This window comes from Acerihabitans sp., from assembly GCF_036398755.1.
GTDB lineage: Bacteria > Pseudomonadota > Gammaproteobacteria > Enterobacterales > Enterobacteriaceae > Acerihabitans.
In genome coordinates, this window is sequence record NZ_DASWOM010000004.1 from 1 (window position 1) to 109,134 (window position 109,134).

A 109,134-nucleotide genomic window follows, 5' to 3' on the forward strand; every position below is an offset into this window, starting at 1 on the left:
GCATCGCCGATTACTGGTATAAATATGTCGGCCTGAACGGCGCGATTGTCGGCATGACCACCTTTGGTGAATCGGCCCCGGCCGAGGAACTGTTTAAAGTGTTTGGTTTTACCGTTGAGAATGTGCTGGAAAAAGCGCGCGGCTTGCTCAAGTAAGTTTCCACATCCAGACCAAACGATCGCGGTCCTGTCGCGTCGCCAGACACCTTGCTGGCGACGCGGCGGCGGCCGCGACCGGCTGGGCAATCGCTGGGCTCAGGCCGCGGCGCCCTTTTGTTCCTGGGCCATATGCGCCGCCCATAAACCGGCGACCCATTTCACCCCTTTGATCGTGAACCGGGCCTGGGAAAAGGCGTGGCTGTTTTCGCCGGTGCCGCGACGCAGTTCAAACCGCCCCGCCTCAAGGTGCTGCCGGTGCGGCGTAAGCACGCCGGACAGGCGGTACATAATCTGGCGCTCCAGCAGGAACTGGCGGAAATCCGCTTCTTTCACTTTCAGTAACTTGCAGACCTGACGGAACCCCATCGCCTCATCGACCACCACATAGCGATCGAAAAAATCCGCTTTGGGGGCGATAACGGCGAGGCGGTTTTCCAGCGCCTGCCGGCGTTCATATTCCTGCGCCCAGGCGCGCGCCGCCACCGCCGGATTGGTAAAGTCGGGCAGGTCGTGCTGCATTTCCCGTTCATGCCAGCGATCGAGCACCGCCGGGGTATAGGCCGGCGACAGCCGCGCAATAACCGTGAGCGAGTCGCGCTTGTTGAGCTGGTATTCCTGCGAGATGCCGTCCGGGCGCGGGTAATCGGTGGCGCGCAGAGGCTGGCTCAGGCGCCGGGAGGCCTCCAGGCTTCTGACCAGGCGTTTGACTTCGCCGTGGGAGATACCGGTCAGCCCGGCCAGTTCACGGCTGCTCATCGAGACCGTTTGATGAAGGGTTTCAAAACCCGCTGCGGATATCATCATAGCTTCCCCCACGTCTTAGCCGGTAGTGTAATAAATATACAGCATGGCTGTGTATTTATCCAGTACTTTATTGGCGGGAGCGGTTACCGGGCGCCGGGCGCTTTTGGCCGGGCCACGGGCGGTTATTCCCTAAGCCAGCCCCTGATGTGCGCCTGCTGGAGCAGCATTATGGTCTTGCCGTCCAGGATGCGCCCGTCGCGCACCATCGCCATCGCGTCCGGGTAGGACAGTTCCAGCACTTCGATATCCTCGTCTTCAATGCCGCCGCCGCAGTTGTCGCGCAGCGCGTCGTTATATTCCGCGGCAAAAAAATGCACCAGTTCGGTGACGCCGCCCGGCGACATATACGCCGAAAAGAGCTTTTCCACGTTACCCACCGCATACCCGGTTTCCTCGATGGCCTCGCGCCGGATGCACTCTTCCGGCGAGTCGTCGTCCAGCAGCCCGGCGCAGGTTTCCAACAGCATGCCGGTGGGGTTGCCGTTGAGATAGGTGGGCAAACGGAACTGGCGTATCAGCACCACGCTGTTTTTGTCGCTATTATACAGCAGGATGGTGGCGCCGTTGCCGCGGTCGTACACTTCACGCATCTGGCGGACCGGCGTGCCGTCTTTTCTTTGCAGATCGAAGACAAATTTGCGCAAAACAAACCAATGATCCGATAACAACTTATTCTCGATAATTTTAATCATTAACGCCATGATGCCCTCTATAATCCGACCCCAGAACAGAACCGTGATCTGGATCATAGCGCAAACCGGCGCCGGGGCGGGAGTAATTCCGGCTAAACCGCGGCAAACCAAAGGGCGGCGCAGGGGTGGCGCCATGCCGGTGCGGCGGGGAAACCGGCGGCAGGCGCCAGGGATATCACTACATGAGTACTTCTTTACACGATCTCCTTTTTTTCTCCACGTTTTCTCCCGTCCCTACGCGTAAAGTACCATGGCGGCGCGGAACGTTAACGTCGCCGTACGATGATCAGGACACTCGCCCCGGGGTTTTATTGAATGGCTAATTTTTTTATCGATCGCCCGATTTTCGCCTGGGTACTGGCAATTATCGTTGCCTTGACCGGCACCATGGCTATATTCACGCTGCCTATTGAACAATATCCCAAACTGACGCCGCCTACGGTGCGGATAACCTCCAAGTATCCCGGCGCCTCCGCCAAAACGGTTGAAAATGCCGTAACACAGATTATCGAACAAAACATGACCGGCCTGGACAACCTGCTGTATATGGCCTCGCAAAGCAGCAATACCGGCCAGGCCACCACCACCCTGACCTTTGAGGCGGGCACCGATCCCAACGAAGCGATGCAGGAAGTGCAGAACCAGCTGCAGGTGGCCCAGCGCCGGCTGCCGCAGGCGGTGCAGGCGCAAGGCGTCACCGTGACCAAAACCGGCGACAGCAACCTGATGCTGGTGGCGTTCGTCTCGACCGACGGCTCGATGGATAAATCCGACATCGCCGATTACATGGTGAGCAACCTGGTGGAGCCGCTCAGCCGGGTCAGCGGGGTCGGCAGTATCGATAGCTACGGCTCGCAATTTTCCATGCGCATCTGGCTTAATCCGGATGCCCTGAACAACTACCAGATGACCACCGCCGATGTGGTCGCGGCCATCGAGGCGCAAAACAGCCAGGTGGCGGTCGGCCAGTTAGGCGGCACCCCGGCGGTAAACGGCCAGGCGCTCAACGCCACCATCAATGCCCAAAGCCAGCTACAGACGCCGGAACAGTTTCGCGCCATCACGCTCAGGGTTAACGGCGACGGCTCGGCGGTGACGCTCGGCCAGGTGGCGACCGTTGAAATAGGATCGGAGAATTACGATTACCTGACGCGCTATAACGGGATGGCCGCGGCCGGCATAGGCGTCAAGCTGGCCTCCGGGGCCAATGAGCTCGATACCAACCGGCTGGTGAAACAAAAGCTGGCGGAACTGGCGCCCTTTTTTCCCCGCGGCCTGAAAGCCGAAATCGCCTATGAAACGGCGCCGTTTGTCACCGCCTCGATCGAGGATGTGGTGAAAACGTTGCTGGAAGCCATTGTCCTGGTGTTCCTGGTGATGTACCTGTTCCTGCAGAATTTCCGCGCCACCCTGATCCCGACCATCGCCGTGCCGGTGGTGCTGCTCGGCACCTTCGCGGTGCTGTCCGCCAGCGGATTCAGCATCAATACCCTGACCATGTTCGCCATGGTGCTGGCGATAGGGCTGCTGGTGGACGACGCCATAGTGGTGGTGGAAAACGTCGAGCGGGTCATGAGCACCGAAGGCCTGTCGCCGCGCGACGCCACGCGCAAATCCATGAGCCAGATCCAGGGCGCGCTGGTAGGCATTGCCCTGGTGCTGTCGGCGGTATTTGTGCCGATGGCGTTTTTCGGCGGCACCACCGGCGCCATCTACCGTCAGTTTTCGGTGACCATCGTTTCGGCGATGGTGCTATCGGTGCTGGTGGCGATGATATTAACCCCGGCGCTGTGCGCCACCTTGCTCAAGCCCGTGCCGGCGAACCATCAGCATGCGCAGCGGGGCTTTTTCGGCTGGTTTAACCGTTGGTTCGACCGGGGGACGGAACGTTATCAGCGGGGGGTAACGCGCATATTGCAGCGGGCGGCCCGCTGGCTGCTGCTCTACGGCCTGCTGCTGGCCGGGATGGCGTTCTTGTTTTTGCATCTGCCCACATCGTTTTTACCCGAGGAGGATCGCGGGGTATTTATGGGCCAGGTGCAGTTGCCCACCGGCTCCACCCAGGAACAGACGCTAAAGGTGGTGGCCAAGGTGGAAAACTATTTCCTGACCCACGAAAAGGATAACGTCCTGTCGGTATTTTCCACCATCGGCGCCGGTCCGGGCGGCAACGGCCAAAACGTCGCCAGAATGTTTATCCGCCTCAAAAATTGGGACGATCGCAACAGCGCCGATCGCACCGCGTCCGCCATTATCGCCCGCGCCACCAAGGTATTTAACCAAATCCCCGAAGCGCGGGTGCTGGCCAATAATCCGCCGGCCATTTCCGGCCTGGGCAACGCCGCCGGGTTTGATATGATGCTGGAGGACAAGGGTGGCCAGGGACACGATGCGCTGATGCAGGCGCGCGATCGGCTGCTGGCGCAGGCGGCCGCCTCGCCTGAACTGGCGCGCGTGCGGCATAACGGCCTGGACGACAGCCCGCAGATGCAGATCGATATCGACCAGCGCAAGGCGCAGGCGCTGGGCGTGTCCATCGCCGATATCAACGCTACGCTGCAAACCGCCTGGGGCTCCAACTACGTCAACGACTTTATCGATCGGGGCCGCGTCAAGCGCGTCTATGTGCAGGCGGCGGCCAAATACCGCATGCTGCCCGACGACGTGTACCGCTGGTATGTACGTAACGGCAGCGGCGCCATGGTGCCCTTCTCGGCGTTCGCCAGCTCGCACTGGGAATACGGCTCCCCGCGCCTTGAGCGTTACAACGGTACGCCGTCGCTGGAAATTGTCGGCGAAGCCGCCGCCGGCGTCAGCAACGGCGCGGCCATGGACCTGATGGAGAAGCTGGTGGCGGGTCTGCCTAACGGCCTGGGGCTGGAATGGACCGCGATGTCGTACCAGGAACGGTTGTCCGGCTCCCAGGCGCCGGCGCTCTATGCCATTTCGTTGCTGGTGGTGTTCCTGAGCCTGGCGGCGCTGTATGAAAGCTGGTCGATTCCTTTTTCCGTGATGCTGGTGGTGCCGCTGGGGGTGATTGGCGCCCTGCTGGGAACCTGGATACGGGGGCTGGAAAACGATGTTTATTTCCAGGTCGGCCTGCTGACGGTTATCGGCCTGTCGGCGAAAAACGCTATCCTTATCGTTGAGTTCGCCAATGAGCTGAACCAGCGGGGACAGGGGGTGATCGAGGCCACGCTGCACGCCTCGCGCATGCGGCTAAGGCCAATCCTGATGACCTCGCTGGCGTTTATCTTCGGCGTGCTGCCGATGGCCATCAGCCGCGGGGCGGGTTCGGCCAGCCAGCACGCGGTCGGCACCGGCGTTATCGGCGGCATGATCTCGGCCACGCTGCTGGCTATCTTTTTTATCCCGTTGTTTTTCGTGCTGATCCGCCAGCGCTTCCCGTCGAAGGAACACCCGGACGCCAATATCCAGCTGTTGCCTGATACCCTAGACGACACGCCGGGCGACGGCCCTGCCAGGCTTTAGCACCCCAAAAACAAAGGCCACCTTGATGAGGGGTGGCCATTTATTCGTATGGTGATTTGCCAGGCGCACAGCGCTGAACCTGGGCGACGCCGTGTTACTGCTTGCCACTACTTGCGCAACATTACTTGCGCAGCATTGCTTCGATGAAATCTTTCCAGGTGACTAACTCTGTATCTATCATACCCTGCCTCTCTTTTCTTGTGGGGTGATTATACAAAGTCTTTTTTATAAATAATAGAGGGCTGGGGATGTATTAATTTTAATTGCCGGTGAAGATCACAATATATATTCGCTTTTCCATTTTATTGCCCTGGTTTGATGCATTATTTTACCGCATAGAGCCATTTTTTTTGCGCTGGGGTTAATGTTTGGATCGAAATGTGAAAATAACGACCTGTTCCTCGCCATATGCCGAAAAACTCTATTACTTATTGATTTTAACCATTTTTTTGCAAATTTACACTAAAAACACGCGCATTTGACCAGACAAAAACAGGCATATGCCCAAACCCTGGGCCATAAGTTTTTTTTATGATTAATTGACCGATCGTCAGTGCGGCACAAAAATAATATTTAAGGTAAATGCTTAAATTTGAATGCCCTGCCAACAGATGGCCGGGAAGTGTAAACACTGTTATAAATTTATTACTGCACTCATATTCCTGTTAACGCTTTTTAATAAATCGGGCTGCGGGGGGATAGATAAGTTTTAATGCCGGTCGCGCGACAGGTTTAAAATAAATAATAAATCCGTGAAAAAGGTTAATTATTGGCGCGTTATGTTATCGCCGGTGTTAATAGCCCGGATTTAAGCTCCGGGCAGGGACCGGGCGGCGTGCCGGTCATAACAATACGCAATGATCGCCCCTCCGTCTGGATCCCCCGGCCATTTTCCCGCATTATTGGCACAACGATTTTTTTACAGGTAACGTTTATCCATGTCAGATCCGGACGGAGCATTTACGCTCTATGGCATCAAAAACTGCGATACGATAAAAAAGGCCCGCCGCTGGCTAGATGAGCGGCGGGTTGATTACCGGTTCCATGACTACCGCGTTGACGGCGTCGACAGCGGGTTATTGCAGGGGTTCGCCGATACCCTGGGCTGGCAGGCGCTGCTTAACACCCGCGGCGCCACCTGGCGCAAGCTCGGCGACGGCGAGCGGCTGGCGGCGCAAGAGGCCGCGGGCGCGCTCAGATTGATGGCCCGCCACCCGGCCGTGATCAAACGGCCGGTTTTGCAGTCCCCTGACGGCAGGCTGATGGTGGGTTTCGACGCCGAGGGCTATCAACTTTTCACCCACAAGGAGGCCTGACATGTCTTGTCCGGTACTGGAGCTGGCGCAGCAGTTAATCAAACGCCCTTCCCTAAGCCCTGACGACGCGGGCTGCCAGGCGTTGCTGATTGACCGGCTGCGGGCCGCCGGGTTTACCGTCGAGGCGATGAACTTTGGCGCCACGCAAAATTTTTGGGCCTGGCGCGGCGAGGGTAAAACCCTGGCGTTTGCCGGCCATACCGATGTGGTGCCGGGGGGCAATGCCAGCGACTGGAATAACCCGCCCTTCGAACCGGCCCTGCGCGACGGCATGCTTTTCGGGCGCGGCGCGGCCGATATGAAAGGCTCGCTGGCCGCCATGGTCGTGGCCGCCGAACGTTTCGTCGCCCAGCATCATCAGCATCGAGGACGGCTGGCCTTTCTTATCACCTCCGATGAGGAGGCCACCGGCGCCGACGGTACGGTAAAGGTGGTGGAAGCGCTGATGGCGCGTCATGAACGGCTGGATTATTGCCTGGTCGGGGAACCCTCAAGCCAGCTGCGGGTCGGCGATATCGTGAAAAACGGCCGGCGCGGCTCGCTTACCGCCACGCTGACCGTGCATGGCACCCAGGGGCATGTGGCTTATCCGCATCTGGCGGAAAATCCGGTGCACCGCGCCATGGCGGCGCTCAATGAGCTGGTGGGCGTTACCTGGGACGAGGGCAATGCTTTTTTCCCCCCCACCACCATGCAAATCGCCAATATCCACGCCGGTACCGGCAGTAATAACGTCATCCCGGGCGAACTGATGGTGCAATTCAATTTCCGCTTCAGCACCGAACTGACCGATGACATGATCCGGTCCCGGGTGGCGGCGCTGCTGGAGCGCCACGGCCTGCGTTACCATATCGACTGGTGGTTATCGGGCCAGCCATTTCTTACCCCGCCCGGAGAACTGGTGGCGGCGGTCACCAACGCGGTCAGGCATTACCAGGAGCTGACGCCGCGCCTGGAAACCACCGGCGGCACCTCGGACGGGCGTTTTATCGCCCGCATGGGCGCGCAGGTGGTGGAGCTGGGGCCGGTGAACGCCACCATCCATAAAGTGAACGAATGCGTCAGCGCCGCCGACCTGCAATTGCTAAGCCGGATGTATCAGCGCATCATGGAGCAACTGATCCTATGATGACGCCGGAAGTGCTCACCGGCCAGACCGACCGGCACCTGGCGCCGCTGTGCGCTAGCCATCGCCTGCAGCCCGAAGCGGTGACCGCCTTTCACGACCTGCAGCGGGCGGCGCGCCAGGCGGGGTTCAACCTGCAGCCGGCCAGCAGTTTTCGGGATTTTGACCGCCAGTTGGCCATCTGGAATGGCAAGTTTCGCGGTGAGCGGCCATTATTAGGTAATGACAGCCGGCCGCTGGATGTTCAACGCCTGACGTTGGCCGAGCGCTGCCACGCCATTTTGCGCTGGTCGGCGCTGCCGGGCGGGAGCCGCCATCACTGGGGCAGCGACCTGGATGTCTACGATCCGGACTTATTGCCGGCGGGCGGGAAGCTGCAGCTGGAGCCGTGGGAATATCTGCCGGGCGGTTATCTCGCTCCGCTGGCCGATTGGCTGGGCGAACATATGGCCGGGTGCGGTTTTTACCGTCCCTATGGCCGGGATCGCGGCGGGGTGGCCGCGGAACCGTGGCACCTGAGCTACCGTCCCCTGGCGCAGGCGGCGGAACGCCTGTTTACGCCGGAATTGCTGCTGGCATCATGGAAAGACCGCGATGTGGCGGGGGCATCCTGGCTTACGCCTCGATTACCGGCCATTTTTCGCCGTTATATTGGAAATGTGGATAAGGAGTAAGGATATGCATTGGCTGGCGGATTACTGGTGGATTATTTTGATTATCCTGGCGGGCATGTTGATAAGCGGCATCAAAGAGCTGCGCCGCGTTGACGTGAAACGTTACCTGAAAGACAAACCTGAGCTGCCGCCGCACCGCGACAACAACGCCAAATGGGATGATGACGACGACTGGCCGAAAAAAAAACCTTAAGCCAGGGTATGCCGGCCGGTGTTAGAGCCCCTCTTCGCCGCCGGCATGGAGATAACCGCCCGGCGTGCTCCACAACCGCCAGCGGCGGCAGGTTTCCGCGCTGATATCCTCCAGCGCTTGCGCTGTTTCCTCCCGCCAGCGCGCCGTCAACGCCTTTCTACCGCTCAATCCGGTACGCCCTGCGATATCGCCCTCGTCAAGCCGCTGCTCCAGCCATAACCGCAGGGCGGTCAGCGGCAAATCCGTCCGTTGCAGCAACCGGGTTAGCGAAAAACGGCAGGCCGCCGGCGATCGCCGGGCAAAGGCGAATCCGGCCAGGTTGCGCCAGTCGCCAACCTCCAGTCCGCCGGCGCACGGCCGCGGGTAAACGCCCAGGCCCGCGCCATCGGCAGGCACGTCGCCTTGCGCGCGGATATCGCCATCACGCGTTAACAGCGCCGTGCCCTGCGCCGCCAGCCGGCGCCCGGCGGCGCTGAGCGGGTACAGCGCCATGGCGCTGTAGCACCCGCTGCTGGCCTCCAGATGCGTGCCGATATGCACCAGTTGAAACCCCACCGCCCGCCAGAACCGCCACAGATCATCGGTAAGCCCGAAGCTGACCGAGACAAAATCCAGTTCCGCGGCGCCGGCCACCATCCGCGCCACCAGTTGCCTGCCTAATCCCCGGCGGCGCCCGGCGGCGGCCACCGCAATGCGGCTGATGCGCCTGGAGCGCAAACAGGGCGCCGTCCACAGGCCGCCGTGCGCCGCCAGCGACTGGGCCACCAGACTACCCGGCGGACGCCGCCTCCCCGCCCAGACCTCATGCGCCAGCGCCGGCGACAGACCGCCCTCATCCACCGACCAGAGCGCGCCCGCCAACCGATCGCCCGTTCGGGCGGCAATAAAACGTTGTCCGGGCGCATCCATTAAGCGGCGCAAATCCAGCGGCGTGGTGCGGTAATGGGCGCCGGCCAACAGCTGATAAAAATCCTGCAATTCCCGGGGATGTGACCGCCAGCGCGCCTGGACGGGCCGGGTCAGCACCGGCGCGGCGTCAGGCGGCGCGACTGCCCGCTCCGCCGGTTCGTCGAACAGCAGCGTTGCGCCCAGCCAGCGCTCCAGCGGGTCGTCCTTGGCCCAGCGCAGGGGCTGTTCAAGGCTTAGGTGATGCCAGCGTGCAAGCGTAGCGCAGAACTTAAGCAGGAAACCGCGGCCGCTGCCTTCGTAGCCCTGAACGGTGGTGGTCAACAAAACGCGGGGGAAATAATCAAGCAGTTCCCTCAGCAGCGGCATGGGAATGGCGGCGGCCTCATCCACCAGCAGCCAATCCGCCGCCCGATGATGGCGGCACCGCAGCAGCAGGGCATCGGGGGCAAAAAAACGCACCAGGTCACCGGCATGCCGTTCCAGCACCGCCGCCGTGTCTTTGGATGGCGCCGTCGCCCAGCAGCATCCCCCGGATCGCGCCGCCAGCATGCCGGCCAACGTCGATTTGCCCCGCCCGCGCGGCGCGGTCAGGACAAAAACGCCGGCGTCGGCCGCCAGCAGCCGGGACAGCAATGCCTGCTGCTCATCGGTAGGTCCCGGCGCGGGCGGCCGCCAGGGCGGCAGCGCCGGCAGCGGCGCGAGAATAACGTCCTCACCCTGGCGCACCAGCGCCACGCCGGGATCCGCCAGCAGGCTGTGCCGGAAATACGCAATAAAATGCGGCGTGATGATGGGGTCGCGGCGTTCGCTCCAGCGCAGGGAATCGGCATCGGGCAGCGTCTCCCAGAGGCTCCAAGCGGGCACCAGAAGCACCAGCCAGCTGCCGGCGCGCAGCGTGCCGGCCAGCGCCGCCAGCGCATCCACCGCCAGGCCGCGGCGCGCGTCGAATACCGCATGCCTGAATTCACGTCCCAACAGCGTGCGCAGCGCGGCGGGAGGGCAGTACCGCGGCCAGCCCGCCTGCGGCGCGCCGACCCAAAGCCAGTCTCCCGGCAACCGGCCGCGCAGCATTTGCGCCTGGGCGAGACACCAGCCGGCGTCGCCGCTGACCACCAGCAAACGGCGCACGCCCGCGCGCCGCATGCGGGCCGTCGCCTGGCGCCAGGGGTCCGTTGCCTCGGCGGATGCCCCGGCCATATCAGGTTTTGCCGATCAACAGGGACAGGATGCCCGCGGCAATCAGCGGCCCGACCGGCACGCCGCGAAACAGCGCCACACCCATCACCGTTCCCACCAGCAGTCCGGCCACCACCGAGGGCTGATGGGCCATGAGCGAAACGCCCCGGCCCCCCAGCCACGACACCGCCACGCCGATAAGGATGGCCAGCAGCGATTTCCAGTGCAGGAAGGAGTGCATGACGCTGCCGGCGGAAATCGTGCCGCTGGCTATCGGCGCCATGACGCCGATGGTCAGGATAATGATGCCAAGCGTCAGCCCCTGCTTTTCCACCCAGGGGAAAAAGTGGCTAAGGGGGGTAATGCGGATAATCAGTAATACCAGGATCGCCACCGTAACGGTGTTGTTATGGCTGATAATGCCCAACGCAGCCAGCGCCAGCAAGATAAGCAGCGTAGGATCCAGAAATGTCATGTCGTTGTCCGTCCCTGCGAGTCCTTTAGCGACCGGCGAAGGTATCGCATTGATTCATATCGCCGGTGTCGAAACCACGTTTAAACCAGGTATAGCGTTGTTGCGAAGTGCCATGGGTAAAACTGTCCGGCACCACCCTGCCCTGCCCGCGCTGCTGCAGGCGGTCATCGCCAATCGCCGTGGCCGCGTCCAGCGCCTCTTGCAGATCGCCTGTCTCGAGGACCTGCTGTTTTTGCATGGCATTCCCCCAGACGCCGGCATAGCAATCCGCCTGCAGCTCCATTTTCACCGAAAGCCGGTTTACCTGTTGCTGCGAAGCGCCCTGCTGCATTTGCCTGACCTTTTGCCCGGTGCCCAGCAGTTGCTGGACGTGGTGTCCCACTTCATGGGCTATCACATAGCCTTGGGCGAAATCACCGCCGGCGCCGAGTTTGGTTTTCATTTCATCATAAAACGACAGATCGATATATACCGTGCTGTCGGCGGGGCAATAAAAAGGCCCCATCACCGACTGGCCGGTGCCGCAGCCGGTGCGCATGGCGCCGCGGTACATCACCAGCCTGGGCGGCGCGTAGGTGTTGCCGGTACGCTGGAAAATCTCCTTCCAGGTATCCTCGGTGGTGGCGAGGATAACCGAGGTGAATTTAACCGCCTCGTCGTCGGGGCCGGTCCGCTGGGGCGATGACTGCTGCGCGGGCTGCCCGCCGGTCAGCAAGGGCGTTAAATCGATGCCGTAATAACCGGCCGCCACCACCACGATCAGCACCACCACCCCCGTCTTGCCGCGCAGGGGAATGCGCAGTCCGCCGCCGCCGGAAGATGAATTACGCCTGTCTTCAACATTGTCGCTTTCGCGACGTCCTTGCCAACGCATACGCTTACCCACGGCTGTTCAGTTATACCGTGGAGGATAGCACAAAATGCCGTTTCGGACGGTGGCATGCCCGGGCCGATCGGCCGTCGGCGTCGCCCGGGCATGCCGGGGCGACGCCAGGTAATCGATTGCGTCGTTAATCCAGCGTTACGCCGATACGGTGGGCAACTTCCTCGTAAGCTTCGATGACCCCGCCCAGGCTCTGGCGGAAGCGGTCTTTATCCATTTTATTCAGCGTGTCTTTGTCCCACAGGCGGCTGCCGTCCGGCGAGAATTCATCTCCCAGCACCACTTCGCCGTTAAACAGGCCGAATTCAAGCTTGAAGTCCACCAGGATAAGGCCCGCGTCGTCGAATATTTTGCCGAGCACGTCATTGGCGCGGTAGGTCAGCTCCTTCATGCGCGCCAGATGCGGTGCGCTGACCCAGCCGAAGGTGTCGCAGTAGGATTCGTTAATCATCGGGTCGTGTTTGGCGTCGTTCTTTAGAAACATATCGAACAACGGCGGATTAAGGACCAGGCCTTCCTCTATTCCCAGGCGCTTGACCAGGGAGCCGGCGGCACGGTTGCGCACGACACACTCCACCGGCACCATGGCAAGTTTTTTCACCAGCACGTCGGTATCGGAAAGCAGGCGGACTATTTGCGTCGGGATCCCGGCCTCGGCCAGTTTGGTCATGATAAAATAATTGAATTTATTATTGATCATGCCTTTGCGATCGAACTGCTCGATTCGCTGGCCGTCCAATGCTGACGTATCGTTGCGGAATTCCAGGATCAGCAAATCCGGGTCTTCGGTGGTGTAGACCGTTTTCGCCTTCCCGCGATACAACTCAGCTAACTTTTGCATCTTGTTTACTCCAGTGGAAGATTTCGCATAACTTAAAATAAAAAGGGGCCAAAGCCCCTTTTTTGTTCATTACTTGCCGGACGTCTTACTGAACGCCGCCTGGAATACCGCCACCAGCGCGTCGTTTTGCGCCTGGGTGAGGGTATGACCCTTGGGATCGGTAAACTGCAGGGTGCTGCGGTTGCCCAGATCGCCGACCTGCAACTTGTAGTCGCCGTTGCGCAGATCCGGATCCTTCACGCCCAGATCGTCCCAGGTGCCGCTGCCCGGCGCATCATAGCTCACGGAAATGGTGCCCAGCGGACGGCTGGTATCCGTGACCTTCATCCTGATTTTTTCAAGCGCCGCCGGCAGGTGTTGCCACACCACGGCATAAGGGGAACGCACCACCAGCAACGGCAGGCCGGAATCGTCGGCGCCGCTGATAACGCTCAGGTCCGCCGTCTGGCCCGAGGCGATTTTACTCGCCCGGTCGCTGTCGAGCTGTTCGATCCCCTGCGCCACGCTGTTCAGCATGGCGACGGTATAACGCTGCACCACGGCCGGCGCGCTGACCGGATTGCCCTGCTGTTCAAGCCCTAAGGACTTGACCATCAGCGAGGTTTGGTAACCTTCGGTGCGCAGGCTTACCTGGTAACGGCCGCGGTATTGCACATCCTCGTCGGCCCGGGTCCACTGCACCCAATCGGTGTTCAGCATCTGGCTGCCGTCCTGGCGGGAGGCGATGGCGTAACCTTTGCTTTGCACCACCGCGACCACCTTGGACCAGAGGTCGCGGGACTGCGCGCTGTTTTCAAGCTGGATGACCGCGGTATCGCCCGTATATTGCGAGCGGGAACCGTCAAGCAAAGCCAAAGGCTGCGCCGGTGGACGAATGTCCAGGTCCTTGCCCACGCTCCCCCTGGCGGTCGCCGCGGGAACCTCATAATCCCCGCTCTGCACCGGCAGGATCATCCCTGATGGACTGTTGAGCGCGCGAAGCGCCGGCGCTTTCAGGTATTCTTCGTTGCCGTTTACCTGACGTTTGTAGCGTTGATCGCTGGAACAGGCCGCAAGCAGCATGAACAATGACGCGCCCACCACTTTTGCCGCCATCGACTTTTGCAATAAATAAGCCATCAATTCTCCCTAACAGAGTTATAGCAAACCGGCATCCATTAAAGCTTGCTCAACAACACGGCTATCATTCTCGGTCAGCGGCGTCATCGGCAAACGTAACGTATCGGTTGCCATTAATCCCAATGCTTTACAGGCCCACTTAACGGGAATTGGGTTGGATTCAATAAATAATTTCTGATGCAGCGGCATCAGGCGTTGGTTCAGGCGACGCGCTTCGGCAAAATTGCCCTCGAGCGCCAGGGCGCATAGCTCCGCCATTTCCCGCGCGGCGATATTGGCCGTGACGGAAATCACGCCTCTACCGCCCAGTTGCATGAAGTCCAGACCCGTGGAATCGTCGCCGCTCAGCAGGATAAAGTCCTCATCAACCAGCTCTTGGATCTGGCTGACGCGGTTTAAGTTCCCCGTCGCTTCCTTAACAGCCACGATATTTTTGATTTTCGACAAACGCCCTATGGTCGGCGGCAGCATATCGCATCCGGTACGCGCCGGCACATTATACAGGATTTGCGGCAGATCGGTGTGTTCGGCAATCGCCTTGAAGTGCTGGAACAAGCCTTCCTGGGTCGGTTTATTGTAATAAGGCGTCACCGTCAGGCATCCCACCACGCCGCTGTCGTTGAAGCGCTGCGTCAGGCTCACCGCCTCGGCGGTGGAATTGGCGCCGGTGCCGGCGATGACCGGGATCCGTCCGTCGCTGAGTTCCAGCGTGCGCATGACCACTTCGCCATGTTCATCGTGGCTCAGCGTGGCCGATTCTCCCGTCGTCCCGACGGAAACGATGGCCGACGTCCCGCTGGCCACATGATAATCGATTAATTTCTTCAGACTGACCCAATCGACGGCGCCCTTGCCATCCATTGGTGTCACCAGCGCAACTATGCTGCCGATAAAGCTTCCCGTAAACATTGACCATCCCCTCCACAAACAGGTTATTCATGGTACTTTTGTCGCCTATCCAAAAGCAAGCAAACATCGGCCATGTAAGCCCTTGGCAGCAGGTTTTTTTTAGGGTTACCATGTAAATCACATCAGCCATGACAGGAAGCACCATTTTGCCGCAGTCACAACAACACTATCTGGTCATTACCGCGCTTGGCGCCGACCGTCCCGGCATCGTCAATACCATCACCCGTCATGTCAGCAGTTGCGGATGCAATATCGAAGATAGCCGTCTGGCCATGCTGGGTGAAGAGTTTACGCTTATCATGCTGTTGTCGGGCACCTGGAACGCCATTACCCTGATTGAATCCACCCTGCCGCTCAAGGGCGCCGAGCTGGACCTGCTGATTGTCATGAAACGCACCAACGCCGGCGAGCAGCAGGCGACGCCGAATACCGTCTGGGTCAAGGTCGACGTGCAGGACTCGCCGCATTTAATCGAGCGTTTTACCGATCTTTTCGATAATCAGCAGATGAACATCGCCGAGCTGGCGTCAAAAACCCAGCCGGCACGGGGCGACGCGCCGCCGCGCCTGAATATCCAGATTACCGCGCACGGTCCCTCCGGCTGGCCGGTGGAGCAGATCGAAGATAGGTTTCATCAACTCTGTACAGAACTGAATGCGCAAGGCAGTATTAGCATTGTGAATCATCCACAGAATCAAGAGAAAGATGGAGTATGTTAATGATGCCACTGAAAGCCGGCGATACCGCCCCGAAATTTAGTTTGCCCGATCAGGACGGCGAACAGGTCAGCCTGACCGACTTCCAGGGACAAAAAGTATTGGTCTACTTTTATCCCAAAGCCATGACGCCCGGCTGTACCGTCCAGGCATGCGGACTGCGCGACAATATGGACGAGCTGAAAAAAGCGGGGGTGGAAGTGCTGGGCATCAGCACCGACAAGCCGGAGAAACTGTCGCGTTTCGCCGAAAAGGAACTGCTGAATTTCACCTTGTTGTCCGATGCGGATCATCAGGTGGCCGAAGAGTTCGGCGTCTGGGGTGAAAAATCCTTTATGGGCAAAACCTATGACGGCATCCATCGCATCAGCTTCCTGGTGGGCCTGGACGGCAATATTGAAAAAGTCTTCGACGACTTCAAGACCAGCAATCACCACGACATCGTGCTGGCTTATCTCCAGGAGGCTTAACGGGGCCAGGCGTCCGGGCCTCGGGCGCGGCGAGAACACTTTCCGGCCCGCGCTGTCAAAGTGATATCTCCCAGGTTAAGGTTGGAGTGTTTATGTACGCATGGATGAAAAAGAGTCTTGTCGCCGGCCTGTTGACCGCCATGGCCGCCGGCGGCCCGCGGGCGATGGCCGACGATTTACAGGATCAGCTGCCGGATATGGGCACCACGGCGGGCAGCACGCTCAGCATCGACCAGGAAATGCAGATGGGGGATTTTTATGTCCGCCAGATGCGGGGCGGCGCACCGCTGATTAACGATCCCCTGCTTAACACCTACATCAATCATCTGGGCGGCGTGCTGGTGGCGCACGCCAACTCGGTGCGCACCCCGTTCCATTTTTTCCTGATCCACAGCGAAGAGCTGAACGCCTTCGCCTTCTTCGGCGGCAACGTGGTGCTGCATTCCGCCCTGTTCTACTATACCGGCAACGAAAGCGAGCTGGCCTCGGTGCTGGCCCATGAGCTTTCCCATGTCACCCAGCGCCATCTGGCGCGGGCGATGGAAGATCAGAAGCGCAACGCCCCCCTGACCTGGGCCGGCGTGCTGGGATCGATATTATTGACCATGGCCAATCCGCAGATGGGCATGGCCGGCCTGAGCGGCACCATCGCCGGCAGCCAGCAGGGCATGATAAGCTTCACCCAGGCGAACGAGCAGGAAGCGGATCGCATCGGCATCCAGGTGCTGCAACGTTCCGGCTTTGATCCGCAGGCCATGCCGGACTTCCTGCAAAAACTCTCCGATCGGGTGCGCTACTCCACCGCGCCGCCGGAGATGCTGCTTACCCATCCCCTGCCGATGAGCCGTCTATCGGACATCCGCAACCGGGCAAACCAGATGAAGCATCTGGTCATAGACTCATCGCAGGATTTCTATCTGGCCAAGGCGCGGATTCTCGGCATGTACGGTTCGGGCAACATTCTGTTGAACGACGACCTGATCGCCGCCTGGAAAAAAGGCAACGCGCGTCAACAGCTTGCCGCCGAATACGGTCAGGCCATCCTGTTCTATCAGGCGAAAAAATACGACGATGCCCGCAGGACACTGCAGCCTCTGCTGGGCAAACAGCCGGCCAACGTGTGGCTGGTGGATTTGATGACCGATATCGATCTGGCGCAGCAGCAGGCGCCACGGGCCATTACCCGGCTGGAAGCGCTGGTCAGGGTGCAGGACAATAACGCCAATCCGGTGCTGTTGCTTAACCTGGCCAACGCCTATGTGGAAGGTAAACGTTTTGCCGACGCCAGCCGCCTCCTTAACCGCTACACCTTTAACCATCCGGACGACACCAACGGCTGGGATCTGCTGGCGCAGGCCAACGCCGGCCAGGGACTGCGCGATCAGGAACTGGCGGCGCGCGCCGAAAGCCTGGCGCTGAACGGCGAGCTGGATCAGGCGGTGCGGGCGTTAAGCAGCGCCAGTTCGCAGGTGAAGCTCGGCAGCCTGCAGCAGGCCCGCTACGACGCGCGCATCGACCAGTTGCGCCAGCTGCAAAAACGCTTTAAACCCTTTACCAAAACCTGAGGGCGATGCTTCGCCGGCATAATGCGATAACGCGGCGCGGGCCCGCGCCGCTTTACAGGTTAAGGATGTCTTTTACAAACGGGATGGTCAGCTTGCGCTGCGCGCGAATGGAGGCGTGATCGAGCTGATCGAGGGTATGCGACAGGGTGCGCATGTCCCGTTCCAGTCGTTTAAGTAAAAAGCGGCTGACGTCTTCCGGCAGCTCAAAACCGCGCAGCCTGGCCCGCAGCTGCAGCGCGGCCCCTTTTTCTTCATCGGAAAGGGCCTGCAGGCGGTAAATCTGCCCCCAGTCCAGGCGCGATGCCAGGTCGGGCAGGTTCAGGTTAAGCTGGCGCGGCGGGCAGTTGCCGCTGATGATAAGCCGGGTGCGGCCCGTTTCCTGGATGCGGTTGTACAGGTTGAAAATGGCCATTTCCCAGGGTTCGTCGCCGACGATGCATTCAATGTTATCGATGGTGACCAACGCCAGTTGCTCCATGCCGTCCATGACCTCAGGCACAAACCAGGTGCGCTTATCCAGCGGCACATACCCCACCGCCTCCCCCCGTTGGGAAAGCTCGGCGCAGGCGGCGTGCATCAGGTGGCTGCGTCCTCCGCCCTTGCGCGACCAGAAGTAAAGATAGCTGCCGTGTTCCTGCGCCAGCATGCTGTGCAGCGCCGCCAGCAACGACCGGTTTTCGCCTGGATAAAAGCTGGCGAAGGTTTCGTCGTCGGGGAGATAAAGCGGTAAGGAAAGCTGTGCCGGCGTGTTCAGAAAGACCTCTATGCATACGGGCGGTAACCGTCAGAGTTTATCATAGAATTGCCCCGGCGGCGTATTGGTTCACCGCCGGACGCCGTTCACGGGTTTTCACCATACCCGTTATCGCGGCGTTATTTTTCGGCGCTGTCGGGCGCCGGCAGTTCGGTCGCCTCGATAATCACCTCTTCGCCGCGCATCAGGGTAATCACCCGGAACAGCAGGCTCAGGCCGATGCCGACCACGGTGGCCAGCGCCATGCCTTTCAATTCGGCGGCGCCTAAATGGATTTTGGCGCCGCTGACGCCGATTATCAGGATAACCGAGGTGAGGATCAGGTTTTGCGGCTTATTGTAATCCACTTTCGATTCAATCAGCACCCGGATGCCCGAGGCGGCGATCACCCCGTACAACAGCAGGGAGACCCCGCCCATTACCGGCACCGGCACCGCCTGGATGGCCGCCGCCAGCTTGCCGACGCAGGACAGCAGGATGGCGAGTATCGCCGCGCCGCCGATAACCCAGGTGCTGTAGACCTTGGTTATCGCCATTACGCCGATATTCTCGCCGTAGGTGGTATTGGGCGTGGAGCCGAAAAAGCCGGACAGCATGGTGGAAACGCCGTTGGCGAACAGCGAACGATGCAGGCCGGGATCGCGCAGCAGGTCCTTTTTGACGATATTGGCCGTCACCACCAGGTGGCCAACGTGTTCGGCTATCACCACCAGCGCCGCAGGCAGGATGGTCAGGATGCCGATCCACTCAAAGCGCGGGGTATAAAACGTCGGCAGCGCGAACCAATGGGCGCTGGCTATCGGAGACAAATCCACCACGCCCATCGCGCAAGACAGCGCATATCCCACCAGCACGCCGATAAGGATCGGGATAATGGCCAGGAAACCACGGAACAGCACCGATCCCAGCACGGTAACGCCGAGCGTCACCAGGGAAATAATCACGGTGGAGCCGGCCACCGGCGCGCCTTCCGTCGGCAGCAGTCCCGCCATATTGGCGGCGACGCCGGCAAGCTCCAGGCCGATAACCGAGACGATGGCGCCCATGGCGGCAGGCGGGAACACCACGTCAATCCAGCCGATGCCGGCCACCTTGACGATTAACGCCACCAGGCAAAACAGCGCGCCGCAGGCGATAAATCCGCCCAGCGCCGCTTCATAGCCCATCGGCAGCAACAGCAGCACCGGCGAAATAAAGGCAAAGCTCGACCCCAGGTATGCCGGGATTTTGCCCTTGCAGATGAACAGGTACAGCAACGTGCCGATGCCGTTGAACAGCAGCACGGTGGCCGGATTGATCTTAAATAAAATCGGTACCAGCACCGTGGCGCCGAACATGGCGAACAGATGCTGAAAACTGAGCGGAATGGTTTGCAGTAACGGCGGGCGTTCATCAACACCAATGGCGCGACGGGTCATGTTGGGTTTCCTTAAAGTGATAAGCAAAAAAAAGCCGGCCTGCCGGCCGGCTTGATTTTATTTGGTGCCGAAGAGTTTATCGCCCGCGTCGCCGAGGCCCGGCATGATATAGCCATGCTCGTTAAGCCCCTTGTCGATGGCGGCGGTGTACAGCTCGACATCGGGATGGGCTTTTTCCAACGCCGCGATACCTTCCGGCGCCGCCACCAGCACCAATATCTTGATGCTCTTGCAGCCGGCTTTTTTCAGCAAATCAATGGTGGCGATCATCGAGCCGCCGGTGGCCAGCATCGGGTCCACCACCAGCGCCATGCGCTCGTCAATGCTCGAGGCCAGCTTCTGGAAATAGGGCACCGGCTCCAGGGTGGTCTCATCCCGATACATGCCGACCACGCTGATGCGCGCGCTGGGCACGTTTTCCAGCACGCCGTCCATCATGCCCAGACCCGCGCGCAGGATGGGCACCACGGTTATCTTTTTACCCTTGATTTGTTCAATTTCCACCGGACCGCACCATCCTTCGATGGTGACCTTTTCAGTTTCAAGATCGGCGGTTGCTACGTAGGTCAGTAAACTTCCCACTTCCGAGGCCAATTCACGAAAACGCTTGGTGCTGATATCATTTTCACGCATCAAACCTAACTTATGTTTAACAAGCGGGTGCTTTACCTCAACGATCTTCATCATTATTCTCCCCAAGTAGCATTAATTGCGCAAAAAAATCGCGAGATTATAACCCCTTTTTTTTGCCGGGCCATATGAAAATAGCTGATCCTGATCAACCGTGACGCGAAATAAACGCTGGACAATAAAAGCCGGGGGCGTTTGACGACACCACTCGCAAACGATTGCTCACGCTGTTAGAATTGCCAGCGCCAGAATACAAGCCAACATACCATCTCCGTGGGGATCTTGCAGTGACCGATAAAACCTCTCTCAGCTATAAAGACGCAGGCGTGGATATTGATGCCGGCAACGCCTTGGTAGACCGCATCAAAGGTGTGGTAAAACAGACAACACGCCCGGAAGTCATGGGCGGGCTGGGTGGGTTCGGCGCGCTGTGCGCGCTGCCGCAGAAATATCGCGAGCCCATCCTGGTGTCGGGCACCGACGGCGTCGGCACCAAACTGCGTCTGGCGATGGATTTAAAACGTCACGATACCATCGGCATCGACCTGGTGGCGATGTGTGTCAACGATCTGGTGGTACAGGGCGCCGAGCCGCTGTTTTTCCTGGATTATTTCGCCACCGGCAAACTGGACGTGGACACCGCGGCGGCGGTGATTACCGGCATCGCCGAGGGCTGTAAACAGTCCGGCTGCGCCCTGGTCGGCGGCGAAACGGCGGAAATGCCCGGCATGTATCATGGCGAGGATTATGATGTGGCGGGTTTTTGCGTCGGCGTGGTGGAAAAGTCGGACATCATCGACGGCAGTAAGGTGAAGGCCGGCGATACGCTGTTGGCCCTGGCCTCCAGCGGTCCTCACTCCAACGGTTATTCGCTGGTGCGTAAAATTCTCGCGTTCAGCCACACCGATCCGCTGACCACCCAGCTCGCCGGCAAGCCCCTGGCCGACCATCTGCTCGAACCGACGCGCATTTACGTCAAGGCGCTGCTCACACTTATCGCCCAAACCGAGATCCATGCCATCGCCCACCTCACCGGCGGCGGCTTCTGGGAAAATATCCCGCGGGTATTGCCGGCCGACACCCAGGCCGTGGTCGACGAAGGGAGTTGGCAATGGCCGGCGGTATTCGGCTGGCTGCAGCAGGCCGGCAACGTCAGCAGCCATGAAATGTACCGCACCTTTAACTGCGGCGTCGGCATGATTTTGGTGGTGCCCGCGCACAGCGCCGATCGGGCGCTGTCGCTGCTGGCCGATCTGGGCGAAACCGCCTGGAAACTGGGTGAAATCCAGGCATTGAACGGCGACGAACGGGTGATTATTCGTTAATGAAAAAACTGGTGGTGCTGATCTCGGGCGAGGGCAGCAATCTTCAGGCGGTCATCGACGCCTGCCGGCAGGGAAGAATACCGGCGCGGGTGGCGGCGGTATTCAGCAACCGGGCCGACGCGTTCGGACTCACGCGCGCGGCCAGGGCCGATGTGCCCGCCCACGCGCTGTCGCCGGGCGATTATCCCGATCGCGCCGCGTTTGACCGCGCGTTATCGCACGCCATCGACCGCTATCAGCCGGACGCGGTGATCCTGGCCGGCTATATGCGCATCCTGTCGCCGGAATTTGTCGGCCGCTACGCCGGGCGGATGCTGAATATCCACCCTTCCCTGCTGCCGTTGTATCCGGGCCTGCATACCCATCGCCAGGCGTTGGCCAATGGCGACGACGTGCACGGCACCTCGGTGCATTTCGTCACGGAACAGCTGGATGGCGGCCCGGTTATCCTGCAGGCTAAAGTGCCCATCTTTGCCGATGACGCCGAGGCCGATCTTATCGCCCGCATCAAAACCCAGGAACATGACATTTATCCATTGGTGATAGGCTGGCTGCTGGACGGACGGCTGGCGTTAAACGACAACGCCGCCTGGCTGGACGGCGGCCTCCTGCCGCCCGCCGGCTACGCGGCCGAATGAACGCCGGCTGAAGCCGGCGCGGCCGGCCGGTAAGCGCGCCGGGCGAACTAGCGCAGGCGGCCGGTAATATATTCCTCCGTCTTACGCTGCGCCGGCGAGGTGAACAGCCTGTCGGTGGCGGCATACTCCACCAGCCGGCCCTGGTGGATAAAGGCGGTATAATCCGATACCCGCGCCGCCTGCTGCATGTTGTGGGTCACCAGCACCAGGGTGAAATGCGCCTTCAGCGAAATCATTAGTTCCTCGATGGTAAGCGTGGTAATGGGATCGAGCGCCGAGGTCGGTTCGTCCAGCAACAATACTTCCGGTTCAATGGCTATCGCCCTGGCAATGACCAGCCGCTGCTGCTGCCCGTTGGACAGGCGGAACGCATTTTCCTTCAGTCGATCTTTTACCTCATGCCATAACGCCGCGGCGCGCAGCGCCTGTTCGGCCGCGTCGTCCAGCACCCGCCGGTCGCGAATGCCCAGCAGGCGCAGGCCGTATACCACGTTATCGTAAATGGATTTCGCAAAGGGATTGGGACGCTGGAACACCATGCCCACCCGCCGCCGCAGCGCCACCACATCCTGCCCGGCGTCGTTAACGTCGCGCCCCGCCAGGCGGACCGCGCCCTCGACGCGGCAATCCTCGTTCAAATCGTTCATGCGGTTAAAACAGCGCAGCAGGGTCGATTTGCCGCAGCCGGACGGCCCTATCAGCGCGGTAATGCGCTGCCTGGGTATGCGCAGGCTGATATCCTCCAGCACCGGACGCCCGGCGTAGGAGACGTTAAGGCCTTCGGTCTCCAGAATGGTCTGCTGCGGGGTAAAGCGCTGGACATCCGGCATCTGCGCAAAAAGATCGGGGGGTATCAGGGACATGGTTGCATTCCTTTAAAGCGCCAGCGCGCGGTATTTTTCCCGCAGCCGATGCCGCAGTCCGATGGCCGCCACGTTCAGCCCCACCACAATGGCGATAAGCAACAGCGCCGTGGCGAATACCAACGGACGCGCCGCGTCGCTATCGGGGCTTTGCAGCGCCATATCGTATATCTGGAAGCCCAGATGCATAAATTTCCGTTCGGCGTGCAGATAGGGGAATACCCCATCCACCGGCAGCAGCGGCGCGGATTTAATCACCCCCACCAGCATCAGCGGCGCGGTCTCGCCCGCCGCGCGCGCCACCGCCAGGATAAGCCCGGTGATCATCGCCGGCGCCGCGCCCGGCAATACCACGCGCCATAGCGTTTCCGCCCGGGTGGCTCCCAGCGCCAGCGACCCGTGGCGCAGCGACGAGGGGATGCGCGCCAGGCCTTCCTCGGTGGCGACAATGACCACCGGCAAGGTTAGCAGGGCCAGCGTCAGCGCGGCCCACAGCAACCCGGGGGTGCCGAAGGTCGGGTTGGGCAACGCATCGGCATAAAACAGTTTATCCAGCGTGCCGCCGAGCACATAGACAAAAAAGCCCAGGCCGAAGACGCCATAGACAATGGAAGGCACCCCCGCCAGGTTGCCCACCGCAATACGGATAAGTCGGGTTAGCCAGCCGGACCGGGCATACTCATGCAAATACACCGCCGCCATCACCCCCAGCGGCATCACCATCACCGACATCAGCATCACCAACAGCAGCGTGCCGATAATGGCCGGGAACACGCCGGCCTGCGCCGGGTCTTCACCGGCGTCGCGTGCGACAAAATGACCGATCTGCGCGGCCCACAGCCTGATCTTGGCCTTTAGACCCATGGCGTTGGGATACCAGGCGCGCTCGATTTCCCGCAGCGGTATTTCCCGGCTGGCGCCCCGGGCGTCGCGTAGCACCACCCGATCGCGGTCCATTTCTTTATCAAGATCGGCGGCCTGGCGCGAAAGACTTTCCGCCAGTTGCTCCAGCTCCCCTTGCCCGGCGCGGTACAACGCCATGTTGAGCGGGGTCCATTGACCGCGCTTTTCCCATTGCCGGCGCTGGTTGTCCAACCGTTCCGCATGCCGGCCGAGCTGGGTCTGCATACGCACGCGCAGCCCGTCGGCCAGCCGGCGTTGGGTGGCGATTAATGTTAACCGCTGTTGCAGCGCCCCCGGCATGTCGTCGGCGGTCAGGGGCTGTCCATCCTCCGTCATGCCCTGCAGGAAGCCATATTCCTTACCATAGCCGCCGCGTTCCAATACCAGCAGGTCCGGCGGGCGGCGGCGCGCCAGCACCCGATCCGCCGGCAACAGGTAAAAATCACCGGCGGGAGAAGCGCCGCCGGTGCGGATAAGATACATATCGCCGCCCTCGCCGTCCGGCGCGGCGCGCTTTCCGGCAGCGTAGATTTCGCCCAGCAGTTGCTCCGGCTGGCCGGGGGCCGGCGCCAATTGCAATTGATATGCCGGCTGCGGCCAAAACAGGCGCATCCCCTGCGCGCCGAGCAGCGTCACCAGCGCCAGCATCGCCAGCAGGCTGACGCTTACCGCGCCGGCCGTCAGCCAGACCCAGGGGCGGCCGGAGCGAAACCAGTCTTTCATCCCGTTTCCCCATCCTGTTGCCGGTAATGGGCGCGCAGGCGCAGGCGCAGCGCTTCCGCCAGGGTGTTTATCAGGAAGGTGAAAACAAACAGCAACAGGGCGGTCAGCAGCAATATCCGATAATGGCCGCCGTTAAGCGACGCCTCGGGTATTTCGATGGCGATATTGGCCGCCAGCGCGCGCAGGCCCTGGAACAGATTACCGTCCACGCGCGCCATGTTGCCGCTGGCCATCAGCACAATCATGGTCTCGCCGACGGCGCGCCCAAGGCCCAGGATAAAGGCTGAAAACAGGCCGGCGCCGGCGAACGGCAGGGTCACGCCCAGCAGCGTTTGCCAGGGCGTCGCCCCCAGCGCCAGCGATCCCTGGATCAACCGCGCCGGCACGTTGAACAGCGCATCCTCCGCCAGTGAATACATCACCGGCACCAGGGCGAAACCCATGGCGGTGCCGACCACCAGCGCGTTCATCGGATTATAAGCGTCCCCCAGCCAGCCCGACAGCGGCTGGCCGAACAGCGCCCCATCGATCCAGGGCGAGAGACGGCATGCCAGCCAAACCACCAGCGCCACCACGGGCAACAGCGGCACACAATGCCAGCCCGGGGAAACACGGCCGCCGAGGCGGGCGGACAAACGCCCGAATCCCCACCCGGTGGCCAGAATGGCCGCCGGCAGCAGCAGCGGCAGCAGTAAAATGCCGCTCAGCGCCCGGCTATAATAAGGCGCCAGCCACAGCCCGGCGATCAGGCCGATAACGACGCTTGGCACCGCCCCCATGATTTCCATGGCCGGTTTAACCCAGCGACGCAGCGCCGGCGCCATAAACCAGGCGGTATACATCGCCGCCGCCAGCGCCAGCGGGGTGGCGAACAGCATGGCGTAGCCGGCGGCCTTCAGGGTACCGGCCAGCAGCGGCACCAGGCTGAATTTGCCGCCTTCCGTACCCGTGGCGGAGCTGGACTGCCAGACCCAGGCCGGCGCGGGATAGTGGCTATACCACATCTTTTGCGTCAGCGTGCGCCAGCTGATATCGGGGAAAGCGGTATCGATCCGCCAGACTCGCCAGTCGCCGGCATCAAGGGTAACGATGGCTTCATCCGGGACGCCGTCGATGCCCGCGCCGGACGCATCGGCTATCGGGCTGAGTATCGCGCGCGTGGCCGGCGCCAAACGCGATTGCAGCAGGGGATCGGCCTGGCGGGTGCTGAACAGGGCGAACGCGCCGTCCGGGGCCAGCACGCCGAACACCGATCGCTGCGCCGACGCCAGGATCTGCGCGCCGGCGGGCGGCGCGGCGGTAAATTCCCTGATGCGCGCCAAATGATGACCATGGTCGTCGGCGACATCGAACCATAAGGCAAGCCGCTGCCCGGCGGCGCTCACCAGCAGCGAGCCGTCCGCCGGCAACAGGGTGATGTGCACCGGCCCGGCGGGCGCCAGCGCCAGGCGCTGGCGCAGCTGGATCCGGCCGTCGTCGTTCAGCCGGTAGATACTCAACAGGTTTTCCGCGCGCAGGTACAGCAGGCGGCCGTCCGGCGACAGCAGGACCTCATCGACCGGGCCGTCGGCCGGGGCCAGTTCACCGCGCGTCATGCCGTCCGGCCCCAGACGGGCGACCACTACCCGGCCCGACGCCAGCTGCGCCGCCATCACCGCCTGATGTTCCGCCGGCTGCGCCAGCGCCGCATGGCGCAGCGGCTGGCCGTCGTCGCTTAGCGGCAACAGGTTTTCCCCGAACGGAAACAGCCAGGGCGAGGCTTCCCCCGGCCCGGCGGTGCCGGTTTGCGGCCGCGCCAGGCGGGCGTTGCCATGTCGGTCAAGCAGCAGGTACAGCGGTTGTCCGCCGCTGGCGGCCGCCAGGGAGGCAAAATCCGCCATAAGATCGGTGACGGACGTCGCGCCGCCGCGCGCCAGCCGGTGCCCCCTTCCCAGCGCATCGATAACAAAGGCGGTGGTCAGGGATATGTCGGCGCCCAAGGCTTGAATAGCGGGTTCGGCGTCATGGCGCGTCGTTGCGGGCGCGCCGTTTTGCTGCCGCCAGGGTATAGGGTCCAGCGGCGTGACCGACGGTGAGCGGAATAACGGCAATACCGCATAGAGCAGATAAAAAAACATGACCACCAGGGTTAACAGCACCAGGGCGCCGCCGCCGCTGACGAGGCCGCGCGTCACGCGGTCGCTCAGTCGACGGTGGGCGGCGGTTTTGGTATTGGATAACCGTTTTATTGTCATATTCCTCTGTTATATAGGGTCAATCCTGAGGTTCGGATTGATTAAGGAAGCCTATGTTGCCTGTAAGAAATTAAGATGACAATCTTAAGAAGGTTGTTCTTATGGACTTTGCTCCCATCGGGGCGATAATACTCTTAATACAGGATCCTCCCTTCCTGAACAAATTAATGGAGTGGCAATGGGTCAGGAAAAGCTTTACAGCGAAAAAGAACTGAGTTGGTTATCCTTTAATGAACGTGTTTTGCAGGAAGCAGCGGACAAGTCCAATCCGCTCATTGAGCGTATGCGTTTTTTAGGTATTTATTCCAACAATTTGGACGAGTTCTATAAAGTCAGGTTCGCCGAATTAAAACGGCGCATTCTGATTAGCGAAGAGCAAGGCTCCAAGGTGACCTCGCGCCATCTGCTGAATAAAATTCAGGCCAAGGTCCTCAATGCCGAACAAGAATTCGATAACCTCTATAACGATCTGCTGCTGGAAATGGCGCGTAATCAAATATTCCTGATTAACGAACGGCAGCTATCCCCCAACCAGCAGGAGTGGCTGCGCGTATATTTCAAACAACAGCTGCGCCAGCATATAACACCTATTTTGATCCAGCACGACACCAATCTGGTGCAATTCCTTAAGGATGATTACACCTATCTGGCGGTGGAAATTATCCGCGGCCAGGAGACCAATTATGCCCTGCTGGAAATCCCCGCCGACAAGGTGCCGCGTTTTATCAATTTGCCCGCCGAGCCGCCGCGTCGACGCAAGCCAATGATACTGTTGGATAATATACTGCGTTATTGCCTTGACGAGATATTTATCGGGTTTTTCGACTACGATACCCTTAACGCCTATTCAATGAAAATGACCCGCGACGCGGAATATGACCTGGTCACGGAAATGGAATCGAGCCTGCTGGAACTGATGTCGTCAAGCCTAAAGCAGCGCCTGACCGCCGAGCCGGTGCGGTTTGTCTACCAGCGGGACATGCCGAACAGCATGGTGGAAATGCTCAAGGACAAGCTGGGCATCTCATCCTATGATTCGGTCATTCCGGGCGGGCGTTACCATAATTTCAAGGATTTCATTACCTTCCCCAATGTCGGCAAAGCCAACCTGGTGAATAAACCTTTACCGCGCCTGCGCCATACGTGGTTCGAACACTTTCGCAACGGTTTTGACGCCATCCGTGAACGCGATGTATTGCTCTATTATCCCTATCATACCTTCGAGCACGTCCTGGAGCTGCTGCGCCAGGCGTCCTTCGACCCCAACGTGCTGTCGATTAAAATCAATATCTACCGGGTGGCGAAGGACTCGCGCATTATCGACGCCATGATCCACGCGGCCCATAACGGTAAAAAGGTTACCGTGGTGGTGGAACTGCAGGCGCGCTTTGATGAAGAAGCCAATATTCACTGGGCAAAGCGGCTGACCGAAGCCGGGGTCCATGTGATTTTCTCGGCGCCCGGGCTTAAGATCCACGCCAAGCTGTTCCTGATATCGCGCATGGAGGGCGAGGATATCATGCGCTACGCGCATATCGGCACCGGCAACTTCAATGAAAAAACCGCCCGCCTTTATACCGACTATTCGTTGATCACCGCCGACCCGCGCATTACCAACGAAGTCCGGCGGGTATTTAATTTTATCGAGAACCCTTATCGTCCGGTCAACTTCGATTATCTGATGGTATCGCCGCAGAACTCGCGCCATATGCTGTACCAAATGATCGATCAGGAAATCGCCAACGCCCAGGCCGGACTTGCCTCGGGAATTACGCTTAAGATTAACAACCTGGTGGATCAGGGCCTTATCGACCGGCTGTACGCCGCCTCCGGCGTGGGGGTGCGCATCCGTATCCTGGTGCGCAGCATGTGCTCGCTTATCCCCGACCTGCCGGGCATCAGCGAAAATATCCAGGTGACCAGTATCGTCGACCGCTATCTGGAGCACGATCGGGTCTATGTATTTGAAAACGGCGGTGATAAAAAGGTGTTCTTGTCCTCCGCCGACTGGATGACGCGTAATATCGATTACCGCATCGAGGTGGCGGTGGCGCTGCTGGACCCGCGTCTCAAACAGCAGGTCCTGGACATTTTGGCATTACTGTTCAGCGATACGGTAAAAGCGCGCTATATTGATGCCGGACTCAGTAATCGCTATGTGCCGCGCGGCAATCGTCGTAAGGTGCGTGCGCAGATAGCCATCTACGATTATATTAAGCGACTTGAGCAACCCGGAGATCAGGCCTGACGTATGCCATTAAATAACTCAACCACGCCAAAACCCGAAGAATTTGCGGCCGTCGACCTGGGATCGAACAGCTTCCATATGGTGGTCGCCCGTGTGGTCAACGGCGCGTTGCAGGTGCTGAGCCGGTTAAAACAGCGCGTGCACCTGGCCGACGGTCTGGATGCCAACAACGTGTTAAGCGACGAGGCCATCGAGCGCGGAATAAATTGCCTGGCGCTGTTTGCCGAGCGTTTGCAGGGGTTTTCCCCGCTGCGGGTGACCATTGTCGGCACCCACGCCCTGCGCGAGGCGGTAAATGCCGAAGTATTTTTGACCCGGGCGGCGCAGGTTATCCCCTATCCGATTGAAATTATTTCCGGCCATGAGGAAGCGCGACTGATTTTCATGGGCGTGGAGCATACCCAGTCCGAAAAAGGCCGCAAGCTGGTGATTGATATCGGCGGCGGCTCGACCGAACTGGTCATTGGCGAAAACTTTGAGCCTATCCTGGTGGAAAGCCGCCGGATGGGCTGCGTCAGCTTCGGCAATCTGTTTTTCCCCGGCGGCGTCATCAGCCCGGCCCATTTCCGGCGCGCCCGCCTCGCGGCGGCGCAAAAAGTGGAAACCCTGGCCTGGCAGTATCGCATTCTCGGCTGGCAGGTGGCCCTCGGCGCGTCCGGCACCATCAAGGCGGCCTGTGAAGTGCTGCTGGCGCTGGGCGAAAAGGACGGCGCCATTACGCCCGATCGTTTGCAGTTGCTCTATGACAAAGTGATGAAGTTCAAGAGCTTCAGCGCCATGAGCCTGCCGGGGTTGTCAGAAGAGCGTAAAAGCGTGTTCGTGCCCGGCCTGGCGATTCTGTGCGGCGTGGTGGATGCGCTGGCCATCAGTGAACTGCAGCTCTCCGATTGCGCCCTGCGCGAAGGGGTGCTGTATGAAATGGAAGGCCGTTTCCGCCATCAGGATATCCGTTCGCGTACCGCCAGGAGCCTGGCGGAACACTACAATATCGACAGCGATCAGGCCAAACGTGTCTGCGCCACCACCGACTCCCTTTATCAGCAATGGTGCCGGCAGAACGAGGAATTGCAGAACCCGCAGCTGGAAGCCCTGTTGATGTGGGCCGCGCAGTTGCATGAAGTGGGCCTGGGCATTAACCATAGCGGTTTGCAGCGGCATTCAGCCTATATTTTGCAGCAAACCAATATGCCGGGATTCAACCAGGAGCAGCAGTTGCTGCTGGCGACCCTGGTGCGTTTTCATCGCAAGGGAATCAAGCTCGAGGAGATGCCGCGCCTGACGCTGTTCAAGAAAAAACATTTTCTGCCCTGCCTGCAAATACTGCGACTGGCGGTATTGCTAAATAACCAGCGCCAGGCGACCTCGCCGACGCAGTTGCGTCTGCTGACCCGCGAACACCATTGGACGCTGGTGTTCCCAACCGGTTTTTTTGCCCAGAACAACCTGGTGCAGCTGGATTTGGAACGGGAACAGGAGTACTGGTCGGAAGTTGCCGGCTGGCGGCTCGATATTACCGAGGAAGCCGAAACGGTACATTAGCACGGGCGCGCCGCGCTTTACTCTTGTTGCCCGGCATGCCCGGGGCGCGGCTTGTTTGCAATCCTGTTCGGATGTATAACGTGATGGTGATTAAAAATTGCGCGCAGATCATAAAACCGTGCATTTGGTTCGGTTATAATGCTAATCGATAAAATAACCCCTAACCCCAGAAGGACCCCTTTAGTGAAGTTGGCCTATCCTATGCGTAGACGACGAACCTCGGTGCGAATGACCCGCTGGATCTTGTTCATCAGCTTTATTTTTTTATTCGCCCGTCTGATCTTCGCCACTCTTGGCGCCTGGGACCATCACCAGGAAAAAATGTCGGAGCCGTCCGGCCAGATTATCAGTGTCGATGACCGCCACGATAATTAATCCAGCCTTCGCCATCGCCCGCGTTTAGCCGGATTTACCGCGTTTCGGCGCCGGCCCTCGCCTTCAGGTCCGTTGTGGCCAAAACCTGGGAACGCACGTTATGCCCGCCATTAAACAACATCCCCTGGAACTGACCGGACTGCGCCGCCAGGTGCTCGGCTTATTGCTGTCCAATCGGGCGCTGATCGACAGCATCCTGGGAAGACCGGCGCGCGACGCCTCGGTCGCGCCCGGACTCCTTTCAGACCAGACCGCCCGGCTGGTGGCGATCCAACGGCATCTGCACGCGGCGGATCTGGCGGATTTGCTGGAAAGCCTGCCGCCGGATGAGCGCCTGGCGCTCTGGCGGCTGGTGGGTAACGACAAGCGCGGCAAGACGCTGGTGGAAGCCTCCGAGAGCGTCTGGGAAAGCCTGATTGCCGAGATGAGCAATGGCGATATCCTCAAGGCCATCAGGCCGCTGGATGTCGACGAACAGGCCTATCTGGCCCGGTATTTACCGCGCGATCTGGTCGGCCGCATCCTGACGTCCCTGGAACCACACCGGCGCGCCCAGGTGCGGGCGATGATGAATTTCGACCGGGACAGCGTGGGCCATCATATGGATTTTGAACTGGCGGCGATCCGTCCCGACGTGACGCTTGCCACGGTGCAACGCTATCTGCGCTTTCGCAAAACGCTGCCGCAGAATACGGATAAACTGTTTGTCGTCGATCGCCGCAATCTGCTGGTGGGTGAACTCGGGCTGTCAACGCTGTTGCTTAATCCGCTGGATAAACAGGTGCTGGAGGTCATGGACCCGCGCCCCACCACCTTCCATCCGGAAGACCGGGCGGAGGACGCGGCCGGCGCGTTTGAACGCTACGACCTGATTACCGCGCCGGTGGTCGATGTCAAAGGCAAGCTAATGGGCAGGCTGAGCATCGAACATGTGGTCGACCTGTTTTTTGAGGAAAACGACAGCAACCTGCGCAACCTGGGCGGATTAAGTCCCGCCGAGGATATTTTTGCCCCGGTGCGCAAAACGGTGCGCCGGCGCTGGGCATGGCTGGCGGTCAATCTGTGCACCGCGTTTATCGCCTCCAGGGTGATTGGGCTGTTCGAAGGCACCATATCTCAACTGGTGTCGCTGGCGGCCCTGATGCCCATCGTCGCCGGCATCGGCGGCAATACCGGCAATCAAACCATCACCATGATTGTCCGCGCGCTGGCGCTGCATCAGTTGGAGAAAGGCAACGCGGTGTTTTTGCTGCTGCGCGAACTCGGCGTGGCGTTAATCAACGGCCTGGTGTGGGGCGGCGTCATGGGCGGGGTCACCTGGCTGCTCTACCGCGACCCGGGACTGGGCGGCGTCATGATGCTGGCCATGCTGCTCAATCTGGTGCTGGCATCGTTGATGGGGGTGCTTATCCCGCTCGCCATGGTGCGCTTCGGCCACGATCCGGCGGTGGGTTCGAGCGTCATGATCACCGCCGTGACCGATACCGGCGGCTTTTTTATTTTTCTCGGCCTGGCGACGTTATTTTTAATGCATTGACGCGCAGTTTTGCTGGTATCGCCCCCGCTAAAAGCGCATACCATGATTAGACGATGCGCATGACTTATGTATAAACAGCCAGAACGCACATTTTATGCTGTTTCTAGACTATTCTGATTATAAGAAAGCTTAGGATTCCATTATGGATGCCAACAACGCGACCTCCGCTGATAAGGGCAAGAAAACAGGGACTTTTATTGCGTCTGTCGCTTCGCTGGTTTTTATACTTTCCGTGGTCTGCCTGCATCTCCTTCATTATACCAAACCGCTGTCGCCTTTATGGCTGGTCACCGCCACCATGCTGTCGGCGCTGTTTTCCTGCCCGAGGCGCCACTGGCCGGCGATGTTGCTGTCCTGCGCCCTGGCGGTCTTCGCCGCCCATGGGCTGCTGGCGGTGGATATCCGCGCCGCGTTGCCCACCATCGGCATTTCGTTTGCCGAGGCCACCTTCGGCGCCTGGCTACTGAAATACACGTTAAACCCGGACGATCCGCTGGACGGGATGGTACCCTGGCTAAAGTTTTTCCTGACCGGGGTGTTGCTGGTGCCCTTTCTCGGCGCGCTGGCCGCGGGGTTTTTTAACGCTTCCGCTGATATCGGTTTCATGATGTATGCCGCGCAGTGGTTTACCGCCGAGGCAATCGGCATCCTGGCGCTGACGCCGGTGGGATTATTGTGCCGGCGCGCGGAACTGCGGCAAATGATCAAACGGCGTTCCGGTCTGGAACTGCTGCTGATGATCCCGCTGACGCTGGTTATCAGCTATTTCGCGCTGCGTATCTTGCCTTTTCCCTTTACCTTTATCATCCTGGTGCTGCTTATCGGCGCGATACGCCTACCGCGCCTCGAAGCCTTTACCCTGTTTTTTGTCACCACCCTAACGTTATCCATTACCCTTGACGCCGGTCTGATTGATATCGATATACCGCCCAACGGCCAGCGGGCGATACTCATGCATATCCCGCTGATGATGATTTTGATCCCGGTCCATGCCATGGCCATGGTCATGTACGCTTTTCGGCTGGAGCGCGGTCTTATCCAGCAAAGCGAGACCCGCTTTCGCAATGCCATGGAATATTCCGCCATCGGCATGGCATTGGTCTCGCTGGATGGCGCATGGATGCAGGTGAATAAAGCGCTGTGCCGGTTCCTGGGCTACAATGCCGCCGAGCTGCAAAAAATCAGTTTCCAGGAGATCACCTATCCGGCCGATCTCAGTTCCGATCTTATTCAACTTAACGATCTGGTTAATGGCCGTATTGATAGTTATACGCTGGAAAAGCGCTATATCCGCGGCGATGGCGAAATTGTCTGGGCGCTGCTGGCGGTATCGGTGGTACGCGACCATCACGACAGGCCGCTCTATTTTATTTCCCAAATAGAAGACATCAGCGAAATCAAACACAATAACATTATCAATCATCGTCTGATGGAACGCATTACCCTGGCCAACGAAGCGGGCGGCGTCGGCATCTGGGAGTGGGATGTCGAAGCGAAAATCATGAGCTGGGACAAACGCATGATGGAGATTTACGCCATGCAATCCGGCGAAACGGTCAGCTATGAGTATTGGCTGGCGCGCATTATTGATGAAGACCGGCCGGTGGCCCTGCAAAACCTGAGCGAATCCCTGGAGGAAAACAAGCCCTTCCTGCTGGGCTTTCGCATCCGCCACCCCGGTGGGGAAATCCGTCATATCCGCGCCTACGCCAACCTGCTGATGGATGAAAACGGCAAGGTGGTGCGCATGCTGGGCGTCAACCTGGATATGACCGCCGAGGTCCGGCTGCGTGAAGCCCTGCATGAAGAAAAGGAACGGCTGCATATTACCCTTGATTCCATCGGCGACGCGGTGATCTCGGTGGATCAGGAGATGCGGGTTAATTTTATGAATCCGGTGGCGGAAAAAATGACCGGCTGGCGACAGGAAAAGGCGCATGGGCGGCATATCGACGGCATTATGCATATCAGCCTCGGCGTGGATGGCCCGCGGCTGCCGATGTCGATGGAAAATATCAGCGACGCGCCGCGCGGGACGCTGACCAAAGAGCAGGATTTGGTGCTTAATAACCGCAAAGGCGCATTGTTTGATATTCATTACAGCTGTACGCCGTTAAAGAACCTGAAAGGGGAAATACTGGGGGCGGTGCTGGTCATCAAGGATGTCAGTGAATCGCGCCAGCTATTGCAGCAGCTGAGTTACAATGCCTCACATGATGTCTTGACCGGCCTGCCGAACCGGGCCAGTTTTAAACAACATCTTGACTCCGCGCTCCTGACGGCAACCCGCGAAAAACGCCGCCACGCCCTGGTGTTTATCGATCTTGACCGGTTTAAACAGGTTAACGACACGGCGGGGCACGCGGCGGGCGACGCCCTGCTGCTGGAGCTCGGCCTGCTGATGCAGGACAATATCCGGCAATACGATTGCCTGGCGAGGCTCGGCGGCGACGAGTTCGGACTGCTGCTCACCGATTGTCCCTTGCCCGAAGCCCAGGGACTGGCCCAGCGCATCATCGACGCGGTAAACGCCTACCGCTTTTATTGGCAGGATCAGTTGTTTCGCATCGGCGGCAGCGCCGGCGTCACGCTGATATCGGCGGAAAATTGCGATGCCAAGGAAGTCATGGCCCAGGCCGATAGCGCCTGCTACGCGGCAAAGCACAGCGGCCGCGGCCAGGTATTATTATACGAGGCGCAGCAAAATCCCGCCGGTTCCGCGCCGGTTAAACCACAGATCCTAAGCCGCGAGCGGCTGCTGGATATGATGGATAACCAAGGCCTGCTGGTGCAGATCGAGGCGGTCGCGCCGCCGGATGCCCGCCTGGAAATCGGTTTTTACCTGGTGAGTTTCGATATCCTGGCCCGGGACGCATTACTGATAAGCCAGGAAGATTTTATCCGCGCGGCGCGGGCGCGCCATCTATCCCTGGCGTTGGATCGCTGGCTGCTGCGCCAGATCTTCGCCGTCCACGGCGCCGCCGTCGCCAGCCAGGGAATTTCCCTGGCGCTCCCCCTTTCCATCGCCGGACTGGGCGATGCAAGCCTGGTCGATGAACTGCTGTCCCTCAGCGTGCGCCATCCGTTGCTGAGCGCACAGCGGCTGATTATCAGTCTCGACGGCCAGGATTTCATGGCAGCTTATCCCGTCGCCGGGCCGACCGTCGATCGGTTGCGTCAATACGGCTACAAAATAATGCTTATGCAATTCGGCACCGATTTGGGCGCGTTTAACACGCTCAAGGCGGGTCAAATCGACTATATCCGGCTGCCGGACAATATCATCGCCAATGTCCATTGCAGCCAGATGGACGATATCATGGTCAGGGTGATCAACGGCCATATCCATCGCCTGAAGGCGCGCTCCCTGGCCGGCCCCGCCAGCCTGCCCGCCACGCTCAGCACCCTTGGCGTCATCGGCGTCGATTTTGCCACCGGCGAAACCGTCGGCCAGCGCCTGCCGCTGTCCACCATGTTGAATAAAGGGTATTTCACGGTTCAATAATTGTCTCCCGCCGTTGCCTGCTTCCCGACATTGCTGTAAAGTTCCCCGCCTCATTGGCATGGGAGGCAGCGATGTTTATTGGTTTTGACTACGGTACCGCGAACTGCTCGGTCGCGGTGATGGACGGCGACCGCCCGCGCTTATTGCCGCTGGACGGCGCGTCGCCCTATATGTCTTCAATGCTTTGCGCGCCGACGCGCGAGGCGGTCAGCGAGTACCTGCATCATTTCTGGCAGGTTCCCACCGGCAGCGAAGAAAATCAGCGGCTGCTGCGCCGGGCGATTAACGCCAACCGGGAAGAGGATATCGTCCTGACCGAGCAAAGCCTGCGGTTCGGCAAGCAGGCGCTGGCGAATTATATTGCCGATCCCGAAGAAGTGTATTTCGTTAAATCACCCAAATCCTTCCTGGGCGCCAACGGCCTCAAGCCACAGCAGATTGCGCTGTTCGAGGATCTGGTCTGCGCCATGATGCGCCATATCAAACGCCAGGCCGAGGCGGCATTGTCCGCGCCCATTACCCAGGCCATGATTGGCCGTCCGGTCAATTTCCAGGGTACCGGCGGCGAAGACGCAAACCGCCAGGCCCAGGGGATTTTGCAGCGGGCCGCCCTACGCGCCGGGTTTAGCGATATTGACTTCCAGTTCGAGCCGGTGGCGGCGGGGCTGGATTTCGAAGCCACCCTCGATCGGGAAACCATTGTCCTGGTGGTGGATATCGGCGGCGGCACCACCGACTGTTCGCTGCTGCTGATGGGGCCGGAATGGCTCAAAAAGCGTGAGCGCCGGCAAAGCCTGCTGGGTCATAGCGGCTGCCGCGTCGGCGGTAACGATCTGGATATCATGCTGGCGTTCAAAGCGCTGATGCCGGAGTTGGGGCTGGGCGGAATGACCGAAAAAGGCCTGGCGCTTCCCGCCCTGCCGTTCTGGCAGGCGGTGGCGATTAACGATATCCCGGCGCAGGGCGATTTTTACAGCAGCAATAATGGCCGGTTCCTGCGCGAGCTTATCCGCGACGCCGCCGATCCCGAGCGTGTTGGCGCCTTATTGCAGGTCTACCGGCAGCGGCTGAGCTACCGGCTGGTGCGCAGCGCGGAAGAAAGCAAAATCGCCCTGTCCAGCGAACCCGCCACCCTGGCCGGACTGGAATTTATCCGCCCCGGCATGCAGGTAGCCATCAGCCAGGCGGAACTGGAAGAGGCCATCAGGGCGCCCCTGGCGCGCATCCTGCAACAGGTGGAAGAGGTGCTGGCGCAGGGCGGCGCGCCGCGGCCCGATGTGGTGTATCTTACCGGCGGCAGCGCACGTTCGCCGCTGCTGCGCCGGGCGCTGGAACGCAGCCTGCCCAATATCCCCATCGCCGGCGGCGATGATTTCGGCTCGGTCACCGCCGGTCTGGCGCGCTGGGCGCAGCGCCGGTTTTCCGCCTGAGGCCGGACGGCGTTACCGGGTAGCGGCGCTGTTGCCGCCGGGACGCGCGCGGCTTGTCTCCGGCGGCGACAGCATGACCAGGTTCGGTCAACGCTTAAGCGGTTATGCGCCGCTGGTTTCCAGCAGGCCCTGGCGGATGATAAAGGCGGTCAGCGTGTCCAGGCCGTCGCCGGTTTTCAGGTTGGTGAACGCCCAGGGACGCGTCGGGCGCATGCGGTTGGTATCCCGTTCCATGACCTCAAGCGAAGCGCCGACGTAGGGCGCCAGGTCGATTTTATTGATCACCAGGAAATCGGATTTGGTAATGCCCGGCCCGCCCTTGCGCGGGATCTTCTCCCCTTCCGCCACGTCGATAACGTAAATGGTCAGATCGGCCAGCTCCGGGCTGAAGGTCGCGCTCAGGTTATCGCCGCCGCTTTCAATGAAAATGATATCCAGATTGCCGAACTTGCGCGCCAGATCCTCCACCGCCGCCAGGTTCATGGACGCATCCTCGCGGATGGCGGTGTGCGGGCAGCCGCCGGTTTCCACGCCGACGATGCGGTCGGCCGCCAGCGCGCCCGCCTCGGTGAGAATACGCTGATCTTCCCTGGTATAGATGTCGTTGGTCACCACCGCCAGCTGATAGCGGTCGCGCAGCGTTTTGCACAGCAGCTCCAGCAGCGCGGTCTTGCCGGATCCCACCGGGCCGCCGACGCCGACGCGTAAGGGTTGTTTATAGTCTTGCATCTTAACTCCCGGATTAAAGCGGAAAAAACTTCATCATTTTGTAGTCCGTCCCGGCCGCGTTGATCCGGCCGGCATTCATGAACGAAACAGGCGCGAATATTGGGTTTCATGACGGGATGACGCGATGGCCTGCAGCGGGAAGCTGCCGCCCAGTTCATCATCGCCCAGCAGCCCGGCCCGGGCAAACGCCTCAGGCAGCAGCGCGGCCAGCTCACGCAGCAGGCTTTGCGCTTTCTGCTGGCCGAACGGCACCAGTTTCAGCCCCGCCATGACGCCGCTTTCCAATACGCTGTAGCCATAGCCCATGGCCAGTGACTCCAGCGGAATCGCCCATTGCCGGCCCAGCCAGGCCATGCCCGCCAATTGGCTCTGGCGCAGCGCCGGCAGCCATGCGCCGCCGAGCGGCAGATCCGGCCACTCCAGGATCAGCCGGCTTAACGCCTGGCCCCGCTGGCGTTCTTCAAGCCTGAGTTCGCGGGTCTCGCGCGCGGCCAGTAAAAAATCGCTCCAGCGGGCGAACTGCCCGCCGTCATCCGCCGCGCAGGCCCGGTACAGCCGTATCAGCACCGGCCAATCCAGGCCGCCGAGGGTATCGGCGATAATCTGCCGCTGCCAGTCGGCAAACGCCTCGCCTGAAACCACCCAGCCGGCCTCCACCGCCCATTCCAGCCCCTGCGAATAGGTAAAGCCCCCCACCGGCAGGCTGGGGCTGATAAGCTGCATCAGGCGCAGCAGCGCGGTTTGCTGGTGCATGTCAGTGCGGATGATGATGGCCGTGGGGCGCGTTTTGGTAGGCCCCGGCCTCCGGTTCAAACGCCGCCTGTTCGGTCCTGACCGCCGCGCCCAGCCCCATCACCATGGCGTCCAGCACGTGATCGTGCTGATAGCGCACCCAGTCGCGCTCGATCTGCAACGGCACGTGACGATTGCCCAGGTGATAACAGACCCGCGCCAGCAGCAGGGTATCGCGCGCGTAAACCGTGGAGACGGTTTCGGGCGCCGCGATCACCCGCACCACTTCGCCGCCGTCTTCGGTGGCAAGCACATCCCCGCCGCGGATTACCTGCCCGCGCGGCAACAGCAAACCGGCCTCGCGGCCGTCGTCCAGCCGCACCTGCGCCCGGCTCCTGATACGGGTATCCAGATCCAGCGTCACGGTGGTTGTGGCCTCTGAAGTCTTTTCAAGGTGTTTCGTTAACACAATCATCCTGATTCCCGACTTGGTTAAAAAAGAAAATAGCGCTGCGCCATCGGTAAAATGGCGGCGGGTTCGCAGGTCAGCAGTTCGCCGTCGGCCCGGACCTGATAGGTCTGTGCGTCCACCTCGATGGTGGGCTGCCAGTGATTATGGATCATATCCGCCTTTCTGACATGGCGGCAGTGCCTGACCTCGCCTATCAGGCTATGCAGTCCAAGCCTGCCGGCCAGGCCGTTGGCATATGCCGCCTGGGAGAGAAACGTCATGCGCGTGGCGTGGCGCGCGCCGCCCAGCGCGCCGAACATCGGGCGGTAATGTACCGGCTGCGGCGTGGGAATCGACGCATTGGCATCGCCCATCGGCGCCATGGCAATCATGCCGCCTTTGATGATAAGCGCCGGCTTGACGCCGAAAAACGCCGGCGACCACAGCACCAGATCCGCCAGCTTGCCGGTCTCGATGGAGCCGACTTCATGGGAAATACCGTGGGTGATGGCCGGGTTGATGGTGTACTTGGCGATATAGCGCTTTACGCGGAAATTGTCGTTTCGCTCGCTGTCGGGCGCGAGCGGACCGCGCTGCACCTTCATTTTATGCGCCGCCTGCCAGGTACGCAGGATAACCTCCCCCACCCGCCCCATCGCCTGCGAGTCGGAAGACAGCATGGAGAACGCGCCCAGATCGTGCAGGATATCCTCGGCGGCGATGGTTTCACGCCGGATGCGCGATTCGGCGAACGCCACGTCCTCGGCGATACCGGCGTCAAGATGATGGCACACCATCAGCATATCCAGATGCTCATCAATCGTGTTCACCGTATACGGCATGGTGGGATTGGTGGAGGAAGGCAGAATATTGCCGAAGCCGCACACCTTGATGATATCCGGCGCGTGGCCGCCGCCCGCCCCCTCGGTATGGTAGGTATGAATGGTGCGATCGCCGATGGCGGCCAGCGTATCCTCGACAAAACCCGCTTCGTTAAGGGTGTCGGTGTGGATGGCCACCTGCACATCGTAATTATCCGCCACCCCCAGGCAGCAATCGATGGACGCGGGCGTGGTGCCCCAATCCTCATGCAGCTTCAGGCCGATGGCGCCGGCCTCCACCTGTTCGGCCAGCGCTTGCGGCTGCGACGCGTTGCCTTTACCGGTAAAACCGATATTCACCGGCAGCGTCTCCGCCGCCTGCAGCATGCGCGCCAGATACCAGGGACCGGGGGTGCAGGTGGTGGCGTTGGTGCCCGCCGCGGGTCCGGTGCCGCCGCCAATCATGGTGGTCACGCCGGCGCAGACGGCTTCCTCCACCTGCTGCGGGCAAATAAAGTGGATATGGGCGTCGATACCGCCGGCGGTGACGATCTTGCCCTCCGCCGCCACCACTTCGGTGCCGGGGCCGATGGGGATGGTAACCCCGGGCTGGACATCCGGATTGCCGGCCTTGCCTATGCCGACGATACGGCCATCCTTAACGCCGATGTCCGCCTTGACGATGCCCCAGTGATCGATAATCAGGGCATTGGTCAGCACCAGATCGACACAAAACGCCGAGGTCATCTGGCCCTGCCCCATGCCGTCGCGGATCACTTTGCCGCCGCCGAACTTGACCTCTTCACCATAAAGGGTGAAGTCTTTTTCCACCTCGATCCAGAGTTCGGTGTCCGCCAGCCGCAGCCGGTCGCCCACCGTCGGGCCAAACATTTCCGCATAGGCGCGGCGCGAAATACTGCTCATGACGATGGCTCCAGCTTGCCCATGATTTCACCGCGAAAGCCATAGACTTCGCGCTTGCCGGCATAGGCCACCAGGGTAACGTCCCGTGACTGCCCCGGCTCAAAGCGCACCGCCGTGCCGGCGGCGATATCCAGCCTGAATCCGCGCGCCGCCGCGCGGTCGAATGTCAGCGACGGATTCACTTCGAAAAAATGGTAGTGCGACCCTACCTGTACCGGACGGTCGCCATGATTGGCGACGGTTACCGTCACCCGCTCGCGGCCGGCATTAAGCTCGATTTCGCCCGCGGCGATGCATAATTCACCAGGTATCATAACGCCTCGCTGTTTATCAGATTATCGGATCGTGGACCGTCACCAGCTTGGTGCCGTCGGGGAAGGTGGCTTCCACCTGCACGTCGGCGATCATTTCCGGCACGCCTTCCATCACATCATTACGGGTGAGGACCTCGCGGCCCAGGCTCATCAGTTCGGCCACCGTCAGCCCGTCGCGGGCGCCCTCGAGGATCGCGGCGCTAATCAGCGCCACCGCCTCGGGGTAATTCAGCTTCAGCCCGCGGGCCTGCCGCCGTTCCGCCAATAGGGCGGCGGTAAACAGCAGCAGCTTGTCTTTTTCTCTCGGGGTTAATTCCACTCATTGCTCCTCAGGTTGACCAGATGCGCGGGGCTATCGCCTCCAGCCCCAGCATGCCGGGCCGTAAATAAGCCCAGATACGGTGCATTAACCGCTGCAACCGTTGATTGTCGTTATCCAGCACACGCGCCACCAGCAGCGAATCCAGCAGGCTGGCGCCCGCCGCCGGCGCATTGGCGGCATCGAGCAGCAGACGCACGCCCGCCAGCATGTCTTCGGTGGCGGGCGTGGCATAAAAGGTGGCGCTCAGCGGATAACCACCCAGCTTTTCCAGCCGCCCCGCGCTGATGCGCAGCCGCTCAAACAGGCCTGGAGAATCCGGCGGGATAATGCGCAGGGAAGCATCCACGCAGCCTTCGGTAAACGCCTCGCCGGCCGCCGGCCGGCCGAAGCATAGGGTATCGAATCCCAGCAGGCGCGCGCCCGGCGAAAGCCGGAACTCGGTGTCGATGGCCACTCTGGCGGCCGGAAAAAATATATTATCCTGCGGCAGCCATTCCAGAATACTGTTCTCGGCAAGCAAAAACCGCTGCGACACCCGGGCCTGCTGGCCGGCGCTGCGGTAAAACTTGGTGGCGCCCGGCATGGTGAGCAGCGCATGGCTATCCGCCGCCATGGCAACCGATAATTCCAGCCGATCGCCGCCAACCACGCCGCCCGGTGGATGAAGCAGATAAACATGGGGGTGATCGCCTTCTGGATAAAACGCCCGCTGCACTCGATAAGGTCCGCTATGACGCCGCGTCGTCAGCAGCGTCCGGCCCTGGCGCCGCTCGAAACCCAGTTGGAGTTTCCCCAGCCAGCCCGCGGGCGGGGGGGAAGGCTGCCCGGACATTACAATCATGTTTGTCATAAAACCCTATCAAACCCACTATCCGCTTGCGTTGATGCGCGGTATGCCGACGGCCCTGTTTTATCTTCTTCGCAGTTTATTTATTGCAAAAAAAGGGTGCAAAAAATGGGCCAGTTCTCATGGGGTTAAAACGATACGTGCCGCGCCGCGCCGCACCATCGTGGTGCCCTGGCCGCACCATTACCCAACACGCCGGCCGTGGCGCGCCAAAACGGTGCGCGTCCTGTCTGGACGCGGCCGGACCCGGCGCCACATCCCGATTCATCATGTTGTTAACCGCACGGCATGACAATAAAGCAGACAAGCTTAATTTTAACAGTTAATGTCTCTGCCTATGCCCGGCAAAAAAACGCAGAGTATCGCGAAAATATAAATACGCGGTTGCGCAAGCGTATTGAGATAGCGCAGTCCCTTTGTCGGAAACACAGTTCATTCTCGTTAGATAAAACCTAAATTAACCTTCTAATAATATCATTTATTTTCAGCATTCGATTAAAGACGCCTAATTTCAATGCGTCTATCGAGGGAGCTTATATTACATAAATGAACAACTCGAACTTTTATAATATATATCAGATCGTTATTATTCATATACTACAAGGACAGGTATCATGAAGACAAGCCCCTCCCCCGCGCCTTATTTCCCCCACATTCCAGACTGCCCGGCGGTAACGGACGCCAACGCGACTTTGGGTCATTTACAGCCAAACGTTGATTGCCGCCAGTATCATCCCCGGCCGCCAACCCGCTCATGCCGGCGCCTTACGCCCACGCGTGATGCCGTCCTGACTCAAGGGCAGCGTGATCGCGAAGCACACCGGGTGCGTGAACTGTATTCCTGCGTCGCGGAACTGAAACGTTTTCCGGAGAGCCTGCAAAATAGCCAGGGAAGCAAATATATCACATTGGACTGGGACGGCCGTCAACACCGGGTATTAACCAAAATCACCGTTCTGCCAAGCGGCAGAACGGTCTACGTGGCTGATATTGAGGGAAAGACGATGGTGTCCGATGGTAAACGCCATCATATGGAATATGGGTTGTCACCCCAGGGCACGGCATATGCTTCTCTGATGATGCTATGGGCGCAAGTGAGCCTCGGCCATGTCCTTGCCGGCGCTTCCGCCCGCCAGCGCCCTGCAGCGCGTGGTCCCGCCGGCGCCGGCAAGGGTGCGTATCGCGGCGAAATACCGTCGGCCGGCGCAACCACCGGGAACCCTCACCCTCTGCTGGCGGGCTGGCGGGACATGGTCCTGCGACCTGTCCAAGCCTTTTTCGCCGCGTTGACATTTCCCGCCGCCGCAGCCCAGGACTCGTTCGATTATGGCAATAGCCCGGTGGGATATCACGTTGAAGAATGGCCGGATAATATTAACGATCTGTTTGCCGACGATGAACTACCCGTTGTGAATATGAGAGGTTGCCGTGCTTTGGGGCCGGAAACCGAGTACGAGCAGTTCATCAATAAAAAAAAACCGCTGGTTTTCGTCATTGATGGCAAAGAAACGACGCTCTTGGTACCTCATTACCGGGGACAAATTGAATTTGAAAGATTATCCTCTATTTTTTCTCTGGTTATTACTCCAAGCGATGATTCCCTGGGCACGCTGCTGGCATTTGATGAATATATCGGCGAAAAAGTTCATGACCTGTTTGATCAGGGTAACCTGCTAGTTAAAAATGAAGAATTCATCCATCTCATTTTATTAAAAGGGAGGACGGAGGCCATAATCAATGGTTACCTAGTCAGCAAAAACGCCAGCAGTCTAACCAGGCATCGAATATTAAAATACAGCAAAAACCAGGTACTTATCAATCACTACATTAAAATAGAGATTGACAAACTGATTAATTCTTTCCGTGAACTCGAGATAGATAGCATTAATGAAGCTATTGATTTCAAAAAAGGCGTCAGCTTTGATGATGCCAAAAAAAGCATAATGGACTCATATAATACGGCTAGAATTGACCAAAAATTCAAGTATGCATGGTATTATAAACACATCTTAATCATGCAGGAGGCCAAGCTTGATTATTGCAATGAACTTTATGTTACTCAAAATGTGACAACCCTGGAAAAAGTCATTTACAACAATGATAAGGAATTATTAACAGCATTGATAGAGGAAGACAATGAAAGAGTAAACAAAGTCATAAAAAAAAGAATTTTCTATATGATATATGACTATACCAGAAAAAATGATATCAGCCTGCAAGGTGAAAATATCATTGTTCCGGGTGAATTAACAAAATATAATGCCATGTTTGAAGAAATAGATAAAGAAATAAGAGAAGATGAAGTACTTAATTTATTATCGAATGAAATGACTCATTACTGCAGTCTTGAACATGAAAAATCTCCGAATATTGTTAGGCTTGTGAATATAATTGAATTATTAAGAACATCCGAGGATCAATTTGATAACGGTAATTTTTGGTATGAAATGAACATAATGCCTTTTAATGCGGCTAGAGAATTATTTAAAGATTTTATTAGCGGCGACCTTGTGGAAAAAACCCGAATGGTCTGGCCAAAAACCTGGCACGACGATTACAAGAAACAGCTCATGGCAGACAAAATTTCCTATTTAATGCTGGAAATCATTATTTCCATTCAGATGGAATTTAATACTGCCGTTACTAAATTTTTACGTAAACGTTTTAATGAAATAAACAATGAAGAACAGCGAATTTTTCAAGCAAAAATCGCGGCTGTGGAATCAGAACTACCACCAGACATTAAAAAAGGGGATTATGACGCGTATTTAGAACATTATAAGAGGAGCGTTTCCCTAGGCTATTTTGATCTATTATTTACCGCCTCCGCGTATTGGTACTTATCTATTAATCGCGAGAATGACAACGCGCTTACGCTGCGCGATGCTAATTTTTTAACCATAACCCAGCGTTTTAGTGAACAGGAACATAATATTGCAACAGCGCTCACCTTCGCCGCCATGGATAAGTTCCCTAGCGTTTATAAATTAAGGCCGTCCAACGAATTTGATGATAAACGTGATTACTACAATCAATTTGTTAATTATAAAACACATCACATTAATAGAGAAGCAAGTCATAATACTTATTATGCGGTAAAGTTTTCTTCGCTCGGTTATTATGATCTTATTTATACGCCAAAAGCCACTTATACATTCAAGATCTTTTCTAGAAAATTTATGCAAAACAGTTTAGCGAACTCGCCCAGCATATCAATTCCAGTGACGAATCTGGGATTTATATCGCTGGTTATAACTCAAAGCGATCGGTTAATCCTGGTATCGACTTTATCCAATATTAATGTCATTACGGATATCACCCACCTAAAAAATACCATGACCATCAATCGCCTAATGGATGAATGGACTGAGGCGCCAGAGCAGCTGGAGGTCAGAAGCCGAAAAAAATCGCCCATCACATCTAATGAAATGAAATTATTATTTTTCTCGGCGGAAGATAACATCAACTATATCGACTTCTCGTTGGATTTTCTCGTCATTACGCCCGCGGAAAATGAGTATTCCAATCCATCACCGGAATTTTCGCTTGCGGCGATTAAAGAGATAGACTCTGCGCAAACCCTGCGGGATTTCATTGTTGCTCTTAATCGTGAAACCTTAATCGAGGTTAGTGGAGGATTAAAAAAATCCTTGCTGGCTATGACGTGGATTGATTTTGTCACCGCGTACATCCCCTTTTACCATACCATCGAACGTTTATGGTATGATGCCGATATGACATTAAAGTTTGAAGATGTTTTTTTTGATATCTTTGATCTTTTATTAGCTATGGTTCCAACAGGCTTTGCCATTAGTCGGATACCCAAAGCTTACTTATCAACAATAATCATCGCAGCAAGATCGCAAAATATACCCAAGCATATGTTAAAACAATTTTTTCTTGCCGAGATGTTAAAACATGCGCCTTCCGTCGCCATATCCATGGCCAAGACTGTCTCAAGCGATCTTATGCAGTATTTATTACCTTTGCCACTATCTCTTCACTCGACTATTAATTTTCCGATGCATTGTTATAACAATCTGAAAAAAAATACAATTTTCGTGAACTCCATACCAACCCTAAAAAGAAATCTCAAAGAAAAATTTCGAAAAGAATGGCGAGTAAATATTGCTGTTGATGAGTTAAAACCTGAGCGCAAGGGGATTTACACACTCAATGACTGGAGGGATAACACACGTCATTTTATCATAGATCATGATGATGTTTTTCAGGTCAAACGGGATGAAGCCAACCAGGTATGGCGGGTGCAGGATCCGATGACCGAGGATAACGCGAATCATGCCATTGCCGTAATACCCGCGGCCACGGGGGGATGGGGAGTAAATATTTTTGATGAAAAAATAGAATCTTCCTTGTTTTCCAGCCGTTCAATGGGCTTGGGTGTACATAAGGTCCTCAAAGATGTTGTATTTGAGTCATCAGCCCCGGTCCAGTCCATTCAATCCACGACGTTAAACGATGCTGATCATCACCTCAGGATAATAAGATTTTTTTTAGAAGAAATTGACCTCTATATGAAAGAGTTACTTTTCGCGGGTTATTCAAAAGGGGTTATTCTGTCAGGTATTGCTGACCGACTGTCCGGCGGTATGGCCAGAAACTTGGTTTTTACCAGCCAGGACTATTCCACAACCCAGACTGTTTTAATAAATGATTTCTATCAGCTCCATAAAAATTTCGAGACAGATATAAATTTTCGCTCGGTTAATTTTTGGATTGATGAGAATGATTACGATCCTATAAATCACCAATTAATTAAGTTTATCATAGGTGAAAACATTTACATCCTTGACCTTCAGGCACTGAGGCCGTTATCAAATATTAATACTAACAACGTCCAGGTGAATTTAGAGAATAATTGGCTGCTTGATTATAAAAATAATTTACCTCAAACATACGCCTTAATAAAATATAAGGATTACCGCACCGTCAATGATGCTTTAACCTTTTCCCAAGGCGAAAATGTCTCTCCCGCCAAAATAATTGAGGACGCATATCTGCTAAGGGAACCAAAATGGTATAAAAGCGTGGTACTTAGGAATAGATATTCTTTAATACGTAAAACACGCCCGTTATTATCCATGGCGGTGCCCAACATCCGGCAAATAACCCGAGATTTTATCAAAACTTTTAGCCAGCTACATTCCTTTGAGAGTCTTCCTCCCGTCATCCTTCATAAAGCTAAGATTATCAATATGCTGCAGTCTGAAACGCTGGGAAAGCAGTTGCAATTAGCAAAACATGAAACCATTCTTGCCAGTGATATTATTGATTCAGGCATGCTGGTTGGCGATCTTAATGCCTTTGTCCGCATCAATCCGGGTAAATTAATCCTGTTTTATGACCCGCAGGGCCTGTTGAAACATGCGCAGATAAGCATTGGCCATGGCCGGATTGCCAGCGCGGGAAACACGTTTTTCGATCCAAAGCTGTCAAACGGGGCAACGATATTGTTGGTGGAAGAATTAGGAGAATTTAATGACAAACGGCTGCGTCTCAGGCATAACGCGCTACAGTTAAACGTCATTGTTGGTAATATCAAGGGCGCAGAAGATACCTCATCAGTCTTTATGCCTGGATTGTCGAAAAAAAAGGTGCTGGCGATAAGGGATAATGGCGAACCGATAGAAGAAATCGTCCCGGTCTCGCGCGAGGAAATGATGCTGGGCGACCACTGGGAAATGCATGCCGTCCACGGCCTTAAGACCCATATCCAGATAAAAGTCCACGGCGCGCCGTTTGACGTTAATCATATGGATGCGATTGAATTTGCTCATGTTGTACGCGGCCTTATGCTGGCGAAACCGGATATCTATGATCTCTCCCGATTGCAAAGCGTCGATCTCTATTCATGCTTCAGCGGGTTTGGCGGCAAATATTCAATAGCGCAGATGCTGGCTAACGAATTAAAAGTACCGGTTAGAGGTTACCCCTTTATGATTAGCCAGGCCATTGAGCAACGGCATCCCAACTGGTTTCATCATTTTGAGCCAATAAGGCCGATAAAATCAAAAAACCACAACCGATTCATTCACGACAGACAAATCAACAGATTGCAAAATATACAGTCAAGGCATAGTCGGCTGCATGACTTTGTTGAATTTCTGTTAAGCCTGCGCCGGCATCTCGGCCTCACCCGGCGCAAGCGCTCGTCAGTCAGTATACCGAGCATTCAGGTAGCGCTGGCGGAAATGATCTTGGGGGTCACGTCTTACGATGACTTTATAACCAAGTTTGAGGTTGAGCCGGAATCGGCCGCCGTGCTTAACGCGCTACTGGCCGAGTATCAATTTCAGGAGCAGGATTCAGATGATATATTTTTGCAATTGTATTTTGATATTATCCTGACCGTTGAACGTTTCCGCAATATTGCAAACGCCTGGTCAAAAGGGCTTTAAGTCAGCGGCGGCGGCACGCGCACTATAGCGTACATAGCGGTATCCCAGCGCTCAAGGCCCACTTTGGCCGAACTGCGGCGCACGCCTTCGAGGATAAAACCCAATTTTTCATAGGTATGGATGGCCGCCTGGTTGAAGGTATAGACATTCAGTTCCAGGCGCGCGATGTCCGGCTCGGCAAACACCCGCTGCATAATACTTTTCAGGAAGGGGGCGGCGATACCCTGCCCCCGGTTGCCGGGGTTGACTGCCACCCGTCCGAGCAGCGCCACGCCGTTGCGCCAGTCTAGGACCACCTGGGCGGTGGCGGTGGCGGCGCCCGGTTCCCCGGCGCAAAACAGCCACCTGCGCGGCGGGGTGCCGGCCGATTCGGCGAGCATTTCGGCCAGTTGCGGCGGGTCCAAGGGAAAACGCGGCAGGGGACCGCCCCACTGCGCCAGTTCCTTTTCCGTGGTAAACCAGCGGCAGATTTCAGGAAAATCGGCGTCTTCCATATTCCTTATATTCAAGCAACCCTCACTTAAGGCCATTAACCCGATGCAGATATTCCTGTCCTGAAATGTTACTGATATTGGCCGTATTTGGCCTGTACTATATAAATATATTTTGCTAATAATCGCAAGGTGCTTTAATAATTCCGCCGGGAGAAAAATGGATGCTGGAACTACGCCCCAACTGCGAACGTTGTGATTGTGATTTGCCCGCCGCAAGCCGCCAGGCTCGCATCTGCTCTTATGAATGCACCTTCTGCGCGGACTGTAGCGCAACCTATTTCAATCATCTCTGCCCCAACTGCGGCGGTGAATTGGTTGCCAGGCCCATTCGTCCGCCGCACCGACTTAAACTCCATCCCGCCTCTACGCTGCGTGTTGTGGCGAAACGTTAACTTTCAGCTATCAAATCCATCTATAAAAGCAGCTATTAAAGCGGCGGTATTAACGTATTATGCCTTCATCGGCGACAAAGGAATGATGACCATTCGGTGCTGGCTAGAAATCGCTTCATACCTTATTTAGCCCAGGCATCCCGCGTTAATTTAACTTTATCCGAGGCATAAAATGTATAATTTTTCACGTTTTCAGGCAAAAGAACTGGCATTGGCCTATATGAGCGGCAAGGCTACCGGCCTTACACCGGAGGAATTTGTTCAACAGGTAATGAAGGTGGAGAAATCCTTTGATTCCCTGCTAAGAACCGGAACCGCGCAGCCGGCCAAGGGTATTCTGGTCAAATCCTTCTGATTCCGGTGCCGGCCGCGCCAAGGCGCCGCTTGCCATAACGCGGCGGTAACAGAGGTAACAAGCGTCGCTGATTTACCGCCAGGCGCTGGCTTCATCCAGTACGCGATTATCCTCGGCGCTAAGCCGCAGCTCCAGCGCTTTCGCCAGTTCGTCAAGCTGTTCCACCGACGTTGCGCTGGCAATAGGGGCGGTGATGCCGGGCTGCGAAAGATTCCAGGCCAGCGCCACCTGGGTCGGCGTAACATGGTGCTGCTCGCTGACGGCGTCCAGCGCCGTCAAAATGCGGATCCCGCGATCGTTTAAGTACCCATCGACCACGCTTTGCCCGCGCGGGCTTTTAGCCGCATCCTCGGCGGCGCGGTATTTGCCGGTCAGGAAACCGCTGGCCAGGGCGTAGAAGTTAATCACGCCAACGCCGTGCGCCGTCACCACCGGCGCCAGGTTTTGCTCGTAATCCCGGCGATCGTAGAGGTTATATTTGGGCTGCAGCGTTTCATAACGCGCCAGACCGTTCTGCTCGCTGATTCGCAGCGCCTCGGCCAGGCGAGGACCTTGATAGTTCGACGCGCCGATGGCCCGCACCTTGCCCTCTCTGATCAAGGCGTCAAAGGCGGCCAGCGTCTCTTCCAAAGGGACGGACTGGTCATCGTCATGGGACTGATATAAATCGATATAATCGGTTTGCAGGCGTTTAAGGGAATCTTCCACGGCGCGTTTAATATAGCCCGCGGACAGGCCTTTTTTATCGCCGCCCATGGGCTTGCCCACTTTGGTGGCGATTATCATCCCCTCACGCTTGCCGCTTTTTTTCAGCCATTCGCCGATGATGGTTTCGGATTCACCGCCCTGGTTGCCCTCGACCCAGGCGGAATAGACATCGGCCGTATCGATAAAATTCAGCCCGCGCTCCGCCAGGGCGTCCAGCAGCCGAAAGGACATCTGGCGATCGATAGTCCAGCCAAACACATTGCCGCCGAATGTCAGCGGCGGCACGGTAATCCCGGAACGGCCCAGCGTTCTTGTTTGCATGGTTTTCCCCTTATAGCTGTTGAGCTTATTGTCTTGCCAGATTCACTACCTTAGCACTCCTCAGGTTAAGCGCCAGCCTTTGCCGGCTCTCCAGCGCTTCCCGCTCCAGCCAGCGCTTGAACAGCATGAGCGTCGGCGACGGCACTTTCTGTCCTGGATGAATCAGATAATAGGACGCGCCGCTTTGGATACACAGGGGAAACGGCGCCCTCAGGCGGCGTGCCTGGAGATCGAACTCCAGCAGGCAGACATCGCCCATGGCGATGCCATATCCCTGCAGGGCCGCCGTCATCGCCAGATCCAACGTGTCGAAATGCTGCGCCTTGCCCTGCGGTACGTCGCAGCCCGCCGTCTTCAGCCATAACCGCCAATCACGGCGGTCGCGGGTGGGATGCAGCAGGGTTTTATCGGCCAGTCGGGCGACGTCGGCGTCAGGCCCGGGCCATAGCTCGGGGATACACACCGGGGTGAGCACCTCATCGAACAGGTGGGTGGCCTGTATTCGTTTATTCTCCGGGCGGCCGAAAATCACCGCCGCGTCAAAATGCTCGCTGGCAAAGTTGACGCCATGCGAAAACGAGGTGGTCAGGGCGATATCGATTTCCGGATGCTGGTTTTGCAACTGCATGATGCGCGGCAATAACCAGCGCATGGCGCAGGTCGGGCATTTTACCCGCAGCGTGCCGGTACGCCTGGCGGCAAGGGCAAGCGTCGCGTCGATTTGTCCCAGCGCCTGTTGCAGGGGCGCCAGCACCGCCGCGCCCTGCTCGGTCAGTTCCAGTCCCCGCGCCTGGCGGATAAACAGCGCGCAGCCCAGGTGCTGTTCCAGACCGGCAATCTGGCGGCTGACGGCCCCTTGGGTCAGATGCATATGTCGCGCGGCATGGGTGAAATTCAGCCGTTCAGCGACTACGATAAAGGTTTTGAGCACGTCAAGCGAGGGCAGCGGATTCATGACGCCGCCCCGGATAAAAACAGGATTGTCAAAACATCCACAGGCATGGCTCCAGCGGTGGTATTGCCGGCAAAGGCGGCTGCGCGTCCGCCATCACATCGTCCGTTCGCCGCAGCCATGTTCTGTGCGCATGGCATGCATGATAAAGGATCGGTTGTCGTCTGGCCGGATATGTAGCTTAATCATGATTCATCCAGCCATCAGTGTCACGTTTTTATACGGTTTTAACCACTCCAGGAGGTGGTCTCCCATGCAGAGCGTTATTCCCACAAAGTCTAAGTTGCCCGATGTCGGCACCACCATTTTCACCACCATCGGACAACTGAGCGCCGAACATCAGGCCCTGAATCTTTCCTCGGGAGCGCCGAGCTTCGACTGCGATCCGTTGTTGATAGACAGCACGGCGCGAGCCATGCGCGCCGGACATAACCAGTATGCGGCGATGCCCGGTCTGATGGCCCTGCGCGAGGCCCTGGCGGATAAAGTCGAGCGCCTGTACGGCGGCCGCTATGATCCTGAAAGCGAAATCACCATACTCGCCAGCGCCAGCCAGGGTCTTTACAGCGCCATAAGCGCCCTGGTGCATCCGGGCGACGAGGTTATCTATTTCGAACCCGCGTTCGACAGCTATTCACCGATCGTCAGGTTGCAAGGCGCCGTACCGGTGCCGGTGAAAATGTCGCTGGAAAACTATGCAATCGATTGGGACGCGGTGACCGCGGCCGTGACGCCGCGCACGCGCATGATTATCGTCAACAGCCCGCATAACCCCACCGGCATGGTATTCAGCGAGGAGGATATCCGGCGGCTGACCGCCCTGACCTCCGGCACCCCTATCCTGATCCTGTCCGACGAAGTCTATGAGCATATGGTGTTCGACGGCGTCCCCCACCGCGGCATGGCGGCGTATCCCGCCCTGGCCGAGCGTAGCGTGGTGGTCTCCTCTTTCGGTAAAACCTTCAGCGTTACCGGCTGGCGCGTGGGGTATTGCCTGGCGCCGGCCGAATTGATGCTGGAAATCCGTAAAGTGCATCAGTTTATGGTTTTTGCCGCCGATACGCCGATGCAATACGCGTTTGCCGAAGCCTTGGGCAAGCCGGAGAGTTATCTCGGCCTGGCGGCCTTTTACCAGCAAAAGCGCGATATATTGCGCGATGCCCTGCGGGATTCGCCGTTTAAACTGTTGCCCAGCGCCGGCAGTTTTTTCCTGTTGGCGCAGTTCAGCCACTTCTCGACGGACAGCGATAACGATATGGTTATAAAATTAATCCGTGATGCCAAAGTCTCGTCCATACCATTGTCGGCGTTTTACCGCGACGGAACGGATACCGGCATGATAAGACTAAGCTTTGCCAAAGACGAGGCCACGCTGCTGGAAGGCGCGCGCCGGCTTTGCGCATGGCGGCCCTAGCGGGCGGCAATGGCGGCCGGGATGGCCGTATTTTGATGTTCACACTCTACCGACGACGGGACACGACAATGAAAAAAATAGCGACATTATTGATATTGACCTGCGGCATGGCCGCGATGTCGGCCATGGCGGCCGAGGGCAAAATCCGCTTTGGCCTGGAGGCGCTTTACCCGCCGTTCGAATCCAAATCGCCGAGCGGCGAATTGCAGGGTTTCGATATCGACCTGGGCAATGCGGTGTGCCAGGCCGCCGGGGCAACCTGCACCTGGCTGGATACCTCTTTTGACGGACTGATCCCGGCGCTGCAGGGGCGTAAATTCGACGCCATCAACTCGGCGATGAACGTTACGGAAAAGCGCCGCCAGGCCATTGACTTCACCCAGGTGATCTACCGGGTGCCCACCCAGCTTATCGCCCGCGCCGACGCGGGGCTGCAGCCGACCCCGGCGTCGCTTAAAGGGAAAAACATCGGCGTGCTGCAGGGGTCCATCCAGGAATCCTACGCCAACGCCCACTGGGCCGGCCAGGGCGTAAACGTGGTGGCCTACCAGGATCAGAACCAGGTCTATATGGATTTGACCTCCGGACGCCTGGACGGCACGCTGGTGCTGGCGCCGGCCGGACAATCCGGTTTCCTGTCGCAGCCCCAGGGCAAGGGTTTTGCGTTTAGCGGACCCGCGGTAAGCGACGACGCCATCCTGGGCAGCGGCATCGCCTTCGGCATTCGTAAAGGCGACGATGCCCTGAAGAAACAGCTGGACGAGGCCATCGCCAAAGTGAAGGCCCAGGGTACCATCGACACCCTGGCGAAAAAATATTTCGGCGATATTAAGGTGTCCGCGCCTGACTGATGGACGCGCGGGCCCCGGAAATATTTTTTCGGGGCCCGATTTATCGCATGGCTACAAACCCTGACAATACCTCCACACTTCCTCCATTTTTACCCGCGTTTTTTTGTCTAAACTGGGTATACCATTCTCATTTTATGCAGGAACGTGCGATTCTGATGCCTTGTCCGCATGATTACAGGTATAGCGATACATGAAGGGTAAACGCAATGGACGCTTATTGCTGCTGATAACGACGCTGCTCATCATCCTTATCGGCGCGTTTTTCGTCTGGCGCCATGTCAAGGGACAGCCCGACGCCGCGCCCGACGCGCGGCCGGAGACCGGCCGTCGCGCCGGCGGGCGCGCGGGGCGCCACCCGCAGACGCTGTCGCCGGTGCAGGCCGCCACCGCGCAGGCTAAATCGGTGCCGCTGTTTCTCACCGGCCTGGGCACCGTCACCGCCGCCGGCACCGTCACCGTGAGGAGCCGGGTGGACGGCCAGCTGATGTCGCTGCATTTCGCCGAGGGCCAATGGGTTAAACAAGGCGCGCTATTGGCGCAAATCGATCCGCGCCCGTTCGAGGTGGCGCTCATGCAGGCCAAGGGACAGTTGGCGAAAGATCAGGCGACGCTTGCCAACGCCCGGCAGGATTTGGCGCGCTATCAGCAACTGGTCAAAACCAGCCTGGTCTCCCGGCAACAGCTCGATAGCCAGCAGTCATTGGTGCGCGAGGCCGAGGGCACCCTGCTGGTGGACCAGGCGGCGGTGGCCAGCGCCCAGTTGCAGCTGGACTACAGCCGCATTACCGCGCCGATGGACGGCCGGGTCGGGCTGCGCCAGGTGGACGTGGGTAACTTTATTACCAGCGGCGACGCCACGGGCATTGTGGTGCTGACGCGGACGCGGCCGATCGATGTGCTGTTTACGCTGCCGGAAAGCGATATCCCAAGCGTCGTCGGCGCGCAAAAAAGCGGCAACGCGCCGCTGATTGAAGTGTGGGATCGCACCAATAAAGTCAAGCTTACCGAGGGCGCGTTATTAAGCCTGGACAACCAAATCGACCCCACCACCGGCACCGTAAGGCTTAAGGGCCGCTTTGACAATAGCGGCGACAGCCTGTTTCCCAATCAGTTCGTCAATATCCGCATGAAGGTGGACACCCTGCAAAACGCGGTGGTCATTCCCCCCGCCGCGCTACAGATGAGCAACGAGGGTCATTTTGTCTGGGTGCTGAACGATGAAAACCAGGTGAGCAAACACCGGGTCACCACCGGTATGGAAGATAGCCAGCAGGTGGTCATCACCGCCGGTTTGCAGGCGGGACAGCGGGTGGTTACCGACGGCCTCGACCGGCTTACCGAGGGGATCAAGGTCGACGTTATCGCCCCCGCCAGCACCCAGCCCGCCGCCGGCGTCCGCGTTTCCGCGCGCCGCGGGGAAAAATCCTGATGGAGGTGTTGCCGTCCAGCCATAACGGCGGTCCCTCGCGCCTGTTTATCCTGCGCCCGGTCGCCACTACGCTTTTGATGATCGCCATTTTGCTGGCCGGGATCCTGGGTTACCGGACGCTGCCGGTGTCAGCGCTGCCCGAGGTGGACTACCCGACCATCCAGGTGGTGACCCTGTATCCCGGCGCCAGCCCGGACGTGGTCACTTCCGCCATCACCGCGCCGCTGGAGCGGCAGTTCGGCCAGATGTCGGGCTTGAAACAGATGGCGTCGCAAAGCTCGGGCGGCGCATCGGTGGTCACGCTGCAGTTCCAGCTGTCGCTGCCGCTTGACGTGGCGGAACAGGAAGTGCAGGCGGCCATCAATAACGCCACCAACCTGTTGCCTGTCGATCTGCCCAATCCTCCGGTATACAGCAAGGTCAATCCCGCCGATCCGCCGATCATGACGCTTGCGGTCACCTCGACGTCCATGTCGATGATCCAGGTCGAGGATATGGTGGAAACCCGGGTGGCGCAGAAGATTTCCCAAGTGGGCGGCGTGGGCCTGGTCTCGATTTCCGGCGGACAGCGCCCGGCGGTGCGGGTCAGGCTTAACGCCCCCGCCCTGGCGGCCTACGGCCTGGACAGCGAAAGCGTGCGTACCGCCATCGACGCGGCCAACGTCAACTCCGCCAAGGGCAGCCTGGACGGGCCTGAACGCTCGGTTACCCTGTCGGCCAACGATCAGATGAAATCCGCCGAGGATTATCGCCGGCTTATCGTCACCTGGCGCAACGGCGCGCCGGTGCGGCTGCGCGACGTGGCGACCATCGAGCAGGGCGCCGAGAACGACCGACTGGGCGCCTGGGCCAACCGCCAGCCGGCCATTGTCATCAATATCCAGCGCCAGCCCGGCGCCAACGTCATTACCACCGCCGACAGCATTCGCGCCCTGCTGCCGGCGTTAACCGCCAGCCTGCCGAAGTCGGTGACCGTCTCGCTGCTGGCCGACCGTACCGACAATATCCGCGCCTCGGTCAGCGATGTGCAGTTTGAACTGTTGCTGTCCATTGCGCTGGTGGTAATGGTGATGTACCTGTTCCTGCGCAACGCCGCCGCCACCATTATACCGGCCGTGGCCGTGCCGCTGTCGCTGGTGGGCACCTTTGGCGTGATGTACCTGCTTGGCTTTTCCATCAACAATCTGACCCTGATGGCGCTGACCATCGCCACCGGTTTTGTGGTGGATGACGCCATTGTGGTTATCGAAAACATCTCCCGTTATATCGAGCAGGGGGAAAAACCCATGGCGGCGGCCCTGAAGGGCGCCGGCGAGATTGGTTTTACCATTATCTCCCTGACCGTGTCGTTAATCGCGGTGCTTATCCCGCTGCTGTTCATGGGCGATATCGTCGGGCGGCTGTTCCGGGAATTTGCGGTAACGCTTGCGATAGCCATTCTGATTTCGGCGGTGGTGTCGCTGACCCTGACGCCGATGATGTGCGCCAGGATGCTAAGTTACGAAACCCTGCGCCGGCAGAACCGCTTTACCCTTGCCTGCGAGCGGCTGTTTGAACGGTTGGTCGCCGGCTACGGCCGATGGCTGCGCAGGGTGCTTCACCACCCCTGGCTGACGCTGTCGGTGGCGATTGCCATGCTGGCGCTGACCATTATCCTGTACCTGGTTATTCCGAAAGGTTTTTTCCCCACCCAGGACAATAGCGTCATCCTGGGTACGGTGCAGGGGGAGCAGAGCGTTTCGTTCAGTAATATGTCCGGGCGCCAGCAGGAAGTGGTGTCGGTGATAATGCGCGATCCGGCGGTGCGAAGCGTTTCCTCGCTGATTGGCGTGGACGGCACCAACGCCACGCTGAACAGCGGACGGCTGCAAATCAATCTAAAGCCGCTGGATAAACGCCAGGACCGGATCGGCGTGGTGATCGATCGCCTGCAGCGGGCGACCGCCGGCCTGACCGGCATCCGGCTTTACCTGCAGCCGGTGCAGGACCTGACCATCGATACCCAGCCAAGCCACACCCAGTATCAGTTTACCCTGCAATCCCTGTCGCTGGCCGATCTGGGCAAATGGGTGCCGCCGCTGCTTACCCGGCTGCAAAGCCTGCCCCAGCTGCGCGATGTCGGCAGCGATTTGCAGGATCGCGGGCTGGAAGCCTATATCAAGGTGGACCGCGACAGCGCCAGCCGCCTGGGCATCAGCATGTCGGACGTGGCGAACGCGCTCTACAACGCCTTCGGCCAGCGCCTGATCTCGACTATCTATACCCAGGCCAATCAATACCGCGTGGTTTTGGAGCAGGATTCCGATCAGCTCCCGGGGCTTGCGGCGCTCGACAATATCCGCATCAAGGGCGCCGACGGCAATATTGTGCCGCTCAGCGCCATCAGCAGCGTGCAGCAGCGGCTCGGCGCATTGTCCATCAACCACCTTGAGCAATTCCCGGCCGCCACCGTCTCGTTCAATCTCGCCCCCGGCTATGCGCTGGGCGATGCGGTGCAGGCCATCAACCAGGCGCAGCAGGACCTGGACGTGCCCGAGTCGGTGACCACCCGTTTCCAGGGCAGCACGCTGGCCTTCCAATCGGCGCTTTCGAGCACCGTGTGGCTTATCGTGGCGGCCATCGTGGCGGTGTATATCGTGCTGGGCGTGCTGTATGAAAGTTTTATCCATCCGGTCACCATTCTTTCCACGCTGCCCACCGCCGGGGTGGGCGCGCTGCTGGCGCTGATCCTGTCCGGTCACGAGCTGGATGTGATCGCCATTATCGGTATCATCCTGCTGATAGGCATCGTCAAGAAAAACGCCATCATGATGATCGACTTTGCGCTGGCCGCCGAACGGGAAAAAGGCATGACGCCTTATGACGCCATTTTCCAGGCGTGCCTGCTGCGTTTTCGGCCGATCCTGATGACCACGCTTGCCGCGCTGTTCGGCGCCCTGCCGCTGATGTTCAGCACCGGGGTGGGCGCGGAGCTGCGCCGGCCGCTTGGCATTTGCATGGTGGGCGGGCTGGTGGTGAGCCAGGTGCTGACGCTGTTTACCACACCGGTTATTTACCTGCTGTTCGACCGCCTGTCGCGTCGCGGCCGGCCTGTCGCCGATAAGCCGGAGCCGACATGAAATTCTTCGCCCTGTTTATCTACCGTCCGGTGGCCACGCTGCTGCTGATGCTGGCGATTGCATTATGCGGGGTTATCGGCTTTCGCCTGCTGCCGGTGGCGCCGCTGCCGCAGGTGGATTTCCCGGTGCTGCTGGTGACGGCGTCGCTGCCCGGCGCCTCGCCGGAAACCATGGCCTCCTCCGTTGCCACGCCGCTGGAGCGCGCGCTGGGACATGTGGCCGGCGTCAACGAAATGACCTCCTCCAGCGCCCTGGGTTCCACGCGCATTATCCTGCAGTTTGACTTTGACCGCGATATCAACGGCGCCGCGCGCGACGTGCAGGCGGCGCTGAACGCGGCGCAAAGCCTGCTGCCCAGCGGCATGCCCAACCGGCCGCAGTACCGCAAGGTCAACCCTTCCGACGCGCCGATCATGATCCTGACCCTGACCTCGGATACCTATAGCCAGGGCCAGCTCTACGATATCGCCTCCACCCAGCTGGCGCAGAACATTTCCCAAATGGACGGCGTCGGCAATGTGACGGTCGGCGGCGGTTCGCTGCCGGCGGTGCGGGTCGAGCTTAATCCCCAGGCGCTGTTTAACCAGGGCGTGTCGCTGGACGAGGTGCGCGAGACCATCAGCCGGGCCAACGTCCGACGTCCGCAGGGGGCGCTTGAGGATAGCCAATCCCGCTGGCAAATCCGCACCAACGATGCCCTCTACAAGGCGCGTGAATACCAGCCGCTGATCGTGCATTACCACAACGGCGGCGCGGTGCGGCTGCGGGACGTGGCCGAGGTACGCGATGCGGTACAGGACGTGCGCAACGCCGGCATGGCGAACAGCAAGCCGGCGATACTTATCGTGATTTTCCGCGCGCCCGACGCCAATATCATCTCCACGGTACAAAGCGTCCGGGCGGCCATGCCGGCCCTGCGCGCCTCGATCCCGGCCGGCATTGACCTGGGCGTGGCGCAGGATCGCTCGCCCACCATCCGCGCCTCCCTTAACGAGGTGGAGCAGTCGCTGGTCATCGCGGTGGCGCTGGTGATCTTGGTGGTAAAGCTGTTCCTGCGCTCCTGGCGCGCCACCCTGATCCCGGCGCTGGCCGTGCCGGTGTCGCTTATCGGCACCTTTGCCGCCATGTACCTGTGCGGGTTTAGCCTGAACACGATTTCGCTGATGGCGCTCACCATCGCCACCGGATTTGTGGTGGATGACGCCATTGTGGTGGTGGAGAATATCGCCCGTCACGTCGAGTCCGGCATGAAGCCCCTGGCCGCGTCCCTGCTGGGGGTACGCGAAGTGGGTTTTACCGTGCTGTCGATGAGCCTGTCGCTGGTGGCGGTATTTATCCCCCTGCTGCTGATGAGCGGCCTGCCCGGCCGGCTGTTCCGCGAGTTCGCCGTGACGCTGTCGGTGGCCATCATGATTTCCCTGGTGGTGTCGCTGACGCTGACGCCGATGCTCTGCGCCCGCCTGCTGGGCAAGGAGCCCGCGCGCGCCGGTAAAAAACCGGATCGGTTTACCGCCCTGATCCTGCGGCTGCAGGGCGGCTACGCCCGCTCGCTGCGCTGGGTGCTTACACACGCCGGCTGGGTGCTGGCGCTGTTTCTGGCCACCCTGGCGCTGAACGTATGGCTGTATATCGCCATCCCCAAGACGCTGATGCCGGAGCAGGACACCGGGCGGATCCAGGGTTTTATCCAGGCCGATCAGAGTATTTCCTTCCAGGCGATGCGCGGCAAGCTACAGGATTTTATGCGCATCGTGGCGGCCGATCCGGCGGTGGATAATGTCACCGGTTATACCGGCGGCTCGCGCACCAACGCCGGGTCGATGTATATTTCCCTGAAGCCGTTATCCGAACGCCGGGACAACTCGCAGGAAATTATCGCCCGCCTGCGCGCCAGGCTCGCCAAGGAGCCGGGCGCCGATTTGTACCTGTCGGCGGTACAGGATATTCGCGTCGGCGGACGGGAGTCCAACGCCGCCTACCAGTATACGCTGCTGGCCGACAGCCTGGAGGATCTGCGCACCTGGGCGCCCAAGGTGCGTCTGGCGCTGGCGGCGCTGCCCGAGCTGGCCGATGTCAACTCCGACCAGCAGGATAAAGGCGCCGAGCTGGGCCTGGTCTATAATCGCGATGTGCTGTCAAGCCTGGGCCTGGCGGTTTCCGACGTCAACAACCTGCTCAACAATGCCTTCGGCCAGCGGCAGATCTCTACCATCTACCAGCCGCTGAATCAATATAAAGTGGTGATGGAGGTGGCGCCGGCCTATACCCAGGACCCCAGCGCCCTGGACCAGATGTTTTTGATAAACAGCGCGGGCCGGCCGATCCCGCTGTCGGCGTTCGCCCAATGGCAACCGGCCAACGCGCCGCTGTCGGTGAACCACCAGGGCCTGTCCGCGGCCTCGACCATCGCCTTTAATCTGCCGGAAGGCGTGGCGCTGTCCACCGCTTCGGACGCCATCGAGCGCGCCATGACCGGGCTGGGCGTGCCCGCAAGCGTGCGCGGCACCTTTGCCGGCACCGCCAAGGTGTTCCAGCAGACCCAGCAATCCCAGCTGTGGCTGATTATCGCCGCCATCGCCACGGTGTATATCGTGCTGGGGATACTCTATGAGAGTTATGTTCATCCGCTGACCATCCTGTCCACCCTGCCCTCGGCGGGCATCGGCGCGCTGCTGGCGCTTTCGGCATTCAGCGCCCCGTTCAGCCTGATTGCGATGATAGGCATCCTGCTGCTGATAGGCATCGTCAAAAAGAACGCCATCATGATGGTGGACTTTGCCCTGACCGCCCAGCGGCAAAGCGGCATCAGCGCGTCGAATGCCATTTTCCAGGCCTGCCAGCTGCGCTTTCGCCCGATACTCATGACCACCCTGGCCGCGCTGTTCGGCGCGCTGCCGCTGGTGCTCGGCAGCGGCGACGGCGCCGAACTGCGCCAGCCGCTGGGCATTACCATCGTCGGCGGGCTGGTGGTCAGCCAGTTGATGACCCTGTACACCACGCCGGTAATTTATCTGTTCTTTGATAAATTGCGACTGAAAGGCCGTCCGTCACGCGCCGGCATTGTTATCCCCGAGCAAGAGTAACCGCGACATGCAATGGCATCCGTTTCACCATAAAACCGCCCCGGCCGAACCCCGGCCCTCCGCCTCGGTGCACTGGCAGCTGTGGACGGTGGCCTTTGGCTTTTTTATGCAAACGCTGGACACCACCATCGTCAATACCGCCCTGCCTTCCATGGCCCATAGCCTGAAGGAAAACCCGCTGCACATGCATTCGGTTATCGTCTCCTATGTGCTGACGGTGGCGGTGATGCTGCCGGCCAGCGGCTGGCTGGCGGACAGGTTCGGGGTGAAAAAAGTTTTTTTCAGCGCCATCGTGCTGTTTACCCTGGGCTCGCTCTTGTGCGCCCGGGCCGAGTCGTTGCAGGCGCTGGTGCTGGCGCGGGTAATACAGGGTATCGGCGGCGCGATGATGGTGCCGGTGGGCCGCCTGACGGTAATGAAAATCGTGCCGCGCTCGCAATATATGGCGGCGATGGCGTTTGTCACCATGCCGGGACAGATCGGGCCGCTGATCGGTCCTTCGCTGGGCGGTTTCCTGGTGCAATACGCCAGCTGGCACTGGATCTTCCTTATCAACCTGCCGGTGGGGCTTATCGGCGCGCTGATTACCTGGCTGCTGATGCCGAACTACAAAATGGAAACCCGCGGCTTCGATATCAGCGGTTTTTTCCTGCTGGCGGTGGGCATGGCCACCATGACCCTGGGGCTTGAAGGCCATAAAGGCCTGAACATCGCCCCGGCCTGGATCGCCGGCCTGATGTTGACCGGCGTGCTGTCGCTTATCGGCTACTGGCTGCACGCGAGGCGCAATGAAAACGCGCTGTTTAACCTGCGGCTGTTCGAGACCCGGACCTTTTCCATCGGTTTGCTCGGCAGCCTGCTGGGACGCATCGGCAGCGGCATGCTGCCGTTTATGACGCCGCTGTTTTTGCAGCTCGGCATGGGCTATACCCCATTTCACGCCGGGCTGATGATGATTCCGATGGTGATTGGCAGCATGGGCACCAAACGCATTATCGTGCAGTTGGTCAATCGCGCCGGTTACCGCAATGTCCTGACCGGCGCCACGCTCGGGCTGGCGGTGGTGAGCCTGCTGTTTCCGCTGGTGGCGCTGGCGGGCTGGACCTACGCCATCCCGATGGTGCTGTTTTTCCAGGGCGTGGTTAACGCCATGCGCTTTACCTCGATGAACACCCTGACGCTCAAGGATCTGCCCGACCCCCTGGCCAGCGGCGGCAACAGCCTGTTATCGATGGTGATGCAGTTGTCCATGAGCCTCGGCGTCACCACGGTGGGCATCCTGCTCGGCCTGTTTGCGGGCGGTCAGGCGCCGCTGGCGACCCATGATATCCACGGCGTGTTTATCGCCACCTATTTATGCATGGCGGTGGTGATCGCCCTGCCGGCGCTGGTATTTATGCGCGTGCCGCCGGACACTTCGCCCAATGGGCTATTGTCCCAAAGCGACCCTAAGGGCCAATGAGGCGTATGATGAAATTCGGTATTACCGCAAAACTGTTCCTCGCCATTTTCGCCACCTGCATGTTGGTGGTGATTACCATGCATTGGGGCGTGCGCGTCAGCTTCGAGCGTGGTTTCATCGATTACATCAAACGCAGCAATAACCAGCGCATCGAGCTTTTGAGCAACGCGCTGGCCGACCAGTACCAGTTGCACGGCGACTGGCGTTTCCTGCGCAATAACGATCGTTTCGTCTATCAGTTGCTGCGTTCTTTTGAACAGAACCTGGACGAGGGCAAAAACCTGCCGCCCCATGGCCTGCGCACGCAAATCTGGGTGGTGGACGCGCAGCGGCAAAAGCTGGTCGGGCCGGGCGGCCCGCTGCCGGATGAAGGCCCGCGCCGCGCGATTAACGTTAACGGCAACCTGGTCGGCTGGGTGATGTCGACGCCGGTGGAGCGCCTGACCCGCGATGCGGATATCAGTTTTGACGCCCAGCAGCGGCGCACCAGTTGGCTGATTGTCGCGCTGGCCGGACTGTTGGCGGCGGCGGTGACCTGGCTGACCGCGCGCGGACTGCTGGCGCCGGTCAAGCGGCTGGTGAGCGGCACCCACCAGTTGGCCGCCGGCAATTTTTCCACCAGGGTGGAGACCGGCACCCAGGATGAGCTGGGACGGCTGGCCAATGACTTTAACCAACTGGCCATGTCGCTGGAAAAAAACGACGCCATGCGTCGCGAGTTTATGGCCGATATTTCCCACGAGCTGCGCACGCCGCTGTCGATACTGCGCGGCGAGCTGGAAGCGCTGCAGGACGGCGTGCGCCAGCCCACCGGCGAATCGCTTTCTTCGCTGCAAGCGGAGGTCGCCATCCTGACCAAGCTGGTGGACGATTTGCATCAGCTTTCCCTGTCCGACTCCGGCGCGCTGGCCTATCGCAAGGAACGGGTGGACGCCATCCATATCCTGGCTATCGCGGCGGCCTCGTTTCGGGAACGTTTTGTGCTAAAAGGACTGGACCTGACCCTGGCGCTGCCGGATAACGCACGGCTGTTCGGCGATGCGGATCGCCTGACCCAGCTCTTCCTCAACCTGCTTGAGAACAGCCTGCGCTACACCGACGCCCCGGGCGGCGTCGCCGTCGAGGGATGGGTGCGGGACGACAGCCTGACGCTGCGCTGGCGGGACAGCGCGCCCGGCGTGGCGGACGCGCAGCTTACGCAGATTTTTGAACGTTTTTACCGCACCGAAGGCTCACGTAATCGCGCCAGCGGCGGCTCGGGCCTGGGGCTGCCGATTTGCCAGAATATCGTCGACGCCCACGGTGGACGCATATCGGCCGCGCATTCGCCTTCAGGCGGGCTGCAAATCACGCTACAATTGCCGCTCGATCAACGGACAACCAGGACGCTATGAGCGAATTCGATACCGCGCCGCAAACCATCCTTATCGTCGAGGATGAGCCCAAGCTTGGACAATTGCTGGTGGATTACCTCCAGGCGGCGGATTACCATACCCATTGGCTGACGCGCGGCGACGAAGTGGCCGACTACCTGCTGAAAACGCCGGCCGCGCTGGTGCTGCTGGATTTGATGCTGCCGGGCCGCGACGGATTGTCGGTTTGCCGGGATATCCGCCGTTTTTCCGATGTGCCGATTATCATGATGACCGCCAAGACCGATGAAATCGACCGTCTGCTGGGGCTTGAGATCGGCGCGGATGATTATATCTGCAAGCCCTACAGCCCGCGGGAAGTGGTCGCCAGGGTCAAGGCCATCATGCGCCGTTGCTATCGTCCGGCGGTTTTCCCGCCGTCCAGTCCGTTGAAAATCGATGAGAACAAGTTCAAGGCCAGCTACCGCGATCTGGCGCTGGATCTCACTCCCGCTGAATTCCGCCTGCTGAAAATCCTGGCCGGCGCCCCGGGTAAAGTGTTTTCGCGCGAGGCGCTGCTAAACCAGCTGTATGACGATTACCGCGTGGTGACCGACCGGACCATCGACAGTCATATCAAGAATTTACGCCGCAAGCTGGAAAGCCTGGCCGACGGCGTGGTGTTTATCCGCGCCGTCTACGGCATGGGTTACCGCTGGGAAGCCGAGCCTGGAGAGTTAATTTAACCGATTCAGCCACGGTGAAAGTGATTTTCGTCTCCTATACTATTTTTTAGCGTAAGCGCGGTGAAAAGCTGAAGAGGAGCACACATGGCAACCGTACATTATGAGCTGGAAAAAGTGAGGAACGGGCATTTCATCTTTAAATTGAAGGGAAATAACGACGAAATCATTCTGTCGAGCGCCACCTTTTGCAGTAAGGCGTCAGCGGAGAATGCCATCCATTTCGCCCGTTATAACGCCCCGGACGAGAATAACTACGAGCTGAAAAGCAGCAGGGATCAGCACGCCTATTTTATTTTGCGCGGCGGTAATTATCAAATTCTCGGTCAAAGCGGCCCGTACAATTCCGAGACTGCCGCCCGGCGAGGCATTAAAGCCGCGATGGAATGCGCCGCCACAAAAGAGATCATGGATTTGACCACCTGAACCCGTCCCGCCGGGAACCCATACCCCCTTCCCGGCGGGACGAATTTACCCCGCCTGTTATCGGTTTTTGCTGATCTTTTCCCCGCCAGGGGCTAAAATCCCGTGCTGCACTGCCCGCGCCTGGGCAGCCTGACTTGACATCAGACGAGATTCATCATGTTTACTCCGGAATTACTCTCTCCCGCCGGTTCGTTAAAAAATATGCGTTACGCCTTTGCCTACGGCGCCGACGCGGTGTATGCCGGCCAGCCGCGCTACAGCCTGCGGGTGCGCAATAACGAATTCAATCACGAAAACCTGTCCATAGGCATTCAGGAAGCCCATGAGCTGGGTAAAAAATTCTATGTGGTGGTGAATATCGCCCCGCATAACGCCAAGCTGAAGACCTTTATCCGCGATCTTGCGCCGGTGGTCGAAATGGGTCCCGACGCGCTGATCATGTCCGACCCGGGCCTGATTATGCTGGTGCGCCAGGCCTTTCCGGCCATGCCCATCCACCTGTCGGTCCAGGCCAACGCGGTAAACTGGGCGACGGTAAAATTCTGGCACCAGGCCGGGCTTACCCGGGTTATCCTCTCGCGGGAACTGGCGCTGGAGGAGATTGAGGAAATCCGCGCGCAGGTACCGGAAATAGAGCTGGAAGTGTTTGTCCATGGCGCCCTGTGCATGGCCTATTCCGGCCGCTGCCTGCTGTCGGGTTACCTGAATAAGCGCGACCCCAATCAGGGCGCCTGCACCAATGCCTGCCGGTGGGAATATAAGGTACAGGCGGGCAAGGAAGATGATATGGGCAATATCGTCCATCTGCATGAGCCTATCCCCGTAGCCCGGGTCGAGCCGACGCTTGGCCTCGGCGCGCCGACCGGCCAGGTTTTCATGCTCGAAGAGGCCCAGCGCCCCGGCGAATATATGAGCGCGTTCGAGGATGAACACGGCACCTATATCATGAACTCGAAAGATCTGCGCGCCGTTGCGCACGTGGGGCGCCTGACGGCGATGGGCGTGCATTCGCTTAAAATTGAAGGCCGCACCAAGTCCTTTTATTATTGCGCGCGCACCGCCCAGGTCTATCGCCGGGCGATCGATGACGCCGCGGCGGGCAAGCCGTTTGACGCCTCCCTGCTCAACACGCTCGAAGGCCTGGCCCACCGGGGCTATACCGAAGGATTCCTGCGCCGCCACGTGCATGAGGATCAGCAGAATTACGAATACGGTTATTCCGTTTCCGATAGCCAGCAGTTTGTCGGCGAGTTTACCGGCGTCAGGCGCGACGGACTGGCGGAAGTCGACGTGAAAAACAAATTTTCCCGCGGCGACAGCGTGGAACTGATGACGCCGCAGGGCAATATCAGCTTTACCCTTGAACGCATCGTTACCGGCAAAGGCGCCGACGCCGACGTGGCGCCGGGCAATGGCCACCGGGTCTACCTGCCGATTCCGCAGGCTATCGACGTGCGCTTCGCCATCCTGCTGAGAAACCTGCCCGGCACCACCACGCGCAATCCGCATGGCCGCGTCGCGGCGTCTGACATGACCGCGGGTTAATAGTTCAGCAAAAATCAGCATTGCTCGTTCGAAAATTAGAATTGGGTCACAATACGACCCGGCAGCGCAGCGTATCATGCGCTTGCTGAATCAAAATGCAAAACAACGACCCAGCCTCACCAGGAACCACCTCTTTCGCCAGCTCATCCTCCCTTGAGCTGGCTTTTTATTTGGCGAAAACCTTTTAATGACGCATTATCATTTCTGCATGAAAATCATTTTTTTCTAGGGAAACCATTGAAGGAATCTGCCATGGCAACCACTCAGACGTCACTGCTTATCGTAAATGGCAAAAGCGCGGCTAACGAGGAGCTCAGACTGGCGGTGGAGCAGCAACGGGAAGCCGGTTATCCGCTGCACGTGCGCGTCACCTGGGAGCATGGGGATGCCCAGCGCTACGTGGAGGAGGCCGCCCGCCTGCGGGTGGACACGGTTATCGCCGGCGGCGGCGACGGCACCATCAACGAAATCGCCGGCGCCCTGGCGCTGCTGCCCGCGGAGCGCCGTCCCTGCCTGGGCATCCTGCCGCTGGGCACCGCCAACGATTTCGCCCTCAGCTGCGACATCCCGCAGGACCTGGATAAAGCGCTGATGCTGGCCATTAACGGCAGGCCGGTCGATATCGATATCGCCCAGGTTAACCACGATCGCTACTTTATCAACATGGCCACCGGCGGCTTCGGCACCCGCATTACCGCCGAAACGCCGGCAAAACTGAAGTCCGCCCTGGGCGGCGCCTCCTATTTTATCCATGGCCTGCTGCGCATGGATACCCTGAAGGCCGACAGCTGCGAAATCCGGGGGCCGGGCTTTAACTGGGCGGGCGAGGCACTGGTCATCGGTGTCGGCAACGGCCGCCAGGCCGGCGGCGGCCAGGCGCTGTGCCCGGACGCGTTGATAAACGACGGCCTGCTGCAACTGCGCGTATTTGCCTCGGAGGCACTGCTGCCTATCCTCCTCAACAGCCTGACCAGCGATGAGCAAAATCCCCACGTTGTTTCAGCGTCCCTGCCCTGGCTTGAGATAGAGTCGCCTCATGAAGTGACGTTCAACCTCGACGGAGAGCCGCTAAAAGGCAAAAAATTCCTGATAAGCCTGTTGCCAGGGGCGCTGGCATGCCGTTTACCGCCCCTTTGCCCGCTATTGGGCTGATAAACCCGCGCCTGACGCCAACGGTTGGGACAGGGATTTGATCTTCCGCACATTAATGAGAGTCCGGGACGCAGCGCACAAGAATTTGTATAACAACTTAGGGTAATCTATAGGCTATGTAGCTGGTTCAGGAAGTTATCATGCAAGCATTTTCACCCACCCTGCCCGCGCCGCAAACGCTTTACTACAGCGCCGGGGAAGCCCATCCCCTGGAGACGCTGACGGAAAAAAGCCTGTGCGGCATGGTCGAGGACATGAAAGTCACCCAGAGTGACAAAGAACATTATATTACCGGCTGGATGGGGCCTCACAGCGTGGTGGTCATCCACAACTACCGCGAAAAACGCGGCACCTCCAACGGTTTTGTCTTGACCAAAGAAAACCAGTATCGTCTTAGCGTGCAGTCGATTGAGTTCCGTATCCCCAAGATAATCCTGTGGCTGTCGCTGCGGCGCAATCCGCGCACCATGACGCTTATCACCTACAACACGCTGGGCGAAATGGTCAGCCCGCTGATGCAGTTTCGCAATATGACCGATAAACCGGTCAAACGTATGCTGGAACAGGACTGGCAGGCGCTGAATGATTATATCGGCATGGCCTGCTGGCAGCTGGAAAACGGTAATCCGCTGTGGAACCAGTTGCTGCAGACGCTAACGCCCGACCAGCTGTCAGGCATGATCAACGCGCCGGAGTTCAGCGGTAAGCGGCTGCAAAAAGACGGGGATTACGAAGGCTTCTGGGCGGGAAATGTCTTTATCGGCCGCTGCCTTGGCCCCTATCCGGCGCTGCAATTGTTATGGCGCGACGAAGACAACCAGATGCAGCCGGGATATATCTATACGGCGGTGCCGGAATACCGGGGCGGCATTCCCCTGCCGTCGCTGCGCATCCGGCCGCACCGCGGCGAGAACAGCTATCTGCTCAACCCCTTTGACGCGCAGCACCTGCATGACGCCCGCTCGTTATTCAACTTTGCCCAGGGTATTTTAACCGGCATGTCACCACCACTGGTGGAAATGATGGACCGGCCCGATGCCGTGCCCGACCTGTAGATCATCCGCATGCAGCAGCGCCTGCTGCAGCCAGTCTTTGGCGGCCGCCAGCGTCTGCGCCCAGTCGTCATGCAGCGGACGCAGGGCCGCCAGCGCGCTTGACAGCGTGCAGCCGGTGCCATGGGTGTGACGGGTATTGACCCTGGGGGCGTCAAAACGCCGTTCTTCCGCGGCGGTGATAAGCCAGTCGGGACTGGACCCGCCGTGCAAATGTCCGCCTTTCATCACCACCGCCTGGCAGCCATGGTCCAGCAGCGCCCGGCCCTGCGCGCGCATGTCCTCTTCATTGGCGGCCGCGCGGCAGCCCAGCAGCGCCGCCGCTTCCGGCAGATTGGGCGTGATGATGGACGCCAGCGGCAATAATACATCGCGCATTGCGCTCACCGCGTCCGGCGCCAGCAGGAAATCACCGCTTTTCGCCACCATCACGGTATCGAGAACCACGTAGGGAATCGGATATTGCCGCAGTTTTTCCGCTACCGCGCGCACGATGGCCGCGTCCCCGAGCATGCCGATTTTCGCGCTGTCGATACGCACGTCCCCCAGCACGGAATCCAGCTGCGCGGCGACGAAATCAGCGCTGATGGGATAGATGGACTGCACGCCCCGGGTATTTTGCGCCACCAGCGCGGTGATAACCGTCGTCCCGTAGGCGCCCAGCGCCGAGAAGGTTTTCAAATCGGCCTGGATGCCGGCGCCGCCGCTGGGGTCGGTGCCGGCGATACTGAGCAGGTTATGGCAACGCTTCATTGGAGATACTCCCCGCGCAGGGCATACAGCCGGTCGAGGAAACCCACCGCGAAGCTGCCCGGCCCCGCCGTTTCACGCGCGGTCAATCGCCCGGCCCGCGCCATGAACCTGCAGGCGGCGGCCGCATGCTGCAACCGATCGCCCGGCAGGGCGCAACATGCCGCCACGACTGCCGATAAGGCGCAACCGGTGCCGGTTACACGCGTCATCATGGCGTCTCCGTCGGTCACAGACCAGGCCCGATCGCCGTCGGTGATAAAATCCACCCGGCCGGTGACCGCCACCAGGGTGCCATAGTCCGCGGCCAGCCGCCGGGCGAAAGGCAAGGCGTGGCGGGAATCGTCGGCGCTATCCACGCCCCGTCCCAGGGCCGGCTGCCCGGCCAGCGCCAGGATTTCCGAGGCATTGGCGCGAATGGCGGCGGGTTTCAACGCCAATACGCCCATGGCGAATTCGGTGCGGAAGGCTAACGCGCCCACCGCCACCGGATCCAGCACCCACGGCGTGCCGGCATCATTGGCGGAAGCGATGGCGGCTAACATCGCCTCTGCCCGGGGTTCGGTCAGCGTGCCGATGTTTACCAGCAGGGCATCGGCCATGGCGCTGAACTGAAGCGCTTCCCGCGTTTCAATCACCATGGCCGGCGCGGCGCCGACGGCCAGCAGCGTGTTGGCGGTAAACGCCTGCACCACATCATTAGTCATACAATGGACCAAGGGTGCATGCTGGCGCAGCAGGGAAAGGGAATCCGCGGCGGCTAAGCCGGGCAATTCGGTGGGTTCGGCGATCATAATGCTCCCAGCCGGCGCTTTGGAAGACGGACCCGGCGGAACATGAGGCCGTGACTTCCCTACGCTGGCATTATCCAGATCAGGTCATACGGGTAAAATCTCAGTCCGGCGCACGGCGGCGGACACCCCGAGTCAAGTTGCTTGATTATCCGGTTACCGGAGTAAAAGATCAATGCGGGGTTTTGCTCAAGGAAGACTGGGGTCGATTAACATACGGCCATAGCACGAATCGCCATGGGGCCGCCGGCCGCCGGCGTTTGCCGGTGTCAACCACCACTGCGCTCCGCCCTCGCCCTGCTCCAGGCGGGCAAATCCCGCCTCGGCCAGCGCGCTGAGCCTGCCGCTAAGCCAGGCGTCGCCCTCTACCGGCAGGGAAAGGCGCCACACGGGTTCACCATCACACTCCACCCGCTTATTATTCGTGAAATCGATTAAATTTTTTTTATGGAGACGTTCAGAGGAATATGCTGATAATGAAATCAATGCTAATAAATAACAAAGCCAGGATTTAAACATACCCACCTTCAACACGGCAAAAAAAACCAATGATACCATCAAATTTTCCGCAGTGATGCGCTTAAACTAAACACTATATAAATGGTATTCAATATATCGGGAATGACTTTTTACATTAGCCGCTTGATTAATAATGCCTTGACCGTTAACGAAATTTCAATAGCCGCATGGCGCCATCATAAACGCAAGGTTAACCAAATAACTTCAGTTCGGTGGCCCGGCTAATGGCGTGTTTCGCATTAGTGACGCCAAGCTTATCAATAATATTTCTGATATGAAATTTTACCGTCCCCTCGCGTATTGCCAGGATGGTCGCCACCTCGCCATAGGTTTTACCGACACTGGCCCAAAATAACACTTCTTTTTCCCGTGGCGACAGTGTCTGGACCTGCGGCGTTTCAGTATATAAAGTCACAACGGAAATATTTTTATTTATAAAATTCAATACCTTATCGTGAGTAGTAATCAACAGCATCTGCAGCTTTTCCTTATTTTTCTCAATAAAATGATAGAATTCATCATTCCCCTGCCGGTTGCTTATGCTCAACGTCGCCAGATTGTTATCGCAATCATGCAGGGTAAAGGTGTAGCCGCTGTCCAGCCGGTAATATTTTGACAATCTGAAAAAGCTATGCTGTTGTATTATCGACGGGTTATCGGGCCATAAAAAGGGGGTAAATCGCCGGCAGGCAATAAGCATGACCGGATCGATTTTTTGATAACCATAACTGCAGTATTGATTCAGCCAACCGGTGGGGTAGTCGGATATAATAGATGCCGGCAAGTTATCAGCTTTATTCATCATAAAGTAGGCGAAACAGAACGCGTTGGCATTCTTGAATATTTGCTGAAGGTAGACTTTGATTTCTCTTTTCATCGTCTGGATAAAAAAATCTTGATTATTCTCTAAGAATTTTTCCATAAAATATGCCTGCCATATTAACTAACACTCATCATTTATTATCCATTAGAGGTAATAAATAAATGCTTCTATGTGTAATAACGGTGGGATTTTGGATAATATAAGAGGCACGCTATGGATGCAACCTCTAACAGCTTTATCAATCATTCCGGCGCTAATGACTGCCGGCCTGGGCTGGCGCCGACGTCCAGCGGGGTTTTAAGACGGTATATCCCCAGCGGTATTCTGCGTTTTTCTTCATCTGGTTTAACGTTCAGCTAGTTGCGGCCCGTTGATAGCCGCCGGCAATTCCGCCATCGCGAGCCAGGCCGGCGATCCGCCGCCGCAACCGTAGCAAATCTTTCGCTATTGGTATAATAAGCATAAAATTATTTGTTCCAAAAATAGTGTGTACCCTAAATACATCAAGTTGCAGTATGGCGGGTATGGACTGGATACCGAGTAATTTGATAAACAATTGGTCATTAAGGTTGAAGATGAAAAAAGAGGATGTGGTTGTCAGGGATTACCGCGAAGCCGATCGCCCTTTTTTGCGTACCCTGTATCTGTCGGCCCGCAAGGTGGGCTGGACCTGGCTTGATAACCGGCATTGGCGGCTGGAGGATTTTGACGGCGCCACGTTCGATGAAAAAATCATCGTCGCCGAGATGCAGGGCCATATTGTCGGTTTTGCCTCGCTCTGGCTGCCGGACAGTTTTTTGCACAACTTATTCGTTGATCCCGCCTGGCAGCGCAGGGGCGTGGCCTCCGCATTACTGGCGGCATGTTATCCGCTCTGCCGCGGCACCATGGCGCTAAAATGCCTGCAGGAAAATGTGGGCGCGCAGCAGTTCTACCTGCATCACGGCTGGAAGATTATTTCACCCGGCGTCTCGGAACACGGCAAGTATTACCTGATGCACCGCAGGGTTCGCCAGGCTTAGCCGCTCGCCACCGGCACGTTTCCCCACCCGCCGTCCCGCGCGGATCGTCCATTGACAAGCCGGCGTTCCCGCGCGGCGGCAAAATATCTTTTCGCCTGGCTTTTCCTGGCGCCCATATGCGTGCATAATACACATATTATCCATCTGAACCATGCCGCCTCCGGGGTGGTCAAGTTCGAACCAAGGGGTGCGGCGTACCATGAAAGCAGCAATCGTAACCGAGACCGGCCAACCCCCGGTCTACGGCGATTTCAGGGAACCGGCGCCCGCGCCGGGTCAAAGCCTGATACGCGTCAGCGCGTCGTCGCTGAGCCATATCACCAGGAATCGCGCGGCGGGCAGTCATTATAGTTCCGACGGCGCGCTGCCGTTTATTCCCGGCATCGATGGAACCGGCGTCACGCACCATGGACGACGCGTGTATTTTCTGATGCCGCAGCACCCTTATGGCGCCATGGCCGAGCGCTGCCTGGCGGACGATGCGCATTGCATCGCCATACCCGATGGACTGGACGACGCCTCCGCCGCCGCCATGGCTATTCCGGGCATGTCGTCGTGGGCGGCCCTGGTGGAGCGCGCGCGTCTGCGCGCCGGGGAAACGGTCTTGATTAACGGCGCCACCGGCACCTCCGGTCGCCTGGCCATACAAATAGCCAGGCATCTTGGCGCCGGCAAAATTATCGCGACGGGGCGCCAGACCGCATCGTTCGGCGAGCTCAGGCGTCTTGGCGCCGATGTCACCGTTGCCTTGGTCCAGGATCCGCATGCCCAGGAACAGGCCTTTGCAGATCAATTTCACCAGCGCGTGGATATCGTCCTGGACTATTTATGGGGAATAAGCGCGCAAACGCTGATGATCGCCGCCGCGAGGGCCAGCCAGGAGGGCGTACCGGTGCGTTTTGTGCAAATCGGGTCGTTAAGCGGAGCCGATATCACTCTGCCGGGGGGCGCGCTGCGGTCATCCGGTCTCCAGCTAATGGGCAGCGGCATCGGCAGCGTGCCGTTTCCCCGCATGCTGGCGTCCATCCAGGGCGTACTGGCGGCGGCCCCGTCCGCAGGTTTCACCGTAGCGTCCCAATCCGTGCCGCTGGCGGAGGTGGCACGGGCCTGGGCCGCCAAAGACGCCGGCGCGCGCATCGTACTGCGTCCTTAAAGGATGTTCAGATTAATTGGCGCTGCGGCACTTCCACCAGCAGCAGTTGCAACCCCCCATGGTGGAGCGGAAGGTGACGCTAAGTCCTGCGTTTAACGCCGCGCAAGACCGGTGCTTCGGCAATGGCCGATTATTTCACCTGGAGGCAGGATGCCAACCATGCAATCCAGCCGCTCGCCGGCAGGGCGAGAGGCTGAATAACTTCCGCTCCCGTTTATCCTGTTAGCGGATATACCCGTATAATGTCACGACTTTACCCGCGCGGCTGGCAAGCCGATAGTAGACCTTCGCCCATAGCAGGAGAATCTACCATGCGTGTCTTTGTTACCGGCGCTACCGGGTTTGTCGGCTCCGCCATTGTCAAGGAACTGATCGCCGCCGGCCATCAGGTGCTCGGACTTGCCCGCTCGGAGGCGGCGACCGGATCGCTTATCGCCGCCGGCGCCCAGGCGCATCGCGGCAGCCTTGAGGATCTGGACAGCCTGCGCGCCGGAGCGACCCTGGCGGATGGCGTCATTCATACCGCCTTTATCCATGACTTCGCAAAATTTAATGAAAGCTGCGCGACAGACCGCCGCGCCATCGAGGCGCTCGGCGCCGTGGTCGTCGGCACCGGCCGCCCGCTGGTGGTAACCTCCGCCACCGGGATGATGTCGCTCGGCCGTAGCGCCACGGAGGACGATATCCCCCAGGCCGGCTCCGACGCCCTGCCCCGCGTCGCCTCGGATGAAGCCGTGGCCGCGCTGGCGAAGCGCGGCGCGCGCGTCTCGCTGGTGCGCCTGCCGCCCTCGGTTCATGGCGACGGCGATCATGGCTTTGTGCCGCTGCTTATCGGCATCGCGCGTGAAAAGGGCGTCTCGGCGTATGTGGACGAGGGGCTGAATCTTTGGCCCGCCGTGCATCGGCTCGACGCGGCGCATTTGTTCAGGCTGGTGCTTGAAAAGGGGATAGCGGGCGCCCGCTATCATGCCGTTGCCGAGGAAGGCGTGCCGTTTCGCGCTATAGCCGAGGTTATCGGCCGCCGCCTGAATCTGCCGATAGCGGCCAAGAGCGCCGGGGAAGCGGCCGACCACTTCGGCTGGTTCGCGCACTTCGCCGCGCTCAATAGCCCTGCATCGAGCCGGCAGACCCGGGAACAGCTGGGATGGCGACCGGCGCAGCCAGGGCTGATTGCCGATCTGGACCACGAGCGCTATTTTGATTCCCCGGTCAGGCGGTGAAACCACCGTTTACGTCAACCACCGATCCGGTGATATAACCGGCGTCCGGCCCCGCCAGGAAAGTGATGACGGCGGCGACTTCCTCAACGGTCGCGAAGCGGTTGATGGCGTGGGTATCCATAAACGAAGGCGGAAGCTTGTCCGCCGAGCCCGCGGCCATATCGGTCGCCATGACGCCGGGCTGGACGACATTGACGGTAATATTGCGCGGACCGAGATCGCGCGCGGCGCCTTTAGTGTAACCGACAATGGCGGCCTTGCCCGCCGCATAATCGGTCGTGCCGGCAAAACCGACGCGGGATCCCAGCCCCGAACCAACCGAAATGATGCGGCCGCCCTCGGTCAGCCGCGGCGCGGCGGCGCGGATCGTCGCCACCACCCCCAGCACATTGACCTGCCACTGGCGATCGAGCGCCGCATTATCAATCTCGGGATCGTCGATCCGTTTGCCCTGAATAGCGAGGGCGGCATTGTTAACCACGATATCAAGCCGGCCGAAGCGCGCGACGACCTGGTCGATAAGCCGCCCGGCGGAGGCCGGGTCGCCCTGATCGCTCCTGATGGCCAAGGCGGACACGCCCGTCTTTTCAAGTTTCGCCACCACCGCGGCGGCCTTTTCCGCCGAGGCCACATAGGTGATCGCCACGCTCGCGCCCTGCTGGGCCAATGCCGCCGCAATAGCGGCCCCCAGGCCCCTTGAACCACCGGTCACCAAGGCGACTTTTCCCGCCAGACTGTTGTTCATAGCAAACTCCCCGCTCGGTTAATGAATGTGTGACGGCGCCTACCAGGGCAGCCGCTCGTCCTGATAAAAAAATCCGCCCGTCGGGCCATCGTCATCTAGGCCGGCGTAGAGGATCGCGGTGCGCGCCCCTTCCTCCGGACTCAGGTCGGCTTGCCCGCCGCCCATCCCGGTACGTACCCAGCCGGGATGGATGGCATTCACTTTGATGTGGCTGCCGCGCAGCTCTTCGGCGAGCAGGATCGTGAAGGCGTTCAGCGCCGCTTTCGAGGTATCGTAAGCCAGCGCCTTTATCGGATAGACCGGCGACGCGGGATCGGACAGGTGCGTTAACGATCCGCGAATGCTTGATACGTTGACGATACGGGCGCCCGACGATCGCCGCAGCAGCGGCAGCAACCGCTGGCTCAAAAACACCGGCGCGAAAAAATTCGCTTCAAACGTGCCGCGAACGTCCGCCTCCGACGCCGCGCTCGGCGGACGGTCTGGCGGCGTGGCGGCATTGGCGCTGTCCAGCCAGATGCCCGCGTTGTTGATAAGAATATCGAGAGAAGCGTATGTTTTTGACAAATACGCATACGCCGCCTCACGGTCTTCGGCCGAGGTGACGTCAAGCTTTATACCCACGGCCTGATAACCGCGGCCGCGCAATGCGTCGGCACAGTCCCGCGCCTTCGCTTCGTCGCGCGCGCCGATAACAACCGTCGCGCCGCGCGCGGCCAGCTGGCGACAAATTTCCAGCCCCATGCCGCGCGCCCCACCGGTAACGAGCGCGGTTTTCCCGGCGAGTGGCTGTTTTATTATTGCTGCATTGTCTTGCATAGGAATACCTTTCATTAAGCAATGTGCAGAGGGAAGGACTCGCCGGCCCCCGAAGGTGTGCGGCCGTCGCCATTTTTGCTTTATTCAACGATTAATTTAAGAATGATCGTTACGATAACGAACGGTATTGTATTGTGTCGGGGGCGTCAAGCGTTTTATAATGACCGTTACTGAATTTTGCTCAACAATACGGGGGGATTATGGGCCGTCACAGAGAGTTTGATACCGACGAGGCGCTTGCCGCCGCCTTATCCGTTTTCTGGCAAAAGGGCTATGAGGGAGCCTCGTTCGAAGACCTGACGAAAGCCACAGGCGTCGCCCGTCCCGGTCTTTATTCCGCCTTTGGCAATAAGGAGGCGTTGTTCCACCGGGTGCTTGATCTCTACGAGGTCCAATACATGGGTTTTATGCGCGAAGCCCTGTTAGAGCCGACATCGCGCCGGGTCGTGGAACGTATCCTGCGCGGTTGCGCTAACCTGCACACCCTGAACGCAGCCCATCCCGGCTGTCTTGGGCTGAACGGCGCCCTTGCCTGTTCGGACGAGGCGGAACCCGTCAGGCGCGAACTTATCCGCCGCCGCGACGCGTCGGAACGTGCGCTGCGCCGCCGGCTGGAGTCCGCGCGGCGCGAGGGGGATCTTGCGCCGGCGGCGGATTGCGCCATTTTGGCGGCGTTCGTGATGACGATTGCCCAGGGAATGGCGGTACAGGCCAAGGCCGGCGCCACCAGGCAGATGCTTGACAACCTGGCCGACCATGTCCTGAACGCCTGGGCGTCAGCGACCCCATCCGCGTAATCCCGTTGTGATGATTACGCCAAAATCATTATGGCATGGCGTTGGGCGACGCCTGCGCGCGCAAATCGTCCGCGAGCAGGTGGCGCTTTGCGCTCGCCATGATCTCACCGGAAAGGTCGTGCCCTTTTGTCGCCCGCGCCAGCACCAGCGCCCCGACCATGGTTGATATCTCGGCCAGCGCGGTTTCCCGTGCCGTAACGGTATCGGTATCGCGCAGCTCGCCGGCAAGAATCGCCACCAGCTGTTCCAGCCCCTGGAGAAAAGCCTGGCGCACCGGCTTGTCTTCCGGTTCCCGGGAGACATCGGTGGCCAGGGCCGCCAGCGGGCATCCGGTTCCCACCGCCGAAAGATTCTGCGATAAGAGGTATCCTTCAATCAGCTCGGCGTGCGCCGAGGCGTGATCCCGGGTTCCGGCCATCCGCTTATGCCAGCGCCCCACCGAATCCCCGAACGCCTTGGCGCAGGCAATGGCGGCCAGATCATCCTTCGATGCAAAGTGGCCGTAAAACCCGCCATGGGTCAAACCGACCGCCCCCATCAGATCCGCGACGCTCACTCTCAGGCCCTGTTCGCGGAACAGCCGTGACGAGGCCTCCTCGATGGCGATGCGATTGCGTTCGGTTTCAGCTCTGCTTACCCGTGGCATGGCACACTCCCGGCACTGCACATACATGATTGATGACATCTATTATAGCCTCGCCTACCCTCCGGCGCTATAGCGACCCGCGCCGGCCAGGTACGCAAAAGTATCAGGTTAACCGTGCCGGGCGCTTTTCATGGCAGAGAATACGTGCTTTAATAAATGTCATGTATCATTTATTTTACCGCCCCGGCCTGCTTCGCGCGGATAAAACACCGATCGCCGGAAGGAAAAGCCATGTCGTTTGAAGATACCCGGGTCAAGATATCCGCGCCCTTGCAGGGTGTCGTTCCCGCCGCGGGGGAACGGCGGCGCAGACGGGAAGTTCTGGTTTGCGCCTCCGGCGTGTCGTTTATGATTATGCTTGATGCCAATATTGTCGCGGTGTCCCTGCCGACGATTGCCTCCAGCCTGCATAGCGCCTTTGCCGGCGTGGAATGGGTTATCAGCGCCTACATCCTGGCGTTTGTCGCTTGCCTGATGCCGGCCGGCGCATTGGCCGATCGGTTTGGACGCAAACGCATGCTGTTCGCCGGCCTGGCCCTGTTCGGCTGCGCGTCGCTGCTGTGCGGGCTGGCCACGTCGATCCTGCTGCTCAATACTGGCCGCGCGCTGCAAGGCGTGGGCGCCGCGCTGCAGCTTAGCGCGGCGCTGGCCGTGCTGGGTTTTGAGTTCCAGGGCAAGGAGCGCGTGCGGGCGTTTGCCGTCTGGGGCGTGTTTATCGGCGCGGCCGCCACCGGCGGCCCTGTCGTTGGCGGCCTCATCACCTCGGCATTCGGCTGGCCCTGGGCCTTTTTAATTAATGTTCCGGTCAGCCTGTTGCTGAGCCTGCTGGCATGGCGTTCAGTCCATGAGTCCCGCGATCCCGGGCATGCCCGCATCGACCTGCCCGGCGCGGTGTTGCTCGCACTGGCCATCAGCGCGCTGGCCGACGGCATGATCCAGGGCGGCAACCTGGGGTTCGGCAATATCCGCGTTGCCATGGTCCTGTCCGCGGCGCTGGCGCTTCTGCTCGCCTTCGTGTGGGCCGAATCCCGCCACCCCCGGCCCATGGTGGATTTGAGCCTGTTCCGCGATCCGGCGTTCATCGGCGCCAGCGTCGCCATGTTTGCCTATGCCGCCTGCGCCTATGTCATGGCGACCTACCTGCCCCTGTATATCCAGGCGGCGTTTTTCCCAAGCCCGGCCATGGCCGGACTGGCATTGCTGCCTTTCGGCGTCCCGCTGCTGGCGGGGCCTTACCTTGGCGCCGCCCTGGTCGCGCGTATGGGCGATCGGGGCGCCCTGGTCTGCGGACTGATGGTGGTGGCCCTGGGCGATGCCCTGACCGCCTGGGCCGCCACCGGCCATGACTACGCGCCGGTGGCGCTGGGCATGGGCGTACTGGGCATCGGCGCCGGGGTACTGAATGGCGAAACGGCGCGGGTATCAATGCAGATCGTTCCCGCCGGGCGGGCCGGCATGGCATCCGGGCTTACCTCGACCTTTCGCTTCGTCGGGCTGCTGGCCGGACTGACCGGATTGGGGGCCATTCTTGTGGCCGGCATCACCTCGTACCTGACGCCTTTGTCGGCCGGGTTGCCGCAGCTGGCGGCGATCGGCGTGCGCGAGGTCGCCCATCATGCCGCGGCGGGCGGCCTATCGACTTGGCTGGGACCCCAGGTTCCGGCCGCGACGCTCACGGCGTGGCGGCACGCCGCGCAAGCGGGTTTTAATTCGGCCTTCGTCGACCTGATGAGCGCCGCGGCCGGGTTCGCCGGCGGCGCGGCGTTGCTCACTTTCCTGTTGATGCGCCGCCGTGCGATCGGGCGCATCGGCCATCAGTAACCTGATAAAATGGAATCAACCATGCCAAACGTGCGTATCGACAGCAAAACCGGTCCCAATCCAGCCTATATTAAACAGGCGGACAGTTATCCCTCCATCGCTGAAACGCGAGCGGGACGTGTTTAACCCTACAGGAGATCTTCATGCCTTATCTGCAACTTGATGTAAACGGCCATTATGCCGTGGCGGACAAACAGCGTCTGGCCGCCAGGCTTTGCGCCACCTATGCCGGCATGATGTCCGTCGACATCCGGCGTATCAGCGTGGCCATCCGGGAATTGGGCGAAGGCGGCATCTGGAGGATCACCGCGGCGGAAAGCGCGCCGGAGCCGGTTTCGGTGCTGATGCTGGACATCCGCAAGGGACGGCCCGCCGATCTGCGCATGGACGTGGCCAAGGCGCTTTGCGCGCACTGTATCGAGATCTTGGGACTACGTGAAGATCGGCTGAACGTCGAGTTTACCCAGCATGACGGCGATGAGATGTATCACCCGCAGCTCGGCGGCTACAGCCCGGACTGGCAGCCCGGGCAACGCTAAGCCGCACCGGGCAAAAACCGTCCCCGCCGATGCGTAGCATAATGACGTGGGGCAAGGCGCGCGGGCGCGCCATAGGGAAACCGCTACGCCTGAGGCCCGGTAGCGGACAATTCGACGGCGATCTCGCGCAGCGCGCGCTCAAAGGCGTCGGCGGGCTGGCCGCCCGAAATAAGCCATTTTTCATTAATGACAATGGCGGGAACGGACGTGATGCCCCGTGACATCCATAACTGCTCGGCATCACGGACTTCTTTGGCATAGCGTCCCGATACCAGCACGTCCCGCGCCGCCTGCTCATCCAGTCCCGCGGCAACCGCGGTGGCGATCAGCACCTGCGGGTCCGACACATTCGCGTTATCGGTAAAATACGCCTTGAAGAGCGCAAGTTTCAACGGTTGTTGCCGGCCCTGCCCTTTTGCCCAGTGCAAAAGACGGTGAGCATCAAAGGTATTGTAAATCCGCCCGTGGCCGGCAATATTATAATCAAACCCCACGCCGGCGGCCCTTGCGCGGATCATCTCGCGATTGGCCTGCGACTCCTCGGCGCTGGAGCCGTATTTCTGCGCAATGTGTTCGGCCAGATCCTGCCCCCCGGCGGGCATATCGGGATTAAGCTCAAAGGGTTGAAACTCCACGTCCGCCCGCACCACGCCGGCGGTACGGTTCAACGCTTCCTGCAGGCCGCGTAAGCCGATGATGCACCAGGGACAAGCCACGTCGGAAACAAAGTCGATTTTCAGCTGTTGAGGCATGGGCGCTCCAGAATATTTGATAGGAAATACGGCGGCGGCGGGTCGCGGCAGCCGGTTTCAACACTTTGTCAAAGATGCTACGAAAATCGGGTTACGTCTAGCATTACCCTCCACCCGGCCGCGCCCATGGGGTCGGGCCGCGCGGCGAGCGCTACATTTCCACGACGATTTTGCCGAAAGCGCCGCGATCCAGATGGTCGAGGGCCCGGTAAAGTTCAGCGAGCGGATAGCGCGTGTCGATTACCGGCCGCAGCCCGGTGCGATCAACGGCGCGAACCAAATCCTCCAGCGCGCGGCGATGGCCGGTGCCGATGCCCTGAATGGTGACGTCCTTGAGCATCAACGGCATAACCGGCGCCGACACCTCAAAGCCCTCCAGCGCGCCAATCTGGTAAATGCGCCCGCCCACGGCCGCCGTCTGCACGGCCTTGCCGAGATGGGCTCCGCCGACCAGCTCGAGGATATGATCGGCGCCACGGTCGCCGGTGATGCGCAACACCGCGTCCACCCAGTCTTCGTGCCGGCGATCGATGCCATGATCCGCGCCCAGCGCCCTGGCGCGCGCAAGCTTGCCGGCGCTGCCGGAGACGATGGTTTCGGCCCCATGCGCCTTGGCGATTTGCAGGCCGAACAGCGCGACACCACCCGTTCCCTCGATCAGTACCCTTTCACCGGCGCGCAGTCGGCCGCGCTCAACCAGCGCGAACCAGGCGGTAAGCCCGGCGCAGGGCAAGGTGCTGGCGTGCGCGTCGTCCAGGGTGGCCGGCGCCAGCACGAACCAGTCTTCCGGGAACGCCACATAGTCCGCCAGCACGCCGGGATAATATCCGCCCAGGGTGCGGTAGGATGGCGTACGGGCGTCGCCCCGTCGGACACCGTCGATCCAGCCGGGCACAAAAGTCGAGATGACGCGGTCGCCGACGCCAAAGCGGCTGGCGTCCCCGCCTAGCGCAACCACCGTGCCCGCCAGATCGGAACCGGGGGTAAAGGGAAACGCGAGCGGCAATCCCCGGCCGCTTTCGGTCACCATCTTGTCACGGTAATTGAGCGAGACGGCCGCCACCTTTACCAGAACTTCGCCGCGCCCCGGCGTGGGGACAGGCGCCTCCCTCAATTCCAGCCGGTCCCGGCCGATGGCGTCCATCTCCCAACGTCTCATGGTCTTGGTCATCAGGTACTCCCGTTGCGTATTAGGGTAAAAAAGAGCTCTCTTCCCGATTTCCCGCCTGAGAAGCGCCCTGCGGTTAATGAATGCCGCAACAGTATCGCATCCTGCATTGTGTATGATAATACGGTATAATCAGCATAGTCTGTTGAATCTGGGGCAACTCTATGAAAGGCGCGGAATACGCCGAGCTGATGGCTTTTCTGGCCGTGGCCGAGGAAAGGAGCTTTCGTCGCGCCGCGCGGCGGCTGGCGTTGTCGCCTTCCGCCCTAAGCCATACCATCCGCTCGCTTGAGGAGCGCCTGGGCGCGAGGCTGCTAAACCGCACCACCCGCAGCGTCGCGCCGACTCAAGCCGGCAAGGATCTGGCCGAGCGCCTGCGCCCCGCGGTCGCCGATATGGAGAACGCCGTCAGGGAGGTCGGCGCCAGCCAACTGCAGCCGCGGGGCATGGTGCGCGTGAACCTGCCGCGCATTGCCGCCCGCCAGGTGGTCACGCCCATCCTGGCCGAATTCCATGCGCACTATCCCGACATACGGCTTGACCTGGTGATTGATGACAGCATAACCGACGTGGTGGCCAAAGGGTTTGATGCGGGGATCCGTTCGGGTGAACGGGTGCAGCGGGATATGGTGGCCGTCAGGCTGACACCGGATCTCAAAATGGCGGTCGTCGGCTCACCCGCCTATTTCGCGCGCCGGCCATTACCCCTGGCGCCTGGGGATATTCGCGATCATGCCTGCATCACCTATCGCTGGAGCGAGACCGGAGCGCTTTTCCGCTGGAGTTTCAGCGGTGCGGACGGACCGCTGGTTGTTAACGTTGACAGCATCGTTACCGCCAACGACACGGATCTGCTCCTTGCGGCGGCGCTGCAAGGAGCAGGTCTCGCGTTCCTGCCCGAAAGTTTCGTCGCGTCCCACATCGACAGCGGTGAACTGGTTCATGTGTTGGAAGCCTGGTGCCAGCCCTTCCCGGGATTTTATCTCTACTATCCCAACAAGCCCCATATGCCCGCGGCGCTCAGGGCGTTTATCGATTTTATCAAGCTGCCGATCCCATCGCTCACCGGGCGCTATTAGGCGATAATGCGCGGTGTCCGGCGACGTCGTTAAAGATGCGCCATGCCGCCTGGGCACGCTCGGTATTCGGATAGTTGCGGTTGGCCAGCATCACGATGCCCGTTTTTGTCTCCGGGATAAAGGCCACATAAGCGCCAAAACCACCGGTGGCGCCGGTTTTATTCAGGAAAACGGCCTGCCTGGGCGGCACGGCGGGTGTGATGGTTTTTACCGGATTGATGTTATAGGTCATCTCATCCGCGTTGCCCTCGATAAGCGTTTGCAGCGCCACCGGCCAGGGATATTGCTCCCAAATCATATCCTGGATGTATTTCGCCGTGGTGAAATAGCCGTTATGGGTTGCGGTCACGGCTTGCCGCACCGGCGATCCCTCGCCATTGCCATGCATATTCGCGTCCACAAACCGGATCATATCGGCGGAGCTGGACTTCACGCCATAGGCTTCATCGCCCAGCAGCCCGGAAGATAGGCGTACCGGCTTATCCTGCTTATCGTATCCCCAGGCGTAGTTATTCATCTCTTGCTGCGGGACGTCAATCCAGGTATGGCGCATATCCAGCGCCGGCAGGATAACGTCCCGCAGCAGATTAACGTAGGTATCCCCCATCGTCCGGGCGGAGATAAGTCCCAGCACGCCGATGCTGATATTGGAGTATGACCGACCCTGCCCGGCCCCTTGCGGAGAATGCCAGGCGCGCAGGTAGTCCATCAGCTGCGCCTCGTTGGCGAGGTCGTCGGGAACCTGCAGCGGCAGCCCGCCGCTGGTGTGGGTGGCGAGATTGATAAGCGTCAGATTGCCGAAAGGGGTATCCGCCAGGCCGGGCAGGTACTTTCCGACACGGTCGGATAAAGCGAGTTTATTTTGCTGCGCGGCATAAGCGGCCAGCGTCACGTTAAATGTCTTGCTGATGGAACCCAGTTCAAACAGGGTATCGGAAGTGACTTTTTTCTCCGGTGACAGTTGCGCCAGCCCGTAGTTATAAAAATAGTGCTTGCCGTCCACCGTAAGGGCCACGGCCATGCCGGGAATATTGTACTTTTCCATCATGGGAAGGATGGCGCGGTCGACGTCGGCGCGATAGGCATCAGGCGCGGCGCTGTCCGCCGCCTGGACGCTTAGGGAGGTTATCAGCAGGGATCCCGCGAACCAGGAAAATGCCTTTTTTTGCTGCATAAATTTCTCATTACGATGAATAAAAGAAAGAGGCTAATCACTTATGCTTAAACCATTTATTATTGGTAGCCTTACATGTAAAGCCCTGCGTAATGCGTTGTATTCGCGCACGGCTAATATGATGAATGTCACCAATACAACGCCTGGTAAACAAGCGTCATTTTCGCGCGGTTTGGATTATCATTCATTAAACGGCTTACAACGTAGAGATTCCGATTGCCCTGGCCCTGATTTATACCGGCGACGAGGCAATGAGTTGGCGGGCGGTTTTAGCGATTGCGGCGCGAGGGCTCCCTATCGGACTGACTTTGCGCCGCGTTGCGTTCGAGATCTTGCGCAAACCTGCACGCCAGCCGCACCAGATCGTCAAACTCCACCGGGTCCCACTGGGTAAAAATCGCTCGTCCCCTGCGCTCCCGCGCCTCATCCACGGCGTCGGTCATCAGCTTGCCCTTTGGCGTTATCTTCGCTTCCCGCAGGCGGCGATCGCCTACGCCGGCCTGACGCGTCACCAACCCCAGGCTCTCAAGTTTAGCCACCTGACGGCTGACCGTGGTGTGATCGCGGCCGACGCGATCGGCCAGCCCCACCACGCCGATGGGCCCCAGACGTTCGATAAACACCAGCAGAGGAAACAGCGCGCGATCGAGCGCAATGCCCGCCTCGCGCACCAGGGTCTCGTCATTCTGCGGTCGGTTCATCACGCTGACAATACCGAGCAACGCCCCATGCAACGCCCTGAGCTGGCCTGCAATATGTGTATCATCTGCTTTTTTCTTGGTGGTCATATGATCGCTCCTAACTGTGCATATTACACATATAGCATGCGATAAGGGTAGGGATTTGGCCAGGGGCTGGTGGTGGAACAGGTTGAAAATCAGGCTGTCCCTGACGCGCAATGACAGGTCGGAGTCCCCTTGCAGGCAACCATCGCCCTATTGACTGGCTGGAGGAAAACCTAACCGTCGCTTTCGCCAAACCGGTTGGATGCTTGCCGGCGCGGGTTATTTCTCAACGACAGCGCGGGCTGTAAGCCAAAATCCGTGCGTACCGGCAAACGCCGGTACGCCGAAGGGGTAATGGCGAAGTTTCTTTTGAAGGACCGGCACAAGGCCGACTGATCGTCAAATTGATATTTTTGGGCGATATCGCTAATGGCGATGTCAGACCGGCGCAATTCTTCGGCGGCGCGGGTCAAGCGCCTTTTACGGGTATAGGCGGCAAGGGAATAACCGGTGATTTTTTTAAATAATCTTTGCAAATACCATTTGCTGTAGCCGGACTTATCAGAAAGTATTTGCAAATTCAGCGGGGCTTCAAGATTTTTTTCAATCCATAGCAGAAGATCATTCAACATGCTCTCATGGTACATAATGACTCCCGGGTTTAACGCATTTTTTTACCGATAGTGATGATGTCATTGCCATAACCGGTCATTTCTGTAAAAAACGGGCACCAGAAAGATTATCGGCGGGCAATGCTGTCAGAAAGCCGATTTCACCCTAATAGGTAAGGCGGTTTAGCAAGTCGTGAATCCATGTTATGACTCATTGGCTTACCACGAACTTACCGCGTCGGAACCAGGCGGGATCGGGCGTTGGGGTGTTGATATTCCGTGTGGATACGCGCTGGCCAGAGGGTGGGGAATTATCGCGATATGCCAAAAAAAATACGGAAAAGGCGGCCAATGCCGCCTTTTCCGCCTGCTGCCCGTCACTGCTTATTTGTAAAGTTCCGCGGTTCCGTACAGGTGGTTTTCACCAGAAGCGCCAATGATGCGGTATGAATTGGCGCCGGCCTGCGTGGCTTTGGCATCAAGCTTTGACTGCAGGGTGGTCAGGTCGCCGTTTGAAGAGGCGCTGATGGTGCCGATGGCTTGCTGGCCGGCAGGCGCGGACTGGACTTCGGTCGCAGCCAGAGAAGAAAAAGAAGCGGCGGCGAGTGTCAGGGCGGCGATGGTCATGGCGATGGTTTTCATAATGTATTCCTGTTCGTTAAATTTTTTACTCAAGGCGCCGGTTCAGACGCTTTGGATTTGGGTCAACGTTATTTATTAACGTTCGATAATTAAATAATAGTGTCTGTCGCGAGATTGCGCAAGCTATTTTTTAATGAACATTAATTAATTAAGCAGAGATGAACAATTTTTGTTATAATATATTGATTTTAAAGTGATTATTTAGAATAGAAAAAGATTGCATCGTAATGCGATGGGCGCAACACCGGATATGGTCGGTTTGCCCGGCCTGTTGTTCGAACAGCAGGCCGGGCGACCGGCGGGGTATTCCCCAAAGAGCAGACCGCTTTAAGCGCTAATCGGTGATTTATCCGTCCCTGATTCGCAATAGACGTTGTTAAAGACCGTATGAAAGATCGTTCCGTCAAACATATCCACCAACACGCCGGATTTGCGCTTGCTCTCTTCCCGAACCGGCGACAATAGCGCTTGATCGATATCCGCCTGGCTATCGAAACGCATTACCATCACCAATGGATAGGCGGGCTCCCCGATATCGGCGTTTTCCTGCGTCCAGACACGTACTTCCCGTACTTTGGGAAAATGGGACCAGAGCGGAACCATGACTTCATTGACGTGCTGATAGAACGCGAGTTCCATTCCAGGACGAATGCATCCTTGAAAAAAAGCACAGCGGGTCAGACCAAATGTACTCATCATTTCCTTCTTTAGCCACGCCCGATAAAGGGTATATGGCTCGTTATTATAGATAGGCATGGACATCACCTTCGCATCAAACAGCCGGTGGTCCATAGACAAGATCGCGTACACGGCAGGGTTCATGTAACCCTGGCGAGCACACCGGGATCAATGAATCGCATCCCTAAGGTCGGTCAGATCGCGCCCACGGGTTTCCGTCGAAAGGGCAACGCCGATCAGGGTCAGTATCGACAGAATGCCGGTATAGACGCCCATCACCCAGAAAGCACCACCCGCGAGTCCAATCAGATAGATGCCGAGAAGCGGAGCTATGCCTCCTGAAAGCACGGCGCCCACTTCGCGCGACAGTGCCACGCCGGAATAGCGGTAACGGTTACCGAACAATTCCGCGAAGTGTGCGCACTGTGCGCCCAGCATGCTGTTGCAGCCGATGGCCAGGCCACCGAACATGGCGATAGTGACCCATAGCGCATCGCCGGTGTTGATCATCCACCATGCGGGAATCGCCCACAGCAACATGAAGATGGCGCCCCAACGGTAAATCGTCTGTCGGCCGAAGCGGTCCGACATGGCGCCGAAGAACGGTGTGGTAAATACACTCGACAAGGTGGCAATCAATGCCGCGGTGGTGCCGATACGAGCCATTTCTCCCGGGGCGACGCCATGATGCGGCGCCACCACGCTGCCCAGAAAAGCGATGACGATGGTGGTATAAATCGTGGATCCGCCCTGCTCCGCCAGCCGCATCAGTACCGCGGCCAGAATAGGTCGGCGCGCTTCCTTAAGCACCAGTTTCATTGGCGATTTCACCACTTTGCTTTCGCCTTCCAGCGCCACGAACGTGGGGCTTTCCCGCAGGCGCAAGCGAATCCAGACGGCCACGCCAATCAGTATGATGCTGGACAGGAACGGTATACGCCATGCCCAGGCGATAATCACCGATTGATCCACCATATGCTGCAAGAGGCTAAAGGTGGCGGTCGCGATCCCGAAGCCCGCGAAGATGCCGACGAATGGCAATGCCGCGTAGAAACCGCGTTTGGCCTTCGGCGCGACTTCAGCCATCAGCGTTGATGCGCCGGCTTGCTCCGCGCCCGCGCCGAAACCCTGTAGCAGCCGCAGCACAACCAAGCCTACCGCGCCGACCGGTCCGGCGGGCAACAGACCCACCATCATGGTTGAAGCGCCCATGATGGCGATCGTGACCAGCAAAACGAACTTGCGTCCTTTGCGGTCGCCCATCGATCCGAAAAAAAGTCCGCCCAGAGGGCGCGCCAGAAAGCCCACGCCATAGGTGGCAAAGCTGGCGAGCAGGCCGGCATTAGCGTTCAGCGTCGCGAAAAACACGTGGCTGAAAATCAGCGCCGTCGCCAGTCCGAAGATGGCGAAGTCATAGTACTCAAGCGCGCTGCCGACCGAGCTGGTGAGGATGGCTCGTCGCAATTGCTCGGGCGATACCGTGGTTGCCTTTGATGTGGATTGCTGCGGCGTAGAAGTAAGAGCTGAATGAGCCGCCGATTGATCTAGTATCATTATGATCTCCATTTTTTATTATAAAAAGCGGGCGAGGCGGCATGCCACCGCCCATCCCGGACGGGGTTACAGATTAAACGCCTGGTGGATATCATCGATATCCCGCTGCGGGATATGCACGATATCGCCGATCGCCCGCGCGTAATCGCCCGCTCTGGCGCTGAACTCCAGCACTTCCAGCCGGTCGTAGGCCTTAAGCGGGCTTTCGCCGCACACTATCACCATCGCATTTTGGATTAACAACACGTCGCTACGCCGGTCGATAAGGTCGGGCAGCGAACCGTCGAACAGCGCGGCGTACGCCGGCATTTTCACCTGGCGCATCACCATATAGGACTCGGGGATCAGGCGTGAATCGAACGGCGCGCCGGTGCAGGCGAACCCCATCGCATGCGGCGGCAGCGCCATCATAATGGTGCGAATGCGTGGATGGCGCGCGTAAATCGCCTGATGCAGCGCGGCGAGCGACGGACCGGCGGGCGTCGCCGGCAGCCGGACAAAATCATGCTCCGTAAGGCCGTGCAGCCCCTGGCCAGGGAGAGACATCAGGACGGTATCGTCCTCCAAGCGCTGCGACACGAAGAAAAATCCGGCAGGAGATAGCCCTTTTTGGTGTACCCGTTGGGCTATGCCGCTCAGAGCGTTGCGCTCGGCCAGATGTTCCTGTTCAAGGGGCGCGCGCGGATGCTCCTGCGTCAGGCGCCAAAATTGTTCGCACTGCGCGTCATCCAGCGTCTTCAGCGGCCCGTGCGGTGTGCCGTGAATGGCGATGGCGGCGCAGAAATTCAGCAATTCGAATCTCCGCCAGGCGTCGTCCAGTGATTGGTCGCCCACCGCAATCCCATGGTTTTCCAGGATAACGGCGTCGCAGCCCTGGGCGAACTGCCGGGCGATATTTTCACCGAGCAGACGGCTGCCGGGCAAAGCGTAGGGGGCGATATCGACTTTCGCGCAGTTCAGTTTAAACACCGGCGCGATACCGACCGGCGGCGTTTTATGCACCAGACTTGCGGCGATAAGCGCTGGCGGATGCGCGTGGATAATGGCGCGAATATCGGGGCGGCTCTGGTAAATCTGAAGATGAAACGGCAGCTCGATAGACGGAATATGACGCCCGGAACACGCGCCGTCGGCGGAGACACGCACGATATCCTCTACCTGCAGATTGCCTTTATCCACGCCCGACGGCGTGATCCAGACATCGCCGTTATCGTCCAGAATCGAAAGATTGCCGCCGGATACCGTGGTCAGGTTATTGCGGTAAATCAGGTTCATTACATCGACGATTTTACGGGGGCAGCTTACTGTAATGTCATTCACGGGACATTCCTCACTGTTATTTGTCGAACACCGCGCAACGTGGAAAGATTGCCGTAACGGCACTCAATGGAATCCGGTCACGTCCGCCAGGTCCTGATAATTCTTTTTGATATCCTCGTAGATGTTGCGGTAGATCCGGAACAGCTGACGGTACAGCGCCGTATTTTCCTGCTGCGGCTGGTGGGAAGCGCCGATCTCGGTCCATTGTTTGGCGACCGAATAATCCTTGAATACCCCGGCGCCGACCCCCGCCACCAGCGCGTTGCCGAACGGCGCGCCTTTGGCGTCTTTCATAAACACGCAGGGTACGCCCAGCATGTCACAGACCATCTGGCGCCAGAACGGACTGCGGGCGCCGCCTTCGGTAAGCACCAGCGGCCAGTTCATCTGAATGCCGCTCTGCTGGATCAGGTCGTAGTTGTGCTTGAGGGCGAAACAGGCGCCTTCCATAAAGGAGCGCAGCAGGTGGCTTTTGCTGTGCGATAGCGACAGGCCAAACACCACCGCGCGGGCGATCGGATCCCAGACCGGCGTGCGCTCGCCCATGAAATAGGGCACGGTGATAAGCCCGTCGCATCCGGCGGGCGCCTGCTGCGCCAGCCGGATGAGCAAATCGTAAATTTCTTCGCCGCTGCTTTGCGCGGCAAGCATTTCCATTTGCCCGAAGGTATCGCGGAAATAGCGCAGCACGGAGCCGCAGGCGCTGATGGCGGACACCGTAGTGTAGGTATCGCGTGAATTCACCGCGTGGGCGATGGTTATCATATTTTTGGTAAAGCGGGCTTCCTTATGCACCACGCCCATCACGCCGGCGGTGCCCATCGCGAGCGACATATCGCCGTTTTCAGTCGCGCCGCCGGCAATCCAGGCCGCCACGCTGTCCACTGTTCCCGCCATCACGGGCGTGCCCGGCGCAAGGCCGGTGCGCTGCGCGGCTGCGCGGGTCACTTCGCCGATGATTTCATCGCAGGGGAAGGAATCCGGGAATTTGTCCGGATCGAGGCCAATCTCTTCAAGCAGCGCGGTATCCCATTTTTTATTGACAATGTCATACCCGGCGCCGAACAGGCTGGCGTTGGAATAATCGGTGATGGCGCGCCCGGTCAGTTTCATGCACGGATAATCCGCGGCGGTCTGAATTTTGTACGCTTCGCGATACAGTTCGGGGCGGTTATCGCGCTCCCACATCAGTTTAACCGTGGCGTAATAGGGATCGATCGGGTTACCGGAGGACGCGTGGATCCGCGCTTCACCAATGTTGTCCCGCAGCCACTGAGCCTGTTTTATGCCGCGGCGATCCATCCAGATATGACTGTTTTGCAACGGTGTTAAGTTTTTATCCACCAGAATACAGGCCGGCGCGAGGGCGCTGATGCTGACGCCCCGGATATCCCGGGGATCAATTCTGGCCTGCTCAATGGAATGTTTAATCGTATCCGCGACCGCATTCCAATAATCTTCCGGATTGTGCTCCGCCCAGCCCGGGCGGGGCATGATTAAGGGATATTCGATATAAGAAAATCCCAGTATATTTCCACCTTCGTCAATGACGACGGATTTGGTTCCCGTGGTACCCACGTCGGAACCCACGAAATAGTTTTGCATAAACCATTCCTTTATTATATTCATGTAGGGTAAGAGAAATTACGACAGGCTATAAATAACCGCTTCATTATTCTCACGATTAGCCGCAAGAATGATTTCCTGATTATTATCTTGCAGGACATAAACACTACTCGGGCCCTGGCCACTGTCGATAAGCTGTGTTTTAAATTCGCCGTTGCGATAGCGAATTTCGAATAGTTCTTTTCTTCCTTCGCGATAACCGCAAAGAAATAACGGCTCGCCTTTTAATTTTCCGCCCCACGCTACATGGCCAAGCGCAATTTCGCCCGGATATTCCCAGATAGCTTCATAGCGGGCGCCCTGCTTTTTATAGATTTTGGCCTGATCGCCGTGAAAAGCTTCAATGGTCAGCAGCTCATCCACGCCGTCGCCGTCAATATCCACCACGGCGACATCGCCGGTCGGATTGTTGAGCAGCGGCCGCACGCGCCACTGGCCGTCGGCGGTTTCCGGCGGATAAATGCCAAATACGCCTTCATCGCTGCAGATCAGCACAGTTTTCTCCCCGTCGAGCGTGCCCTGCCAGAAACCGTGGTTGCGGGTCAAGCCGTCCATCAGCACCTGCAGTTTCAGCAAGCCGTCCGGGGAATCCGGTAATTCCCCAACCAGCACCTCGCCGGGATCGGACCAGTCATCAATGGCCTGCTTCGAGGAACAAAGCGTGGCGATAATAATGAAGTTTTTCTCCTGTATCCGGATGATGCCAAAGCGGTGGGCATAGGGCATATCAAGAAACGGCATCACCTGGAAGGTGCCGTCTTCCCGCGCGTGCGCCCAGATGATAGTGGACTCAGCGGCCTGGAATATTGGGAAGAAATTCTGTACCGCCAGAAAATCTCCGTTCGCGCCGGGGATTTCCGCAATGGACAACGTGCCCCCCGGCTCTTCCCAAATAGTCTGGGTGGTTTTATCCGCCGTATCGTACAGATAACAACCCCCCCGCGATTCGGTCGCAAAAATCAGCTTTTTATGGCCGCCGATGGTTGTACTGGATACGGCATAGCAGGTATCCAGTTTTCCGATAACATGTTTCTTGTAATGCATGGTTTCTCCCTGGTTTAAAGGAACTCGTTTTATTTAGTTCTCAAAGACGGAACGATTGACCAGATTAGTCGGGCGTTTGCCTTCTAAAACGGCAGTCATACCGGTAAGCGCTTCTTTCAGCATCGTGACGCGCACCTCTTTTAAATTGGTGCCCGCGTGCGGCGTAATGACAATATTGTCGATGGCGGCCATCTCTTCGCTGATGGCGGGTTCAAATTCAAAGACGTCGAGCGCCGCGCCGCGAATGGTTTTATTTTTCAGCGCATCGAGGAGCGCGCGTTCTTCCACAATGGGACCGCGCGCCGCGTTAATCAGATACGCGGTGGGTTTCATCAGTTTAATGTTTTCGTCATTGATCAGATGATGGGTCTCTTTGAGATAAGGCGCGTGGATGGCGACGACGTCGCTGTGTCTGAGCAGATCTTCCAGCGGGATATACTCCGCGTGGTAGGCGGCCTCCAGCTCGGGCGACAGGCGAAACATATCGAAATAGCGAATCTTCATGCCGAATACACGCGCTTTTTCGGACAGTTTTTTGCCGATATTGCCCATGCCGATAATGCCGAGGGTTTTACCTTCCAGCACCATATCCCGCTCAAAGAACATATCCTTGCGGCATTGACGGGTGGCTTTCAGCTCATTGTTGTACATCACGATGCCGCGAGTGATGGACAACATCAGGCCGATGGTAAATTCGGCGGTCGGATCCACCACGGAAAACGGCGTATTGATAACCGCGATACCGCGCTCGGTGGCCGCGTTGATATCAATATGGTTATATCCGGCGCCGCCGTTGCCGATCGCCTTTAACCGGCTGGATGCGGCAATCATGTCTTCCGGGATCGGATATTCGTTGATGCTCAGCAGCGCGTCGTGCTCCGGCAACAGCGCAATCAGCTCGTCTTTGGTATAAATATCTTTCTGGCTATCGGGCATGGTGATCAGGTAATTTTTTTCAACGTCCGCAATTGCTTCGTGCGGGATATTCCGGGTTAACAAAATCTTTTTCATAATATTTTACTCAACCGATAAAATGGGGTCTTAACCAGACGTCCCAGGAATAAGGGGATGATCATCATCCCGCCAGGAATTATTGTCATACCTCGCAACATGTGGACGCTGCGCATAAATTACCCGTCTGACTTTCCATCCAAATACAAAAAGCCAGCGATGTCCCTATCCGTTCACTCGTTGATAGCGGGCGGCGCCATCTGTTTTAGGCCACGGAATATAAATGGCTTTCTTTTAACTTTTTCAAGATCAGATCGGTCAGATGGTCTTGGCTTGATTTTAGGTGGTGAGTCATCTGATGACCTATGTCCTATTTGCTGCTTAGCAGGGGATTAAGTCAACAGCCTTTTCGAGATTTTGTGAGGGGAATAACGTTGTTAAATTTGTGTGAGCGAAGCGCGGAATCGGCTCCGAAGCCGTGTGTTTTCTGGGCTGGCGTGAAGAAAAGGCGGGAAAAATCAGTCGCGCCCAACGGCTAAAAAAAAGAGGGGAACCAAACGAAACACCATTGCGGTTTGTCCGCTCAACGGTCAAATACGGTGAAAAACCGTGATGCGATTGTAACGCGGGGCACAAAGAAAACGCGCGCCAGCCGCAGGCTGGCGCTGACACTTCGCACGCGGGTGATTAATGGTGTTCCAGCGAGTGTTCTTTCCACTTATCCACGGTGCTTCTGACCGCGTTTTCAATGGCTTTCATGTCTTTATCCCGCAGGGCTTTCAACGTCATGCGGTGCTGCTCGAGAATGGCTTCGCACTGCGTCACGTTAACGACGGTGAGCGATCCTCTGAACAGTTCCATGATGGTGGCGCCGATAAGCATCAGATAGGGATTATGGGTGCTTTTGAAAATCAGATTATGGAAATTGATGTCGTTATCAGGAGTATGAATACCCCGGGCGTAATCTTTTTCGGTTTTTTCGATGGATTTTTCCAGCAGCTGAAAATCGTCTTCCGTCGCATTTTCGGCAGCCAGTTTTGAGGCGGAAATTTCAAATAACAGGCGCAACTCCACCAGATCTTCGTCGGTATTCTGCTGCAGGATCATTTGGAATATCATGGATTGCAAAACATCGCTATCGAACGTGTTTTTAATCCGGCAGCCCTGGCCTTTAATAATTTCAATTACGCCCATCGCTTCGAGCATTTTGATGGCTTCGCGCGCGCTGGATTTGCCCACCCCCATCTTGGTCACTAATTCATTTTCGGACGGCAGGAAATCACCCGGCTTTAATTCTTTTCTGATCATCGCATCTTTAATCTTTTCCAACACCATTCTGGAAACCGATTGTTTGGGGATTGGCGTTATCCAGTCTGTTTTTTCTTCTTTATTCATTATCTTGCCTCAATAATCCATTTTACCTATCTCGACAATGTTACCACAGACGTTTTGATCCTAGTGACGCCGGACAACATCGATGGCGTGCATGCCATCGTCGGCTGGTTTGGTATCAGCGGGTTTAGCCGAATCTGTCGGGCGATGTCTTAACACCCCGGGGCGCCCCATGCAGAGTAGACGGCGCCGGACCGGCCTCAAGCTTGGCGCGCGGCGGGCTGGTTGAGCCAGGTGGCGACCAAGCCCGGGGTCCCGTGGGCGATAAACGCCGCGCGGCTATCAGGCTCCGGCGCGCGGTCCGCCTGCGGATGCCCTTAACGTGCCGGAAGATAAGCTCGGCGACTTACTGTAACGGGTGCTCCGGTGTGCGGCGCTGAGTTCGGCAGGATGACGTCCCGCTCGCCGTAGTACGCCGCGTAGCGTTCGACGTAGCGCCGTTCAAAATCACGCACTGAGCATAAGCTCGCCGGTCGCGTTAATCAACCCGTGTTACGTTGTGGTCAAGGTCGACCATACCTCCCAAAGCGCTTTTGCCCACGCCTTTAAACGTGCCTTTGGCTGCTCTGCGAAAGCCGGTTCCCAGAGGTGACAAGCCGCATAACCAAGCGTTATCGGTCCAACTGCGCACAAGCGATCCCGCACACGCACAATCGCATCGGCAAGATCTTGCCCGTTCTTGCCGTCTGATCAAGGGACGGGTTCCTTTAAATCAGTCTGCGTGACAGCGCCCAAACAGCCCCGAGAGGCTATTCCACATTCACGCTTGCCAGTAAGGATTCGCGTATTGATACGGCCATCCGGCGCCCTACCGACGATTCATATTCATTCTGCGCTGCCGCCCAATAGGGTTCACACTCAGAAACCTTGGCTTTACCCGCGGGAGATAGCGTAAATCTCAGGGCAAAGCGCTGGCCTTCAGCCCGGCTGTCGATAAACCCTTCCGCCTGTAACGGCTTAAGCGCGCGAACCAAGGTCGTGCGCTCCATCACCATTGATTTGGCTAGTTCAGAAATCGAGATATCAGGGTGTTCGCTTATGCTGACAAGAACGGAAAATTGAGAGACGGAGATGCGCGCGGCGGAAAGATAACGATCGTATAGCCGGCTCAGATAACGAGCGTTGCGCCGGGCGGCCAGACAATGACAAATTTCAGTACCAGGAGTAGAAGTCATAATAATCTCATGTGTAGTTACACATTAAAATGATAAGGAAAATTGTAGCCCTTTACAATCATAATGATAATGTATTTTATTCTGTTTTTATTGTCTGATTTTTATGGTTTTTAAATTAATTCTCGCTTTTATTTTTTCGACATCCAAAAATCATGCTTGCCATATGTGTGTAATTACACATATAAAGAGATGACCGAATCAACAAAAATGTGTTCGCCCGCTTTAGACAAGCGTCAACCGAAGGGGTCATAAAATGCAGAAGATACTTATCACCGGCGCCACGGGGGATACCGGCCGGTACACCACGCAGTTACTGCGGGAACGTGGTTTTGACGTCAGGGCAATGGTGCATAAATACGATGAGCGCGCGGAAGCGCTCAGCGCTTTGGGGGCTGAAATCTTTGCCGGAGATCTTCTCGATCTTCGCAGCGTGCGCCAGGCGCTGGAAGGCATACATGCGGCCTATTTTGTCTATCCGATCAAACCGGGGCTGATCGCGGCTACCGGTTATTTTGCACAAGCCGCCAGGGAAGCCGGGCTTAAGGCGCTGGTTAACATGTCACAGATTTCCGCGCGACAGTATTCCCAAAGCAATACCGCGCTCGATCACTGGACGGGGGAACGTATTTTCGACCGGTCAGGTATCCCTGTCACTCATCTGCGCCCGACGTTTTTTGCGGAATGGCTGACCTATCCAACGTTTAGTAATCTGGTGCAAATCCGGACTAACGGACTGATCGAATATCCGTTTGGCTCGGTAAAACATGCCCCTGTCGCGGCTTATGATCAGGCCCGGTTAATTTCCGAACTCCTTGTAAATCATAGCGCACATGCCGGTAAGACGTATCCCCTGTTCGGGCCCGTTGAGATGAACTATTTCGACATTGCGGAAATTTTGAGTGATGTGATGGCGCGCCAAGTTATTTATCGCCCTATTGAAATTGATGAGTTCCGAACGAAACTTGCAGCCAACGGGGCGCAGGAACATTTGATCCAGCATTTGTGTGCGGTGGCACAGGATTATCGTGATGGTCTTTTCTCCGGCACTAACGACATCATCGAGAAAATAACCGGAAAACCACCGATGTCCGTGAGTGAGTTTGCTAAAGAGCACAAAGAACATTTTTTCTAAAAGGCCACGCCGCTTCATTAACGCGTTTTTTGTCAGCCTAACGTTTCCAGGAATTTCAGGATGTCCTGAGGTTCTCTGGGTTGGATGCTTTATCGTTTAAATAATGGCAGGATTATCAGATGAAAATTGCAGGATCGGTTGTTTTTGTTACCGGGGCAAGCCGCGGACTTGGATTGGCTTTCGCCAGGCTCGCATTAGCGCAAGGGGCATCGAAGGTCTATGCTGGTGTCCGAAATCCGGCGGGGTTTAATGTTCCGGGGATTATCCCGATAAAAATTGATGTCACCGACGAAGTTTCAGTGATTGCAGCCGCTAAAGAATGCCAGGACACAACGATACTGGTTAATAATGCCGGTATCGGCAGCTTGAGCAAGGGTGCGCTGGCCCCGGATATGATCGGGTTATCAAAGCACCTGATGGACACCAATTATTACGGCATTGTCCGGACAGCCCAGGCTTTTGCCCCCGTTCTCGCCGCCAGTGACCAAAGTGCAATGATTAATGTGCTTTCCGATGTGACCTGGCTAAGCATACCGATGCTGGCAGCTTATGCGGCATCTAAATCGGCAGCCTGGAGTCTGACCAATGCCCTGCGTTTGGAACTGAAAGCTCAGAATACTCATGTTTTGGCGCTACATGTCGGCTTTGTCGATACAGATCTGGTGAAGGACTTTAACGTTCCCAAATCCTCTCCGGAAGATGTGGTGCATGAGGTCTACGCGGGTTTGGAAGCCGGGAAATATGAGGTACTGGCGGATGAGGGAACCCGTCATATCAAGTCAACGTTATCACTTGAAGACGCCATCTATTTCAATCCTCCGCTCCCTGACTAGGGCCGCCTCTACAAGCGGCAATAAGTGAAAGCAGACTTGCTGTCTTGAATAATATTCAATGACGGCAGGTCTGGGTTTGCCCTGTAATTCACCATGACAATCGGAAATACAACCATGAATGACATTCCATTTATCCTGTTAGTGCAGGCAAGAGCCAAACCCGAATTTCTCGGAGAGATAGCTGAAGCTGCCGCCGCCACGTTAAAGCTGACGCTTAAAGAAGCGGGGTGCATGGCTTTATATCAAACGACGCAGGCAGCTGATCCCAATCATCTTTGCTTTTTCGAATATTTCACTAGTGAAGCCGCTCATCAGGAACATATGACTCAGCCGTATACACAGGCATTTTTCCGCTTGCTGGAGGGAAAATTGTTATCTGAACCGGTGATCCAGAAATTGAACTTGCGGAACGGGTAAATTTGCGGTGTATTTTGAATCGGATAGCCTGTTTCACCCGGGAGCGGATCGCAGCATGAATGAATAGAATCGCTCAAACGTACGTCTCAAGCCAGGCGAGGCGATATGGCGTTCGGGCCACGTCAGGCGATACAAATGCCAGCCATCGCTATACAACGCTGACGATCTGGAGCCCTGCGGCTCATCCATCCCGCTACTCTTGTCAGCAGACGCTTGCGGCTTTCCAGCAACTGTTCCGCACTTACCGGCCCGGCCGTCATTCCCTTAAAATGCACATCAAACGTTGCCGCAAAATTGAGCGGCACACCAGGCGCCAGCATTTCCCAAGCAGGCAGGCAGTGCTCGAATAAATTGATCGCCGTGCCACCTTTCAAGGCAAATCGGGGCTCCTGCGCCGGCAGGATTTCCCGCCAGAAATTGAACCGTGGACACTCCTGTCTTTTAGTGATCAATTACATTTTCAGCCGTTAGATTCAGTCGCGACTAATACACCTAACCTGCTACTGAGTACCCTTTCCAGTTTAACTAATGCCTCAGTGCGCGTTGCGGGCCATATTTAGAAAACCACCGCTCCCTAAGAAAAGATGCGTCAACAAAATATTTGCCCGACGCATTGGAAGCGGCTTCAATTATCTGTAATTAGTTTCCCGCTGCGGGCTCGGGTGAGCCAACTAACTAAATCCGCTACTAAATAACCTGTCCGAGCTGCGCGACAAGCTGCGCCTTGGCACGCATTGCTTCGGCGTTAGGAAATTCAAGATCGGCATAAACATTGCCACCGCCGTGACGGATCTCGATAGTCCTGCCTCTTACTCCTGAACTGGCGGCCATTGCTGCGCTGCGTGCAGTAGCACAGGATGCGCACGGTAAAAGGGTCTTACATGTACACAACAATGTAGTTTGCCCGGACGACCATTTCCCGAGTACCCTCAATCCGGCCAGGCCGGTAGAGCCTCGGATGCTCCGGCAGCTTCGCGGCTTTGGCCTCGATATCGTCTTTTAGCCATTGTGCGGCGGCGGGATTGTCGTCCGAGATGTAATCGACAATCGCCAATAGATCGGCTTCGGCCGGCTGCGACCATTCAAGCCCGGGCATGGCGCTTCCTATCGATCAGGGCTTGCGCCTCGTCCATTACCTGCTGATGTGATACACCCGGCCGATCATCGGCCAGAGCCTCATGCACCTTGGCTCGGAACCATTTGTCATGGGCTTCCGGGTCGACGGTCAGGCCCGCCGGCAATCCGCCTTCCTTGGTAACGCGGGTTAGGAATATCCGCACGGCATCAGAGACGGACAGCCCAACGTTGGCGAGTTTTTCGGTCGCATCGGCCTTCAGTTTGTCGTCTACACGGATGTGCAGCATGGATGTTTGAGCAGCCATCGTAATTCTCCTAGTGCCAGACTAGCCTTCACTGCGTATCTCATTAGAGATACAGTCAAGAGCCACCTACTCCGCCCCGGTCGCGCTGAATTTGTCTTGGTCTGTCGCAAAAATTCTACGTTTTGCGGCAGCACCTCGCCGTCGGTTTTTCCTGGCGTTCAGACGTTGCAAAAAGTCAATCGCAAATTCCTTATAATATGCGACGATATTTGCAACACGATGGGGACGTCATGAGAGACAAACACGGCCCCTGCACGCTCGACCTGGAAAGCGGCCAGCTGCGGATCGGTTACGCCAGGGTATCGACCGATGACCAGGACTTGAGGAAGCCGCGCGACGAATTGCACACGGTAGGCAGAAATGCAAAACCTGAGCTTAGAAGGCTAAGCACTATCTGACTTTTTAAAAAATGCCTCCAGTTCGGAGAAACCAATAGCGTTCTTTGAATAACTGAAAGTACCCTCAGCGCATATCTCCCGGGCTGCCTGAACAAAAGAACCATAAGCCAGTCTAGCCATTGATGCACCAACGCTGATACGTTTCACTCCCGCTTCGGCCAGTTGCACAACACTGAACGTCCCACCCGGCAATCCCATAACAACGTTAACTGGCCTTGTCACTGATTCACAAACGGTCTTAATCATTGAAAGATCGTGAAGGCCAGGAGCATAAAGTACATCTGCTCCTGCCTTTTCAAACGCTTGTAATCTCAGGATCGTATCATCCAGATCAGAACGTCCCCACATAAAATTCTCAGCGCGAGCGGTGATCACAAAATCATGATCCAGTGCATCCCGTGCTTTTACTGCCGCTTCAATACGATCGACTGCGAGGCTTAAATCATAGACAGGGGCATCGGGCAGACCGGTATGATCTTCGAGGGAGCAACCTGCCAGACCAATACTGATCGCAATTTTTATGGTTTCCGCCGCACTGTCTGGATCATCACCGATTCCTTTTTCAAGATCCGCTGACACAGGCAGAGATGTTGATTCAACCATAGTCTGACAATGATCGATAGTCTGCTTCCACGAAACCCTCCCTTCAGGTACACCTAAGGAGAATGCGAGACCAGCACTGGTCGTAGCAAGTGCCTTGAATCCCATACTTTCAAGTATTCTGGCCGTCCCAATGTCCCAGGGATTAGGAATAATAAAAGTATCTGGCATTTCATGAAGGAGCCGAAAAGCCTTGCCCTTATCTCCCATAAATGCCCCCTTGAGTGGTATTATATTGTTTTAAATGGCTGAAAATCATTCGGAGCCATCCGTTGATTATCAAACTAAAAAAGGATCTCGTGAACTTTAAGTAGGGTCTGGTATTCAATAGGCCTCCTTTTAGCCAAGTACACAAGAGCCTCTTCGATACTTAATTCGAACGAAAGATGCTCTGACTCCTTTACTCCGACGGGATCTTTAAGCTGTAGTGAATTTTGAAGATATCCAGCTGTGTCGAAATCGCCAAAGGGATCGAAATTCAGACACTGATTTTTTTCTTGGAATCCCTTTTCTCCTGAAGGTACCCCCCTTGGAGGGTCAGGATCTCAGACTTGCTTAGCACGCCTTTTCTTTTAAGATTGACGAGTAATTGCTCGACGTTATCCAACTCGACGACGTCGCCAGCCATACGGGTAATAGCCACGGCCATATGGCTCATGCCGTCACGTTCAGCGGTGACTTTGTGGGATTTAGCAAGCCTGCGGACTTGAATTGCAACACTTATAGCGGTTGTGTTAGTCATCGAAAAACCCCCTATTTACGTCCAAAGTATAGCAAGATGCTGGCTTGTTGGCTCCACCTAGCGCTTCTACTATGTTGCGATCATTAATTAATAGAAGCGTTCAAATTCAAGTCTCAAGCCAGGCGAGGCGATATGGCGTTCTGGCCACGTCAGGCGATACAAATGCCAGCCATCGCTATACAACGCTGACGATCTGTAGCCCTGAAGTTCATCCAACGTGCCCCGCGATCCGCTCCAGCGCCTGTTCCAATTCGCGGCGATCCGCCTGACGCTTGGCCGAGGAACGCTCAGCCAGGTTATGCAGCTTGCGCCGCACGCCTGGCAATGCACTCGCATAAGGAAACCCAATGAGCCCGAAGTCGGGTTTTTCATCCTCCACGGATATAAGAAACGCGCGCGATGGCTCGTCCATCCATCCCGCTACTCTTGTCAGCAGGCGCTCACGACTTTCCAGCAACTGTTCCGCACTTACCGGTCCGGCCGTCATTCCCTTAAAATGCACATCAAACGTTGCCGCAAAATTGAGCGGCACACCAGGCGCCAGCATTTCCCAAGCAGGCTTGGGGCTACAAGTCATATACACGAGAAAGGTGCGCCATAGCGCATCGTTCGCCCGCACGTCATCCAATAAAAGTCCGACGTCGAACAGATCGCGCGGATGCTGCCGCGATAATGCGGCAGCGAGCTTGCCGGCATAGAGATCGGCGAAATCCAATACCTGGACGGAGGCAAAGCCGAATGCCTCTTCAACCTTCGGCCTGACCACCATGCTACGCACAGGATGCACCGTGCCGCGCATTACCGGCGTGGTCTCGATCTGAACCCGCGCGCGTCCGCGACTGGCCACCAGCCGCGTGACATATCCCTTCCCCTCGCCCCTCGATGACTGCACCTGCAGTTGCAACGGACGTTCGCGAAGCACATCGGCCAATCGCTCCAGCGCCGCCGCGATCAAGGCAGCATCCTCGGCAAAGTCATGCACCGGCAGCCAGGCCAGATCAATTCCACCGATAGTCGCGGAAGATCATGCTCGAATAAATTGATCGCCGTACCACCTTTCAAAGCAAAACGGGGCTCCTGCGCCAGCACCGGCAGTATTTCCACCAGCAATTTCACCCGATCGGTGTAGCGTTTATCCCAAGTGTTCATCCAGGTCTCGTGGCAGCGTGATTTGATAGATTGGATGCAGGCGTCCGCCGGACACCAGCGCGCGTTTGCCCCGCCCCAAATCCACATCATCGAGCGGAACATGCGGTAGCCATGCATGCCGATGGCGATCGGCCAGGGCCAGAAACAGACGCTTGGCCTTGATGCTGTGGCAATGGCGTAGCAGCATGCCGACCCGTTGCGGCCGTAGCGTGGTCATGGCCTGCATCAAAGCATCGGCTTCATAAACCAGGGCGGGGTCCGATACGCCGTCGCATAACTCCAGCATAGCCCGCTCCGGCGTGGAGCAAACTATGGCGCCTGCACCCTGACTGGCCTCGTGCCACGCCAGAGAGTGATCAAGCAGCGCTTTTTCTGATATATCGGGCGCGAAGCATAACGCAGGAAAATTAAACGGTCCCTCACCCTGACACTCAAAGCGCTCCTTTAATGGAAGTTTGCCTACCCAGCCAGGCGGCCGTGCTGGACCGTACAGCGTGACCGTGCCGGCTTCGCCCAGGCGCAGATAGTGCTCATGCCCTTGTATGACAAGCGCAAAGCGCCCGCCGACATGCAGCGGCAGTGCTTCACCGCTTTGAAGGCTGTGGACCACCCCCTCCCATTGCAGGCGCCCGCCCTTGCGCAGATAGACCCCACGCGCCGGTGACACCAGCCAGCCGCTGGTCACATAGCGAACTATGAGGCTCCTGGAATAGCCATGCACCTGCAACCAATGGCTGGATACCAGAGTGGTATCATGCAGATCGGTGAGTAGTTGGTTTAATTTTCCATTATTTTGTTCACTCATAGTGTTCAAAATACACTTTCTATAAACCTTATCCAATACCTCTTGGTTTAAAAAACAGAAAAATAGCTCATCCATAGTGATCTTTTTAAAGAAATAATAAACCATCAGCAGGCAGCCGGCGGTATGTCGGATGTCTGAATTAAGGGGACAGCACTCACAGAACCGCCCTTAATACCGGCACCGTGACATTCTCCGGCGCTAGCGTGGGTACATAGTTCCGTCCGTCAATCCAGGCTTCGACCATATTTGACCACTCTTGCAGCATATGGCGCCGCTGCTCCGCATACTCGGCCTTGTTGTAGATCGAGCGCGAGGATCGCCCTTCTTCATGCGCCAGGCATTTTTCAATCCAGTCCCGGTTAAACCCCACCTCATTAAGCAGCGTGGAGCCGGTACGGCGCAGATCGTGGACAGTGAACGGCTCCAGCGGCAATCCGTTAGCCTGCGCGCGCTGCACCACCAGCACCGTTACCCGGTTCAGCGTGGCGTGCGAGATGCTGCGATGGCCGTCATAGCGTGACGGCAGTACAAACCTTGAGCCGGAGGCACAGGTATGCAGCGCCAGTCGGATGGTTGGATAAGAAGCAATGGATTCGAGCTGATGGAACGCCAGCCGGATCTCGGTTGGCGACAGCGCTCTTTCTTTCGGCACAAAAGTGGCGATCGACGCGGCCTTGACTTTGTCGGCCGGTTTTTCGACCTTTTCGCCATGTAGAATGGCGAAGACATAGACCTGTTTAACGATATCGCGGATATGCACCGCCGTGGCCGGGGCGCCACGGGCTTTCACCTTGTTGCACAGGGCGCGCAAATCATCTGGGCTGATTTCGGTGAGTAGCCGGTTGCCGAAGACCGATAAGATATCGCGTTCCATGATGCTTTTGCGCATGGAACGGGTGCTATCGGCCATGCGCGCATCTACCAGCCAGCGGGCGGCCATGTCGTCAAAATGTTTAGCGGCCGTAAGCCGGCGTTTCTCGCGCTGTTTTTTATGGCCCGGTGAACGTCCTTCGCTGATGGCGCGCTTGGCGTCGAGCAGCTTTTCACGGGCTAAAGCAAGGGAAATACCGGCGGGACCGTAATGGCCGATGATGAGGGTTTCGCGGCGTCCGTTAAGACGGTAATCGTAGCGGAAGGTGACGGTACCGGCAGGCGATACCGTCACATACATGCCGTCCCGGTCGGAAACCTTGTGCGGCCTGGCTTTAGGCTTAAGATTGCGTAATGCGGTGTCGGTAAGCATCGTGATTTAACTCCTGTTCAATGGCGGTTTTTACCGTCAGGGGTCAGGAAGTCTGAAGATGCCTCGAAAGCAGCTATACGTCTAGCTTTGGGAGGGAATTTTTACCGTCATGACCGAAAAAGAATCAATCATCCACGGCAGGGTCTTAATCCGCGCTTTGGAACTTACCGTCAATTCTACCGCCAGCCGGTGTTGCTGGCCGGCGATAGCTACCGATAAACACCGTAACTCATTTTATTAAAAATCAGATTGTTACGCCGATTTTTCGATAGCTGGGGATAGTCCCTGAACAACCTCGGATCATTCCCGATATCATCAATGGCGATCATCTGGAGAGGCTTGTGCCGTGGCATATAACGCCGTGGCAATGCCATAAGTACAATACGTAGGGGTAACCTGACGAAGTTCTCCATAAAGAACGCCGGACGAATAACCGTCGCCGGTAATCCGCTCCGAACCAGATTCTGCTCGATCACCCATTTACTTTCGAAATGGGGCACGCCGGATTGCCGATCCGCCCCGCCCACCGACGCGTAGATAAAGTGTCGGATATCAGCGAAGCATGCCGCATCGATGATGGCAGCGCCTTGCCGGATTTCAATCTCCGTGCCACGAACCGAGGGTTGCATCGCATAAACGCCGTAGGCGCCAGCCAGGGCTGCGGACAGCGATTCAGGCCGGTCCATATTGCCGTGGATAACCTCAATGCCATGGTCGCGCAGGCACAGGGCGACGGATGATGCCGGATTGCGCACGACGGCGCGCACGCGCCAGCGTCCGGTGGCCGCAAGCGCGCGGGCCACGGCGCCGCCCTGTTGCCCTGTCGCGCCAATGACCACGATAATACGCGCATTGTTATCTGGCTGGTTCATCGCCATGTTGTCGCTCCTTAATCGCGGTTATGCCTATTCGTAGCGATCCTCACCTGGCGCTGCGACCGATTGTCGATCGGGTAGATCGCCGCAGGCGTCGGGCTGTATGCGGTTTGATACCAATCCCGCCTCAGTGCCGTAAATTGGCGTTTCATCCGCGGTCCGCCACGGAAGTTCGGGCCACCAGCGCACGCCCGGCACGACATTAGCGGGTTCGATGCTTTCTCCTGGCCGGGGTGTCAGCACAGTAATCCTATGTCTGCGGGCGGCGGCCAGTACCCGCTCGACGGGCTCGGTCCAGGTATGATTCGCCTGCTTGATCAATGCCCAGTGTATTGGCAGCATGGCCCGGCCTCGTACGCACTTGTGTGCTTCCACAGCCAGTTCTGGCCCCTGGTGTGCATCCGGCCAATTCGCGTCGTACTGCCCGGCATCAATAAGGGTGAGATCGAATGGTCCCAGTCGCTCGCCGATATCGGTGAATGTGGTATGAAAGCCGGTATCGCCTGAATACCAAACACGATGGCGGTCGCCGATCAGGGCAAAACCCGCCCATAAGGGCCGGGGCCCGAAAGAAAGGCGCCCCGATGAATGCCGGGCAGGCGTAGCGACGACGTCCAGCCCGTCAATACGAACTGACTCCCACCAGTCCAGCTCGCGGATGCGCGCCTCGGGAATGCCCCAGCGCAATAGAAGAGCCCCCACGCCGAGCGGGACGACGAATTGCGTGCGCCAGGTGCGCATGGCATGAATGGTGGCATAGTCCAGATGGTCGAAGTGTTCGTGGGAAATAACCACCACATCGACGATGTCCCGCAATGATTCCAGCGCCACCGGCGGCGGATACCAGCGCTTCGGCCCGATCCACGACAGCGGGGAAGGCCGTTCGCTCCATAGCGGATCAATAAGTACCCTACCGCCATCGATCTCGATTAACGCAGAAGAGTGGCCGAACCACGTCACGCGCAGCCCGGAAGCCGGCGGGGTCGCCAACATACCGGCATCGTTATGCACCACGGGGATCGGCGCCTCGGGCTCGCCGTGGGGATTCGCTTTGCCGAACAGAAAGCGCAGCCAGGCGCTGCGCAAGTCAGACCACTGCGGCTGCGGGTTCACAAATTGACCATCGCGCCACTGCGGTGATTGCTGCATACGCGCCAGGCGTTCATCTGCGGGCTTACCGCCCAAAGCCGGGTTTATCAGCAACTGATAGACGCCATAGGAGACCGTGGCTACCGGCACAAACAGAACGATCGCCAATAGTTTTCTCCAGCCCAGTCTGCGCGGATGATTCCGGCGCCAGAGGCTTTTCGGCGCGCTCCCATTCATGAGAACACCGCCTGCGTGCCCAGGTACTCATGCAGGCCATAGATGCCAAACTCCCGGCCGATGCCCGATTGTTTGAACCCGCCGGCAGGCACCCCGGCCTCGTCAAGCAGATCGTAGATGCGATTGACCATCACTGCGCCGGCCTCGATTCGCTCGGCGATGGCCTTGCCTCGCGCCGGATCGCCGGTGCTGACCCATCCCTGTAGCCCATAAACCGAATCATTGGCTATCTCGACCGCCTCATCCTCGGTCTTGTAGGTCATCACGGCAAGCACCGGGCCGAAGATCTCCTCGCGGGCGATCGTCATGTCATTGCGAACATCAACGAATATGGTCGGCCTGGTAAAATAGCCTGCAGTAAGCCCCGGCGGATGCCCTTCGCCTCCCACCAGCAGCGTGGCGCCTTCCTCAATGCCACGCCGGATATAACCCTGCACGCGATCGAACTGCCGGGCGTTAGCCAGGGGCCCCAAAGCCGAATTATCGTCTGCGGGGTCGCCCACTGTCCACAGTGAGCTGGCCTTCAGCAGGGCGGTTTTCATCTCTTCGAGTTTATGCTCGGGGACCAGCAGGCGTGTTCCCGAGATGCACGCCTGGCCGTTATTCATAAAAGCGGCAGAAAGCGCAAAGGCGGCGGCGGCGTCAAC

101 protein-coding genes, 1 pseudogene and 1 riboswitch are annotated in these 109,134 nt (G+C 58.1%); of the genes and pseudogenes, 43 read left to right on the forward strand and 59 right to left on the reverse strand.

Annotated features, from left to right (window positions below; translation table 11 throughout):
• On the forward strand, positions 1–155 hold a 155-nt coding region (locus VGC33_RS00155), incomplete at its 5' end, for a transketolase-like TK C-terminal-containing protein (RefSeq protein WP_414636861.1).
• A gap of 99 nt (positions 156–254) precedes the next feature.
• On the opposite strand, the gene VGC33_RS00160 is transcribed toward VGC33_RS00155, so the two are convergent.
• Both VGC33_RS00160 and nudK read right to left on the reverse strand, forming a co-directional pair.
• Positions 255–962 carry a phage antirepressor KilAC domain-containing protein gene (locus tag VGC33_RS00160; RefSeq protein ID WP_331117773.1) on the reverse strand — a complete coding sequence of 236 codons (708 nt, stop codon included), beginning with the start codon at positions 960–962 and terminating at the stop codon, positions 255–257.
• 122 nt (positions 963–1,084) lie between these two features.
• The gene (gene nudK, locus VGC33_RS00165; RefSeq protein WP_331117967.1) at positions 1,085–1,663 is read right to left on the reverse strand and encodes a GDP-mannose pyrophosphatase NudK; all 579 of its coding nucleotides are present in this window, start codon (positions 1,661–1,663) and stop codon (positions 1,085–1,087) included.
• A gap of 306 nt (positions 1,664–1,969) precedes the next feature.
• On the opposite strand from nudK, the gene acrD reads away from it, so the two are divergent.
• Positions 1,970–5,146, forward strand: coding sequence for a multidrug efflux RND transporter permease AcrD (gene acrD, locus VGC33_RS00170; RefSeq protein ID WP_331117775.1), 3,177 nt, complete (start codon positions 1,970–1,972; stop codon positions 5,144–5,146).
• A gap of 121 nt (positions 5,147–5,267) precedes the next feature.
• Here acrD and ypfM read toward each other — a convergent pair whose 3' ends face one another.
• The gene (gene ypfM / locus VGC33_RS23210; RefSeq protein WP_410016756.1) at positions 5,268–5,327 is read right to left on the reverse strand and encodes a protein YpfM; all 60 of its coding nucleotides are present in this window, start codon (positions 5,325–5,327) and stop codon (positions 5,268–5,270) included.
• Positions 5,328–6,084: 757 nt separating this feature from the next.
• Between ypfM and VGC33_RS00175 the strand changes: the two genes are divergently transcribed.
• From VGC33_RS00175 to VGC33_RS00190, 4 genes are read left to right on the forward strand one after another with little or no spacing between them, the layout of a single operon-like run.
• On the forward strand, positions 6,085–6,462 hold the full coding sequence (locus VGC33_RS00175; protein WP_331117777.1) for an ArsC family reductase: 378 nt from the start codon (positions 6,085–6,087) through the stop codon (positions 6,460–6,462).
• A gap of 1 nt (position 6,463) precedes the next feature.
• A complete protein-coding gene (gene dapE / locus VGC33_RS00180) occupies positions 6,464–7,591 on the forward strand; it encodes a succinyl-diaminopimelate desuccinylase (protein ID WP_331117779.1) in 1,128 nt (375 codons plus the stop codon).
• Positions 7,588–8,262, forward strand: coding sequence for a M15 family metallopeptidase (locus VGC33_RS00185; protein ID WP_331117781.1), 675 nt, complete (start codon positions 7,588–7,590; stop codon positions 8,260–8,262). The genes dapE and VGC33_RS00185 overlap by 4 nt, the downstream gene beginning before the upstream one ends.
• 4 nt (positions 8,263–8,266) lie before the next feature.
• The gene (locus VGC33_RS00190; RefSeq protein ID WP_331117783.1) at positions 8,267–8,455 is read left to right on the forward strand and encodes a YpfN family protein; all 189 of its coding nucleotides are present in this window, start codon (positions 8,267–8,269) and stop codon (positions 8,453–8,455) included.
• Between the two features lie 21 nt (positions 8,456–8,476).
• Here the strand turns inward: VGC33_RS00190 and VGC33_RS00195 are convergent, their stop codons facing one another.
• The 6 genes from VGC33_RS00195 to dapA form a co-directional block, all read right to left on the reverse strand.
• Positions 8,477–10,561 carry a tRNA(Met) cytidine acetyltransferase TmcA gene (locus VGC33_RS00195; protein WP_331117785.1) on the reverse strand — a complete coding sequence of 695 codons (2,085 nt, stop codon included), beginning with the start codon at positions 10,559–10,561 and terminating at the stop codon, positions 8,477–8,479.
• Position 10,562: 1 nt separating this feature from the next.
• Entirely contained in the window at positions 10,563–11,015 is a 453-nt protein-coding gene (locus VGC33_RS00200) for a DUF441 domain-containing protein (protein WP_331117787.1), read from the reverse strand.
• 25 nt (positions 11,016–11,040) lie between these two features.
• Positions 11,041–11,889 carry a KPN_02809 family neutral zinc metallopeptidase gene (gene ypfJ / locus VGC33_RS00205; protein WP_331117789.1) on the reverse strand — a complete coding sequence of 283 codons (849 nt, stop codon included), beginning with the start codon at positions 11,887–11,889 and terminating at the stop codon, positions 11,041–11,043.
• A 136-nt stretch (positions 11,890–12,025) separates the two neighbouring features.
• Positions 12,026–12,739: a phosphoribosylaminoimidazolesuccinocarboxamide synthase gene (gene purC, locus VGC33_RS00210; RefSeq protein ID WP_331117791.1), complete on the reverse strand. Its 714-nt coding sequence runs from the start codon at positions 12,737–12,739 to the stop codon at positions 12,026–12,028.
• Positions 12,740–12,808: 69 nt separating this feature from the next.
• Entirely contained in the window at positions 12,809–13,858 is a 1,050-nt protein-coding gene (gene bamC / locus VGC33_RS00215; RefSeq protein ID WP_331117793.1) for an outer membrane protein assembly factor BamC, read from the reverse strand.
• Positions 13,859–13,876: 18 nt separating this feature from the next.
• Positions 13,877–14,767, reverse strand: coding sequence for a 4-hydroxy-tetrahydrodipicolinate synthase (gene dapA, locus VGC33_RS00220; RefSeq protein WP_331117796.1), 891 nt, complete (start codon positions 14,765–14,767; stop codon positions 13,877–13,879).
• Positions 14,768–14,895: 128 nt separating this feature from the next.
• On the opposite strand from dapA, the gene VGC33_RS00225 reads away from it, so the two are divergent.
• From VGC33_RS00225 to bepA, 3 genes are all read left to right on the forward strand, one after another.
• Positions 14,896–15,486, forward strand: a complete 591-nt coding sequence (locus VGC33_RS00225) for a glycine cleavage system transcriptional repressor (RefSeq protein WP_331117798.1) — start codon at positions 14,896–14,898, stop codon at positions 15,484–15,486.
• Positions 15,486–15,953, forward strand: a complete 468-nt coding sequence (gene bcp, locus VGC33_RS00230; protein WP_331117800.1) for a thioredoxin-dependent thiol peroxidase — start codon at positions 15,486–15,488, stop codon at positions 15,951–15,953. The genes VGC33_RS00225 and bcp overlap by 1 nt, the downstream gene beginning before the upstream one ends.
• Before the next feature lie 92 nt (positions 15,954–16,045).
• Complete coding sequence (gene bepA, locus VGC33_RS00235; protein ID WP_331117802.1) at positions 16,046–17,518, forward strand: beta-barrel assembly-enhancing protease; 1,473 nt, start codon at positions 16,046–16,048, stop codon at positions 17,516–17,518.
• Positions 17,519–17,570: 52 nt separating this feature from the next.
• On the opposite strand, the gene hda is transcribed toward bepA, so the two are convergent.
• The 3 genes from hda to upp form a co-directional block, all read right to left on the reverse strand.
• Positions 17,571–18,284, reverse strand: a complete 714-nt coding sequence (hda, locus tag VGC33_RS00240; RefSeq protein ID WP_410016754.1) for a DnaA inactivator Hda — start codon at positions 18,282–18,284, stop codon at positions 17,571–17,573.
• Positions 18,285–18,391: 107 nt separating this feature from the next.
• Complete coding sequence (gene uraA / locus VGC33_RS00245; RefSeq protein WP_331117805.1) at positions 18,392–19,690, reverse strand: uracil permease; 1,299 nt, start codon at positions 19,688–19,690, stop codon at positions 18,392–18,394.
• 57 nt (positions 19,691–19,747) lie between these two features.
• The gene (gene upp / locus VGC33_RS00250; RefSeq protein ID WP_162368174.1) at positions 19,748–20,374 is read right to left on the reverse strand and encodes a uracil phosphoribosyltransferase; all 627 of its coding nucleotides are present in this window, start codon (positions 20,372–20,374) and stop codon (positions 19,748–19,750) included.
• A 233-nt stretch (positions 20,375–20,607) separates the two neighbouring features.
• On the opposite strand from upp, the gene purM reads away from it, so the two are divergent.
• Together purM and purN are read left to right on the forward strand one after the other, a co-directional pair.
• Complete coding sequence (gene purM / locus VGC33_RS00255; protein WP_331117807.1) at positions 20,608–21,645, forward strand: phosphoribosylformylglycinamidine cyclo-ligase; 1,038 nt, start codon at positions 20,608–20,610, stop codon at positions 21,643–21,645.
• Positions 21,645–22,283 (forward strand): phosphoribosylglycinamide formyltransferase, encoded by a 639-nt coding sequence (purN, locus tag VGC33_RS00260; RefSeq protein ID WP_331117809.1) that lies wholly within the window; start codon positions 21,645–21,647, stop codon positions 22,281–22,283. Before purM ends, purN begins: the two co-directional genes overlap by 1 nt.
• A gap of 47 nt (positions 22,284–22,330) precedes the next feature.
• Here the strand turns inward: purN and pstB are convergent, their stop codons facing one another.
• Genes pstB through VGC33_RS00275 form a run of 3 tightly spaced genes read right to left on the reverse strand, consistent with a single transcriptional unit; the run spans position 22,331 to position 27,006 of the window.
• On the reverse strand, positions 22,331–23,146 hold the full coding sequence (gene pstB, locus VGC33_RS00265; RefSeq protein WP_331117811.1) for a phosphate ABC transporter ATP-binding protein PstB: 816 nt from the start codon (positions 23,144–23,146) through the stop codon (positions 22,331–22,333).
• A gap of 12 nt (positions 23,147–23,158) precedes the next feature.
• Positions 23,159–24,772, reverse strand: coding sequence for a phosphate ABC transporter permease PstA (pstA, locus tag VGC33_RS00270; RefSeq protein ID WP_331117813.1), 1,614 nt, complete (start codon positions 24,770–24,772; stop codon positions 23,159–23,161).
• Positions 24,769–27,006, reverse strand: coding sequence for an ABC transporter permease family protein (locus tag VGC33_RS00275; protein WP_331117815.1), 2,238 nt, complete (start codon positions 27,004–27,006; stop codon positions 24,769–24,771). Before VGC33_RS00275 ends, pstA begins: the two co-directional genes overlap by 4 nt.
• A gap of 178 nt (positions 27,007–27,184) precedes the next feature.
• Here VGC33_RS00275 and ppk1 point away from each other — a divergent pair, with 178 nt between their 5' ends.
• From ppk1 to yegD, 6 genes are all read left to right on the forward strand, one after another.
• Complete coding sequence (gene ppk1 / locus VGC33_RS00280; RefSeq protein WP_331117817.1) at positions 27,185–29,254, forward strand: polyphosphate kinase 1; 2,070 nt, start codon at positions 27,185–27,187, stop codon at positions 29,252–29,254.
• A gap of 3 nt (positions 29,255–29,257) precedes the next feature.
• Positions 29,258–30,793, forward strand: a complete 1,536-nt coding sequence (gene ppx, locus VGC33_RS00285; RefSeq protein ID WP_331117819.1) for an exopolyphosphatase — start codon at positions 29,258–29,260, stop codon at positions 30,791–30,793.
• Positions 30,794–30,994: 201 nt separating this feature from the next.
• The gene (locus VGC33_RS00290) at positions 30,995–31,168 is read left to right on the forward strand and encodes a YfgG family protein (protein WP_331117821.1); all 174 of its coding nucleotides are present in this window, start codon (positions 30,995–30,997) and stop codon (positions 31,166–31,168) included.
• A gap of 100 nt (positions 31,169–31,268) precedes the next feature.
• Positions 31,269–32,705 carry a magnesium transporter gene (locus VGC33_RS00295; RefSeq protein ID WP_331117823.1) on the forward strand — a complete coding sequence of 479 codons (1,437 nt, stop codon included), beginning with the start codon at positions 31,269–31,271 and terminating at the stop codon, positions 32,703–32,705.
• A 142-nt stretch (positions 32,706–32,847) separates the two neighbouring features.
• On the forward strand, positions 32,848–36,210 hold the full coding sequence (locus VGC33_RS00300) for a diguanylate cyclase (protein WP_331117825.1): 3,363 nt from the start codon (positions 32,848–32,850) through the stop codon (positions 36,208–36,210).
• Between the two features lie 71 nt (positions 36,211–36,281).
• The gene (gene yegD / locus VGC33_RS00305) at positions 36,282–37,640 is read left to right on the forward strand and encodes a molecular chaperone (protein WP_331117827.1); all 1,359 of its coding nucleotides are present in this window, start codon (positions 36,282–36,284) and stop codon (positions 37,638–37,640) included.
• 102 nt (positions 37,641–37,742) lie between these two features.
• Here yegD and ureG read toward each other — a convergent pair whose 3' ends face one another.
• The 7 genes from ureG to VGC33_RS00340 form a co-directional block, all read right to left on the reverse strand.
• Positions 37,743–38,369 (reverse strand): urease accessory protein UreG, encoded by a 627-nt coding sequence (ureG, locus tag VGC33_RS00310; RefSeq protein WP_331117829.1) that lies wholly within the window; start codon positions 38,367–38,369, stop codon positions 37,743–37,745.
• Positions 38,370–38,444: 75 nt separating this feature from the next.
• The gene (locus VGC33_RS00315; protein WP_331117831.1) at positions 38,445–39,122 is read right to left on the reverse strand and encodes an urease accessory protein UreF; all 678 of its coding nucleotides are present in this window, start codon (positions 39,120–39,122) and stop codon (positions 38,445–38,447) included.
• A gap of 1 nt (position 39,123) precedes the next feature.
• A complete protein-coding gene (gene ureE, locus VGC33_RS00320; protein WP_331117833.1) occupies positions 39,124–39,576 on the reverse strand; it encodes an urease accessory protein UreE in 453 nt (150 codons plus the stop codon).
• Positions 39,577–39,593: 17 nt separating this feature from the next.
• A complete protein-coding gene (ureC, locus tag VGC33_RS00325) occupies positions 39,594–41,297 on the reverse strand; it encodes an urease subunit alpha (RefSeq protein WP_331117835.1) in 1,704 nt (567 codons plus the stop codon).
• Positions 41,294–41,611, reverse strand: coding sequence for an urease subunit beta (locus VGC33_RS00330; protein WP_331117837.1), 318 nt, complete (start codon positions 41,609–41,611; stop codon positions 41,294–41,296). Before VGC33_RS00330 ends, ureC begins: the two co-directional genes overlap by 4 nt.
• A gap of 16 nt (positions 41,612–41,627) precedes the next feature.
• The gene (locus VGC33_RS00335) at positions 41,628–41,930 is read right to left on the reverse strand and encodes an urease subunit gamma (RefSeq protein WP_331117839.1); all 303 of its coding nucleotides are present in this window, start codon (positions 41,928–41,930) and stop codon (positions 41,628–41,630) included.
• 10 nt (positions 41,931–41,940) lie between these two features.
• On the reverse strand, positions 41,941–42,783 hold the full coding sequence (locus VGC33_RS00340; protein ID WP_331117841.1) for an urease accessory protein UreD: 843 nt from the start codon (positions 42,781–42,783) through the stop codon (positions 41,941–41,943).
• Between VGC33_RS00340 and VGC33_RS00345 the strand changes: the two genes are divergently transcribed.
• Entirely contained in the window at positions 42,773–43,072 is a 300-nt protein-coding gene (locus VGC33_RS00345; protein ID WP_331117843.1) for a hypothetical protein, read from the forward strand. The genes VGC33_RS00340 and VGC33_RS00345 overlap by 11 nt on opposite strands.
• Positions 43,073–43,394: 322 nt before the next feature.
• A complete protein-coding gene (locus VGC33_RS00350) occupies positions 43,395–49,199 on the forward strand; it encodes a hypothetical protein (protein ID WP_331117845.1) in 5,805 nt (1,934 codons plus the stop codon).
• Here VGC33_RS00350 and VGC33_RS00355 read toward each other — a convergent pair.
• On the reverse strand, positions 49,196–49,708 hold the full coding sequence (locus VGC33_RS00355) for a GNAT family N-acetyltransferase (RefSeq protein WP_331117847.1): 513 nt from the start codon (positions 49,706–49,708) through the stop codon (positions 49,196–49,198). The genes VGC33_RS00350 and VGC33_RS00355 overlap by 4 nt on opposite strands.
• A gap of 146 nt (positions 49,709–49,854) precedes the next feature.
• Between VGC33_RS00355 and VGC33_RS00360 the strand changes: the two genes are divergently transcribed.
• Positions 49,855–50,085 carry a DUF1272 domain-containing protein gene (locus tag VGC33_RS00360; RefSeq protein WP_331117849.1) on the forward strand — a complete coding sequence of 77 codons (231 nt, stop codon included), beginning with the start codon at positions 49,855–49,857 and terminating at the stop codon, positions 50,083–50,085.
• Positions 50,086–50,257: 172 nt separating this feature from the next.
• Complete coding sequence (locus VGC33_RS00365) at positions 50,258–50,440, forward strand: hypothetical protein (RefSeq protein WP_331117851.1); 183 nt, start codon at positions 50,258–50,260, stop codon at positions 50,438–50,440.
• A 72-nt stretch (positions 50,441–50,512) separates the two neighbouring features.
• Here VGC33_RS00365 and VGC33_RS00370 read toward each other — a convergent pair whose 3' ends face one another.
• Positions 50,513–51,469, reverse strand: coding sequence for an aldo/keto reductase (locus VGC33_RS00370; RefSeq protein WP_331117853.1), 957 nt, complete (start codon positions 51,467–51,469; stop codon positions 50,513–50,515).
• 25 nt (positions 51,470–51,494) lie between these two features.
• The gene (locus VGC33_RS00375; RefSeq protein ID WP_331117855.1) at positions 51,495–52,424 is read right to left on the reverse strand and encodes a LysR substrate-binding domain-containing protein; all 930 of its coding nucleotides are present in this window, start codon (positions 52,422–52,424) and stop codon (positions 51,495–51,497) included.
• Positions 52,425–52,674: 250 nt separating this feature from the next.
• Here VGC33_RS00375 and VGC33_RS00380 point away from each other — a divergent pair, with 250 nt between their 5' ends.
• The 12 genes from VGC33_RS00380 to VGC33_RS00435 all read left to right on the forward strand — a co-directional run bounded on the left by VGC33_RS00380 (position 52,675) and on the right by VGC33_RS00435 (position 70,052).
• Positions 52,675–53,835 (forward strand): methionine aminotransferase, encoded by a 1,161-nt coding sequence (locus VGC33_RS00380; RefSeq protein ID WP_331117857.1) that lies wholly within the window; start codon positions 52,675–52,677, stop codon positions 53,833–53,835.
• A gap of 68 nt (positions 53,836–53,903) precedes the next feature.
• Positions 53,904–54,686, forward strand: coding sequence for an ABC transporter substrate-binding protein (locus VGC33_RS00385; protein WP_331117859.1), 783 nt, complete (start codon positions 53,904–53,906; stop codon positions 54,684–54,686).
• A gap of 190 nt (positions 54,687–54,876) precedes the next feature.
• Positions 54,877–56,115, forward strand: coding sequence for an MdtA/MuxA family multidrug efflux RND transporter periplasmic adaptor subunit (locus VGC33_RS00390; protein ID WP_331117861.1), 1,239 nt, complete (start codon positions 54,877–54,879; stop codon positions 56,113–56,115).
• Positions 56,115–59,234, forward strand: a complete 3,120-nt coding sequence (locus tag VGC33_RS00395) for an MdtB/MuxB family multidrug efflux RND transporter permease subunit (RefSeq protein WP_331117863.1) — start codon at positions 56,115–56,117, stop codon at positions 59,232–59,234. Before VGC33_RS00390 ends, VGC33_RS00395 begins: the two co-directional genes overlap by 1 nt.
• Positions 59,231–62,317, forward strand: a complete 3,087-nt coding sequence (mdtC, locus tag VGC33_RS00400; RefSeq protein WP_331117865.1) for a multidrug efflux RND transporter permease subunit MdtC — start codon at positions 59,231–59,233, stop codon at positions 62,315–62,317. The genes VGC33_RS00395 and mdtC overlap by 4 nt, the downstream gene beginning before the upstream one ends.
• A 7-nt stretch (positions 62,318–62,324) precedes the next feature.
• Positions 62,325–63,779, forward strand: a complete 1,455-nt coding sequence (locus VGC33_RS00405) for a multidrug transporter subunit MdtD (RefSeq protein ID WP_331117867.1) — start codon at positions 62,325–62,327, stop codon at positions 63,777–63,779.
• Between the two features lie 8 nt (positions 63,780–63,787).
• Complete coding sequence (gene baeS / locus VGC33_RS00410) at positions 63,788–65,173, forward strand: envelope stress sensor histidine kinase BaeS (RefSeq protein ID WP_331117974.1); 1,386 nt, start codon at positions 63,788–63,790, stop codon at positions 65,171–65,173.
• Positions 65,170–65,877, forward strand: a complete 708-nt coding sequence (gene baeR, locus VGC33_RS00415; protein WP_331117869.1) for an envelope stress response regulator BaeR — start codon at positions 65,170–65,172, stop codon at positions 65,875–65,877. Before baeS ends, baeR begins: the two co-directional genes overlap by 4 nt.
• Positions 65,878–65,961: 84 nt before the next feature.
• Complete coding sequence (locus VGC33_RS00420) at positions 65,962–66,300, forward strand: YegP family protein (RefSeq protein ID WP_331117871.1); 339 nt, start codon at positions 65,962–65,964, stop codon at positions 66,298–66,300.
• A gap of 156 nt (positions 66,301–66,456) precedes the next feature.
• Entirely contained in the window at positions 66,457–67,845 is a 1,389-nt protein-coding gene (gene trhP / locus VGC33_RS00425) for a prephenate-dependent tRNA uridine(34) hydroxylase TrhP (RefSeq protein ID WP_331117873.1), read from the forward strand.
• Positions 67,846–68,097: 252 nt separating this feature from the next.
• Positions 68,098–68,997, forward strand: coding sequence for a lipid kinase YegS (gene yegS, locus VGC33_RS00430; RefSeq protein ID WP_331117876.1), 900 nt, complete (start codon positions 68,098–68,100; stop codon positions 68,995–68,997).
• Positions 68,998–69,137: 140 nt separating this feature from the next.
• Positions 69,138–70,052, forward strand: a complete 915-nt coding sequence (locus VGC33_RS00435; RefSeq protein WP_331117878.1) for a hypothetical protein — start codon at positions 69,138–69,140, stop codon at positions 70,050–70,052.
• Here VGC33_RS00435 and thiD read toward each other — a convergent pair.
• The 4 genes from thiD to VGC33_RS00455 form a co-directional block, all read right to left on the reverse strand.
• Complete coding sequence (gene thiD, locus VGC33_RS00440; protein WP_331117880.1) at positions 69,999–70,802, reverse strand: bifunctional hydroxymethylpyrimidine kinase/phosphomethylpyrimidine kinase; 804 nt, start codon at positions 70,800–70,802, stop codon at positions 69,999–70,001. The genes VGC33_RS00435 and thiD overlap by 54 nt on opposite strands.
• Positions 70,799–71,593, reverse strand: coding sequence for a hydroxyethylthiazole kinase (thiM, locus tag VGC33_RS00445; RefSeq protein WP_331117882.1), 795 nt, complete (start codon positions 71,591–71,593; stop codon positions 70,799–70,801). Before thiM ends, thiD begins: the two co-directional genes overlap by 4 nt.
• Before the next feature lie 39 nt (positions 71,594–71,632).
• A riboswitch (TPP riboswitch) is annotated at positions 71,633–71,733 on the reverse strand.
• A gap of 46 nt (positions 71,734–71,779) precedes the next feature.
• Positions 71,780–71,980 (reverse strand): hypothetical protein, encoded by a 201-nt coding sequence (locus VGC33_RS00450; RefSeq protein ID WP_331117884.1) that lies wholly within the window; start codon positions 71,978–71,980, stop codon positions 71,780–71,782.
• Positions 71,981–72,299: 319 nt separating this feature from the next.
• On the reverse strand, positions 72,300–73,031 hold the full coding sequence (locus VGC33_RS00455; protein WP_331117886.1) for a helix-turn-helix transcriptional regulator: 732 nt from the start codon (positions 73,029–73,031) through the stop codon (positions 72,300–72,302).
• Positions 73,032–73,507: 476 nt separating this feature from the next.
• Between VGC33_RS00455 and VGC33_RS00460 the strand changes: the two genes are divergently transcribed.
• The 3 genes from VGC33_RS00460 to VGC33_RS00470 all read left to right on the forward strand — a co-directional run bounded on the left by VGC33_RS00460 (position 73,508) and on the right by VGC33_RS00470 (position 76,327).
• Positions 73,508–73,954, forward strand: coding sequence for a GNAT family N-acetyltransferase (locus VGC33_RS00460; RefSeq protein ID WP_414636859.1), 447 nt, complete (start codon positions 73,508–73,510; stop codon positions 73,952–73,954).
• Positions 73,955–74,153: 199 nt separating this feature from the next.
• Complete coding sequence (locus tag VGC33_RS00465) at positions 74,154–75,107, forward strand: quinone oxidoreductase family protein (protein WP_331117888.1); 954 nt, start codon at positions 74,154–74,156, stop codon at positions 75,105–75,107.
• Positions 75,108–75,418: 311 nt separating this feature from the next.
• A complete protein-coding gene (locus tag VGC33_RS00470; protein ID WP_331117890.1) occupies positions 75,419–76,327 on the forward strand; it encodes an SDR family oxidoreductase in 909 nt (302 codons plus the stop codon).
• On the opposite strand, the gene VGC33_RS00475 is transcribed toward VGC33_RS00470, so the two are convergent.
• On the reverse strand, positions 76,317–77,072 hold the full coding sequence (locus VGC33_RS00475) for an SDR family NAD(P)-dependent oxidoreductase (protein ID WP_331117892.1): 756 nt from the start codon (positions 77,070–77,072) through the stop codon (positions 76,317–76,319). The two genes, VGC33_RS00470 and VGC33_RS00475, sit on opposite strands and share 11 nt — an antisense overlap.
• Before the next feature lie 39 nt (positions 77,073–77,111).
• Complete coding sequence (locus VGC33_RS00480; RefSeq protein WP_331117894.1) at positions 77,112–77,891, reverse strand: SDR family oxidoreductase; 780 nt, start codon at positions 77,889–77,891, stop codon at positions 77,112–77,114.
• A gap of 200 nt (positions 77,892–78,091) precedes the next feature.
• Here VGC33_RS00480 and VGC33_RS00485 point away from each other — a divergent pair, with 200 nt between their 5' ends.
• Positions 78,092–78,688, forward strand: coding sequence for a TetR/AcrR family transcriptional regulator (locus VGC33_RS00485; RefSeq protein WP_331117896.1), 597 nt, complete (start codon positions 78,092–78,094; stop codon positions 78,686–78,688).
• A 28-nt stretch (positions 78,689–78,716) separates the two neighbouring features.
• Here the strand turns inward: VGC33_RS00485 and VGC33_RS00490 are convergent, their stop codons facing one another.
• On the reverse strand, positions 78,717–79,334 hold the full coding sequence (locus VGC33_RS00490) for a TetR/AcrR family transcriptional regulator (protein ID WP_331117898.1): 618 nt from the start codon (positions 79,332–79,334) through the stop codon (positions 78,717–78,719).
• Positions 79,335–79,565: 231 nt separating this feature from the next.
• Here VGC33_RS00490 and VGC33_RS00495 point away from each other — a divergent pair, with 231 nt between their 5' ends.
• Together VGC33_RS00495 and VGC33_RS00500 are read left to right on the forward strand one after the other, a co-directional pair.
• Positions 79,566–81,155 (forward strand): MFS transporter, encoded by a 1,590-nt coding sequence (locus tag VGC33_RS00495; protein ID WP_331117900.1) that lies wholly within the window; start codon positions 79,566–79,568, stop codon positions 81,153–81,155.
• A 143-nt stretch (positions 81,156–81,298) separates the two neighbouring features.
• A complete protein-coding gene (locus tag VGC33_RS00500; protein WP_331117902.1) occupies positions 81,299–81,694 on the forward strand; it encodes a hypothetical protein in 396 nt (131 codons plus the stop codon).
• An 83-nt stretch (positions 81,695–81,777) separates the two neighbouring features.
• Here VGC33_RS00500 and VGC33_RS00505 read toward each other — a convergent pair whose 3' ends face one another.
• Both VGC33_RS00505 and VGC33_RS00510 read right to left on the reverse strand, forming a co-directional pair.
• Positions 81,778–82,446: a DsbA family oxidoreductase gene (locus VGC33_RS00505; protein WP_331117904.1), complete on the reverse strand. Its 669-nt coding sequence runs from the start codon at positions 82,444–82,446 to the stop codon at positions 81,778–81,780.
• A gap of 151 nt (positions 82,447–82,597) precedes the next feature.
• Positions 82,598–83,617 carry a zinc-dependent alcohol dehydrogenase family protein gene (locus tag VGC33_RS00510; RefSeq protein ID WP_331117907.1) on the reverse strand — a complete coding sequence of 340 codons (1,020 nt, stop codon included), beginning with the start codon at positions 83,615–83,617 and terminating at the stop codon, positions 82,598–82,600.
• 161 nt (positions 83,618–83,778) lie between these two features.
• Between VGC33_RS00510 and VGC33_RS00515 the strand changes: the two genes are divergently transcribed.
• Complete coding sequence (locus VGC33_RS00515) at positions 83,779–84,693, forward strand: LysR family transcriptional regulator (protein ID WP_331117909.1); 915 nt, start codon at positions 83,779–83,781, stop codon at positions 84,691–84,693.
• Here VGC33_RS00515 and ampC read toward each other — a convergent pair.
• The 12 genes from ampC to VGC33_RS00575 form a co-directional block, all read right to left on the reverse strand.
• Entirely contained in the window at positions 84,677–85,867 is a 1,191-nt protein-coding gene (gene ampC / locus VGC33_RS00520; protein WP_331117911.1) for a class C beta-lactamase, read from the reverse strand. The genes VGC33_RS00515 and ampC overlap by 17 nt on opposite strands.
• Before the next feature lie 269 nt (positions 85,868–86,136).
• Positions 86,137–86,655, reverse strand: coding sequence for a MarR family winged helix-turn-helix transcriptional regulator (locus VGC33_RS00525; protein WP_331117913.1), 519 nt, complete (start codon positions 86,653–86,655; stop codon positions 86,137–86,139).
• A 170-nt stretch (positions 86,656–86,825) separates the two neighbouring features.
• Positions 86,826–87,224: a helix-turn-helix domain-containing protein gene (locus VGC33_RS00530; RefSeq protein WP_331117915.1), complete on the reverse strand. Its 399-nt coding sequence runs from the start codon at positions 87,222–87,224 to the stop codon at positions 86,826–86,828.
• A 363-nt stretch (positions 87,225–87,587) separates the two neighbouring features.
• On the reverse strand, positions 87,588–87,845 hold the full coding sequence (gene bhsA, locus VGC33_RS00535) for a multiple stress resistance protein BhsA (protein ID WP_331117917.1): 258 nt from the start codon (positions 87,843–87,845) through the stop codon (positions 87,588–87,590).
• Positions 87,846–88,172: 327 nt separating this feature from the next.
• Positions 88,173–88,667, reverse strand: a complete 495-nt coding sequence (locus VGC33_RS00540; RefSeq protein WP_331117919.1) for an EthD domain-containing protein — start codon at positions 88,665–88,667, stop codon at positions 88,173–88,175.
• 24 nt (positions 88,668–88,691) lie between these two features.
• Entirely contained in the window at positions 88,692–89,987 is a 1,296-nt protein-coding gene (locus tag VGC33_RS00545) for an MFS transporter (RefSeq protein ID WP_331117922.1), read from the reverse strand.
• Between the two features lie 156 nt (positions 89,988–90,143).
• A complete protein-coding gene (locus VGC33_RS00550; RefSeq protein ID WP_331117925.1) occupies positions 90,144–91,397 on the reverse strand; it encodes a class II aldolase/adducin family protein in 1,254 nt (417 codons plus the stop codon).
• Positions 91,398–91,460: 63 nt separating this feature from the next.
• Positions 91,461–93,002, reverse strand: a complete 1,542-nt coding sequence (locus tag VGC33_RS00555) for an FGGY-family carbohydrate kinase (RefSeq protein WP_331117927.1) — start codon at positions 93,000–93,002, stop codon at positions 91,461–91,463.
• Between the two features lie 39 nt (positions 93,003–93,041).
• Positions 93,042–94,067, reverse strand: coding sequence for a hypothetical protein (locus tag VGC33_RS00560; RefSeq protein ID WP_331117929.1), 1,026 nt, complete (start codon positions 94,065–94,067; stop codon positions 93,042–93,044).
• Between the two features lie 33 nt (positions 94,068–94,100).
• Positions 94,101–95,078, reverse strand: a complete 978-nt coding sequence (locus tag VGC33_RS00565; protein WP_331117931.1) for an NAD(P)-dependent oxidoreductase — start codon at positions 95,076–95,078, stop codon at positions 94,101–94,103.
• A gap of 627 nt (positions 95,079–95,705) precedes the next feature.
• Entirely contained in the window at positions 95,706–96,413 is a 708-nt protein-coding gene (locus VGC33_RS00570; RefSeq protein WP_331117933.1) for a FadR/GntR family transcriptional regulator, read from the reverse strand.
• 746 nt (positions 96,414–97,159) lie between these two features.
• Positions 97,160–97,585 (reverse strand): MarR family winged helix-turn-helix transcriptional regulator, encoded by a 426-nt coding sequence (locus VGC33_RS00575; RefSeq protein ID WP_331117935.1) that lies wholly within the window; start codon positions 97,583–97,585, stop codon positions 97,160–97,162.
• Between the two features lie 253 nt (positions 97,586–97,838).
• On the opposite strand from VGC33_RS00575, the gene VGC33_RS00580 reads away from it, so the two are divergent.
• The 3 genes from VGC33_RS00580 (at position 97,839) to VGC33_RS00590 (ending at position 99,967) form a co-directional block, all read left to right on the forward strand.
• Positions 97,839–98,717 carry an NmrA family NAD(P)-binding protein gene (locus VGC33_RS00580; protein ID WP_331117937.1) on the forward strand — a complete coding sequence of 293 codons (879 nt, stop codon included), beginning with the start codon at positions 97,839–97,841 and terminating at the stop codon, positions 98,715–98,717.
• A gap of 119 nt (positions 98,718–98,836) precedes the next feature.
• The gene (locus VGC33_RS00585) at positions 98,837–99,550 is read left to right on the forward strand and encodes an SDR family oxidoreductase (RefSeq protein WP_331117939.1); all 714 of its coding nucleotides are present in this window, start codon (positions 98,837–98,839) and stop codon (positions 99,548–99,550) included.
• 114 nt (positions 99,551–99,664) lie between these two features.
• Entirely contained in the window at positions 99,665–99,967 is a 303-nt protein-coding gene (locus VGC33_RS00590) for a putative quinol monooxygenase (RefSeq protein WP_331117941.1), read from the forward strand.
• Positions 99,968–100,089: 122 nt separating this feature from the next.
• On the opposite strand, the gene VGC33_RS00595 is transcribed toward VGC33_RS00590, so the two are convergent.
• The 13 genes and pseudogenes from VGC33_RS00595 to VGC33_RS00655 all read right to left on the reverse strand — a co-directional run.
• Positions 100,090–100,419, reverse strand: coding sequence for a hypothetical protein (locus VGC33_RS00595; protein ID WP_331117943.1), 330 nt, complete (start codon positions 100,417–100,419; stop codon positions 100,090–100,092).
• A 425-nt stretch (positions 100,420–100,844) separates the two neighbouring features.
• Entirely contained in the window at positions 100,845–101,063 is a 219-nt protein-coding gene (locus VGC33_RS00600) for a type II toxin-antitoxin system RelE/ParE family toxin (protein WP_331117945.1), read from the reverse strand.
• Positions 101,050–101,349 (reverse strand): type II toxin-antitoxin system RelB/DinJ family antitoxin, encoded by a 300-nt coding sequence (locus VGC33_RS00605; protein WP_331117947.1) that lies wholly within the window; start codon positions 101,347–101,349, stop codon positions 101,050–101,052. Before VGC33_RS00605 ends, VGC33_RS00600 begins: the two co-directional genes overlap by 14 nt.
• Positions 101,350–101,732: 383 nt before the next feature.
• A complete protein-coding gene (locus VGC33_RS00610) occupies positions 101,733–102,557 on the reverse strand; it encodes an isocitrate lyase/PEP mutase family protein (RefSeq protein WP_331117949.1) in 825 nt (274 codons plus the stop codon).
• A 77-nt stretch (positions 102,558–102,634) separates the two neighbouring features.
• A pseudogene (locus VGC33_RS00615) lies at positions 102,635–102,829 on the reverse strand (cell filamentation protein Fic); the annotation flags it as partial.
• Complete coding sequence (locus VGC33_RS00620; protein WP_331117951.1) at positions 102,826–103,089, reverse strand: hypothetical protein; 264 nt, start codon at positions 103,087–103,089, stop codon at positions 102,826–102,828. The gene VGC33_RS00620 and the pseudogene VGC33_RS00615, both read right to left, overlap by 4 nt.
• A 208-nt stretch (positions 103,090–103,297) precedes the next feature.
• Positions 103,298–104,044: a nucleotidyl transferase AbiEii/AbiGii toxin family protein gene (locus VGC33_RS00625; RefSeq protein WP_331117953.1), complete on the reverse strand. Its 747-nt coding sequence runs from the start codon at positions 104,042–104,044 to the stop codon at positions 103,298–103,300.
• Positions 104,041–104,238 (reverse strand): nucleotidyl transferase AbiEii/AbiGii toxin family protein, encoded by a 198-nt coding sequence (locus VGC33_RS00630; RefSeq protein ID WP_331117955.1) that lies wholly within the window; start codon positions 104,236–104,238, stop codon positions 104,041–104,043. Before VGC33_RS00630 ends, VGC33_RS00625 begins: the two co-directional genes overlap by 4 nt.
• Positions 104,222–105,148, reverse strand: coding sequence for a type IV toxin-antitoxin system AbiEi family antitoxin domain-containing protein (locus VGC33_RS00635; protein WP_331117957.1), 927 nt, complete (start codon positions 105,146–105,148; stop codon positions 104,222–104,224). The genes VGC33_RS00630 and VGC33_RS00635 overlap by 17 nt, the downstream gene beginning before the upstream one ends.
• 49 nt (positions 105,149–105,197) lie before the next feature.
• Positions 105,198–106,286, reverse strand: a complete 1,089-nt coding sequence (locus tag VGC33_RS00640) for a tyrosine-type recombinase/integrase (protein WP_331117959.1) — start codon at positions 106,284–106,286, stop codon at positions 105,198–105,200.
• Between the two features lie 209 nt (positions 106,287–106,495).
• Positions 106,496–107,164: an NmrA/HSCARG family protein gene (locus VGC33_RS00645; protein ID WP_331117961.1), complete on the reverse strand. Its 669-nt coding sequence runs from the start codon at positions 107,162–107,164 to the stop codon at positions 106,496–106,498.
• 27 nt (positions 107,165–107,191) lie between these two features.
• Complete coding sequence (locus VGC33_RS00650) at positions 107,192–108,418, reverse strand: MBL fold metallo-hydrolase (RefSeq protein ID WP_331117963.1); 1,227 nt, start codon at positions 108,416–108,418, stop codon at positions 107,192–107,194.
• Positions 108,419–108,483: 65 nt separating this feature from the next.
• The coding region (locus tag VGC33_RS00655; RefSeq protein ID WP_331117965.1) for an aldehyde dehydrogenase family protein at positions 108,484–109,134 on the reverse strand (651 nt) is incomplete at its 5' end.

Bases quoted from the DNA above. Each gene is read 5' to 3' on its own strand.
- VGC33_RS00160 (WP_331117773.1), bottom strand. From the start codon at position 962: ATGATGATATCCGCAGCGGGTTTTGAAACCCTTCATCAAACGGTCTCG.
- nudK (WP_331117967.1), bottom strand. From the start codon at position 1,663: ATGGCGTTAATGATTAAAATTATCGAGAATAAGTTGTTATCGGATCAT.
- acrD (WP_331117775.1), top strand. From the start codon at position 1,970: ATGGCTAATTTTTTTATCGATCGCCCGATTTTCGCCTGGGTACTGGCA.
- VGC33_RS00175 (WP_331117777.1), top strand. From the start codon at position 6,085: ATGTCAGATCCGGACGGAGCATTTACGCTCTATGGCATCAAAAACTGC.
- dapE (WP_331117779.1), top strand. From the start codon at position 6,464: ATGTCTTGTCCGGTACTGGAGCTGGCGCAGCAGTTAATCAAACGCCCT.
- VGC33_RS00185 (WP_331117781.1), top strand. From the start codon at position 7,588: ATGATGACGCCGGAAGTGCTCACCGGCCAGACCGACCGGCACCTGGCG.
- VGC33_RS00190 (WP_331117783.1), top strand. From the start codon at position 8,267: ATGCATTGGCTGGCGGATTACTGGTGGATTATTTTGATTATCCTGGCG.
- VGC33_RS00195 (WP_331117785.1), bottom strand. From the start codon at position 10,561: ATGGCCGGGGCATCCGCCGAGGCAACGGACCCCTGGCGCCAGGCGACG.
- VGC33_RS00200 (WP_331117787.1), bottom strand. From the start codon at position 11,015: ATGACATTTCTGGATCCTACGCTGCTTATCTTGCTGGCGCTGGCTGCG.
- ypfJ (WP_331117789.1), bottom strand. From the start codon at position 11,889: ATGCGTTGGCAAGGACGTCGCGAAAGCGACAATGTTGAAGACAGGCGT.
- purC (WP_331117791.1), bottom strand. From the start codon at position 12,739: ATGCAAAAGTTAGCTGAGTTGTATCGCGGGAAGGCGAAAACGGTCTAC.
- bamC (WP_331117793.1), bottom strand. From the start codon at position 13,858: ATGGCTTATTTATTGCAAAAGTCGATGGCGGCAAAAGTGGTGGGCGCG.
- dapA (WP_331117796.1), bottom strand. From the start codon at position 14,767: ATGTTTACGGGAAGCTTTATCGGCAGCATAGTTGCGCTGGTGACACCA.
- VGC33_RS00225 (WP_331117798.1), top strand. From the start codon at position 14,896: ATGACAGGAAGCACCATTTTGCCGCAGTCACAACAACACTATCTGGTC.
- bcp (WP_331117800.1), top strand. From the start codon at position 15,486: ATGATGCCACTGAAAGCCGGCGATACCGCCCCGAAATTTAGTTTGCCC.
- bepA (WP_331117802.1), top strand. From the start codon at position 16,046: ATGTACGCATGGATGAAAAAGAGTCTTGTCGCCGGCCTGTTGACCGCC.
- uraA (WP_331117805.1), bottom strand. From the start codon at position 19,690: ATGACCCGTCGCGCCATTGGTGTTGATGAACGCCCGCCGTTACTGCAA.
- upp (WP_162368174.1), bottom strand. From the start codon at position 20,374: ATGAAGATCGTTGAGGTAAAGCACCCGCTTGTTAAACATAAGTTAGGT.
- purN (WP_331117809.1), top strand. From the start codon at position 21,645: ATGAAAAAACTGGTGGTGCTGATCTCGGGCGAGGGCAGCAATCTTCAG.
- pstB (WP_331117811.1), bottom strand. From the start codon at position 23,146: ATGTCCCTGATACCCCCCGATCTTTTTGCGCAGATGCCGGATGTCCAG.
- pstA (WP_331117813.1), bottom strand. From the start codon at position 24,772: ATGAAAGACTGGTTTCGCTCCGGCCGCCCCTGGGTCTGGCTGACGGCC.
- VGC33_RS00275 (WP_331117815.1), bottom strand. From the start codon at position 27,006: ATGACAATAAAACGGTTATCCAATACCAAAACCGCCGCCCACCGTCGA.
- ppk1 (WP_331117817.1), top strand. From the start codon at position 27,185: ATGGGTCAGGAAAAGCTTTACAGCGAAAAAGAACTGAGTTGGTTATCC.
- ppx (WP_331117819.1), top strand. From the start codon at position 29,258: ATGCCATTAAATAACTCAACCACGCCAAAACCCGAAGAATTTGCGGCC.
- VGC33_RS00290 (WP_331117821.1), top strand. From the start codon at position 30,995: ATGCGTAGACGACGAACCTCGGTGCGAATGACCCGCTGGATCTTGTTC.
- VGC33_RS00295 (WP_331117823.1), top strand. From the start codon at position 31,269: ATGCCCGCCATTAAACAACATCCCCTGGAACTGACCGGACTGCGCCGC.
- VGC33_RS00300 (WP_331117825.1), top strand. From the start codon at position 32,848: ATGGATGCCAACAACGCGACCTCCGCTGATAAGGGCAAGAAAACAGGG.
- yegD (WP_331117827.1), top strand. From the start codon at position 36,282: ATGTTTATTGGTTTTGACTACGGTACCGCGAACTGCTCGGTCGCGGTG.
- ureG (WP_331117829.1), bottom strand. From the start codon at position 38,369: ATGCAAGACTATAAACAACCCTTACGCGTCGGCGTCGGCGGCCCGGTG.
- VGC33_RS00315 (WP_331117831.1), bottom strand. From the start codon at position 39,122: ATGCACCAGCAAACCGCGCTGCTGCGCCTGATGCAGCTTATCAGCCCC.
- ureE (WP_331117833.1), bottom strand. From the start codon at position 39,576: ATGATTGTGTTAACGAAACACCTTGAAAAGACTTCAGAGGCCACAACC.
- ureC (WP_331117835.1), bottom strand. From the start codon at position 41,297: ATGAGCAGTATTTCGCGCCGCGCCTATGCGGAAATGTTTGGCCCGACG.
- VGC33_RS00330 (WP_331117837.1), bottom strand. From the start codon at position 41,611: ATGATACCTGGTGAATTATGCATCGCCGCGGGCGAAATCGAGCTTAAT.
- VGC33_RS00345 (WP_331117843.1), top strand. From the start codon at position 42,773: ATGTTTGTCATAAAACCCTATCAAACCCACTATCCGCTTGCGTTGATG.
- VGC33_RS00340 (WP_331117841.1), bottom strand. From the start codon at position 42,783: ATGACAAACATGATTGTAATGTCCGGGCAGCCTTCCCCCCCGCCCGCG.
- VGC33_RS00350 (WP_331117845.1), top strand. From the start codon at position 43,395: ATGAAGACAAGCCCCTCCCCCGCGCCTTATTTCCCCCACATTCCAGAC.
- VGC33_RS00360 (WP_331117849.1), top strand. From the start codon at position 49,855: ATGCTGGAACTACGCCCCAACTGCGAACGTTGTGATTGTGATTTGCCC.
- VGC33_RS00365 (WP_331117851.1), top strand. From the start codon at position 50,258: ATGTATAATTTTTCACGTTTTCAGGCAAAAGAACTGGCATTGGCCTAT.
- VGC33_RS00370 (WP_331117853.1), bottom strand. From the start codon at position 51,469: ATGCAAACAAGAACGCTGGGCCGTTCCGGGATTACCGTGCCGCCGCTG.
- VGC33_RS00375 (WP_331117855.1), bottom strand. From the start codon at position 52,424: ATGAATCCGCTGCCCTCGCTTGACGTGCTCAAAACCTTTATCGTAGTC.
- VGC33_RS00380 (WP_331117857.1), top strand. From the start codon at position 52,675: ATGCAGAGCGTTATTCCCACAAAGTCTAAGTTGCCCGATGTCGGCACC.
- VGC33_RS00385 (WP_331117859.1), top strand. From the start codon at position 53,904: ATGAAAAAAATAGCGACATTATTGATATTGACCTGCGGCATGGCCGCG.
- VGC33_RS00390 (WP_331117861.1), top strand. From the start codon at position 54,877: ATGAAGGGTAAACGCAATGGACGCTTATTGCTGCTGATAACGACGCTG.
- VGC33_RS00395 (WP_331117863.1), top strand. From the start codon at position 56,115: ATGGAGGTGTTGCCGTCCAGCCATAACGGCGGTCCCTCGCGCCTGTTT.
- mdtC (WP_331117865.1), top strand. From the start codon at position 59,231: ATGAAATTCTTCGCCCTGTTTATCTACCGTCCGGTGGCCACGCTGCTG.
- VGC33_RS00405 (WP_331117867.1), top strand. From the start codon at position 62,325: ATGCAATGGCATCCGTTTCACCATAAAACCGCCCCGGCCGAACCCCGG.
- baeS (WP_331117974.1), top strand. From the start codon at position 63,788: ATGAAATTCGGTATTACCGCAAAACTGTTCCTCGCCATTTTCGCCACC.
- baeR (WP_331117869.1), top strand. From the start codon at position 65,170: ATGAGCGAATTCGATACCGCGCCGCAAACCATCCTTATCGTCGAGGAT.
- VGC33_RS00420 (WP_331117871.1), top strand. From the start codon at position 65,962: ATGGCAACCGTACATTATGAGCTGGAAAAAGTGAGGAACGGGCATTTC.
- trhP (WP_331117873.1), top strand. From the start codon at position 66,457: ATGTTTACTCCGGAATTACTCTCTCCCGCCGGTTCGTTAAAAAATATG.
- yegS (WP_331117876.1), top strand. From the start codon at position 68,098: ATGGCAACCACTCAGACGTCACTGCTTATCGTAAATGGCAAAAGCGCG.
- VGC33_RS00435 (WP_331117878.1), top strand. From the start codon at position 69,138: ATGCAAGCATTTTCACCCACCCTGCCCGCGCCGCAAACGCTTTACTAC.
- thiD (WP_331117880.1), bottom strand. From the start codon at position 70,802: ATGAAGCGTTGCCATAACCTGCTCAGTATCGCCGGCACCGACCCCAGC.
- thiM (WP_331117882.1), bottom strand. From the start codon at position 71,593: ATGATCGCCGAACCCACCGAATTGCCCGGCTTAGCCGCCGCGGATTCC.
- VGC33_RS00455 (WP_331117886.1), bottom strand. From the start codon at position 73,031: ATGGAAAAATTCTTAGAGAATAATCAAGATTTTTTTATCCAGACGATG.
- VGC33_RS00460 (WP_414636859.1), top strand. From the start codon at position 73,508: ATGAAAAAAGAGGATGTGGTTGTCAGGGATTACCGCGAAGCCGATCGC.
- VGC33_RS00465 (WP_331117888.1), top strand. From the start codon at position 74,154: ATGAAAGCAGCAATCGTAACCGAGACCGGCCAACCCCCGGTCTACGGC.
- VGC33_RS00470 (WP_331117890.1), top strand. From the start codon at position 75,419: ATGCGTGTCTTTGTTACCGGCGCTACCGGGTTTGTCGGCTCCGCCATT.
- VGC33_RS00475 (WP_331117892.1), bottom strand. From the start codon at position 77,072: ATGAACAACAGTCTGGCGGGAAAAGTCGCCTTGGTGACCGGTGGTTCA.
- VGC33_RS00480 (WP_331117894.1), bottom strand. From the start codon at position 77,891: ATGCAAGACAATGCAGCAATAATAAAACAGCCACTCGCCGGGAAAACC.
- VGC33_RS00485 (WP_331117896.1), top strand. From the start codon at position 78,092: ATGGGCCGTCACAGAGAGTTTGATACCGACGAGGCGCTTGCCGCCGCC.
- VGC33_RS00490 (WP_331117898.1), bottom strand. From the start codon at position 79,334: ATGCCACGGGTAAGCAGAGCTGAAACCGAACGCAATCGCATCGCCATC.
- VGC33_RS00495 (WP_331117900.1), top strand. From the start codon at position 79,566: ATGTCGTTTGAAGATACCCGGGTCAAGATATCCGCGCCCTTGCAGGGT.
- VGC33_RS00500 (WP_331117902.1), top strand. From the start codon at position 81,299: ATGCCTTATCTGCAACTTGATGTAAACGGCCATTATGCCGTGGCGGAC.
- VGC33_RS00505 (WP_331117904.1), bottom strand. From the start codon at position 82,446: ATGCCTCAACAGCTGAAAATCGACTTTGTTTCCGACGTGGCTTGTCCC.
- VGC33_RS00510 (WP_331117907.1), bottom strand. From the start codon at position 83,617: ATGACCAAGACCATGAGACGTTGGGAGATGGACGCCATCGGCCGGGAC.
- VGC33_RS00515 (WP_331117909.1), top strand. From the start codon at position 83,779: ATGAAAGGCGCGGAATACGCCGAGCTGATGGCTTTTCTGGCCGTGGCC.
- ampC (WP_331117911.1), bottom strand. From the start codon at position 85,867: ATGCAGCAAAAAAAGGCATTTTCCTGGTTCGCGGGATCCCTGCTGATA.
- VGC33_RS00525 (WP_331117913.1), bottom strand. From the start codon at position 86,655: ATGACCACCAAGAAAAAAGCAGATGATACACATATTGCAGGCCAGCTC.
- VGC33_RS00530 (WP_331117915.1), bottom strand. From the start codon at position 87,224: ATGTTGAATGATCTTCTGCTATGGATTGAAAAAAATCTTGAAGCCCCG.
- bhsA (WP_331117917.1), bottom strand. From the start codon at position 87,845: ATGAAAACCATCGCCATGACCATCGCCGCCCTGACACTCGCCGCCGCT.
- VGC33_RS00540 (WP_331117919.1), bottom strand. From the start codon at position 88,667: ATGAACCCTGCCGTGTACGCGATCTTGTCTATGGACCACCGGCTGTTT.
- VGC33_RS00555 (WP_331117927.1), bottom strand. From the start codon at position 93,002: ATGCAAAACTATTTCGTGGGTTCCGACGTGGGTACCACGGGAACCAAA.
- VGC33_RS00560 (WP_331117929.1), bottom strand. From the start codon at position 94,067: ATGCATTACAAGAAACATGTTATCGGAAAACTGGATACCTGCTATGCC.
- VGC33_RS00565 (WP_331117931.1), bottom strand. From the start codon at position 95,078: ATGAAAAAGATTTTGTTAACCCGGAATATCCCGCACGAAGCAATTGCG.
- VGC33_RS00570 (WP_331117933.1), bottom strand. From the start codon at position 96,413: ATGAATAAAGAAGAAAAAACAGACTGGATAACGCCAATCCCCAAACAA.
- VGC33_RS00575 (WP_331117935.1), bottom strand. From the start codon at position 97,585: ATGACTTCTACTCCTGGTACTGAAATTTGTCATTGTCTGGCCGCCCGG.
- VGC33_RS00580 (WP_331117937.1), top strand. From the start codon at position 97,839: ATGCAGAAGATACTTATCACCGGCGCCACGGGGGATACCGGCCGGTAC.
- VGC33_RS00585 (WP_331117939.1), top strand. From the start codon at position 98,837: ATGAAAATTGCAGGATCGGTTGTTTTTGTTACCGGGGCAAGCCGCGGA.
- VGC33_RS00590 (WP_331117941.1), top strand. From the start codon at position 99,665: ATGAATGACATTCCATTTATCCTGTTAGTGCAGGCAAGAGCCAAACCC.
- VGC33_RS00600 (WP_331117945.1), bottom strand. From the start codon at position 101,063: ATGCCCGGGCTTGAATGGTCGCAGCCGGCCGAAGCCGATCTATTGGCG.
- VGC33_RS00605 (WP_331117947.1), bottom strand. From the start codon at position 101,349: ATGGCTGCTCAAACATCCATGCTGCACATCCGTGTAGACGACAAACTG.
- VGC33_RS00610 (WP_331117949.1), bottom strand. From the start codon at position 102,557: ATGGGAGATAAGGGCAAGGCTTTTCGGCTCCTTCATGAAATGCCAGAT.
- VGC33_RS00620 (WP_331117951.1), bottom strand. From the start codon at position 103,089: ATGACTAACACAACCGCTATAAGTGTTGCAATTCAAGTCCGCAGGCTT.
- VGC33_RS00630 (WP_331117955.1), bottom strand. From the start codon at position 104,238: ATGAACACTTGGGATAAACGCTACACCGATCGGGTGAAATTGCTGGTG.
- VGC33_RS00635 (WP_331117957.1), bottom strand. From the start codon at position 105,148: ATGGTTTATTATTTCTTTAAAAAGATCACTATGGATGAGCTATTTTTC.
- VGC33_RS00640 (WP_331117959.1), bottom strand. From the start codon at position 106,286: ATGCTTACCGACACCGCATTACGCAATCTTAAGCCTAAAGCCAGGCCG.
- VGC33_RS00645 (WP_331117961.1), bottom strand. From the start codon at position 107,164: ATGGCGATGAACCAGCCAGATAACAATGCGCGTATTATCGTGGTCATT.